Genomic DNA, 112,449 nt, shown 5'->3' on the forward strand with positions numbered 1-112,449 from the left:
AAACACTATCAGTAAGTTGGAGTCATTACCCGGAGCATGAATTGCAATATAATCACATTTATACAAACAATAAAATCAAATAAAAACAACGATATAAAATAAAATAAATCCATTTTATATTATATAAAAACCACTATTTTTTCGCTCTCCACCATCAACTCAGCCATTCTTTTTCGCCGCTCCGCCATATAGTTCCCTCACTGGCACATATCCTGCGAGGTCTTTATGCAACAAGAAGCATTAGGAATGGTAGAAACCAAAGGCTTAACCGCAGCCATAGAGGCCGCTGACGCAATGGTTAAGTCGGCCAACGTTTTATTAGTTGGCTATGAAAGGATCGGTTCAGGCCTGGTGACCGTCATCGTGCGTGGCGACGTGGGGGCAGTTAAAGCCGCCACCGACGCCGGTGCCGCCGCAGCCCGCCACGTGGGCGAAGTGAAAGCCGTACACGTCATTCCCCGCCCCCATACCGATGTTGAAAAAATCTTACCGAAGGGGAATAGCCAATGAGCAGCAATGAGCTGGTTGAACAGATCATGGCGCAAGTCATAGCCCGTGTGGCGACGCCAGAGCAGCAGGCGCTTCCCGATACCCCCCATCCCACAGGAGAGACGGCTATGGCAGAGAAAAGCTGCAGCTTAACGGAATTTGTCGGGACCGCCATTGGCGACACCCTCGGGCTGGTCATCGCCAACGTGGATGCCGCGTTGCTGGAGGCGATGAAGCTCGAAAAACGCTATCGCTCTATCGGCATCCTCGGCGCCCGCACCGGCGCCGGGCCGCACATCATGGCCGCCGATGAAGCGGTCAAAGCCACCAACACCGAAGTGGTCAGCATTGAGCTTCCTCGCGACACCAAAGGCGGCGCCGGCCATGGCTCGCTGATTGTGCTGGGCGGGAATGATGTTTCCGACGTCAAACGCGGGATTGAGGTCGCGCTGAAAGAGCTGGACCGTACCTTCGGCGATGTCTACGGCAACGAAGCGGGTCATATTGAGCTGCAGTATACCGCGCGCGCCAGTTATGCCCTGGAAAAAGCGTTCGGCGCCCCACTGGGCCGCGCCTGCGGCATTATCGTCGGCGCCCCGGCGTCCGTTGGCGTGCTGATGGCCGATACCGCGCTGAAATCAGCCAACGTCGAGGTGGTGGCTTACAGCTCACCGGCCCATGGCACCAGTTTCAGCAACGAAGCCATTCTGGTGATTTCCGGCGACTCTGGCGCGGTGCGCCAGGCGGTGATCTCCGCCCGGGAAATCGGCAAAACCGTACTGGCGACGCTGGGCGCCGAACCGAAAAACGATCGCCCCTCCTACATTTAATACCCGCGAGGCTGATTCATGAGATCGAAAAGATTTGAAGCACTGGCGAAACGCCCTGTGAATCAGGATGGTTTCGTTAAGGAGTGGATTGAAGAGGGCTTTATCGCGATGGAAAGTCCTAACGATCCCAAACCTTCTATCCGCATCGTCAACGGCGCGGTGACCGAACTCGACGGTAAACCGGTTGAGCAGTTCGACCTGATTGACCACTTTATCGCGCGCTACGGCATTAATCTCACCCGGGCCGAAGAAGTGATGGCCATGGATTCGGTTAAGCTCGCCAACATGCTCTGCGACCCGAACGTTAAACGCAGCGACATCGTGCCGCTCACTACCGCGATGACCCCGGCGAAAATCGTGGAAGTGGTGTCGCATATGAACGTGGTCGAGATGATGATGGCGATGCAAAAAATGCGCGCCCGCCGCACGCCGTCCCAGCAGGCGCATGTCACTAATATCAAAGATAATCCGGTACAGATTGCCGCCGACGCCGCTGAAGGCGCATGGCGCGGCTTTGACGAACAGGAGACCACCGTCGCCGTGGCGCGCTACGCGCCGTTCAACGCCATCGCCCTGCTGGTGGGTTCACAGGTTGGCCGTCCCGGCGTCCTCACCCAGTGTTCGCTGGAAGAAGCCACCGAGCTGAAACTGGGCATGCTGGGCCACACCTGCTATGCCGAAACCATTTCGGTATACGGTACGGAACCGGTGTTTACCGATGGCGATGACACCCCGTGGTCGAAAGGCTTCCTCGCCTCCTCCTACGCCTCGCGCGGCCTGAAAATGCGCTTTACCTCCGGTTCTGGTTCTGAAGTACAGATGGGCTATGCCGAAGGCAAATCGATGCTTTATCTCGAAGCGCGCTGCATCTACATCACCAAAGCCGCCGGGGTGCAAGGCCTGCAGAATGGCTCCGTCAGCTGTATCGGCGTACCGTCCGCCGTGCCGTCCGGGATCCGCGCCGTACTGGCGGAAAACCTGATCTGCTCAGCGCTGGATCTGGAGTGCGCCTCCAGCAACGATCAAACCTTTACCCACTCGGATATGCGGCGTACCGCGCGTCTGCTGATGCAGTTCCTGCCAGGCACCGACTTCATCTCCTCCGGTTACTCGGCGGTGCCGAACTACGACAACATGTTCGCCGGTTCCAACGAAGATGCCGAAGACTTCGATGACTACAACGTGATCCAGCGCGACCTGAAGGTCGATGGCGGCCTGCGGCCGGTGCGTGAAGAGGACGTGATCGCCATTCGCAACAAAGCCGCCCGCGCGCTGCAGGCGGTATTTGCCGGCATGGGTTTGCCGCCTATTACGGATGAAGAAGTAGAAGCCGCCACCTACGCCCACGGTTCAAAAGATATGCCTGAGCGCAATATCGTCGAGGACATCAAGTTTGCTCAGGAGATCATCAACAAGAACCGCAACGGCCTGGAGGTGGTGAAAGCCCTGGCGAAAGGCGGCTTCCCCGATGTCGCCCAGGACATGCTCAATATTCAGAAAGCCAAGCTCACCGGCGACTACCTGCATACCTCCGCCATCATTGTTGGCGAGGGCCAGGTGCTCTCGGCCGTGAATGACGTGAACGATTATGCCGGTCCGGCAACAGGCTACCGCCTGCAAGGCGAGCGCTGGGAAGAGATTAAAAATATCCCGGGCGCGCTCGATCCCAATGAACTTGGCTAAGGGGTGAAAAATGGAAATTAACGAAACGCTGCTGCGCCAGATTATCGAAGAGGTGCTGGTGGAGATGAAATCAGGCGCAGATAAGCCGGTCTCCTTTAGCGCGTCTGCGGCTTCTGTCGCCTCTGCCGCACCGGTCGCCGTTGCGCCTGTGTCCGGCGACAGCTTCCTGACGGAAATCGGCGAAGCCAAACCCGGCACGCAGCAGGATGAAGTCATTATTGCCGTCGGGCCAGCGTTTGGTCTGGCGCAAACCGCCAATATCGTCGGCATTCCGCATAAAAATATTCTGCGCGAAGTGATCGCCGGCATTGAGGAAGAAGGCATCAAAGCCCGGGTGATCCGCTGCTTTAAGTCTTCTGACGTCGCCTTCGTGGCAGTGGAAGGCAACCGCCTGAGCGGCTCCGGCATCTCGATCGGTATTCAGTCGAAAGGCACCACCGTCATCCACCAGCGTGGCCTGCCGCCGCTTTCCAATCTGGAACTCTTCCCGCAGGCGCCGCTGCTAACGCTGGAAACCTACCGTCAGATTGGCAAAAACGCCGCGCGCTACGCCAAACGCGAGTCGCCGCAGCCGGTGCCGACGCTTAACGATCAGATGGCTCGTCCCAAATACCAGGCGAAGTCGGCCATTTTGCACATTAAAGAGACCAAATACGTGGTGACGGGCAAAAACCCGCAGGAACTGCGCGTGGCGCTTTAACAAAGGATATCCCGATGAATACCGACGCAATTGAATCCATGGTACGCGACGTGCTGAGCCGGATGAACAGCCTACAGGACGGGATAACGCCCGCGCCAGCCGCGCCAACAAACGACACCGTTCGCCAGCCAAAAGTTAGCGACTACCCGTTAGCGACCCGCCATCCGGAGTGGGTCAAAACCGCTACCAATAAAACGCTCGATGACCTGACGCTGGAGAACGTATTAAGCGATCGCGTTACGGCGCAGGACATGCGCATCACTCCGGAAACGCTGCGTATGCAGGCGGCGATCGCCCAGGATGCCGGACGCGATCGGCTGGCGATGAACTTTGAGCGGGCCGCAGAGCTCACCGCGGTTCCCGACGACCGAATCCTTGAGATCTACAACGCCCTGCGCCCATACCGTTCCACCCAGGCGGAGCTACTGGCGATCGCTGATGACCTCGAGCATCGCTACCAGGCACGACTCTGTGCCGCCTTTGTTCGGGAAGCGGCCGGGCTGTACATCGAGCGTAAGAAGCTGAAAGGCGACGATTAACAGGGGGTAAGCATGCGCTATATCGCTGGCATTGATATTGGCAACTCCTCGACAGAAGTCGCCCTGGCGACGGTCGATGACGCAGGTGTACTGAACATTCGCCACAGCGCGTTGGCTGAAACCACGGGTATAAAAGGCACATTACGAAATGTGTTCGGTATCCAGGAGGCGCTAACGCAGGCGGCAAAAGCGGCCGGCATTCAGCTCAGCGATATTTCGCTTATTCGCATTAACGAAGCCACGCCGGTCATTGGCGATGTGGCGATGGAAACCATCACGGAAACCATCATCACCGAGTCCACCATGATCGGCCATAACCCGAAGACACCCGGCGGCGTCGGACTGGGGGTCGGCATCACCATCACACCAGAGGCGCTGCTGTCCTGCTCCGCGGACACTCCCTATATTCTGGTGGTCTCCTCGGCCTTTGACTTTGCCGATGTCGCCGCGATGGTCAATGCGGCAACGGCAGCGGGCTATCAGATAACCGGCATTATTTTGCAGCAGGATGACGGCGTGCTGGTCAATAACCGGCTACAGCAACCGCTACCGGTGATCGACGAAGTTCAGCATATCGACCGGATTCCACTTGGCATGCTGGCGGCCGTCGAGGTCGCTTTACCCGGTAAGATCATCGAAACGCTCTCCAACCCCTACGGTATTGCGACCGTTTTCGATCTCAACGCCGAGGAGACCAAAAATATCGTGCCAATGGCGCGGGCGCTGATTGGCAACCGCTCGGCCGTGGTGGTGAAAACCCCCTCCGGCGACGTCAAGGCCCGCGCTATTCCGGCAGGTAATCTGCTGCTCATCGCTCAGGGGCGCAGCGTACAGGTTGATGTAGCCGCCGGGGCGGAAGCCATCATGAAAGCGGTTGACGGCTGCGGCAAACTGGACAACGTCGCGGGAGAAGCGGGCACCAATATCGGCGGCATGCTAGAGCACGTGCGCCAGACCATGGCGGAGCTTACCAATAAGCCAGCTCAGGAGATCCGCATTCAGGATCTGCTGGCCGTTGATACGGCGGTGCCAGTCAGCGTGACCGGCGGTCTTGCGGGGGAGTTCTCGCTGGAGCAGGCGGTGGGTATCGCCTCGATGGTCAAGTCGGATCGCCTGCAGATGGCCCTCATCGCCCGTGAAATTGAGCACAAACTGCAGATTGCGGTTCAGGTGGGCGGCGCCGAAGCGGAGGCGGCCATTCTTGGGGCGCTCACCACTCCCGGCACCACGCGCCCGCTGGCGATCCTCGATCTGGGCGCCGGGTCGACCGACGCCTCCATTATCAATGCGCAGGGAGAGATCAGCGCCACTCACCTGGCCGGCGCCGGCGATATGGTCACGATGATCATCGCTCGCGAGCTGGGGCTTGAGGACCGTTATCTGGCGGAAGAGATCAAAAAATATCCGCTGGCAAAAGTCGAAAGCCTGTTTCATCTGCGTCATGAAGACGGCAGCGTCCAGTTTTTTCCGTCGGCCTTACCACCGACGGTATTTGCCCGCGTCTGCGTGGTGAAACCGGATGAACTGGTTCCCCTGCCCGGCGATCTGCCGCTGGAGAAAGTGCGCGCCATTCGCCGTAGCGCCAAATCACGCGTCTTTGTCACCAACGCCCTGCGAGCGTTACGCCAGGTGAGCCCTACCGGCAACATTCGCGACATCCCGTTCGTGGTGCTGGTGGGCGGCTCGTCCCTCGATTTCGAGATCCCCCAGCTGGCCACCGACGCGCTGGCGCACTACCGGCTGGTTGCCGGGCGCGGCAACATCCGCGGCTGTGAAGGCCCACGCAATGCGGTCGCCAGCGGATTACTCCTTTCCTGGCAAAAAGGAGGCACACATGGAGAGTAGCGTAGTCGCCCCCGCCATCGTCATTGCCGTTACTGACGAATGCAGCGAACAGTGGCGCGATGTCCTGCTGGGCATTGAAGAGGAAGGCATTCCTTTTGTTCTGCAGCCGCAGACCGGCGGCGATCTTATCCATCACGCCTGGCAGGCGGCGCAGCGTTCGCCGCTGCAGGTAGGCATCGCCTGCGACCGGGAACGGCTCATCGTGCACTACAAAAATTTACCCGCATCAACTCCGCTGTTTTCGCTGATGTATCACCAGAACAGGCTGGCCCGGCGAAACACTGGCAACAATGCGGCTCGTCTCGTCAAAGGGATCCCATTTCGGGATCGAAATGCTTAATCCACAGGAGAACGCAGTATGAATAACGCACTAGGACTGGTTGAAACGAAAGGCCTGGTTGGCGCCATTGAAGCCGCTGATGCAATGGTGAAATCCGCCAACGTGCAGTTGATTGGTTACGAAAAAATTGGCTCCGGGCTGATTACCGTGATGGTCCGCGGAGACGTCGGCGCGGTCAAAGCCGCCGTTGACGCCGGCAGCGCGGCGGCCAGCGTGGTCGGCGAGGTCAAGTCCAGCCATGTGATCCCGCGCCCGCATAGCGATGTTGAGGCCATTCTGCCGAAATCCGTCTGACCCTCAAAAAAGGAGCACCGCGTGAAGCAATCACTGGGATTACTTGAGGTCAGCGGTCTGGCCCTGGCCATCACCTGCGCCGACGCTATGGCGAAAGCGGCCGCTATCACGCTGCTCGCCCTGGAAAAGACCAACGGTTCCGGCTGGATGGTGGTGAAGATCGCCGGTGATGTGGCCTCTGTCCAGGCGGCGGTGATGACCGGGGCCGAACTCGCCGAACGGCAGCAGGGGCTGGTAGCGCAGAAGGTTATCGCCAGGCCCGGGGAAGGCCTGCTGCCGGCCCGCGTCCAGGCGCCTTCACCAGCGCCTGACGTCGCCGTGACGGAGGAGAACACGGCCCTCACAGACGCCCCCTCCCACTCTACGGAGCGGGTGACCTGCAACCTGTGCCTGGACCCACACTGCCCACGACAAAAAGGCGATCCCCGCTCGCAGTGCCTGCACGCCGGTAAACGAGGTGACGCGTAATGGATAAACAACAGCTGGCTTCGACAGTCAACAAAGTGCTGGATGAGATGCGCCAGCGTCCCATTCCAATCGGTATCTCCAGTCGCCATATCCATTTAGCGGCGGCTGACTATGCCAGGCTTTTTCCCGCGCAGCCCATCCAGCCGAAAAAAGCGCTGCTGCAGCCGGGACAATATGCTGCAGAGCAGACGGTGACCCTGGTTGGCCCCAAAGGGCGATTAAACAACGTGCGCCTGCTCGGCCCTTTGCGCCAGACCAGCCAGGTGGAAATCTCACGCACCGACGCCCGGATCCTCGGTATCGCCGCGCCGCTGCGCATGTCCGGCAATCTGCAGGGCACGCCGGGGATCCGCCTGATAAGCCCCTTTGCCGAACTGGAGTTGAGCGGCGGGACGATTGTTGCCCAGCGACATATTCATATGTCGCCACTTGATGCGTTGATCCTGCGCGTCTCCCATGGCGATAGCGTCGCGGTGGCGATCGAAGGCAGCGACAGGCGGCTTATCTTCGACAACGTGGCGGTCCGCGTTGCCCCGGATATGCGTCTTGAAATGCACATCGATACTGACGAGGCCAATGCGGCAGGCGCTGACGCTGCGCAAGCCTGGGCAACGCTGGTGACGAAGCCATGAACCACGCGATGCTGCAGCGTATCGTCGAAGAGGTCGCCGCCCGTCTGCGCCGTCGCGCCCTCAGCACGGCCACGCTCAGCGTGGCCCAGCTCGGCGAAGCGGATATCCGCAGCCTGCTGTGCCAGCACGCTTCGCTGCGCATCGTGCAGGTGGATTTACCGCTGCTGGAGCAGCTTGCCGGCCAGCGTGCGCTGGCGGCAGCCGGTTGCGCACTGCATGAGGCGATGGCCTGGGGCGTTCGGGTACAGCTAACGCTGCTTCCCGCCCTGCTCCCCGCGCTGGCGGTAAAAAAACTCGCCCGCTTGCCGCTGACGTTCAGCGATCCGCTTGGCCAGCCCGTCAGGCTTCACGCCGCGTCGGTGCTCACCTATGCCGACGTAGCCCGTTTCAGTGGCGGCTATCTGGTGCTGCGCCGCCGTCCCATTATCACCGCCCTCGCCCGCGAAGCGGCCGTCGCGCGGCATGTTCAATTGATTAAGCAGGAGTGAACTATGCATCTGGCACGCGTGACCGGCGCCGTCGTCTCGACGCAAAAATCGCCCTCTCTGAACGGCAAAAAACTGCTGCTGGTGCGCCGGGTAAGCGCGGACGACGATCGTCCGATTCTCCCCACGAGCGGCGATGAAGTGGCGGTAGATTCGGTTGGCGCTGGCGTCGGCGAGCTGGTGCTGCTCTGCAGCGGCTCGAGCGCACGCCACGTTTTCAGCGGCCCGAATGAGGCCATCGATCTTGCCGTCGTGGGCATTGTTGACTCACTTTCACGCTAAGGGGGCGCCTGTGGCTATCTATACCCGAACCGGCGATGCCGGCAGTACATCACTCTTTACCGGCCAGCGGGTCAGCAAGACGCATCCGCGCGTCGAAGCCTACGGCACCCTGGATGAACTGAACGCCATGCTGAGCCTGTGCGTCTGCGCCGTCGCTGAAGAGGAACAGCGCACCCTGCTCGAAGCCCTGCAGCAGCACATTTTTTGGTTCAGCGCGGAGCTCGCCAGCGACAGCGAACAGCCATCACCGGGTAAGCGCTATATCAGCAGCGAAGAGATTGCCCTGCTGGAGCAGACCATCGATCGCGAGATGGCCCGCGTGCCGGCGCTGCACCAGTTTGTATTGCCCGGACGCTGTGAAGCCGCCAGCCGTCTGCACCTGGCCCGCACCGTTGCCAGACGGGCGGAGCGCCGGCTGGTCGAGCTGGGGGCAGAGGTTACTATCCGTCAGATACTGCTGCGTTATCTGAACCGCTTATCTGACTGCCTGTATGCCCTGGCGCGCAGCGAGGATCATGCCGCTCACCAGCGCCGCCTTGTGACGGAGATCGCGGCCCGCTATCTGGCCGCCAGCAGGTCGCCTGCGCCCGACGCGCCCAAAGCCCAGGCCGGGTCGCTCTCCTTTCACGAGCTGCATCAGCTCATCCGTCAGGCCATTGAACACGCCCGCCAGCTGCAGGTGCCGGTGGTGATCAGCATCGTTGACGCACACGGCACCGAAACCGTGACCTGGCGAATGCCCGATGCGCTGCTGGTCAGCAGCGAGCTGGCGCCGAAAAAAGCCTGGACCGCCGTCGCCATGAAAACCGCCACCCACGAGCTCGCGACGACCGTACAGCCAGGCGCTGCGCTGTACGGTCTGGAGAGCCATCTGCAGGGCAAAGTCGTCACCTTTGGCGGCGGATATCCGCTGTGGCGCGATGGCCAGCTAATAGCCGGCCTCGGCATTAGCGGCGGCAGCGTCGAGCAGGATATGGCTATTGCACAGGCTGCCATGGCGGCCATTAACGTGAGAACTCATCAATGAATACAGCAGAACTGGAAACCCTTATCCGCACCATCCTCAGTGAAAAGCTCGCGCCGACGCCCCCTGCCCCTCAGCAAGAGCAGGGCATTTTCTGCGATGTCGGCAGCGCCATCGACGCCGCTCATCAGGCTTTTCTCCGCTATCAGCAGTGTCCGCTAAAAACCCGCAGCGCCATTATCAGCGCCCTGCGGGAGACGCTGGCCCCCGAGCTGGCGACGCTGGCGGAAGAGAGCGCCACGGAAACCGGCATGGGCAACAAAGAAGATAAATATCTGAAAAATAAAGCCGCTCTTGAAAACACGCCGGGCATAGAGGATCTCACTACCAGCGCCCTCACCGGCGATGGCGGGATGGTGCTGTTTGAGTACTCGCCGTTCGGGGTTATTGGCGCCGTGGCGCCCAGCACCAACCCAACGGAAACCATTATCAACAACAGTATCAGCATGCTGGCGGCGGGTAACAGCGTCTATTTCAGCCCCCATCCCGGCGCGAAAAAGGTCTCGTTGAAGCTTATCGCCAGGATCGAAGAGATCGCCTACCGCTGCAGCGGGATCCGTAACCTGGTGGTGACCGTTGCCGAGCCGACCTTTGAAGCCACCCAGCAAATGATGTCCCACCCGCTGATTGCCGTTCTGGCTATCACCGGCGGCCCTGGCATTGTGGCGATGGGCATGAAAAGCGGTAAAAAAGTGATCGGCGCTGGCGCCGGCAATCCGCCGTGCATCGTTGATGAAACCGCCGATCTCGTCAAAGCCGCCGAAGATATCATCAGCGGCGCCGCCTTCGATTACAACCTGCCCTGTATCGCCGAAAAAAGCCTGCTCGTCGTCGCCTCCGTCGCTGACCGCCTGATCCAGCAGATGCAGGATTTTGACGCGCTGCTGTTGAGCCGACAGGAGGCCGATACCCTGCGTGCCGTCTGCCTGCCCGACGGCGCGGCGAATAAAAAACTGGTCGGTAAAAGCCCGGCTGCGCTGCTGGCGGCGGCGGGTCTCGCCGTTCCGCCTCGCCCCCCTCGCCTGCTGATAGCCGAGGTGGAGGCGAACGACCCTTGGGTGACCTGCGAGCAGCTGATGCCGGTGCTGCCGATCGTCAGGGTCGCCGACTTTGACAGCGCCCTGGCGCTGGCCCTGCGCGTTGAGGAGGGTCTGCACCACACCGCCATTATGCACTCGCAGAATGTCTCGCGGCTCAATCTGGCGGCACGCACGCTGCAGACCTCCATTTTTGTCAAAAATGGCCCGTCTTACGCGGGAATCGGCGTCGGCGGCGAAGGGTTTACCACCTTCACCATCGCCACGCCAACCGGAGAAGGCACCACCTCCGCGCGGACATTCGCCCGCCTGCGGCGCTGCGTGTTGACCAATGGTTTTTCCATTCGCTAACCGGGGGCGCCATGCATACCTTTTCTCTGCAAACGCGCCTCTACAGCGGCCCGGGCAGCCTGGCCGCGCTGCAGCGCTTTAGCCATCAGCACATCTGGATCGTCTGCGACGGCTTCCTGGCGCGCTCGCCGCTGCTTGACCGACTGCGCGCCGCGCTGCCCGCCAGCAACCGCGTCAGCGTGTTCAGCGATATTACACCGGATCCGACCATTCACACCGTGGCGAAAGGGATAGCGCAGATGCAGGCCCTGCGTCCGCAGGTGGTGATCGGCTTCGGCGGCGGCTCGGCGATGGATGCCGCCAAGGCTATCGTCTGGTTCAGCCAGCAGGGCGGTCTGCCTGTCGACACCTGCGTGGCGATCCCCACCACCAGCGGTACCGGTTCGGAAGTGACCAGCGCCTGCGTCATCAGCGACCCGGAAAAAGGGATCAAGTACCCGCTGTTCCATGAGGCGCTCTGTCCCGACATGGCGATCATCGACCCGACGCTGGTGGTTAGCGTACCGCCCACCATCACAGCCCATACCGGGCTGGACGCGCTGACCCACGCCCTGGAGGCATGGGTCTCGCCGCAGGCCACCGATTTTACCGATGCGCTGGCGGAAAAGGCCGCCAGGCTGGTGTTTCGCGCCCTGCCCGTTGCGATTCGTCAGGGCGACTGCATTGCGACCCGCAGCAAAATGCACAATGCATCAACCCTCGCCGGTATGGCCTTTAGCCAGGCTGGCCTTGGGCTCAATCATGCGATCGCCCATCAGCTTGGCGGCCAGTTTCACCTCCCCCATGGCCTGGCCAATGCTCTGCTGCTGACCGCGGTGATCCGCTTCAATGCCGGCGAGCCGCGGGCGGCTAAGCGTTATGCGCGCCTGGCCAGGGCCTGCCGCTTCTGCCCGCCCGAAGCTGGCGAACAGGAGGCTTTCCAGGCGCTGCTTACCGCGGTGGAAACGCTGAAACAGCAGTGCGCCATTCCCACCCTCAAGGGCGCGCTGCAGGAAAAGTATCCCCTTTTCTTATCGCGAATTCCCGCCATGGTGCCGGCCACGCTGGCCGACGCCACCCTGCGCACCAACCCGCGTCCGGTCGATGGCGCGGCCATCGCGCAACTGCTGGAGAACCTGCAATGAGTGAAGCGATAGTGCCACTATCAAGCATTGATGCAGCGGAGATCCGCGAACGCGTTCGGGCCGCTGGCGTCGTAGGAGCCGGTGGCGCAGGCTTTCCGACCCACATCAAACTGCAGGCCCGGGTGGACACCGTGCTGGTGAACGCCGCCGAATGCGAACCGATGCTGAAGGTTGACCAACAGCTGATGGCTCAGCAGGCTGACCGACTGATTCGCGGCCTGGGTTACGCGATGACCGCCACTGGCGCCCGGGAAGGGATCATTGCCCTGAAGGCGAAATATGCTCCGGCGATTGCGGCATTAACCCCACGACTCCCGGAATGGGCCCGGCTGCATATTCTGCCTGACGTCTATCCGGCCGGGGATGAGGTGCTCACTATCTGGCTGGCGACGGGACGCCGCGTACCACCTGCCGCGCTGCCGGTCAGCGTCGGCGTGGTGGTCAATAACGTGCAGACCGTGCTCAATATCGCCAGAGCCGTGGAACAGGGCTATCCGGTAACTCGCCGGACGTTGACCGTCAATGGCGCCGTCGCCCGTCCGCTGACGCTGGCCGTACCACTGGGTATATCGCTGCGCGAGGTGCTGGATCTGGCCGGCGGCGCGACGGTTGACGATCCGGGGTTTATCAACGGCGGTCCGATGATGGGCTCGCTTATTACCTCCCTCGAGACACCGGTCACCAAAACCACCGGCGGCCTGCTGGTGCTCCCGGGCAACCATCCATTGATCCAGCGACGGCGGCAGGATGAACGAACGCTGCTCGCCATCGCCCGCACCGTCTGTGAACAGTGCCGTTTATGCACAGATTTATGCCCCCGGCACCTGATCGGCCATGAGCTTTCCCCTCATCTGCTGGTGCGGGCAGTGAACTATCGCCAGGCGGCCACCCCGTCGCTGCTGCTCAGCGCCCTGACCTGTTCGGAGTGCAACGTTTGCGAGAGCGTCGCCTGCCCGGTGGGTATTTCCCCCATGCGCATCAACCGTCTGCTGAAACGTGAGCTGAGGGCGAAAAACCTGCGCTACGACGGACCGCTGCGTCCGGCGGACGAGATGGCGAAGCACCGCCTGGTGCCGGTCAAGCGGCTCATCAGCAAACTGGGACTTGATCCCTGGTATCAGGAAGCGCCGCTGACGGCGGTGGAGCCGGAGGTGGCCTGCGTCACCCTGCCCCTGCGCCAGCATATCGGCATCAGCGCCGTGCCCTGCGTCGCGCCGGGAGAGCGGGTAACGCGCGGCCAGGTGCTGGCGGATATCCCCGCCGACGCCCTCGGCGCGCCGGTGCACGCCAGTATTGACGGCCTGGTCTCCGCCATCACGGAGCAGGCCATTACGCTTGTAAGAGGTTAATCATGACCCAGGCTATCGGAATTTTAGAACTGACCAGCATCGCCAGGGGGATGGAGCTGGGCGACGTCATGCTGAAAAGCGCGAACGTACAGCTCCTGCTCTGCAGAACCCTTTGCCCCGGGAAATTCCTGCTGATGCTCGGCGGCGACGTCGGCGCCGTGCAGCAGGCAATCGCCGACGGCACCGCGCGCGCTGGGGAGATGCTGGTGGACAGCCTGGTGCTGGCCAACATTCACCCCAGCGTACTACCGGCGATCAGCGGTCTCAACGTGGTCGGGCAGCGGCAGGCGGCGGGGATCGTCGAAACCTGGAGCGTGGCGGCGTGCATCAGCGCCGCCGACCGCGCGGTGAAAGCGGCCAACGTCACCCTGGTGCGGGTCCATATGGCGTTTGGTATCGGCGGCAAATGCTACATGGTGGTGGCGGGTGATATCGCCGATGTCGACAACGCCGTCACGGTGGCCAGCGACAGCGCAGGCGAGAAAGGATTACTGGTTCACCGGGCAGTGATCCCGCGACCGCACGATGCGCTGTGGCAACAGCTGATGGAGGGATAATGGAACCGCAAACCCCTACCGAACGCATGATCCAGGAGTATGTCCCGGGCAAACAGGTTACTCTGGCGCATCTCATTGCCAATCCTGGCAAAGATCTGTTCAAAAAGCTGGGTCTGCCGGACGCGGTCTCCGCCATCGGCATTCTTACCATTACCCCCAGTGAAGCATCGATTATCGCCTGCGACATCGCTACCAAGTCCGGCGCGGTGGAGATCGGTTTTCTCGATCGCTTCACCGGCGCGGTGGTGTTGACCGGCGATGTCTCCGCCGTGGAGTACGCGCTCAGGCAGGTCACCCGCACCCTCGGTGAGCTGATGCGCTTCACCGCCTGCCCAATTACCCGGACCTGAGCCCATGAAACGCCTGATGCTAATCGGACCCAGCCAGTGCGGCAAAACCTCGCTGACCCAGGTATTGCGTGGCGAAACCCTGCGCTATCAGAAAACCCAGGCCATCGTCTGGACGCCGGCCGCCATCGATACCCCCGGGGAATATCTGGAAAACCGCTGCCTGTACAGTGCACTGCTCACCAGCGCCTGCGAGGCCGATGTCATCGCGCTGGTACTAAATGCCGATGCGCCCTGGTCACCTTTTTCTCCGGGGTTTACCGCCCCGATGAACCGCCCGGTCATCGGGGTGATCACTAAAGCCGATTTGGCCGCCCCGCCCCGTCTGCAACAGGTCCGGACATGGCTCGAGACGGCGGGCGCCGGACATATCTTTATCACCAGCGCGTTAACCGGCGACGGGCTTGATGACCTGTTCGCCTGCCTGAATGCAGAGGAATATCAATGACCTATAAAATCATGGCGATTAACGCCGGCAGCTCCTCCCTGAAGTTTCAGCTGCTTAACATGCCGCAGGGGGCGTTGCTCTGTCAGGGGTTGATCGAACGTATCGGCCTGCCCGAGGCCCGCTTCACGCTGAAAACGTCGGCACAGAAATGGCAGGAGACGCTGCCCATCGCCGATCACCATGAGGCAGTGACCCTGCTGCTGGAGGCGCTGACCGGCCGCGGGATCCTGAGCAGCCTGCAGGAGATCGACGGCGTTGGCCACCGCGTCGCCCACGGCGGCGAACGCTTCAAAGACGCCGCGCTGGTCTGCGACGATACCCTGCGGGAGATCGAGCGCCTGGCGGAGCTGGCGCCGTTGCATAACCCGGTCAATGCGCTGGGCATACGTCTCTTTCGCCAGCTGTTACCCGCGGTACCGGCGGTAGCGGTTTTTGATACCGCCTTTCACCAGACCCTGGCGCCGGAGGCCTGGCTCTATCCCCTCCCCTGGCGCTATTACGCCGAGCTGGGCATTCGCCGCTACGGTTTTCACGGTACCAGCCATCACTATGTCAGCAGCGCGCTGGCGGAAAAGCTGGGCGTACCGCTGAGCGCCCTGCGGGTAGTAAGCTGCCATCTGGGCAATGGCTGTAGCGTCTGCGCCATCAAAGGCGGGCAATCGGTGAATACCTCAATGGGCTTTACTCCCCAGTCCGGGGTGATGATGGGCACCCGCAGCGGCGATATCGACCCGTCGATTCTTCCCTGGCTGGTGGAGAAAGAAGGGAAATCCGCCCAGCAGCTCAGCCAGCTGCTGAATAATGAATCCGGGCTGCTGGGCGTCTCCGGCGTGTCCTCTGATTACCGCGACGTCGAACAGGCAGCTGACGCCGGCAACGAACGGGCGGCTCTGGCGCTGTCGCTGTTTGCCGAACGCATTCGCGCGACTATCGGCAGCTATATCATGCAGATGGGAGGTCTGGACGCGCTGATCTTTACCGGCGGCATAGGCGAGAATTCCGCCCGGGCGCGGGCGACGATCTGCCGCAATTTGCATTTTCTCGGCCTCGCGCTGGACGACGAGAAAAACCAGCGGAGCGCGACCTTTATTCAGGCGGATAATGCGCTGGTCAAAGTGGCGGTGATCAACACCAATGAAGAGCTAATGATTGCCCGCGACGTCATGCGTCTTGCATTGCCGCAGGCGCGCGAGCTGGCGGTGTCGGCATAAACGACGCGCCTCCTCTTGCGGAGAATCATGGTAACCGGCGGGTCGCCATGCCACTATGCGCCCTGGCGAAGGTAAGCGGAAAGGTGAAAACGTGGCTGTTGCACAATGTCCCGCCTCGTGCGGAGAACTTATCCAGGGCTGGATCCTCGGCAGCGAAAAGCTGGTCTCCTGTCCGGTGGACTGGTACAGCACCGTCGAGGTCGAGACCGGGGTACCGCGAAAAGACGAGCGGCCGCTGTCGCGGGCGATGGTCGACCAGCTGCTGGCCCACTGGGGCTACCCCCCAGCGCTGAGCCAGCAGATCCGCATCACCCTGCACTCAACGATCCCGGTGGCCAAAGGGATGGCCAGCAGCACCGCCGATATCGCTGCCACCGCCGTCGCCACCGCCCATCATCTGGGCCATCTACTGGATGAGCCGACGCTGGCGCGCCTGTGCGTCGCGCTGGAGCCCACCGACAGCACCCTGTTTCGCCAGCTGACGCTGTTCGACCATAATACCGCCGCCACGCAAATCGCCTGTCCCCCTCCGCCGGCGCTCGACCTGTTAGTGCTGGAGAGCCCGCTGACGCTGCGCACCACCGACTATCACCAGCTGCCGCGCGAGCCGGGCCTGTTGGCAAACGCCTCCCGGCTGCAGCTGGCGTGGGAGAAAGTACAGCAGGCCTGCCACTGCGGCAACCCGCAGCTGCTGGGCGAAGCAGCGACCATCAGCGCCATTGCCAGCCAGCAGCTGTTGCCTAAGCCGGGGTTTGACGCGCTGCTGGACCTGGTGGAAAGCGCAGGGCTCTATGGTCTCAACGTGGCGCACAGCGGCAGCGTCGTCGGCCTGCTGCTGGACCGCCGTCGGCATGACGTCGAATTTCTGCAATGGCGGCTGGCAGACAGCGACATCGCCGCCCACTGGCCGCAGCAGCATCTGCTGGCGATGGTGCCCGGGGGCGTCATCCTGCAGTAGGCCTCAGGCCAGCACCCGGCGCAACGCCGCCAGCAGCTGGTCGTTTTCCTCGGCGCTGCGGATCGCCACGCGGAAATAGCGGCTATCCAGCCCCGGGTAGTTGGCGCAGCTGCGGATCAGCACATGCTGGCGCAGCAGGGCATATTGCAGGTCAAAATCGGCTCTGTCGCAGCGCAAGAACAGGTAGTTAGCACGCCCGGGCCACACGGTCAGCCCGGCCATCTCCTGCAGCTGCGCATAGAAACGCGCTCCCTCCTCCTGCAGCCACTGCCAGGTGGCCCGCTGATACGCCCGATCCTGGAGAATAATTTCCCCGGCCAGGGCGGCATAGGCATTGATGGACCACGGCATTTGTCGCGCGCGCAGTCGGGCCACCGCCTGGGCATCAGCGTTCAGCAGGTAGCCGAGACGCAGCCCCGGAATGGCATAAAATTTGGTCAGCGATCGCAAAACCCAGACGTGCGGATGCTGCGCCAGCAGAGGAATAAACCCCGGCTGGTCGGGGATAAAGTCGAGGAAGGCCTCATCGAGGATCAGGCTGATGTTCAGCGCCCGGCAGCGCTGCGCAATGGCTTCCAGCAGGCCCCGCTCCGGCAGCAGGCCGGTGGGGTTGTTCGGGGTGCAGAGAAACAGGCAGTCCAGCGCCGGAGTCAGGGCATCGAGGATCGCGTCGGTCAGCTGCCAGCCATCGCGCTCCCGCAGGGCATACTCCACCACCTCGCAGTCCACCGTCTGCAGCGCCCGCCGGTACTCCGCGAAACCGGGAATGACGATCATCGCCCGCCGCGGCTTAAGGCCGTGGACGAGGGTGAAGATCGATTCAGTTTCGCCGTTGCCGGCGAGGATATGCGCCGCCGGCAACTGATGGTGGGCAGCCAGCGCCTGATGCAGCTGTTGATACTCGACGTCAGGGTAGCGTTCGGCGCAGCCTGGGTTGTCAACGATCGCCTGCCTGAGCGAGGCGGGCATCCCCAGCGGATTAATGTTGGCGCTAAAATCCAGCAGCTCGCCGGGCGCAATGCCCAGCAGGGCGGCGGCCTCGCGGGTGTTACCGCCATGGGCGCTTTTCAGTAAGGCCATGTCCCTTTCCTGTGTGGTTATCCGCGGCGGGCCAGCGTCGCGCCATCGGCAAAGTAGGCTTTAATCCCGGCGAGGATCGACTCGGCCACCTCCTGCTGGAATTTGGCCGTTTTCAGCTTTCGCTCTTCTTCCACGTTACTGATAAACGCCGTCTCCACCAGAATGGAGGGGATGTCAGGCGCCTTCAGCACCGCAAAGCCCGCCTGTTCTACCCGGTTCTTGTGCAGGTTATTGATATTGCCCATTTTCTCCAGCACCGCCTTGCCAAATTTGAGGCTGTCAGCGATGGTGAGAGACTGCACCATATCGAACATGGTGTGGTCGACATAGCGGTCGCCGCTCTTGCTGACCCCACCGATCAGATCCGAGGCGTTCTGCGTCTGGGCGAGATATTTTGCCGCGGTACTGGTGGCCCCCTTGGTGGAGAGGGCAAACACCGAAGAGCCGCTGGGCTGGCGGCTGGTAAAGGCATCGGCGTGAATCGACACGAACAGGTCGGCGCGCTGCTTCTGCGCCTTGGCGACACGCACTTTCAACGGGATGAACACGTCTTCGTTGCGGGTCATATAGGCCTTCATATTGCCTTCTTTGTCGATCAGCGCCCGCAGGCGACGGGCGATCTGTAGTACCACATCTTTCTCGCGGGTGCGATACTTCCCCACGGCACCGGAGTCTTCGCCGCCGTGCCCGGGATCGAGCATGATGACAATCGGCCGGTCGCGCCCGGCTTTGCCCGGCTGCGGCCCGCTTTGCGCCGGCGGCACCTGCCGCTCCAGATCGCCTTTGTTGTAATCCTCGAGCAGCGCCAGCAGCGGATCCTGAACATCGGTAGCGTTGGCGGGGTAGAGATCCATCACCAGACGCTCTTTAAAGCCGGCCACCGGCGCGAGGGCAAACAGCTGCGGCTTAACGTTCTGCTTGAGTTCGAAGACCATGCGCACGGTTTGCGGATCAAACTGGCCCACCCGGGCGGACTTAATAAAGGGATCGTCAGCGCGGATCTGCCCCCCCATGCCCTTCAGTACCGAGTTCAGGTTAACCCCCTCCAGATCGACCACTACCCGTTCCGGATTACTGAGGGCAAACTGCCGGTATTTCAGCACATGATTCGATTCCACCGTGACGCGGGTGTAGGTCGATGCTGGCCAGACGCGAACAGCGACCACCCGCGCGGCGGCGGCCAGCCCAACAGGGCTCACGCTCATTAACCACATGGCGCCCGCCCCCTGCAATAAACGGCGACGGCTTAATCCAGAGTTGTTTCCCGACATGCCACTCCCAAGCAATAAAAACGCATTTATACCCAAAACAAACAGATTGACCAGAAACTTTAACGAAAGGCATATAACCTGTCATCTATAAAAGGGTAAACATTCATTGACACCCTGCGCCGGGTCACATGTTTTTCGCGGCTTAGCCTCAAATTGGGGCTTGCGTTTAACGGCAAAACAGAATAAAAATACAATAATTACGAATAATCATGCATTGAGGGTTTGTCATGGTGAAGGAACGTCGCACTGAACTGGTAGAAGGATTCCGCCATTCTGTTCCCTATATTAATGCCCATCGGGGAAAAACGTTTGTCATCATGCTGGGCGGCGAAGCCATTGAGCATGAAAATTTCTCAAATATTGTCAACGACATAGGATTATTGCATAGCCTGGGCATTCGCCTGGTGGTGGTCTATGGCGCCCGCCCGCAGATTGACGCTAACCTCGCCGAGCACCATCACGAGCCGGTCTATCACAAGCAGACGCGAGTGACTGACGCCAAAACGCTGGAGCTGGTTAAGCAGGCGGCGGGGATGCTGCAGCTGGAGATCACCGCCCGTCTGTCGATGAGCCTCAACAACACCCCGCTGCAGGGGGCCCATATCAACGTTGTCAGCGGCAACTTTATCATTGCCCAGCCGCTGGGCGTCGATGACGGCGTCGATTATTGCCACAGCGGACGCATTCGCCGCATTGACGAAGAGGCGATTCATCGTCAGCTCGACAGCGGCGCCATTGTCCTGATGGGGCCGGTCGCGGTGTCGGTCACCGGCGAGAGCTTTAACCTGACTTCGGAAGAGATCGCTACCCAGCTGGCCATCAAGCTGAAGGCGGAGAAAATGATCGGCTTCTGTTCGTCGCAAGGGGTTTACAACCAGGCCGGGGAAATTGTCTCCGAACTGTTCCCTAATGAGGCGCAAGCCCGCGTCGAAGAGCTGGAAGCAGACGAAGACTATAACTCCGGCACCGTGCGCTTCCTGCGCGGGGCGGTGAAGGCCTGCCGCAGCGGCGTACGGCGCTGCCACCTGATCAGCTATCAGGAAAATGGCGCGCTGCTGCAGGAGCTGTTTTCACGCGACGGCATCGGCACCCAGATCGTCATGGAGAGCGCGGAGCAGATCCGTCGGGCGACCATCAATGATATCGGCGGTATTCTTGAGCTGATAAGCCCGCTCGAGCAGCAGGGCATTCTGGTACGCCGTTCCCGCGAACAGCTGGAGATGGAGATCGACAAATTCACCATTATTCAGCGCGATAACACCACCATCGCCTGCGCCGCCCTCTATCCTTTCCCGGAAGAGAAGATCGGCGAAATGGCCTGCGTGGCGGTGCATCCGGATTACCGGAGCTCGTCGCGGGGAGAGGTGCTGCTGGAGCGTATTGCCGCTCAGGCCAGGCAGATGGGACTGAGCAAACTGTTCGTGTTAACCACCCGCAGCATCCACTGGTTCCAGGAGCGCGGCTTCACGCCGGTGGATATCGACCTGCTGCCGGAGAGTAAAAAGCAGATGTATAACTATCAGCGCCGGTCGAAGGTGCTGATGGCCGACCTCGCTTAAGCCCTTCTCCTCTCTATCTAACGGCCCGGGATAGCGCGACGCTTATCGCTTTATCCCCGGCCGGTCTCCCGCCCCTCTTCCCGCCAGCCTGGCGTACGCACGCGGGCGAAATTCCTGGTTTCCGCGCAGGCCATTTCTTTCTCGCTGGCTCACCGATATGCTATTGGCTGTCGACAGGACGTCGACTGGCGCCGCGGCCGCCACCCGCCCTGTAAGGATCGCTTAAAGAATGGAACCCAAACCGAACTGGCTGGTCAGACATATTAATCTCATCACCACCGCGGTCGCCCTCTATCCGTGGTTGCTGATGATACTGCTCCTCTGGGATAACCAGCGCCATCATCAGCATGGCTATGCCGCGCTCGGCGCCGCCATCGCGATATTATTTCTGCTGGCCCTGACGTCCGGCATGAATCTTCTCATCTCCTCGCTGGTGATTTTTTGTGCCCGCTGTTCCACCCCACCGCTGGCCGGCGGCGCAGCAGTCCGCTTTTTCGCGATGAACTCGATCTCGGCGCTCTGGCTTATCCCTCTGTTCTTTAGTTACTGATTTTTCCGCCAGCCCGGGCGACGGCTGCAGCATTTTCCATCGCCCGGACCCGGCGTCTCAGGGGGTTTCGCGCCCGGCGAAAATCTCCGCCAGGCCGCTGCGCCGTTCGGTGCGCGTCACAATGGCCTGGGAGAGCACCTGCTCGTCGGCATAGAGCGACAACCGCCGTTTCGCGCGGGTGATCGCCGTGTAGACCAGTTCGCGGGTCACCAGCGGGACGCTGCGCGCCGGCAGGATCAGCGCCGCGTGTTCGAACTCCGAGCCCTGCGATTTATGCACGGTCATCGCCCAGGCGGTATCATGCTCCGGCAGACGGCTCGGCTGCACCGACTTGATGGCGCCGTCGGGCATCAGGAACCACACCCGCAGCTCGCCGTTGCGCTCCAGGGCGATGCCGATATCGCCGTTAAACAGCCCCAGCGCGCTGTCGTTGCGCGATATCATGATCGGTCGGCCGTCATACCAGCGAGAGTGGCGCGGCAGGGCGATCGCCCGCTGGCGGTTGAGCCGCTGCTCCAGCCGCTCATTGACGCCGCTCACGCCGTACGGCCCCTCGCGCAGCGCGCACAGCAGCTGGAATTCGCTGAAAGCGGCCAGCATGGCCTGCGGTTCGGCCCGCTCGCGGCGCAGCTGCAGGTAGCGCTCATAACCCTGCTGAGCCGCGCCGAGCATGGCTTCGTACTCTTCGGTCGTGCTGAGGGGATGAAGCGCGATATCGTCAAACGGCTGGCGCAGCGTGGCCTTCACCTCCGCGCGCGCGCCAGCGTTCACCGCCCGCGCCAGGCTCCCGATGCCGGAGTGACTACCGAAGCGATAGCTCTTTTGCAGCAGGCACAAACTGTCTCTCAGCGCGCCCGCGATAGCCCCCTCGCCCGCCGGCACCGGCGAACCGGTCAGCCGGGTCAGCTCCTGCGCCCGCGCGGCGGTATAGCCCGAACTCGCCCAGGCGCAGATATCCCCCAGCACCGCCCCCGCTTCTACGGAGGCCAGCTGGTCGCGATCGCCGAGGAAAATCACCCGCCCGTGGGCCGGCAGCGCGTCGATAAGCCGCGACATCATCGGCAGGTCGATCATCGAGGCTTCATCCACCACCAGCACGTCCAGATGCAGCGGGTTGCCGGCGTGATAGCGCATCCGCTGGCTGCCTGGCTGGGCGCCCAGCAGACGATGCAGCGTGCTGGCCTCGGTGGGAATCAACGCTTTCTGCGCGTCGGTCAGCGGCAATTTTCTCAGCGCCGCGCCCAGCGATTCGGTCAGACGCGCCGCCGCTTTCCCGGTTGGCGCCGCCAGGCGAATACGACAGCGCGGGCTGTCTTCGATCTGGATCAGCGCCGCCAGAAGCTTCGCCACGGTGGTGGTCTTCCCGGTCCCGGGACCGCCGGAGATCACTGAGATGCGGCGGGTCAGCGCCACCGCCGCGGCCACTTTTTGCCAGTCGGTTTCGCCGGTGGCAGGGAACAGGGCATTCAGGGTTGACGCCAGCCGGGCCTCATCCATCTCCAGCACCCGGTTGGCTTCATTGAAGAAGCGGGCGACGGTCAGCTCGTTGCGCCACATCCGATTCAGATAGAGCCGGTCGCCGCACAAAATCATCGGCGCCGGAGCATCGCCGCAGCTCACCGCCGACGAAGCGAGCAGTAGCCCGGGCCAGTCCTCCGGCGCGCCGGCTTCGGCCAGCAGCCGATCGCGGATCTCCCCCGCTTTACCGCTCAGCGCCTCGTCGCCGCTCAACCGCGAGAGCGGCAGACAGACGTGCCCCTCGCCGGCATCCCGGCTCAGCAAGGCCGCCGCCAGCTTGACCGCCGGGGGGTCGTTTTGCGCCACCATCAGGGCAAACTGGACGTCCAGCGGCCGCAGCAGACGCTGCTCCACCGCCGCCAGCAGTAGTTGTTCGAAAGTCATGAGGCCTCCTCCTGAGTTTCTCCGGCAAAAAGCTGATCCAGACCGTCAATCAGCGGTCGCACCGGCCGGGTGGTGAAGATCCCCTGCCCCCCCTCCTGCCCGTCCATGCCGCGCAGGAAAAGATAAATCACGCCGCCGAAGTGGCGGTCATAGTCATAATCGGCCAGCCGGTGGCGCAGATAGCGGTGCAGCGCCAGGCTATACAGCTGATACTGTAGATCGTAGCGGTGGGCACGCATCGCCTGCTCCATCGCCGGCCGGGTGTAGGCCTCGCGATCTTCCCCCAGCCAGTTGGATTTGTAATCCAGCAGGTAATAACGGCCTTCGTGACGGAAGACCAGATCGATAAAGCCCTTCAGCATGCCGCGCACCTGGCGGAAATCCAGCGGCGGCGTGTCGGCAGAGAGGGGATCGTACTGGCGGATAAGCGCGTCAAGGCGCTCCGCCGTCAGCAGCTGGGCGATGGGCAGGTAAAATGCCATCTCCACCTGTTTATCCCGCGCCGCAAGCTGATTGAGCGCGATATCCGGCCCCGGCAGGCGGGTCTTCAGCACGCCCCCCAGCCAGTCGGTCAGCACCGGCGCCCACTGCGCGTCAAACCCGCTCAGCTGCAGCTTCTCCGCCATCCACCCTTCCGGCACCGGCTGGGTGAAGTCCAGCTCCTCAAACAGGCTGTGCAGGAAGGTCCCCGGCGCGGCGCCGCGCGGGAACTGGTGCGGAGTCAGCTGCGGCTCTTCCACGACTTCGCCGACGCCGGCGGCATCAACATCCAGACGCGGCAGCAAATCCTGCCCGCCGCTGAAACCATGCTGCTGCAGTCCGGAGTAACTGGTCACCCGCCAGTCGTCGGCGATGCGGCGCTGCAGCTCGCGCGCCGACAATCGCGGGATGGTCGCCGCGGGCGCCTGCCACGGGGTGAGATCCAGTTCGCCCGGAATCTGTAATGCAATATCGCCATGACAGAAGTCCGCCAGCCGCGCAGCCAGCCCGGCGGCGTCCATGGCTTCGCCCGCCTGCAGCAGCCGTCCCAGCGCGCTGAGGTGGAAATCGCTGTTGCCGGATTTCCGGCTGCTGAGCGGCGCCACGCCGAGGCTGCAGTGCCAGACCGCGCGGGTCAGGGCGACGTACAGCAGGCGCAGATCTTCCGCCAGTCGTTCCGCCTCCGCCAGCTCGAGGCTGGCCTCATCCTGGCCCAGATCCAGCACCGCCGCGAACGTCTCGCGATCGTGGTAAAACGCCTGGTCCTGTTTACGAAACCGGGCGATAAACGGCAGCCAGACCAAGGGGTATTCCAGCCCTTTTGACTTGTGAATGGTGACAATTTGCACCAGGTGCTTATCGCTTTCGAGACGCATCTGCTGGCTGGCGGCGTTGCTGTCCGGCTCGGCGATATGCTGCGCCAGCCAGCGCACCAGGGCATGCTCGCTTTCCAGCTGGCTGGCCGCCTCCTGCAGCAGTTCGCTGATGTGCAGAATGTCGGTTAAACGCCGCTCGCCGCCGCGGGTCGCCAGCAGGTTCTCGGCGATATGCCGGGCTGTCATCAACGCCCGCAGCATCGGCATCACCCCGCGCTGCCGCCAAATCTGGCGGTATTCGCTGAACTCTTCCACCAGCGCGTCCCACGCCTGCTCGTCCTGGTTCAGGTTTTCAATATCCAGCGCGGTCAGGCCAAACATCGACGTCGCCAGCGCGCTGCGCAGGGTATTTTCCCGCTCCGGGGCCAGCACCGCCTGCAGCAGCCAGAGCAGCTCCTGGGCCTCCAGCGTCTCAAAAACGCTGTCGCGGTTGGAGAGGTAGACCGAGGGAATACCCAGCGTCTGCAGCGCTTCACGTACCTGCGCTGCCTCCAGCCGGTTGCGCACCAGCACGGTAATATCCGAAGCCTGTACCGGGCGCGAGGTTTCCCCGCGCCACAGCAGCGCGCGCCCCTGCTGACCGGCGCTCAGCCAGTCGCGGATCTGCGTGGCGCAGAGCTGCGCCATAAAGGTCTGATAATCGCCAGACCCGACGGTGTCGCCGGGCATCAGCCAGACGTTCATCGCCGGTACGTCCGCCGCGTCAACGGTAAAGCGCAACCCCTTGTTCTTCGCCGCCGCCTTCACCGGCAGGAACGGGATCTCGTGGAACATGAAGGGGTTATCGCTGAGGCTGAACAGCCGATTGACGCTGCCCACCATGCCCGGCGAGGAGCGCCAGTTGGTATCGAGGGTGTAGTGCGCGGCAACGTCGCCGCGCGCTTTCATATAGGTAAAGATATCGGCGCCGCGAAAGGCGTAGATGGCCTGCTTCGGATCGCCGATCAGCAGCAGAGCCGTCTCCGGCTGCCGGCGCCAGATGCGGCGAAAAATCCGGTACTGCTGAGGGTCGGTGTCCTGAAATTCATCGATCATCGCCACCGGAAAACGCTGGCGAATGGCGCTGGCCAGCGTCTCGCCGCTGTCGCCGCGCAGCGCCTCGTCAAGCCGGCTGAGCATATCGTCAAACCCCAGCTCGCCGCGGCGGCGCTTTTCGCGGGCGACCGCATCGCGGATCTCGACCATCGCTCTCGCCAGCACCAGATCGGTGAGCGTCAGCGAGGAGGCCAGCAACGACTCTACGGCGCTAAACAGGGGATGCACCGGCGGTTCGCCACCGGCTTTGGTGCGCTCGAGCAGAAACGACTGGGCAAATTTCTCCAGCGCGTCGGGCAGTTGGTAGCTTAACGTCTCTTCCTGCGCCCAGGCGTTCACTTTCTCCATCCACTTGCCCTGGTTGCCGCGATTAAACTTCCGCCGGTCAAGGCCGGAATTTTCCAGCACGCCTTCGATCTCGCCCACCTGCTCGCGCCACTGCTGCTTGAGCGAGTCAATGCGGGCGATGATCTGCTGATGGCGTTCGGCCAGCGTCTCGTTAGGGGCTGGCGGCGACTTAAGCTGCGGCGCTTCGCCCTGCAGCCAGCGGTCAAGGGACTTCAGCAGATCGCGCGGCCCTTTCCAGACGTCGTGGATCACCGCCGCGATATCGCGGGTCAGGGGATAGCAGTGGCGGCGCCAGAAATCGGCGCAGGCCTGATAGCGCAGGCGGGATTCATCCTCGATCAGCTGTTGCTCGAACAGCATGCCCGACTCGAAGGCGTTAAGGCTCAGCATCCGTTGGCAAAAGCCGTGGATGGTGAATACCGCCGCCTCGTCCATCTGCCGTTCAGCCAGCAGCAGCGTCTTCGCGGCGTCGTCTTTATCGGCGATCTCCGCCAACAACGCGCTGTAGAGCGGATTGTCGGATTCGCCGCGCAGGCAGGCGATGCGCAGTTCGTGGATGTTGCTGCGGATACGGCCGCGCAGCTCTTCGGTCGCCGCCTCGGTAAAGGTCACCACCAGCAGTTCTTCAACGCTGATGGCGCGGGGATAGGCGGCCTCACCGCCCAGCCCCAACAGCAGCCGCAGATACAGCGCGGCGATGGTAAAGGTTTTTCCGGTGCCCGCAGAGGCTTCTATCAGGCGCTCGCCGATCAGGGGCAAGCGCAGGGGATCCAAAGACTCAGCGGTGTCGGTCATTCATTCTCTCGCATCAGGGGTAAGGATTGCTGCAATGCGCTGACGTTTTCCCACACTTTGCCGCCTTTCGGCTGGGCATAGTCCGCTTTGCCATTCTGGCTACCGGAAATCTGGGACAAGATCGTCATGCCCTGCGGATCCACCACCGTCTGATGGAAGAAGTCGGCAAGTTTTTGCGGCGTCAGCAGTTTAATCTGAGCCACTACTTTATCACGTGAATCAAAACGCATATTACCGCGATCGAAATCTTTGCTCAGTTTCGAGGCTTCATCGCCCAGCGTCTGCGGCGCCTGCAGCATCTGGCTTATCACCGCCTGCTGGAGCTGAGCAAACTCTTCCGGCTTCATCGCCCGCAGCTTCGCCTCCGCGGTGGGGAAGAAGGCCTGGAACCGCTGCCAGAGGAAGGCCGGCTGCTTATCGCTACTCTGCAGCAGGAAGCCCATGCCCCACTGGCGCCCCACGTTCATCGGGAAGGCAAAGACCGCGTAGCCGAGCTGCTCTTCAGTACGCAGCTGGTTGTAGAACCACGGCTGAATGATCTGCCCCAGCAGGGTGCTGGCGGCGGTGCTGCTGAACTCATCCACGTTGGGCGGCGCAAACACCGCGGCCAGCGCGGAGTCGGTGCTGTTGCCCGCTTTATTGAAGATCGCCAGCTGCTGCCGATTCACCACCACGTCTTTATTGCGGCACCATTCGTTGCCGTCAGCGCCCAGCTGCTGCTGGATCTGGCGGGCCAGCGTCGTGGCGGCATCGGCGGTCATATTGCCTATCACCATCAGTTCAGGACGCCCCCTGGTTTTCAGGTTGGCGCGGTAGTTGAGCACCTCTTTAAGGGTAATGGAGGGCAGCAGCGCCCGGCGCACTTCGCGCTGGAAGTACGGCACCTGCGAGACCATCTGGATCGGCATAATCGCCTGATCGTAGGCTTTGCCTTTCTCGGCGGAATCCATCATCTGCGCATACCAGGATTTGGCCTGCTCCAGCTGCTCCTCGGTCGGCGTATAGCTGAAGTATCCCTGCAACAGATCGCTGAACAGCGCCGGAAGATGCTGGGTATAGCCGTTGGCATTGACCATTAATCCGTTATTAGCGCCGGTAGAGAACGAAATGCCGCCGACCGCCGCCTGGTTACTGAGCTGGTCGAGGGCGATGCCGGCGAGATAATCGTTGAGGGCAAACATCACCTGCCGGCGAGCGCTGTCCATCGCCTGAGGGTTACGCAGCACCAGGGAGATGTCCGCCTTCGGCTCGCTGGCAAAATACTGGCTCGGGGCATACACCACCCGCAGCGTCGGTTCATCCAGGATCAGCTGCGGATGCGGCCAGGCTTTATCGCTTTTGATAAGGGTGAAGTCATCCGGAATATAGGGGTTGAGCGCCGGCAGCCGCAGCTGGATGGCCTGCGATTTGTGCTGCCAGTCAGCGAACGTCTGCTCGCTAATCTTATCCACCTGATACGGCGCATCGACAAAGTAGGCCGTCTTGTTATGCGGCTCCTGGGGGCTGATATACCAGATACGGGCGTTCTGCGGGGTCATCATCGCCAGCCGGTCTTTGATCGCCTGCGGGTCGTACTGGTCGGCAATATTCACCACGTCCAGCGCATGCTCGACCGGCACCCGGATCATGGTGTCCGCCAGCCATTCCACGTAGTCCATGTCGCGGTTGATCGACGGATAGCGGAAATCGAGCGCCAGCACATGCGCCAGTTCGTCGAAATAGCGTTTGTCGATGCCCTGAGTACGCAGGAGGTCGAGGTAGCTGAAAATGGCCGCCGTCACTTCATCGCGGTGCGCCAGGCCTTTGTCGGTGAGGGTGGCTGAGATCGCCAGTACGCCGCTGTTGCCGTTTACCACCGGATCGGAATCGGCGCGGATACCTTCCGCCAGACCCTGTTTTTGCAACCAGTCAGAGAGCGTGCCCGGGCTGCGGTTGCCGATAAGATAGGTGACCAGCTCATCGGTTTTGCTGCGGAAGCGATCGCTGTTGTTGTCGATGCGAAACTCGACGCGCAGCACTTTACGCGGCATCGCCGGCACATAGTGAATAATGATGCCTTTTTGCGCATCCGTGACCACCGGGACGGTAATTTCCGGCCTGCTGATCTGACGATTCGGCACGCGGCCAAAGGTGTCCGCAGCCATGCGCGCCAGCGCCGGCAACGGCTTGTTGCTGTAGATCACCGCTTTCATCAGATTGGCGGAGTACCAGCTATCGCGGAAGGTGTGCAGCGCATCAAGCACCGGGCTGCCGGGCTTATCGCTGAGCGTCTCGAGGTTGCCACCCGAGAAGTGGGCCGCCGGGTGAGCCGGGTTGATGGTCTCCGCGCTGACCTGGGCCATGCGCATCCCGTCTCGCGTCCGAGCCATCGTCAGCTCGGCGTTGACCGCGTTACGTTCGCGGTCGGCATATTTTTTATCCAGCAGCGGCGCGGCGATGGCGTCGGCCAGGCGATCTACGGCCCCGTCCAGCGCATCATTTTCCACTTCAAGATAAAACGCGGTGCGGTAGGGCGCGGTACTGGCGTTATGGCTGCCGCCGTGCAGCTTAAGAAACTCTGCAAGGCTGTCAGGCTGGGGATATTTTTGCGACCCCATCAGCGTCATATGTTCCAGAAAATGCGCCAGCCCCTGATGATCTGCCGGATCCTGCAGGGATCCCACCGGCACCACCAGCGCCGACAGCGATTTCACCGCCTGCGGATCGGAAACCAGCAGCACGACCATGTCGTTATCAAGGCGGATCGCCTGATACTGACGCGTATCTTTTTCGCTTTTGCGGATCGTCTCCTGAATCGGCTGCCATCCGGTGTCGGCCTGACTAAACGGCGCCCAGAGGGCGGCCAACACAACAAAAACCTTGAACCATAAACTGCGGGGCATTCACGAACCTCATCATTAACAAACTTGCGCTGCACAGCGTGCAGCCTTTTATGTCCATCAGTCCGTGATACGTTGCGCATATTAAATGAACCGCCATTCAGTGCGCAATTTTTATACTATTTAAATTTGTGTGGACCGATGGTAACGATATAGCGGTAACAGATAACGCTGCGTCTGGGCAATGATTTCTTCGTAATGCGCCGGCTCCAGCGAACGCCACAGGCGTTGATACCAGATATCGGCGCCCTCCCCGCTGACCACCATGTTCCCTTCGTAGGTCTGCAGGAATTTGCTCCGCGCTTTCTGCTGCGTCTCTTCGTCCATTAAGATGACATCCTTTTCGGCGTCGTAACAGGCTTTCAGCCAGGCGCCACCGCTTTCCGGCAGCAGCAGCAGCGGCTGCGACATCCCCAGCAAATAGCCATCCACCAGCTCGTTAAGGTACGCCTGCGCCTCGGCGGGCGCCAGCGCCGGAAAGCGCCACTCTCCCTCTTTCCGCACAAACAGCCGGCTCTCGCCGGTGCCGCCGCTGGTGCAGTAGACAAGGTGTTCCAGCCAAAGTTGCATCCCCTGGGAGACGCTCAGCAGCGAAGGCCGCCAGCGCAGCAGACCGTCCGGCTGCACCTGCTGCAGCCAGCCGGTCAGGTTCACGCCGCCGCACCGCAGATCGATCTCCATGCTCTGCGCCTGCTGGCGCTCGGCCATCACCCGCTCGGCCAGCGCCTGCATCTCCAGGCGCTGCGTCTCCCAGACCAGCTCGCCAAAGGCGCCATACGGCAGCTCGCCGGCGGCGCGAAAGCGGCGGAACATAGCCGAGACGTCCTGCTCCTCAATAAGCGTATTGAGCAGTTGCTGATTCAGTTGATAACGGCTCAGCCCTTCAAGAGTGAACGGCTCGTCGTCTGGAATATCGTCCTCTTCGGCGCGGAAATTGACCCGCAAACGCTGCTGAAAGAACGCGCGTACCGGGTGCTGCCAGAAGCGCAGAAGCTGATCGAACGGCAGGCTGTCAATCGGCGGCGCGGTGAGCGGCTGTATAAAATCGCTATGCGCCTCTCCCTGCTGGCCGGCGGCCGCCAGCCATTCACGAGCGTAGCTCTTGTTCTCGTCTTCCTGGAAATTGGCAACGTCGAACGGCATGCGCGTATGCAGATGGGTGATGTGGGCTTTAACCCGCGCTTCGCTGGCGTCGCAGTCAAGCTCTTCGTCACCGGCGAGACAGTGGCTCTGGCCGATATAATCCACCAGCTCCTGCACCAGCACCGAAGGAAAACGCTCGCTGTTGTCCTGGATCGAACGGCCGATATAGCTGATATACAGCGTCTGCTCGGCGGACATCAGCGCTTCGAGGAACAGATAGCGGTCATCATCGCGCCGGCTGCGGTCGCCGCGCTGCGGCTTCTGGCTCATTAAATCAAAGCCCAGCGGCGGTAGCGTGCGCGGATAAACCCCGTCATTCATCCCCAGCAGGCACACCACCTTAAAGGGGATCGAACGCATCGGCATCAGGGTACAGATATTGACCGGGCCGGCAAGAAAGCGCTGGCTGATCCGCTGCTGATCGAGGCGCTGGGCCAGCTCATCGCGCAGCAGCGTCAGCGGCACCTGCTCGCCATACTGCGCCTCCAGACCGCTATCAATAACCGCCAGCCACTGCTGCTCAATCAGCGCCAGCGCCGCTTCGGTCTCGCTGTCCGGCAGGAAAAAGTCATTCAGCAGATCGCGACAGACCGGCAGCCACTCCGCCAGCGGCCGCTGCTGGGCCAGGCCGCGTCGCCACAGATTAAGCTGCATCAGCAGCGATGCGAGGTTGCCCACCAGCTCGGCGATCAAACCGCTGGATTCGTCATACGGCAGCACCGACTGCCATTCTCCCTCGCGGCTGTCCATCGCGTAGCCCAACAGCATGCGGGTGAGGCCGAACCGCCAGGTATGCTGCCCGGTCGCCGGCAGATCCAGCTCACGGACGTTGTCGTCATCCATTCCCCAGCGGACGCCGGACTCGTTCACCCACTGGCGCAGGTAGCGCAGCCCTTCTTCCGTGATATTAAAGCGCGCCGCCAGCACCGGGACGTCCAGCAGCGCCAGCACATCTTCACTGGCGAAGCGGCTGTCCGGCAGCGAGAGCAGCGTGATAAACGCCTGCAGCACCGGGTGCGACTCTCGGGCGCGACGGTCGGAGATCGCCCACGGCAGCCAGCGATCGCCGCTGGCTGCGCCAAACACCGCCTGTATATAGGGGCTGTAGCTGTCGATATCCGCCACCATGACGATGATATCCCGCGGCGTGAGCGTCGGATCCGCCTCCAGCATCGCCAGTAGCCTATCGTGCAGAACCTCCACTTCGCGCTGCGGACTGTGGCAGACGTGAATGCTCAGACTGCGGTCATCCAGCGCCAGCGGACGTTTGTCGCGACTGTGGGCGAATGCCTCTGCGCTCTGCCCGGCCACCGCCGCGTTGCGCAGTTCGAGGATATCCGATTGCAGGTTATGCAACAGGTTATCGGGGGCGATGTCGACAAAAGCGTCCAGTTCCTCATAGCGCTCCAGCCCTGCCAGCAGGTAGATATAGTCGCGCCCCAGTTTGCCCCAGGAGGCGAGCAACGGGTTGCCGACATCCTGTTCCCCGGCGTCATTAAACAACCCCGGCGCCTGCTCGGTGTCGCGAAACAGAGGTAGCGCGCGCGCCTCGCGGTGATGGCGCCGCTGGCGCGACAGCAGCTTCGCCAGGAACGCCGGATCCTTAATGTCTCCCCAGTAGTAGCGGCAGGGGTTGGTAAACAAGACATAGACATCGACATGCTTACCCAGCGCCTGCAGCGCCTGAAGATAGACCGGCGGCAGCGCGGAAATCCCGCAGATGAAGACGCGCGACGGCAGCCCGGCGGGCGGTTCGTCCGCTTTTTCCAGGGTACTGATAAAGCGCTGGTAGAGATTGGCGCGGTGCCACTGCGGCTGCCCCAGCTCGGCGGTATAGCTCACCAGCGCCTGCCACAGCGGCGCCTGCCACTGCTGGGCATCGCCGAGACCTTCCACCCGCTGGCCGGCCTCCCAGCGCATCAGCCACTCCGGGCGATAGACGAGGTACTGGTCATAGAGGTCCGCCACCCGGGCGGCCAGCTGAAACAGCTTGCGCTTGTCGCCGTCATCACTCAGATACTGGCGCAGCAGGATAAAATCGTCTTCCTCCAGGTGCTGCGGCAGGAGGGTCATCAGCTTCCAGCTCATGCTCTGCTTGCTGAAGGCGCTTTCGCCCGGAATATCTTTCAGGACGCGCACGAACATATCCCAGATAAAGCTCGCTGGCAGCGGGAACTCGATATTGGCGGCAATCCCGAAGCGCGCGGCCAGAGTCATCTGCAGCCACTGCGCCATGCCGGTACTCTGCACCAGCACCATTTCGGCCTGAAAAGGGTCATCCAGCCGCTGGCGCTCGACGATAAACTCCATCAACGCCTCGAGAACATCCAGCCGGTTTGAGTGGTATACCCTTAACATAATTGCTCCTGACTACTGGCTGACCGGGCAATGCAGCCGGGTCATCTGCACCCGCTTTGCAACGGGTCTACTGATCGTTACCGTGATGCTGACACATCTTTGCCTCGATGTCTGCATACGGCTTACCTGCCCGCGTGCCGGCGACGGCGGCGCGGAGAGCTGACTATAGCGCCACGCGTCGCGCCACAGTTGACGGGTCTGGTTCAACTGGACAATTCCTTGCGCCATTCCGCGCTGATAGCCGCCCAGCGCGGTGACCGTCAGCACCATCAGCGCCATCGCCAGCACGGTCTCCGGCAGGCTAAACCCCCGCTGACGCTTCAGGGCATTTGACATAAGCTCGCCTCTCTGAGCGGGCAAAAATCGCTCCAGCCGTGGGCGGAAAAACGCACCTGCCCGCCGCGCACCTCGCCGGACTGCCAGACCTGCACCTCGCCGCTGGCGCTGCTGAGCAGCAGTGAACCGTCGCCGAAGATACGCAGACAGGCGCGCCAGCCCTGCGGCGCCTGCTCCCGGCAGGCCAGCGCCACCTGCGCCGACCAGACCTGCTGTTTTCCCCACTGCAGCGCGGAATGGGCTATCGCCGTATCGCGGATCGCTTGCGTTTCGCTGGCGGTTTGCGCCAGCAGCGCCCGCTGCTGCAGGTTAAGCCCCTCGAGTAACAGGCTGCCGAGGGTCAGCAACAGGAGCACCATCAGCAGCGACGACATTCCACGCTGGCGGATCACAGGTTATACCCCGTCACCCGCTGCTCAACCTCGCTCGTCAGGCCCGTCTGTTGCGCGGAGCGCGCCGCCAGCGTCACGCTCAGCTCCGGCGCGAAGCCCGGGGTGACCTGACGTTGTACCGAGAAGCGCGTCACCACGATGGCGGCCGGGTTGGTGATTTTCTCCCATCCGCCGCCGCGGCAGTCGCTGGCCCCGCGCAGGGTCTCCAGCGCGCCGTCGCGCAGGCGAAAGCCGGTGCTCTCCGCCGCTGCCGCGGGGGAGGTTTCCCATCTCCCGTTGCTGTTCGCATCCCAGCGCACAATCAGACACTCCCCGCCAGCGGCTAGCTCCAGCCCGGCTCCGCCGCACGCTCCCCGGCAGTACCCGGCGCGCTGCAGATGTTTTCCCACGGCATGCACGCGCTGCCACAGCTCGTTCTCCAGGGCCAGCTGTTCGCCCTGGCGCAGAATATGACGCTGCAGGGCAGGCAGAAAGCGGCAGGCCCCCATCAGCAGCAGCGAGCCAATGGCCATGGCGATAAGCGCCTCCGCCAGGGAAAATCCGCGGCGGCTCACTGACACCCTCCTGCGCTGTCGCTGCGGCATAAACGAATCCGCCCCCAGTGTGAGATCACAATGCTCCAGCTGCCGGCCGCGCTCTGCAGCCGCAGATTCCCCGCCCAGGCGGTGCTGCGCAGACCATAAAACCCCAGACCAGGCGTAACGCCAGCCAGCGTGATCCCCGGCCAGCGCGGGCGCAGCGTGAAGGATGTCCCCGAGGCGCAGTCAGGCCCCTCCCCATCCGCGCTCAGGCACCAGCCCACTTCGTCCAGGCCGACGCGAAGCACGCGGTCCCGGTTGTAGGCGTTGGCGTCATCGCGCAGAAAGAGCAGAAAATCCCGCACCTGGACGGCGGTTTGCCACAGTCGTTGCTGCTGCTGCCAGCGCTGCCAGCCGTACAGGCCGCCGACGCTGAGGATCATCATCAGTGTCAGCGTTACCAGGGTTTCCATCAGGGTGTAGCCATGTTCTCTGTTCATGGCGTCGAGTATGCCGCGGCGATTGGCTCTGGCGCGACGACGGAAAATAGCTTTCCCGGCCAGATACGCAAAAAAGCTTTGCATACTCGACAGAAGGACATTTTTTTGCGAGCGTCTACCCAACTTCGCCCACCGCAACCACCTGTGGCCTGGGGCAGGTGAAAACAACCTTCTCCCGGTGGTAACGGAAAGCGCTCCCATCGGGTGGTGCGAAGGGCATAAAAAAACCGGCGCCATCGGGCGCCGGTTAGTCATCTCTGCTGGGGGTTAAATCGCCACCGGCGCTTTAATGCCCGGGTGCGGATCGTAACCTTCAATCTCGAAGTCTTCAAAGCGGTAGTCGAAGATAGACGCCGGCTTGCGTTTGATGACCAGCTTCGGCAGCGGACGCGGTTCGCGGCTTAGCTGCAGGTTGGTCTGCTCAAGATGGTTGCTGTACAGATGGGTGTCTCCGCCGGTCCAGACGAAATCACCGACCTGCAGATCGCACTGCTGCGCCACCATATGCACCAGCAGCGCATAGCTGGCGATATTGAACGGCAGGCCGAGGAACACATCGCAGGAACGCTGATACAGCTGGCAGGAGAGCTTGCCGTCGGCGACGTAGAACTGGAAGAAGGCGTGGCACGGCGCCAGCGCCATTTTATCCAGCTCGCCGACGTTCCATGCCGAGACGATGATCCGGCGGGAGTCCGGGTCGTTTTTCAGCTGGTTCATCACCGTGCTGATCTGGTCGATATGGCGGCCGTCCGGCGCAGGCCAGGAACGCCACTGTTTGCCGTAGACCGGCCCCAGGTCGCCATTCTCATCCGCCCACTCGTCCCAGATGGTGACGTTGTTCTCGTGCAGATAGGCGATGTTGGTGTCGCCCTGCAGGAACCACAGCAGCTCATGGATGATGGAGCGTAAATGACAGCGCTTGGTGGTCACCAGCGGGAAGCCTTCCTGCAGGTTAAAACGCATCTGATGGCCGAAAATGGAGATCGTGCCAGTGCCGGTGCGGTCATTTTTTGGCGTGCCCTCGGTGAGCACTTTCTGCATCAAATCAAGATACTGTTTCATGGTTCCTCAAGAATTCTGTTGCTGCGGACGGTGGCGGTAAGCCCAAACCATCATAATGATACCCGCAAGCACCATCGGGATCGAAAGAATCTGCCCCATACTGATGTACTGCACCCAGCCGCCGGTGAACTGGGCGTCGGGCTGGCGGAAGAATTCCACGATGATGCGGAACAGGCCGTAGCCAATCAGGAACAGGCCGGAAACGGAGCCGGTTGGGCGCGGTTTACGGATAAACAGGTTGAGGATCAGGAACAGTACCACGCCTTCCAGCGCCAGCTCGTACAGCTGCGACGCGTGACGCGGCAGCGCGCCGTAGGTATCGAACAGCGATTGCCATTCCGGATGCGTCGGCAGCAGCGCCAGGTCTTCGGCACGGGAGCCCGGGAAAATCATCGTGTAGTGGAAGCTCGGGTCTACGCGGCCCCACAGCTCGCCGTTGATAAAGTTGCCCAGACGCCCGGCGCCAAGACCAAACGGGATCAGCGGCGCGATAAAATCGGAGACCTGGAAGAAGGTGCGTTTGGTGCGTCTGGCGAAGATAATCATCACCAGGATCACGCCGATCAGGCCGCCGTGGAACGACATGCCGCCGTCCCAGACGCGGAACAGATACAGCGGATCGGCAAGAAATACCGGCAGGTTGTAAAACAGCACGTAGCCGATACGGCCGCCCAGGAAGACGCCGAGGAAGCCCGCGTAGAGCAGGTTTTCCACTTCATTTTTCGTCCAGCCGCTGCCCGGACGATTCGCCCGACGGGTGGCCAGCCACATCGCAAAGACAAAGCCCACCAGGTACATCAAACCGTACCAGTGGAGGGAGACCGGGCCTAGAGAAAAAATGACCGGATCGAACTCCGGAAAATGCAGGTAGCCACTATTCATCTGTCACCATAAAGACTTGTTATTCCGCCGAAAGTGGACAGCGGTGATGATCCATACCCGAACAAAACGGGCACGCCGAAGGAGGCGAATCATAGCATAAGCCACAAGAGCGATCCGCGCCGAACGTGTAAAAGATATGTATACGGATGCTAACAGAATGCCGTTTTCCCGGCGGTACCCTACTTTGCCGGAGGGTGCGAGCAGAGGATCCCCGGGTTACGGCTTACGCCTCACCCGGGCTGGCGCTACCGCCCGCCGCGGATCAGGCCGCCGAGACCGCGACGCTCCATAAAGGCCGCCACCTGATGGCGCACCTCGGCGGTCATCTGCGCATCGAGGCTGCGACGCGACAGCTCCTGCGCCTCTTCGATATCAATGCGGCGCAGCAGATACTTCACCCTCGCCACCGAGCGGCCGTTCATCGACAGATGGCGGTAACCGAGGCCGATAAGGATCGTCACGCACATCGGGTCGCCCGCCATCTCGCCGCACAGGCGCAGATCGATGCCAAAGCGCTCCGCGTCATGGGCGATCATCGCCAGCGCACGCAATACCGCAGGATGCAGGCTGTCATACATGCTGGCGACCCGGGTATTGTTGCGGTCGACGGCCAGCAGGTACTGGGTCAGGTCGTTCGTCCCTACCGAGATAAAATCGATCCGGCTGGCCAGCTGCGGCAGCATAAAGACCATCGACGGGACCTCCAGCATCACCCCCAGGCGCGGACGTGGGATGGCGTAGCCGATCATCTCTTCCACTTCCCGGCTGGCGCGATCGATCAGCCGACGGGCCTCATCCACCTCCTCCAGACTGGTCACCATCGGCAGCAAAATGCTGAGGTTGCCGGTGGCGGCGTTGGCGCGCAGCATCGCCCGCACCTGGATCAAAAAGATCTCCGGCTGATCGAGGGTGATGCGGATCCCGCGCCAGCCGAGGCACGGGTTCTCTTCGCTGATCGGCATATACGGCAGCTGTTTATCCGCGCCGATGTCCAGGGTACGCAGGGTCACCGGTTTGCTGTTAAACATCTGCAGCATGCCCTGATACTGGGCGACCTGCTCCTCTTCTGAGGGGAAGCCGCTCTGCAGCATAAAGGGAATTTCGGTGCGGTAGAGGCCAATGCCGTCAACAAAGCTGCCGAGCTTCTCTTCGTGCTCGGGGCTTAAGCCGGCGTTAAGCATGACTTTCACCCGCTCGCCGCTTTTCAGCTCCGACGCGCGCTGGAGATCGTCCTCCGCCAGGCGGCTGAGTTCGTTCTCTTCGCTGATAAGGCGCTGATACTCCTGCAACAGGACAGGTTCAGGATCCACCAGCAGTTCACCGCGATAGCCATCGACAATCAGCGTATGGCCATGCAGCAGCGAGGGCTGAATATCGGCGCCCATCACCGTTGGGATGCCGAGGGCCCGCACCATAATAGCGGCATGGGAGTTGGCGGCGCCATCGCGCACCACCACGCCGGCCAGGCGATCCTGCGGCACTTCGGCGAGGGTGGTGGCCGACAGCTCGTCCGCCACGAGGATAATGCGCGCCGGCCAGGTGTTGGGCCCCTGAATACTGTCGTCGAGATGGAACAGCAGACGCTGGCCCAGGGTACGCAGATCGCCGGCCCGCTCTTTCAAATAGCCGTCGCTCAGCGCGGCAAACTGTTCGGCGAACTTCTCAATGATCTTTTTGACGGCCCACTCGGCGACGGCGCCTTTGTCAACTTCGGCAAACAGCTCGCGACGCAGGCGGGCGTCAGAGAGCAGGTGCGAGTAGAGATCGAAGATCGCCGCCGTCTCTTTTTGCGCCCCGGCGGCGTAGCGTTTGCTGTAGCGACGAAACTCGTTGGCCGCCTCTTCCAGCGCACCGGTCAGGCGTTCGCGTTCCGAGGCGGTGTCCAGCGTCGAGGCTTCATACACCTGCTCCATCAGCGGCAGGCTGACGTCCATCCAGCCCTCGGCGATCGCCACCCCGGAAGAGGCCGGCAGAGCGCGAATGCGCGTTTGACGATACTGGCCGAACAGGGCGTTCAGCTGGGACTGGGAGAGGATCGCCGCCATCTGGGTGGCGAGGGTGACGAGGAAAGACTCTTCGCTTTCATCAAACTGACGCAGCTCGCGCTGCTGGACCACCAGCACGCCCAGCAGCTGGCGGCGCTGAATGATCGGCACGCCAAGGAAGGCGCGGAAGCGGTCCTCTTTGACGGCGGGGATATATTTGAAGCTGGGGTGTTTTTGCGCATCGGCGAGGTTGATGGGTTCCGCCAGGCGGCCAACCAGCCCCACCAGGCCTTCATCGAACGCCAGCGCAACGGTGCGCCCGCGAGGTTTTTTTAACCCGCGGGTGGCCATCAGGTAATAGCAGCGTCGGTCATTGTCAGCCAGGTAAACCGAGCAGACTTCCGTCTCCATCGCCTGGCAGACATCCGTCACCAGAATATCCAGCGCCTCGTTTAAACGCGGCGCGCTCGCGACCTTCTCGACTATTTCTCGCAACCGAGTGAGCATAATGTGCGTGGCTTAACCTCTTTTACGTCGATAAGCAGGCGCGTTTTGCGGCTTAGGTGCGCTCTCCGCCAGCGACATGGTCACGCTGGCGAACTCTTTCATCACCCGGCGGTAGACGTCGCGCTTAAACGACACCACCTGGCGAACCGGGTACCAGTAACTCACCCAGCGCCAACCATCAAATTCAGGTGTACTGCTGGTTTGCATATTGATGTCCGCATCGTTGCCGATCAACTGCAAAAGAAACCACTTTTGTTTCTGGCCGATACAAACCGGCTTTGTGTCCCAACGCACCAAACGTTTAGGCAACTTGTAACGCAGCCAGTTACGGGTTGAGGCCAGGATCCGCACATCTTTACGGCTTAACCCGACCTCTTCAAACAATTCCCGATACATCGCCTGCTCTGCGGATTCTCCTGGATTAATGCCCCCTTGCGGGAACTGCCACGAGTGCTGACCATAGCGCCGGGCCCACATCACCTGGCCCTGACGATTACAGATTACAATACCGACATTTGGGCGGTAGCCATCGTCATCAATCACCGGACTACCTCAAGATAAGCTTCAATGTGAATGATTGTTTCACACTCGCCGGAAACGGTAAACCACTCTGTTCGCACACTGAGAACGGATAACATTTGAATAACTCACAGTAATTGCCAGAGTTATAAACAATGAAAGCGCGTGACAGCCGATTTTATTCACTTTTTCTGTGGATAGAGTTGTGAAGAAGTACGGAATTAACCCGGGAAAACCCAGAGTAATCCGAACATCGCATCGCTAGCATCTGAAAATAATAGTATCATATTCATAAAGTTAGAATATATTCCTTTCACACATTACAGCATAACGTGACGATCATCACACATGCGATCCGCCGACTGATGAAAGATCGAGCAATGTCGATTTTATCCACAGATTACGCGCAGGCCACCGGCAGATTTTCTCTAAAAATTCGATTTTCGTCGCACGTCAAGGCTGTAAATCGAACCAGTAGTGAGTCTTTTCCCCAGTTATCCCACTTTTCTGTGGATAACATGGTGTAAGATCCTGTTTATTGTCAGTGACCAGTTCTGGAAAACCCGTTTACACCGTTTTCATAAGCCGCATGATGAGTTTAAAAAGCCATATAAATCATGAGATTGGTATAGTTACTCAGAAAACGGTAAACTCTATCCACAACGCGCAAAATTAGCGCTCACTTTTTAACCAAAGGTATTGCCCTATGCCCGCTATCGCTCCGCTCGCCTCACCGCCGCAAAGTCAGGAACAGCTGTTGGCCCAGGCCCGCCAGCTGGCCGGCTATTCGCTGGGCGAGCTGGCGGCGCTGGCGGGGATCCCCATTCCGCGCGATCTGAAGCGCGATAAAGGCTGGACGGGCATTCTGCTGGAGCTGTGGCTGGGCGCCAGCGCAGGCAGTAAACCCGAGCAGGATTTCGCCGCGCTGGGGGTCGAGCTCAAAACGATCCCCATCGACAGCCGGGGACGCCCGCTGGAGACCACTTTCGTCTGCGTCGCCCCGTTAACCGGCAATAGCGGCGTCACCTGGGAGAGCAGCCATGTACGGCATAAGCTGCAGCGCGTCCTGTGGATCCCGGTGGAGGGTGAACGCACCATCCCGCTGGCGGCGCGGCGCGTCGGCGCACCGCTGCTGTGGAGCCCGGACGAAGACGAGGAGCGCCAGCTGCGCATGGACTGGGAAGAGCTGATGGATCTCATTGTTCTCGGTGAGGTAGAGCGCATTACCGCCCGCCACGGCGAGGTGCTGCAGTTAAGACCGAAAGCCGCCAACAGCAAGGCGCTGACCGAAGCCATCGGTGCCCGCGGGGAGACAATCCTCACGCTGCCGCGCGGTTTCTATCTGAAAAAGAATTTTACCGCCGCTCTGCTTGCCCGCCATTTCTTGTTACAACACGATTAATTTTTTGTTCTGCGTTGGGGGTTGCATATAATTGCTGCTTTCTATTTTGCAGGACTTTGAACAATGTTATTTGCATGGATAACCGATCCTAACGCCTGGCTGGCGCTGGGCACATTGACGCTGCTGGAGATCGTGCTCGGGATCGACAATATTATTTTCCTCTCTCTGGTCGTGGCTAAGCTCCCCACCGCCCAGCGCGCCCATGCGCGCCGGATCGGTTTGATGGGCGCGATGGTCATGCGTCTGGCGCTGCTGGCCTCAATCGCCTGGGTCGTTAAGCTTACCAACCCGCTCTTTACCGTTTTCGGTCAGGAGATCTCGTTTCGCGATCTGATCTTGCTGCTCGGCGGGCTGTTCCTTATCTGGAAAGCCAGTAAAGAGATCCATGAATCTATCGAAGGTGAAGAGGAGGGGCTGAAGACCAACGTCCACTCCTTCCTCGGCGCCATCGTGCAGATCATGCTGCTGGATATCATCTTTAGCCTCGATTCCGTCATCACCGCCGTCGGCCTGTCGGATCATCTGTTCATCATGATGGCGGCGGTGGTGATCGCGGTGGGGGTGATGATGTTCGCCGCGCGACCCATCGGCGATTTTGTTGACCGTCATCCTTCGGTGAAAATGCTGGCGCTGTCGTTTCTGATCCTCGTCGGCTTTACCCTGATGCTGGAAAGCTTCGACGTCCATGTGCCGAAGGGATACATCTATTTCGCCATGTTCTTCTCTATCGCGGTGGAGAGCCTTAACCTGCTGCGTAATAAGAAAAACCCGCTGTAAACCACAAAATTGCAGCCTGGTCACAGGCTGCAACCCTTTTTCAGACTTTACTGCTTTTTATGTCTCACAAATCAGGCTATTAATAGACGGGTATGGGGTGCAGCTACTGAAGAGGTGTTAACGATGAAGAAATGGGCAGTATTGATTTCCGCCGTAGGACTGGCGTTCTCGGTTTCCGGTTGCAGCAGCGATTACGTCATGGCGACCAAAGATGGGCGAATGATCCTGACCGACGGTAAACCTACCGTGGATGACGATACCGGTTTAATCAGTTACGAAGATCAGCAGGGTAATAAAATGCAGATCAATCGTGACGACGTTTCGCAAATCATTAAGCGTTAATCTTTCCCTGTCGGCCCCAGCTTCTGTTGACGCTGCGCTTACCGACCACCAGTCTTTTGAGAAGAGTCGGGATATACCAGGACGCCGCGGGTTTCACCCACCGCCCCTCCTCGTCACCCGGCTTTTTTGATTTTTTACTTCCTCTTTTTCTCACCCTCTGCCATGTTGATACTCCTTTGTCGGGGAATGCCTGACCTTATAAATAAAAAGGAAGCTGGCTATGCAGTATCACCGTATCCCACACAGTTCTCTTGAAATCAGCACCCTCGGGCTGGGAACCATGACTTTTGGCGAACAGAATAGCGAGGCCGATGCCCACCAGCAGCTCGATTACGCGGTTGCCAACGGCATCAACCTGATCGATGTCGCCGAAATGTACCCGGTCCCGCCGCGCCCGGAAACCCAGGGGCTGACTGAAACCTACGTCGGCAACTGGCTGGCGAAACGCGGCAATCGCGAAAAGCTGGTGCTCGCCTCCAAAGTCAGCGGGCCCGCGCGCAATAACGACAGCAGCATTCGGCCCAATCACGTCCTGGACCGCAAAAATATCCGCGAGGCGCTGCACGCCAGCCTGAAGCGGCTGCAGACCGATTATCTCGATTTATATCAGGTTCACTGGCCGCAGCGGCCAACCAACTGCTTTGGCAAGCTGGGCTATACCTGGGCCGACGCCGCGCCCGCCGTGACGCTGCTGGATACCCTCGAAGCGCTGACCGAGTTCCAGCGCGCCGGGAAGATCCGCTACATCGGCGTGTCGAACGAAACCGCCTTCGGCGTGATGCGTTATCTGCACCTGGCGGATAAGCACGACCTCCCGCGGATCGTGACTATTCAGAATCCTTACAGCCTGCTGAACCGCAGCTTTGAAGTCGGCCTCGCGGAAGTGAGTCAGTTCGAAGGCGTGGAGCTGCTGGCCTACTCTTGCCTGGCTTTCGGCACACTGACCGGCAAGTATCTCAACGGTGCGAAGCCGGCGGGGGCGCGCAATACGCTGTTCAGCCGCTTTACGCGCTACAGCAGCGAGCAGTCGCAGAAAGCGGTAGCGGCCTATGTGGATATCGCCAAACGCCACGGCCTCGATCCGGCGCAAATGGCGCTGGCCTTTGTGCGTCGGCAGCCGTTTGTCGCCAGCACCCTGCTGGGGGCGACGACCATGACGCAGTTGCAGGCCAACGTGGAAAGTTTGCAGCTTGAGCTGAGCGAAGAGGTATTAGCGGAGATTGAGGCGGTGCATCAGGTTTATACCTACCCGGCGCCGTAAGAAAGCAAAGCCCCGGGTAAGGCGTATACGCCTTACCCGGGCTACCGAAGAGCAGATATTGGCGACCCCATCGCCCAGTCAAGCGCAGCGCAAGCCGGGAGGTTATTTACGCCGCCCCCAGACCCACAGCGCGGCGATGGCCACGGCGAATACCGCGCCAAAGCCTATCCCCACGGCGACCGGTGGAACGCCCACGCTCACCGCCAGGGAATAGAGCCCCAGCATCAGCAGCATCGCCACGTTCTCACCGAGGTTCTGTACCGCAATGGCGTTACCTGCCCCGACCGAATGTTTCCCACGCTCCTGCAGCAGCGCGTTCAGCGGTACGATAAAGAACCCGCCGAACACCCCGAGCAGCAGCAGCAGACCGAACGCCGGCAGCAGCGACTGCTGCACCGCAAAGGCTATCACCGCGATACCGATCAAAATCCCGGCCGGCATACAGCGCGACACCGTCTCCAGGGTCACCAGCTTCGCCGCCGCCCCGGCACCCAGCACAATCCCCACCGCTACCATCGCATTAAGATAGGTGGGCATGGCGTTGCTGGTAATGCCCAGCGCCACCGGCACCCAGATCACCAGCAGGAAACGCAGGGTCACGCCAGCGCCCCAGAACAGGCTGGTGCCCATCAGCGAAAAGCGGGTTTCGCCGTTGCGCCACAGCGTCCGGCAGGCGCTGAAGAAGCTGTGCGTCATTGGCTTAAAACGCCACGACTGCCCCGGACGCGCCGCCGGCAGCCTGGGTATCCACAGGTTAGCCACTACCGCCCCGCCGTAGACCAGCGCGCAGACGATCAGCGCCGCCAGCACGTGCCAGTCGGAGAGGATCCCGCCGGCCATGGAGCCCAGCAGGATCGCCGCGATGGTCGAGGACTCCATCAGTCCGTTAGCCTTCACTAACTTATCGCCGGTGGTGAGTTCGCCGAGAATGCCATACTTGGCCGGCGAATAGGCGGCGGCGCCAATCCCCACCAGCGTATAGCCGATAAACGGATTGACGCCGAAGCAGATGCAGCCGGCGCCGAGCAGTTTCAGGCCGTTGGCCACCATCATCACCCGGCCTTTGGCAAAGCTATCGGCGAACTGGCCGACAAAGGGGGCAAAGAGGATGTAAGCGCCCACAAACAACATCTGCAGGACCGGCTGGCTCCACTCCGGATAATAGAGCTGCTTCATCAGCGCCAGGGTGGCGAAGAGAAGCGCATTGTCGCCGAAGGCCGACAGGAACTGGGCGCAGATCACCGCCACCATCCCTTTCGAGTACAGCGAAGGGTTAGTATGTACTGACTCACTCATGGGTTGTTTCCGCCTCGTCGACCATATTTTTCAGGGTGACATAGTCTGGCTTGCCGCTGCCGAGCACCGGTAGCTGTTTCAGCCAGCGTATATCTCGCGGCACCGCCAGCTCCGGTACGCCTTGCTGGCGAGCGTAGCGCAGCAGGGCTTCACGAGTCAGTTCATTATCGGTGGTAAACAGCACCAACGCCTCGCCTTTGCTGGCGTCCTGTTTAATCGCCGTGGCGTGCATTTTGTCCGGCGACGCGCCGAGGGCCACCTGCTCCACCATCTCGAGGGAGATCATCTCGCCGGCGATTTTGGCGAAGCGCTTCGCGCGGCCCTGAATGCGGACATAGCCCTGCTCGTCGAAGGTAACGATATCCCCGGTGTCATACCAGCCCGCCTCCATCTCGCCGTGCTGGTTTTCCGCCGCAGGCGCTTCCAGCACGCCGGGGTTTTCCACCCGCAGGTAGCCTTTCATGATGTTCGGCCCTTTCAGCTGCAGCCGCCCCCCTTGATCAATGCCTGGCATCGCCAGCAGGCGGGCGTCCATCCCCGGCAGGATGCGGCCCACGGTGCCGACCTTCGCCGCCATCGGCACGTTAATCGAGACCACAGGCGCGCACTCGGTCACGCCATAGCCTTCGAGAATGCGCAGGCCGAATTTATCCTGCCACAGCTGTTTGGTGCTCTCCTGCAGCTTCTCCGCCCCGGCGACCACGTAGCGCAGGCGGTAGAAATCGTACGGATTGGCGAAACGGGCATAGTTGGCGAGGAAGGTCGAAGTGCCGAACAGCACCGTACAGTTGCGATCGTAGACCAGCTCCGGCACCACGCGATAGTGCAGCGGGCTGGGATAGAGAAACACTTCCGCCCCGGTAAGCAGCGGCGTCAGCAGGCCGACGGTGAGGCCAAAAGAGTGGAATAGCGGCAGCGCCGACATAAAGCGGTCATTGGCGGTAAAGTCGGCGATAGTTTTGATCTGCTCGACGTTGGACAGCAGACTCTTATGGCTGTGCACCACCCCTTTCGGATTGCCCTCTGAACCGGAGGTGAAGAGGATCATCGCCGCGTCTTCCGGCTGCTGCTTAACCTGCGCCAGACGTGGCGCCAGCAGATGAGCAAAAATCCACAGTTTGTCAGCGAGGGTGATATCGCCTTTAAGATCTTCCAGGAATACCCAGCGCACCTGGGTCAGTTGCTCCGGCAGGTGCCAGAGTTTGCCTTTATCGAGGAAGGTGCGCGAGGTGAAAATGGTGTTGAGCTCCGCGGCGGCTATCGCGCTGCTGAGCCCTTTCACCCCGGCGGTATAGTTCATCATCGCCGGAATACGCCCGCGGGCGATAGCGCCGAAAATCACCGCCGCGCTGATGCCGGCGTTAGGCAGCATCAGGCCGATCTTCTCGCCCGGCTGGCTGTATTTTTCCAGAATGCGGGCGACAAACAGGGTTTTGGTCAGCAGCTTGCGATAGGTATCCGGCTGGAAGTTGATATCCTCCACGCAGGGTTTGCGCGCGCCGAAGCGGTCCTGCGCCGCCAGCAGCGACTCATACAGGGTTTCCCGCGGGCGCACCGCCATCCGGGCTTCCATCATGATCTGGTGCAGCATCTCCCCGGCGATCTTCCGCCGGTCGCGGGCGCGCGGCGCCTCGGGCATCGGCAGATGGGTGGGCGGCAGGAGATGCAGCTGAATACGCGGGAACAGGCGACGTTTCACCAGCCCCTTCAGCCGGCTGAAGGGTGTCAGTTCGGCGCCTTCAATACGCAGCGGCACAATGGTCGCCTGCGATTTGGCGGCGACAAAGGCGGCGCCGTCATAAATTTTCATCAGCGAGCCGCTGACCGAAATTCGCCCTTCCGGGAAAATAACCACCGGCCGCCCCTGCTCAATCAGGCGCACCAGATGTTTGATCGACATCGGCTTGGTCGGGTCCAGCGGCACAAAATCGATAATCGGCGTCAGCGCGCGCATAAACCAGCGCTGGCTGATTGAGGTATAGACCGCAAAAACCGGTCGGACCGGCAAAAACAGCGCCAGCAGAATGCCGTCGAGGAAAGAGACGTGGTTCGGGGTGATTAAGACCTTTTGCTGGTATAAAGCCTGCGTGTCGCCGGTCAGTCTGACCCGGTATAACCCCTTGAACAGCAGTCTGAAAAATCCCAAAAGCATAACAACTCCATGTGACCGGTTGATGAGTCAAAGCAGGTTACACGAGAAGGCATGGGAAAGCAGTGCAGCGGGGGGATTTTCGGAATAAAAAAAACCTGCGCATCCGCGCAGGTCGGTGTAAGACGTTCAGTACGAAGAGCGTACCTGAGAAACTCACCTATCAATACCTCTGGGATCTCGATTGTCACGTTTTTTGGCCGTAACGGGCCAGCGGGAAAACGCAAGGGAGTGAGCCTAAGTGCAACGAGGTATTACGATTTTCGCTATCTGTAACAACGCCGATAGCGGGCAAAAAAAAACCTGCGCATCTGCGCAGGCTGGTGTAAGTAAAGTGGTCAACGTGACGTTGACTCCACCTATCAATACCTCTGGGATAGCCAGAATATCAACCGGATCCGCGAACAAACCAGCGAACATTCGCAACAGCGCATCGCAAAGTGTAAGCAAAGGTTTGTATTTCCCTGCGCCGGTTTCAATTACCGATCGCGTCAATGTAAACAGGTCACCGATAAGCCCGCGCTGAATCACATTTGCGCCATTCCTTCGCCGCCGCGCCTTGAATCTGCCGCTCTTTCCCGTAACATAGCAGTATGTAAACGCTTACCCTAGAAAAGGCATGGTATGGCGACTATTAAGGATGTAGCCCGACTCGCAGGAGTCTCCGTCGCTACCGTCTCCCGCGTCATCAACAACTCTCCCAAAGCCAGCGAAGCCTCGCGTCAGTCCGTGGGCGCGGCGATGGAAACCCTGAACTATCACCCCAACGCGAACGCCCGGGCGCTGGCCCAGCAGTCAACGGAAACCGTCGGCCTGGTGGTGGGCGATGTCTCCGACCCCTTCTTCGGCGCGATGGTCAAAGCCGTCGAACAGGTGGCCTACCGCACCGGCAATTTTTTGCTGATTGGCAATGGCTACCACAACGTGCAGAAGGAGCGCCAGGCGATAGAGCAGCTGATCCGCCATCGCTGCGCGGCGCTGGTGGTGCACGCCAAAATGATCCCCGATGAGGAACTGGCGGGGTTAATGAAACAGATCCCCGGCATGGTGCTGATCAACCGCATCCTGCCCGGATATGAAACCCGCTGCGTGGCGCTGGACGACCGCTACGGCGCCTGGCTGGCGACCCGCCATTTGATCCAGCAGGGGCACACGCGTATCGGCTATCTGTGCTCAAACCATGATATCTCCGATGCGGAAGATCGGCTGCAGGGGTACTACGCGGCGCTGGAGGAGAGCGGCCTGCCGTGCAACGACCGGCTGGTCACGTTTGCCGAGCCGGATGAAAGCGGCGGCGAACAGGCGATGACCGAACTGCTTGGCCGCGGCCGCCACTTTAGCGCCGTCGCCTGCTATAACGACTCGATGGCCGCCGGCGCGATGGGGGTGCTGAATGACAATGGCATCGACGTTCCGCGGGAGATTTCGCTGATTGGCTTCGACGATGTCCTGATTTCGCGCTATGTCCGCCCGCGGTTGACTACCGTCCGCTATCCGATCGTTACGATGGCGACCCAGGCGGCCGAGCTGGCTTTAGCCCTGGCGGAGCAACGGCCGGCGCCGGAGATCACCCATCTGTTCAGCCCGACGCTGGTCCGTCGTCACTCGGTGGTCGCCCCGCAGGAAGGCGATAAGTCATAGCGATAGAGGTGCACGGCGGTGGCCGGGTAATCCAGTCCCTCGCCGATGTAGCGCCAGCCGAAGCGTTCATAGAAATCCCGGCAGGCGGAGTAGAGATAGAGCTCCCGAAAGCCCGCGCGGCGGGCATAATCGATCACATGCCGCTGCAGTTTTCCGGCCAGCCCCTGACCGCGGGCGGCGGGCGCGACGTACAGCGCCGCCAGCCAGGGAAACAGATCCTGGCGGCTGATCAAATCGCAGCGCCAGAGGCCAATCGTGCCGAGCAACTGCTCGCCTTCCACGGCAATAAAGGTCAACGGCAGCGCCTCCGCCGTCTGGCTATGCTGCACGATGCTGGCGAAGAATTGCCGCGGCAGCGTCTCGCCGCCAAAGGCCTGCCACAACCAGTCGGTCACCTGCGGGACGTACTGCGGCGCAGCGTACAGCGGCAGGATCGTCATACCAGCTTCCCCTGAAAAATCGGCACCGAGTCGAACAGATAGCCGTCAAAGTCGGGGGCGTCTTCATCGGACAGCTCCAGCAGACTGTTTTTGACGTTTTCCAGATGCTGCCACATCGCCTGCCAGGCGCCCATCACATCGCGACGCCGCAGCGCGGCGAGCAGGGTCTGCCGGTCGCCGAGCCATTTCAGCCGCCAGGCGCGGCTGGCAATATGCACATTGAACTGCTGCCACAGCGGGCTGCTGTCCATCTGCAGCCAGATCCGCTCTACCGTCGCCAACAGCATCTGGTTCTGCGTCGCCCCGGCGAGCACCAGATGGAACAGACGAGCGTTATCCTGCGCGGTGTCGTTGAGAGCGATTGCCCGCTGCTCCTGTTCAATAATCCGCTTCAGATTGTCGATATCGGCGCGGGTGGCCATTTTCGCGGCAAAGGCGGCGATGTTGCTCTCCAGCAGCTGGCGCGCCTGGAGAATTTCAAACGGGCCGACGTCGCTGCTGAGCAGCTGCTCCTCTTCGCTGTCGTTCTCGTGGGGAATGCGCATGACATACACCCCGGATCCCTGACGAATATCCACCGTCCCCTGCAGCTCCAGCATCAGCAGCGCTTCGCGCACGATGGTCCGGCTGACGCCATAGGTTTCGGCAATATGGCGTTCCGGCGGCAAACGCGACCCGACCGGGTAGCGCCCCTGCGCGATCTGGGCGCGCAGGTCATCACCAATCTCCTGATAGGGCTTCTTTTCCGGCGGAACTATCGCTTTTTCCACAAAATCACCTGTGCGTTACATGCCTGCGAGTCAAATACGCCGCTATCTTAGCAAATATTGCCCCCGGCTAGCGGTATTCATCATCGATATCCAGCACCAGTTCACGCCGTTCGCCCAGTTGACGAAACCAGTGCGCCGAGGCTTTGGGTCGCCGGGCGCGATGGTTTTGAAGATCGATTTCGATAAGCCCGTAGCGGTTTTTAAAGGCGTTCATCGGCGATACGTTGTCGGTAAACGCCCACAGCATATAGCCCTGGCAGTTGGCCCCTGCCTCGCGGGCGCGCAGGGTGTGCCACAGATGTTCGCTGATAAAACGAATGCGGTAGCTGTCATCGATGACGCCTTCGCGGTTACGGAACTGGCCTTCGTTTTCCACCCCCATCCCGCTCTCCGCCACGAACCACGGGATGTTGCGATAGTCATTTTTTATCCGCATCGCCATATCAAAGATGATTTGCGGGTAGATTTCCCAGCCGCGGGAGGCGTTCATCCGCCGGCCGGGCAGCTCAAACGGCTCATAATACCAGGCCGGATGGAACGGGGTATGCGGATGCCAGGCCCGCGACGGGGCTTTGACCCGGTGCGGGTAGTAAAGATTAATCCCCAGCTCATCGACGGTGTGCTCGCGGATAACCGCCAGATCTTCCTCGCTGGTCTCCCACGTCACCTGATGCTGCTCAAGCAGCGCGAGAAGCTCCGGCGGCCAGACGCCGTGCACCAGCGGGTCGAGGAACATGCGGTTGTAGAACAGATCGTAGATCTCCGCCGCGCGCAGGTCATGGGGGGCGCGTGAGCGTGGGTAGGTCACCTCCGGATTGAGGATGCAGCCGACGGTCCCGGGATAGCCGAGCTCGCGAAACCGCTTCACGACGCTGGCGGTCGCCAGCACCTTATGATAGTTCCACTGCATCCAGGTGCTGGTGTTCTGCTCATAGGGCCAGCGCAGAGCATCCAGATAGACCCGGGTCTGCACCACAATTGGCTCATTAAAGGTAAACCAGCGCGTCACCTTCGGGTGGTAGCGGGCAAACACCTTCTCCGCGTAGCGCACAAACAGCTCAACCACCGTTTTCGACCCCCAGCCGCCATACTTTTCCAGCAGATAGCCGGGCAATTCATAATGCTCAAGGCAGATCATCGGCGTGATGCCGTTGGCCAGCAGCGCATCGAACAGCTGGTCGTAATAGGCCGCATACTCCTCATCCACCGTGACGTTTTCGTAGTCGGTCAGAAAGCGCGACCAGTTGATTGAGGTGCGGTAGTGGGTCAGCCCGGCCAGCTTCATCAGCTGCACATCTTCCTGAAAGCGGTTGATAAAATCGGTGGCCACCGCCGGGCCATAGCCGTTATGCCAGACGTGGCGATCGTTTTTGTACCAGAGATCGGGCCAGGAGTCCTGCCCTGGTTTTTTCCCGCTCCAGCCTTCGGTCTGCCAGGCGGAAGCCGCCGCGCCAAGGATAAAATCATCGGGAATGGTCATCCGTACGGTAGTCATAGGCTCCTCAGACAGGGTTGGCGGTTTGTTGATTGTCTACCTGACGCTGCGCGGCATCGGCACGGCGGGAGGCGATTTTGACGAAAGGCAGATAGATAAGCACCGCGACGACGATGCAGATAAGCTGGGTCACCACCGCCCCCATCGAGCCGGCGGTGGAGAGCCAGGCGTTGATCAGCGGCGGCGTGGTCCAGGGGACCATCACCACCGCCTTGCCGGCGAAGCCGGTCAGGGTGGCGAAATAGCCGATGCTGCCGGTCACCAGCGGGGTGATGATAAACGGGATGGCGAGGATCGGGTTAAGCATGATCGGCATCCCGAAGATCACCGGCTCGTTAATATTGAACAGCCCCGGGCCTATCGACAGCTTGGCGATCTCTTTCATCTCTTTGCGCCTGGTGGCGATCATCACCGCAATCAGCAGGCCGATGGTCAGCCCCGAGCCGCCGATGCTCATGTAGACATCCCAGAAGGGCATCGTGATGATGTTCGGTACCTCTTTCCCCTGCTCAAAAGCGCTCATATTGACGGTGATCGCTCCCAGCAGCAGCGGCTCGCGGATCGGCTTGATCATCTGGTTGCCGTGAATGCCGATCACCCAGAACAGCTGGGCGACGAAAATCAGCAGCAGGATCCCCGGCAGGCTCTGCACCACCCGCTCCAGCGGCTGCTGCACCACCTGGTAGACCGCATCGTAGAGATACATTCCCGTCAGCTGGTGAAAGAGAAAACCAAAGGTGGCGATCGCGGTGGTGGTGATGATCGCCGGGATCAGCGCGGAAAAAGGGCAGAGACGTTCGGCGGCACGGTATCCGGCATTTTGATCTTCAGTCCCTTGCGCCCCTCCAGCCAGCAGTAAATCTCCACTGACAGAATGGCGATGAACATCCCAAGGAACAGACTGCGGGTATCGGAAAACTGGCGCAGCAGGACATCTTTCACCACGTGCATCTGGCCATCGACCATCATCTCCACCGTGGTCGGCGTGACGCAGATAAAGCAGATCACCGCCAACAGGCCGGGAAACAGGCTTTTGATGCCGTTGATCCGCCCCAGCTCAATACCGATCAGAAACACGGCGCCGATATTGAGGAAGTTGAGCGTAGCGTAGTTAAGCGCGCTGGTGATCGGCTTCAGCGCCGCAAGAAAGGAGAGCGAGGAAAAGCTGGCGAGCCCATTTTTCGGATCCAGCACCATATTGGAGATCAGCACCGAAAAGGCCCCGACGATGATCACCGGCATCAGGGTAATAAACGCCGATTTGATCGCCATAATGTAGCGATAGCTGTTGAATGTCGTCGCGAAACGCCCCAGCGCGTCGATCAGTTTGTCCTGTAATGCCATAAAAGAGTACCTCAGAGTAAAGGGCTTATTGCGGCCAGGTGAACAGCCAGAGACTTTTGGCATACCAAAACATAGTCGCCAGGCAAAAATAGTTCTGTGACAGCGCTCGCAACGCGCACAGTGGTATCCCAAATATCCGATAAAATCGACATTGGCATACCAGAGTCTGTCGGCTCGTCAGTTCCTGCCAAAAGCGTGATCGCGATGGTTTTTCCGCCCCGCCCCGTCGATATGTCCCTTTTCGGTCTGTGATAAACTGCGCTTTACCACGTGAAATCAGGAATCGATGAATGGCTACAATGCTGGATGTCTCAATTCGCGCAGGCGTCTCGAAAGCGACGGTTTCCCGCGTGTTGAACGGCACAGGTCAGGTGAAAGAGAGCACCCGCCAACAGGTCTTTAAAGCGATGGAAGAGCTGGGCTACCGGCCCAATTTCCTTGCCCGCTCGCTGGCCAATCAGACCAGCAATAGTATCGGGCTGGTCGTCTCCACCTTTGACGGCTTTTACTTTGGCCGTCTGCTGCAGCAGGCGTCACGCCAGACCGAAGCCTGGGGAAAGCAGCTTATCGTCACCGACGGCCATGATACGCCGGAGCGCGAAGAGGAAGCGGTGCAGATGCTCGCCGACCGGCAGTGCGATGCGATCATCCTCTATACCCGGCACATGAGCGAGAAGGCGATCATGTCGCTGATTAACTCGATCGCCATGCCGCTGGTGGTGATTAACCGCGATGTGGCGCAGGCCCGCGAACGCTGCGTGTTCTTCGAACAGCAGGAAGCCGCCTTCCAGGCCGTGGAGTATCTGATTACCCAGGGCCACCGCGATATCGCCTGCATCACCGTCCCGATGCATACCCCTACCGGCCAGGCTCGCCTGCAGGGCTACCGCAACGCGCTGATAAAACATGGTATTGAGTGGGATCCGAGCCGGGTGAAGTATGGGGACTCGACGATGACTCGCGGCTACGAACTGTGCCGGGAACTGCTGGACGAGAAAGCCCACTTCAGCGCGCTGTTTTCCTGTAACGATGATATGGCGCTGGGGGCGTCAAAGGCGCTGCATCAGGCGGGGCTGCGTATTCCACAGGATGTGTCGCTGTTTGGCTTCGACGATGCGCCAAGCGCGAAATGGCTGGAGCCGGGGCTGTCGACGGTTTATCTGCCGATCGACAACATGATCACTACGGCTATCGACCAGGCGATCAAGCTTGCCAATCAGCAGCCGATAGAAACGATCCCGCCGTTTACCGGCACGCTGGTGCTTCGCGAGTCGGTGACGACGGGACCTTTTTTTAAATAAGCTCTAAGGCCAGCAGCTCCTGGATGGTCTGGCGACGGCGGATCAGCCGCGCCTTGCCGCCATCAAACAGAACCTCCGGCAGCAGCGGACGGCTGTTATAGTTGGATGACATCGAAGCCCCGTAGGCGCCGGTGTCATGGAGCACCAGATAATCCCCAGGCGCTACCGCCGGCAGCAGGCGGGTCTCGACTTTGCCCCCCTCCTGCTGGGTAAAGACATCCCCGGATTCGCACAGCGGCCCGGCCACCACGGTTTCGACCTGCGGCGCGGCGCTGAGATCCCGGCCATCCCCCGCCAGAGCGGTGATATGGTGATAGCTACCGTACATTGCCGGGCGCATCAGGTCGTTAAAGCCGGCGTCAATCAGCACAAAGTGACGGCTGCCCATCTCTTTCACGCTGCGCACCTGCGACACCAGCACGCCGGACTCGGCCACCAGGAAGCGCCCGGGCTCAATCTCCAATTTCACCGGGTGCCCCAGATGGGCCGCGATCTGCTCCCGGGCGCGGTTCCACAGGCCATAATAGTGGGCGGTGTCGATGGCCTCTTCACCTTCGCGGTAAGGAATCGACAGACCGCCGCCGGCGGAGATGGCCTGCAGATCCTGGCCAAAGTCGACGACCTGGCGCACCATCGCGCCGCACACCTGCTCCAGGTGACCATAGTCAACGCCAGAGCCGATATGCATATGGATCCCGACCAGCTGCAGCTGATAGCGTCGCATCACTTCCAGCGCCGCCGGCAGGTGGCTGTACCAGATGCCATGCTTGCTATTCTCACCGCCGGTATTGGTTTTCTGGCTGTGGCCGTGGCCAAAGCCCGGGTTGACGCGCAGCCAGACGCGATGGCCCGGCGACACCTCGCCCAGCTGGCTCAGCATGTCGATCGAGCCGGCGTTCACCGGGATCTGTAACGCCTTCACCCGATCGAGGGTGGCGTCGTCGATCAGATCGGCGGTGAAGACAATATCCTCGGGATTCTGCTGCGGATCGTAGCCTGCCGCCAGCGCCCGCTCGATCTCCCCCAGCGACACCGAGTCCACCTTCACCCCCTGCTCACGCATCAGACGCAGAATATGAATGTTAGAGCAGGCTTTTTGCGCAAAACGCACCACGTCGAACTGGCTGAGCTGGGCTATCTGGCGGCGAATAATCTGCGCATCATAGACCCAGACCGGGCAGCCAAATTCCGCCGGCAGGCGCAGCAGGTTGTCCGCGGTCAGGTCAGTATCGGTGGCGTAAAGCGAGTGTGGCATAAGAACTCCGGTGCAGTGCGTGTGTTGGTCGCTGTTTTTTCTGATTACGCCACAGTGACAGACGAATAAAAAATATCGTTTTATCGCGACTCTATGCAAAAATGATATGGTTCCAGCCGAGCCTCACGGAGACCGCATGCCAGCCGTCAATTTGCGTCATATCGAAATCTTTCACGCGGTGATGACCACCGGCAACCTGACCGAAGCGGCGCGAATGCTGCACACCTCGCAACCCACGGTCAGCCGCGAGCTGGCGCGCTTTGAGAAGGTGCTCGGCCTGCAACTGTTTGAGCGGACCCGCGGTCGCCTGCAGCCGACGGTGCAGGGCCTGCGTTTGTTTGAGGAGGTTCAGCGCTCCTGGTATGGCCTGGACCGTATCGTCAGCGCCGCCGAGAGCCTGCGCGAGTTCCGCCAGGGCGAGCTGTCGATCGCCTGTCTGCCGGTGTTTTCCCAGTCCTTTCTGCCGCTGCTGTTGCCGCCGTTTCTCGCTCGCTACCCGGAGGTCAGCCTGCAGATCGTCCCCCAGGAGTCGCCGCTGCTGGAGGAGTGGCTCTCCGCCCAGCGCCATGACCTTGGCCTGACGGAGACCCTGCATACCCCCGCGGGCACCGAACGCACCCCGCTGCTGACGCTGAATGAAGTCTGCGTGCTGCCCGCCGGCCATCCGCTGGCGGCGCAGGCGACGCTGACCCCCGCCGATTTTCAGGGCGAAAACTACATCAGCCTGTCGCGCACCGACAGCTATCGCCAGCTGCTCGACGCCCTGTTCCTTGAGCATCAGGTTAAACGGCGGATGGTGGTCGAAACCCACAGCGCGGCCTCGATCTGCGCCATGGTGCGCGCCGGCGCCGGGATCTCGGTGGTGAATCCGTTAACCGCCCTGGACTATGCCGATAGCGGCGTGGTGGTGCGCCGCTTCAGCGTCGAGGTGCCGTTTACCGTCAGCCTGATCCGCCCTCTCCACCGCCCGCGCTCGGCGCTGGTCGACGCCTTTGTTGCCCACCTGCAGCAGAGTCTGCCGCAGATCCTCACGCCGCTGGCGTCGGTCCTGCAGAGAGCATAAAGTTGACCGCGTCTTCCGCGTGGATCGCCGTGGTGTCAAAGACCGGCAGCGGGCTGAGCTCGGCAGGCACCAGCAGGCCAATCTCCGTACAGCCGAAAATAACCCCTTCCGCCCCCTGCTCCGCCAGGGCGGCGATCGTCTGCAGATAATAATCCCGCGACGCCTCGCTGAAGGTGCCGAGACAAAGTTCGTCGAAGATGATCTGATTGATCTGCGCCCGATCGTCAGCCTCAGGGATCAGCGTCTCGATGGCAAACTGCTCCTGCAGACGACCGCGGTAAAAGGTCTGCTCCATGGTATAGCGGGTGCCCAGCAGCGCGACCCGGCGCTGACCTTTGGCGGCAATCGCCCGTCCGGTGGCATCGGCAATATGCAGGAAGGGAACCTGGCAGCGGGCGGCGATGGCATCTGCGACTTTATGCATGGTGTTGGTGCACAGGACAATGCCTTCGGCCCCCGCCTGCTGCAGCCCGACCGCGGCCTCAGCAAGGATCTCTCCGGCGCGATCCCAGTCGCCGGCGGACTGGCAGGCTTCGATGTCGTGAAAATCGACGCTGTGCAGCACCAGGCTGGCAGAGTGCAGGCCGCCCAGTCGCGCCTTAACGCCCTCATTGATCAACCGATAATAGGGGATCGTGGACTCCCAGCTCATGCCGCCTAACAGGCCAATGGTTTTCATCTTCTGCTCCTTATGTCGTTTCTGCCAGTGAAGCAAACTTGTGATCAACTTTCCACTTCTCTGGCCGCGTATTTCTTTTTCATGAAGAGTGGGATAAGTTAAATGAAACAACGTTTCACTTTAACAACAGGATCGCCCGATGTTTATTTTTCATAAAGACACCACCCTTGAAGACCTCGGCAATGGCGTAACCCGCCGCATTCTGGCCCACGACGGCAAAATGATGGCCGTGGAGGTGAATTTTGCCGCCGGCGCCGTCGGCCCGATGCATAACCATCCTCACGAACAGCTCACCTATGTGCTTTCCGGCGAGTTCGAGTTCACCATCGGCGAGGAGACGCGCGTCGTCAGCGCCGGCGATACGTTGTATAAGCGGCCGGGGATTATGCACGGCTGCGTCTGCCTGCAGCCCGGCACGCTGCTCGATACCTTTACTCCCATTCGCGAAGATTTTCTTGAAGGCTAATCCATAACGGGGGCGTTCGCCGTCCCCGGTTACTGCCCGGCGCCCTTCAATAAAAAGATGCGGCCACAATCATTATCCTGGTAATTATATTTCCCGCTCAGTTAAGCCTAATTTTTCATTCCTTTCAGGCGCCCTTTACGGCCAAAATGCTTACCACCTCACCTTTTTGAAACATCGTTTCGACTTTGATCACATTTCCATCCTGATCTGCATGACGCAGAAACAAATCGCAATAAAATGAAATTAAAACGGTGTTTTATAAAAAACAGTTCAGCATAAAAAAAGGCTGACAGCCCTTACCTGCTAGACCAGTTAAAGAATAACCCATTAATTAACAAGGACATGTTAAGCAGAGGAAGCGTTCAGACATTTTTGCGTTGTCAGGCGTAAAAGGCCGACAGCGCGGCGTCACCGGATCCGTATTACAACTCGTAAGCCAGGTAGGTATGTATGAATGAAAACAAGCTGCTGGGATTGGCATGGATATCGCCCTATATCATCGGGCTGATCGTCTTTACCGCTTTTCCCTTTGTTTCATCTTTCTTTCTCAGTTTTACCGAGTACGACTTGATGAGCCCGCCGGTATTTAACGGCATCGAAAACTATCGCTATATGTTGACCGAGGATAGCCTGTTCTGGAAATCGATGGGGGTGACCTTTGCCTACGTCTTTTTAACCATCCCCTTAAAACTGGCTTTCGCCCTCGGCATTGCTTTTGTGCTCAATTTCAAACTGCGCGGCATCGGCTTTTTCCGCACCGCCTACTACATTCCGTCGATCCTCGGCAGCTCGGTGGCGATTGCCGTGCTGTGGCGCGCCCTGTTCGCCATTGACGGCCTGCTGAACAGTTTTCTCGCCGTCTTTGGCATCGATGCCATCAACTGGCTGGGGGAACCCTCCCTGGCGCTGATGTCGGTCACCCTGCTGCGCGTCTGGCAGTTTGGCTCCGCGATGGTCATCTTCCTCGCCGCGCTGCAGAACGTTCCGCAGTCGCAGTATGAGGCGGCAATGATTGACGGCGCCTCAAAGTGGCAGATGTTCATGAAGGTCACCGTGCCGCTGATCACCCCGGTGATTTTCTTCAACTTTATTATGCAGACCACCCAGGCGTTCCAGGAGTTTACCGGCCCGTACGTGATAACCGGCGGCGGTCCGACCTATTACACCTACCTGTTCTCACTCTATATCTACGATACCGCCTTTAAGTACTTCGACATGGGCTATGGCGCCGCGCTGGCGTGGGTGCTGTTCCTCGTCGTGGCGGTCTTTGCGTCGATCGCCTTTAAGTCATCGAAATACTGGGTCTTCTACTCCGCCGATAAGGGAGGCAAAAATGGCTGATATTCAACAGATGGCGCCGGTGATGAGCGACGCCGATCGTGAGGTCGCCCGTACGCTGCGCCGGGAAAAGGTGAGCCGGGTGGTGCGCTACGTCGTGCTGATATTCGTCGGCCTGCTGATGCTCTACCCGCTGGCGTGGATGTTCTCCGCCTCGTTCAAGCCGAACCACGAGATCTTCACCACCCTCGGGCTGTGGCCTGCCCATGCCACCTGGGACGGGTTTATCAACGGCTGGAAGACCGGCACCGAATACCATTTCGGCCACTATATGCTGAACACCTTTAAGTATGTGATCCCGAAAGTGGTGTTAACGATCATTTCCTCCACCATCGTGGCGTACGGCTTCGCACGCTTTGAGATCCCGTGGAAGAAGTTCTGGTTCGCAACGCTTATCACCACCATGCTGCTGCCAAGCACCGTCCTGCTGATCCCGCAGTACCTGATGTTCCGCGAAATGGGGATGCTGAACAGCTATCTGCCGCTGTACCTGCCGCTGGCCTTCGCCACCCAGGGCTTCTTCGTCTTCATGCTGATCCAGTTTCTGCGCGGCGTGCCGCGCGATATGGAAGAGGCGGCGCAGATCGACGGCTGCAACTCCATCCAGGTGCTGTGGTATGTGGTGGTGCCGATCCTCAAGCCGGCCATTATCTCGGTGGCGCTGTTCCAGTTTATGTGGTCGATGAACGACTTTATCGGTCCGCTGATCTACGTCTACAGCGTCGATAAGTATCCCATCGCGCTGGCGCTAAAAATGTCTATCGACGTCACGGAAGGCGCGCCGTGGAACGAAATTCTGGCAATGGCGAGCATCTCCATTCTGCCGTCCATCATTGTCTTCTTCCTGGCTCAACGCTACTTCGTGCAGGGCGTGACCAGCAGCGGAATCAAAGGTTAAGAGGGAAATATCATGGCTGAAGTGATTTTCAACAAACTGGAAAAAGTCTACTCCAACGGGTTTAAAGCGGTGCATGGTATCGACCTGAAGATTGCCGATGGCGAATTTATGGTGATCGTCGGCCCCTCCGGCTGCGCCAAATCGACCACCCTGCGCATGCTGGCGGGCCTGGAGACCATCAGCGGCGGCGAGGTGCGGATTGGGGACAAAATCGTCAACAACCTGGCGCCTAAATCCCGTGGCATCGCGATGGTGTTCCAGAACTACGCCCTCTATCCGCATATGACGGTGCGCGAAAACCTCGCCTTCGGCCTGAAGCTGAGCAAGCTGCCGAAGGCGCAAATCGACAGACAGGTGGAAGAAGCGGCGAAAATTCTCGAACTGGAAGAACTGCTCGATCGCCTGCCGCGCCAGCTCTCCGGTGGCCAGGCGCAGCGCGTGGCGGTGGGCCGGGCGATCGTCAAAAAACCGGACGTCTTCCTGTTCGACGAACCGCTCTCCAACCTTGACGCCAAGTTGCGCGCCTCGATGCGGATCCGCATTTCCGATCTGCATAAGCAGTTGAAAAAATCTGGCAAACCGGCGACCACCGTCTACGTCACCCACGATCAGACGGAAGCGATGACCATGGGCGACCGCATCTGCGTGATGAAGCTAGGCCACATTATGCAGGTTGATACCCCGGACAATCTCTACCACCAGCCGAAAAATATGTTTGTCGCCGGGTTTATCGGCGCGCCGGAGATGAATATTCGTCCCAGCCAGTTGGTTGAGCACGGTGGTCGCCTGCATTTGACGCTGGGCGATCAGCGGCTGCCGCTCAACGATCGGCTGCAAAGCAAAGTTGAAACCCATAAGAATCAGCAGGTGTTCTTTGGCGTGCGCCCGGAGTTTGTCTCTCTCTCCGATGAACCGTTTGCCGAAGGTTCCTGCGCGGGTGAAATGGTACGCGTAGAAAACATGGGACATGAATTCTTTGTTTATCTCAGGGTTGCTGATTATGAGCTGACCGCCCGCGTGCCGTCGGACGATGCGAAGCCGATGATTGCCAGGGGACTGAATCGCAAAGTCTATTTCACCTTTGATCTCAACAAGTGTCACATCTTTGACGCCAAAACCGAACAGAACCTCTCTCTGTGAACCCTGGAGCATAACAATGAAAAACGTGCTGATAAGCGCCACCCTCTCCGCCACCCTGGGCCTTAGCGCCTTCTCTTCGCTAGCGCAGGATGTCGACCTGCGTATGTCCTGGTGGGGGGGCAACGGCCGCCATCAGGTCACCCTCAAGGCGCTGGAGGAATTCCACAAACAAAACCCAGACATCAACGTCAAAGCAGAATACACCGGCTGGGACGGCCATCTTTCACGCCTGACCACCCAGATTGCCGGCGGTACCGAGCCTGACGTGATGCAGACCAACTGGAACTGGCTGCCGATCTTTTCGAAAAATGGCGATGGCTTTTACGATCTGAATACCCTGAAAGACGAGATCGACCTCAGCCAGTTCGACGCCAAAGAACTGCAGTCCACCACGGTCAACGGCAAGCTTAACGGTATTCCAATTTCCGTCACCGCCCGCGTCTTCTACTTTAACGACGAAGCATGGAAAAAGGCGGACATCCCCTTCCCGAAAACCTGGGATGAACTCATGGCGGCGGGAAAAACTTTCGAAAGCAAGCTCGGGAAACAGTACTACCCGGTGGTGCTCGAACACCAGGACGTGCTGGCCCTGCTCAACTCTTATATGGTGCAAAAATACAATCAGCCGGCCATCGATGAGAAAGGGCGAAAATTCTCCTACAGCAAAGCGCAGTGGGCGGATTTCTTCGGTATGTATAAGAAGCTTATCGACAGCCATGTGATGCCGGACACCCGCTACTATGCCTCCTTCGGCAAGAGCAACATGTACGAAATGAAGCCGTGGATCCAGGGCGAATGGGGCGGGACCTACATGTGGAACTCCACCATCAACAAATATTCCGATAACCTGAAGCCGCCGGCGAAGCTGGTGCTGGGGGAATACCCGATGCTGCCGGGCGCCACCGATGCCGGACTGTTCTTCAAGCCCGCGCAAATGTTGTCGATTGGCAAATCGACGAAAAACCCGCAGGCGGCGGCGAAAGTGATTAACTTCCTGCTGAACAGCAAAGAAGGGGTGGATATTCTTGGACTGGAGCGCGGCGTGCCGCTGAGTAAAGCGGCGGTCACCTACCTGACCGAGGATGGGGTAATCAAAGCCGACGATCCGGCGGTGTCCGGCCTGAAGCTGGCGCAATCCCTGCCCACCGCTCTGCCGGTCTCCCCTTACTTCGACGATCCGCAGATCGTCGCCCAGTTCGGCACCACCCTGCAGTACATCGACTACGGTAAAAAGTCGGTGGAAGAAGCGGCCGAGGACTTCCAGCGCCAGACCGACCGCATTCTGCGCCGCGCGATGCGCTAACCTGCCCGTCTGAACTCTCCCGCGGCGCACGCCGCGGGAGGGTCTGCCAGACGGCCCTGTCAGAAGAAATATTTAAAGCGCACCCGGGCGCCGTAGCGTTCATCGGGATTCCCGCTCTTCGCTGCCGTGGAATCGAGCCACGAGGCATAGGCGCCAAGGTAAATATTGAAGTTCGGCATCGCCATGATATTCGGCAACTGCCAGGAGGTGTGCAGGGTATGGATGTCATAGCGCCCCGGCGCCAGGATAGCGCAATCGCCATCGCATTCGCTGGTCACCCCGGCCATATTGAACTGGTCGATTTTATTGTGCGCATAGATATAGCCCAGCTCCACGCGATGCCAAAGGGCGTTGATCCCGGCGCTGAAGTCGGTTTCGTCCGCCGCGTCCAGCAGGGCGGTACTCAGATTAACCACCGCCCCATCCTGCGGATCGCTTTTCAGGGTGTTCCAGCTCATGGTCAGCCCGTAGCCGGTGCGGTTTGACTGGTCGACCCAGCGTCCGCTCTGGCTCTGATAGCCGTAAGCATTGTTGACGAGATTGCTCTCTATCGCCGCGGCCGCCGACCAGGCGCCGGACTGCCACGCCGCCACCGGCCGCACGTACACCACATTTTTGCGGTTTTCCAGCGCGTTACCATGATAGTTCTGATCGACAAACAGCGAACTGCCGTCCTCCACCAGGGTGTTAACTTCGAAATACCAGTTATCCACCGTTTTGCTAAACAGAAGGTTACCGCCGCTGCTGCTGCGCCCGCGCCCCTCTTTCATCATGTAAATATAGCCATAGCCATCGGAATAGAGATCGTTGGCGGTATTTCCGGAATATTCAATAAAGGTATCCTGATTCAGCGGGAACATATCCCAGGCTTCAAAGCGGCCTATTTTTATTTTCCAGTCATCCTGCTGGCCGAAGAAAAATACCGCATCATCAAGATTCATTTTGCCATCCATATCCGCCAGAGGCTGCACGCTGAATCCGGCATATTGCCCGTCGGCGCCATTCCGTCTGCCATCGAAACCCAGCAGAATACGACCGTTAATATCCCAGCGCTCTTTATCGCCGGGCGCCCAGCTTTTATTCGCGCTGGTTTTGACCGACGTCAGGCTGCCGGTGCGACTGGCGCCATCGAGGTTAAATTCGACGTCGCCATAAAATTTTAATTCGCCATTGTCATTTAGCTGCAAACGCGGCGAAGCAGGCGCCGCGCGGGCGACCGTCGCGGCCTGCTGCTGGCCTTTCAGCGTCTTAATTTCCGCCTCTGCGCTGGCGGCGCGCGCCTCCGTCGCCTTTAGCCGCTGCTCCATTTGCGCCAGTCGCTCCTCCAGCGATAACGGCGCCTGCGCCATAACGGATGGCAGATACAGAGACGTCAGAAAACACCCGACCCAGATTTTATTCATCGGTAAACCCTTTTATTATGGAATGAACTGAATTTTTTATTAATGGGTAACGCACGACGATGCAGGCAATAATAACCCGCCCATCGTCAAAGACGGGTTATTAACGACAACAGCCTTATTATTATTCGAGCTGCCAGGCGCCGGCTTCGTTTAATGCCGCCGAGCCGCTCCAGGCAAATAACGCTAATTCACGGCGGGGAGCCTGCGGATAGATACGGCTGCTCAGGCAGGCTTCGCCGTCATTGACAAAAACCTCCACCGAAGAGCTATCGAAAAATATTCGCAGGTTGAGATCCGCTCCGGCGGTCAACGGCACGCTGCGCGTCCCGCACAGGCCATACTGCGGATAATGCCGCTCCAGCACCAGACGCTGCTGTTGGGCATCCACGTAGATGCGCAGGCCATCGCCAAAGCGCAGACCATACTGCTCGGCGCTGCTGCGGGCGCAGTCCCAGCGCAGATTCACCTCCATCGCCTCGCAGTTGTCGACCATCGTCGTCTGCTGGTTGTTCAGGGTGCTGACCGGCCACGGGAACCAGGCGCCGCGCAGGCTCTCCACTTCTTTCACCGGGCGCATCTGCAGGCGGTCATCCGCGCTCAGGCTCAGCTCGCGCGGCAAGGAGAGCATGCCCGCCCAGCCGTCCTGCTGCTCCGGCAGCGGCGATTCCCACATATCCAGCCAGCCAATCACGATCCGCCGGCCATCGGGGGTGGCGAAGCTTTGCGGGGCATAGAAATCGTGGCCGTTATCCATCTCCCGGAATTCGCCATGGCGAATAAAACGCTGGCCTGGCTGCCACTCGCCGATCAGATAGCCGCTCTGGAACAGATTGCGGTTGCTGAACCCCGCGGCCTGCATCCCCTGTGGGGAAAACATCAGAACGCGTTTGCCGTTGAGGGTGAAGAAGTCCGGGCACTCCCACATATAGCCCATGGTGCTTTCCGCTTCATCCAGCACCCCCGCGTCCTGCCACTGGCGCAGATCGGCTGAACGGTACAGCCGCACCTGGCCGGTATCGCCTTCGCGCGCGCCGACGATCATGTACCAGCTGTCTCCTTCACGCCAGACCTTCGGGTCACGGAAGTGGTGCATACCCGGCGGGGTGTCGACCACCATCCCCTGGCGCTCAAAGTGGATCCCGTCGCGGCTGGTGGCCAGACACTGCACCTGATACAGATTGGCTTCGTCGCCAGGATCGCCGTGGAACTTATGCCCGGTGTAAATCAGCGCCAGGGTATCGCCATCGACCACCGCCGAGCCGGAAAAGCAGCCGTCTTTATCCTCCGGGCCCTCCGGCGCCAGGGCTACCGGCAAATGCTCCCAGTGCACCAGATCCTTACTGCGCGCGTGCCCCCAGTGCATCGGTCCCCACTGGGTGGAGTACGGGTGATGTTGATAAAAGGCATGGTACCAGCCGTCGAACCACACCAGACCGTTTGGGTCGTTGATCCACCCGGCGCGGGCCGCCAGGTGATAGTGCGGATACCAGCGCAGATTCAGCGCCTGGCGTTGTGTCTGGAGTACCTGTTCAGCCCGGGAGATTGTGTAAGTCATCATTTTCACTCTTTTTGATTCAGATAGCGGTAGGTTGCGACACCAGCGGATCGGCGGAGGATTTGCCGGAGCGCAACAAGAAGATGGAAATAAAGGTGGTGCAGAACACCAGCAGGCCCATGATTAGGTAGGACTGGGCGAAGCCATATTTTTCATAGCTGTAGCCCGCCAGCGGCGACAATACGCTGGCGATAATCGAGCTGGTGCAGGCGAAGCCCACCAGATAGAGGGTGGAGGAGAGACGTTTATCGAAGTTGAGGCTGTTGTACTTAAAGATAGCTACCAGCAGTATCGGCAACTCCACCGCGTGCAGCAGTTTGGTGATGGAGATCAGCAGCGGCCCCTCCACCAGACCGGAGGCCACCATGCGCATCGCCATCACCATGCCGGCGAAAATCAGACCGTTTTTGGCGCCGATGCGGTTCACCAGCCACGGCGCGCAGAACATGCCGGCCGCCTCGAGGAACACCTGGAAGGAGTTGAGGTAGCCATACATCTCATTGCCTTCCTGCAGGGTCGCGAACTGCGATGAGAAATAGACCGGGAACTGCTGGTCATAGACGCCGTAAATGCAGGTGCCGATGACGAAGAAGACCAGCGCCCAAAAGCGCGGCAGCGTCAGCAGGCGCAGCGCATCTTCGAGGGTCACCTTACCGCCCGATACCGCCTCCTGCATCGCATGCGGCGCCGAGGAGACCCGCAGACGCGCCAGCAGGATAAAGAACACCAGCCCGGAACAGCTGGCGACGAGGAAGTTAAGCTGCGGATTGATGTTAAACAGCAGGCCGGCGAAGAAGGTGGCCACCGCCCAGCCCAGCGAGCCCCACATCCGCGCCCTGCCGAATTCAAACTGGCTCTGACGCGCCACCCTCTCGGTGTAAGATTCCAGCACGCCGATGCCGCCGTTAAAGGTCAAACCGATATAGATCCCGCCAAAAATGCTGCCCAACAGGACGTTGATTTTCAGCAGGTGGCCGAACAGCAGATACGCCGGACCAGAGAGGATCAGCAGCGCGGTGATATACCAGAGCAGATGTTTGCGCAGCCCCAGCTTGTCCTGGATAAATCCATAGCAAACTTGCGCAAACAGCGCGGAAACCGACAGTACGGCATAGATAATACCGGTATCGCCTGCCTTCAGCCCAACCTCCTGGTGAAGCCAGATAGAGAGCAAGGAGCCGGATGACGACCAGGTCACGAAAAAGAAAAACAGTAAGGCACTGAGCAACGGGTAGCTGTGTGAGTGAGGCGCTTTCATCATGACATTCTCGTGTTAGAGGAATGCAATTATGGTAACGTTAACAAAAAACAAAACGCAGGTGGATTCGCTGCGATATATGATGTTAATCACAAAGGTTAACGTTAACATAATGAAGATGCGATCGCGATCAAAAATCAACCGCAACATAGCTCACGATGGCGATAGCAGAAAATCGTTTCACTCTTTTACATCAGCGACTTAGTTGTATAGCCTGTACTCTGCGGCAATGGCGGAGGAAAAAATGGCGTCCCTGAAAGATGTAGCAAAACTGGCGAATGTATCTCTGATGACCGTCTCACGGGCGCTGAACACCCCGGAGCGGCTGAAGCCTGAGACGCTGGCCCGCGTGCAGGCCGCCATCGCCGAAACCAACTACGTCCCCGACCTGTCGGCGAAGAAGATCCGCGGGGCGCGCGCCACCCCCAGCACCATCGGCGTGCTGGCGCTGGATACCGTGACCACACCGTTTTCGGTGGAGATCACCTTATCGATCGAAGAGACGGCCCGCGCCCACGGCTGGAACAGCTTTGTGGTCAATATGTTTTCTGACGATCGTCCGGAAGCGGTGGTCGACCTGCTCCTCTCCCACCGTCCGGACGGCATTATCTTTACCACCATGGGCCTGCGCCAGGTACCGCTGCCGGAGAAACTGCTGACTCTGCCCTGCGTGCTGGCCAACTGCGAAAGCCTCAGCCAGCCGGTGGCCAGCTATATCCCGGACGATGAACAGGGGCAGTACGACGCGGTGAAAGCCCTGCTTGCCGCTGGCTATCGTCGTCCGCTGTGCCTGCACTTACCCGCCAGCCAGCCGGCGACGATCCGCCGCCGCCTGGGGCTGGAGCGCGCCTGCCGGGAGGCCGGTATCGAACCGGACCATCTGAGCCATTCGTATATGGGCCAGGGCGATGAGCATTACCACGATATCCCGGCGGTGGTGCTGGCGCATATCCGCGAGGGTAAACCTGGCTTTGACTCAGTGATCTGCGGCAACGATCGCATCGCGTTTATGGTCTATCAGACGCTGCTGGGCCAGGGGTTACGCATTCCACAGGACGTGGCGGTAGTGGGATACGACAACATGGTGGGCATTGGCGATCTGTTTCTACCGCCGCTCTCCACAGTGCAACTGCCGCATTATGACATCGGGCGCCTGAGCGCCCTGCATATCATTCACGGCGACAACCATCGGGAGACGCGCAAAGTCGCCAGCCCGTGGTTGCCGCGCGCCTCACATTAACGATTACCGATGTTGCGCAGCTTCTCGCCCGCCATCAGGTTGCGCTCAATGTGCTCGAGGGTGACATTCTTGGTTTCCGGGATCAGCCAGAAGGTGATGCCGATAAAGGCCACGTTGAGCGCCGTGTAGAGCCAGAAGGTGCCGGCGGCGCCAATTGCGTCAAGCAGCGTCAGGAAAGTGGCGCCGATGATCATGTTCGACACCCAGTTGGTGGTGGTCGAGCAGGTGATACCGAAGTCGCGGCATTTTAGCGGCTGGATCTCGGAGCAGAGGATCCACACCACCGGCGCCGCGCTCATCGCATACCCGGCAATACACATCATGGTCATGCCGACGGAGAGCCAGGAGAGGCCGCTGGATGCGGTGCCATTGTCGAACTGCATCAGGCAGTAGCCCAGCACCAGAGTGCCCAGCGCCATCACGCTAAAGCCGATTTTCAGCGCTGGCTTGCGGCCCGCTTTATCCACTGTGAACACCGCAATAAAGGTGGCAAACATAAAGGTCAGGCCCACCACCAGGGTGGCGATCATCTGCTGTTCAGTAGTGGTAAAGCCCGCCATTTTAAAGATACGCGGCGCATAGTACATGATGATGTTCATGCCGGTGAACTGCTGCATCGCCTGCAGCAGCATGCCCAGGAACACCGCCCGGCGCACGTTACGATTGACCTTAAACAACGCCCAACCGCCCTGCTTCAGCTTGAGGCTCTCACGGATCTCGTTAAGCTCGTCGCGCGCCTTTTCCGAGGTATCGCGCAGCATCCGCAGCACTTCTTCCGCTTCGATATGGCGTCCCTTCTCCGCCAGCCAGCGCGGGCTGTTCGGCAAAAAGACGACCAGAATGATCAGGATCACCGCCGGCAGCGCCAGCACGCCCAGCATGGCGCGCCAGTTACCGCTGTAGCTAAAGGCGGTATCGGAAAGAAACGCCAGCACAATGCCAAGGGTGACCATCAGCTGATACATACTGATCATTTTCCCGCGCACGTTCTCGCTGGCCATCTCGGAGAGGTACAGCGGCGCGGTATAAGAGGCAATCCCGACTGCCACGCCCAACACCACGCGGGCCACCAGCAGCACCTCCACGCTGGCGGCAAAAGCGGATCCGATAGAGCCGGCCACAAAGAGTACGGCCCCCGCCATCAGGCTGTATTTACGGCCAAGGCGGAAAGACAGCCAGCCGTTAAACAGCGCGCCTATCGCCGCCCCCAACATCATGCTGCTAACCACCCACTCCTGAAGCTGGCTGGATAAGGTGAAATGGTCGGTTATAAAGGGCAACGCTCCGGATATCACGCCGATATCCAGGCCAAAGAGCAAGCCAGCCACCGCCGCGGCGATGGAAACAAACCAGTTCATCCGCCGAGTATCACGTTGCGTCCGCGGCGATAATGTAGAGTCGTTACTGATTGAAGTCATTTTTTTCCTGCCACACAGAGTAAGACATAAGACGAAAGTACGTGACTGGTGGATGAATGGGTCAGGCAGGATAAGCCAAAGATATGGACTATATTGCTGGCAGGATGGGTTTTGTGATGGACATTAAACTTTCAAAGTAACAAAAAATGCGTTTCCAATAGTTAATAACCCTGTTTATACAGAGCGGTAACATTATACCCGTGTTCCGGAGTATGGACGATCCGCACTTTTGCGTATGGACAATAATTGCTCAGATGGCCGGAGCGATACGACAGACCCCGGCCATCGCGGACGGTTAGCGCGCCAGCCAGCCGCCGTCCACCGCCACCGTGTAGCCATTGATGTAATCGGAGGCTGAGGAGGCAAGGAACACGACTGGCCCCATCAGATCGGCCGGTAGCCCCCAGCGCCCGGCGGGAATGCGATCGAGGATTTCGCTGCTACGCTGCTCGTCGGCGCGCAGCTGCTGGGTGTTGTTGGTCGCCATATACCCCGGGGCGATGGCGTTGACGTTGATGTTGTGTTTGGCCCACTCGTTGGCCAGCAGGCGGGTGACGCCCATCACCGCGCTTTTGGATGCGGTATACGACGGCACGCGGATCCCCCCCTGGAACGACAGCATGGAGGCGATGTTAATGATCTTCCCGCCGCTGCCCTGGGCGATAAAGTGTTTCGCCGCCGCCTGGGACATAAAAAATACGCTCTTGATGTTGAGGTTCATCACGTCGTCCCAGTCTTTTTCGCTGAACGCCAGCGCGTCCTCGCGGCGAATCAGGCCGGCATTGTTGACCAGAATATCAATATGGCCGAACTCCGCCACCGCCCGCTCCAGAAGCTGAGGAATACCGTCGATCTGGCGCAGGTCGGCGGTCAGGCTGAGAAAACGGCGTCCCAGCGCGGTTACCCGCTCGATAGTCTCCACCGGTTCGACGATATTGATACCGACAATATCGCAGCCCGCTTCCGCCAGCCCGAGGGCCATCCCCTGACCTAAACCGGTATCGCATCCGCTCACGACGGCCACTTTTCCCTGCAGGGAGAATGCATCAAGAATCATATTATGTTCCTTAGTCGTTCAGAGCCTGCTGTTTGCAGGCAAGGTTCTCTCGGCCCGGTCCGCGCCGGCGGCGCGACTGAGCGTGGGGCGAACTCTCGGGCATAGCCCACCATAATGAAAATAAAACAGAGTTCCGTTTTGCTGATGGGTGCCATCTTAGCCCCGCCCCCAGCCATTTTCAATATTATTTAAAACGATGTTTCATTTTTTATGATGACGATTACAAAAAAAGAAAAAGCGAAGGAGCCTCCCGGCACGCGCCAGGCCGGAAAAGGTTTTGAAAAGATAAAGATTCAACCGTTTGTCTGCAGAGGTGCCGAAGCGAAGCCAGCAGCCCGCTGAAAACGCGGGAATTACGCTGAACTGCGTGAGCCATCACAAATAATGAAACAATGTTTTGATAAATTAACACCTGTCTTTTAAAACATATCACTCAGCGACACGCCTCTGGTCCAGCGGCATCGCAGGAAAGAAAGGAGCACTACATGGCTAAAGGCATGCGGGTCAAACTGAATTATCACGTCAGCCACGATCCGGATACCGGGGCGGAAGTCACCCGCTTAACTCCCCCGGAGGTCACCTGTCATCGCAACTACTTCTATCAGAAGTGCTTTTTTAACGATGGCAGCCATTTACTGTTCGCCGGCGAGTTTGACGGCCACTGGAACTACTATTTGCTGAATATCGCCAGCGCCGAGGCCGTCCAGCTAACCGAAGGCGCCGGGGATAACACCTTCGGCGGCTTCCTCTCCCCGGACGATAAGTCGCTTTATTACGTGAAAAATGACCGTATCCTGCTGGAAGTCAACCTGACAACCCTCGCCGAGCGCGAAGTTTATCGCGTTAGCGATGACTGGGTAGGGTATGGCACCTGGGTGGCAAACAGCGATTGCAGCAAACTGGTGGGCATTGAGATTGCCAAAAGCGACTGGACGCCACTCAACGACTGGCAGATTTTCCATGATTTCTTCCATAAAGGACCGCACTGCCGCCTGCTGCGCGTCGACCTGCGCAGCGGTGAGAGCCAGGTGATCCATGAGGAAAAAATCTGGCTGGGACACCCGATCTATCGTCCCTTCGACGACCATACCGTCGCCTTCTGCCATGAAGGGCCGCACGATCTGGTGGACGCCCGCATGTGGCTGGTCAACGAGGATGGCAGCCATGTTCGCAAAGTCAAAGCGCATGCTCCAGGCGAAAGCTGTACTCATGAATTTTGGGTGCCGGACGGTTCGGCGCTGATCTACGTCTCCTATCTGAAAGGCCAGCAGGGGCGGACGATCTATCGCTTTGATCCCGAAAGCGGCGTCAACGAGGCCCTGATGACGATGCCGGCCTGCTCGCATCTGATGAGCAATTTCGATGGCACGCTGCTGGTAGGCGATGGCTCAGGTACACCGGTGGATGTCAAGGATACCGGCGGCTACTCCATTGATAACGATCCCTGGCTGTATGTCTTTAACGTGGCGGAAAAGCGCTACTTCCGCGTCGCGCGCCATGATACCTCGTGGGCGACGGTGGCCAACAGCCGCCAGGTAACGCACCCGCACCCCTCATTTACCCCGGACGATAGCGCCATTCTGTTCAGCTCCGATAAAGACGGTAAACCGGCCATCTATATCGCGAAATTACCCGCGCACCCGTCAATGCTGAGCGCCTGATCCACGCCACACTTCTTTCTGTAACTGGCCTTGCCCTCCTTCATGGAGGGCTTTTTTTGTCCCTTCTCTTTCCCCCATAAAAAAACCCCGGCTGACGGCGCCGGGGAAAACAAACGATGAGGGATGAATGGTCGGTCAGAACGAGTAAGCCACCCCAACGCGGAAGCGGGTCTGGCGATCGCTGCGGTCATTGACCCCGACGTTGCCAATTTCGCCATACGGCGACCAGTTATTATCCAGCTTATAGGCCACCTTCACGTTATATTCCTGCGAGTAGGGTTTATTGTCGTTGCGGCTGACCCCTTCCGAGCTGCGGGCATAGACATAGTTCAGCTCTGTACGCCAGTCGCCGAGGACAAATCCGGCCCACGCGTCGCCGCGGTTAACTTTGTCATCATCTTTGCCGGCGTTGTTCGGATAGCGGGTGTATTCATAGCGATAGCGAGCGGCGACATAGAAGCCGTTGTCGAAGCTGTACTGCGCGTGCAGGTGCGGCTTGTAGATGGAGCGGCTGTCGTTGCTCTCAATGGTAAACCCGGGGGTGAGGAACAAGTTCGACGTCGCTTTCCAGCGCCAGCTGATGGTGTCTTCATGACCATTGCCCACCACGTCCGAATAGGGTTGCGAACCGTTGTCGCCGCCTGAGCGCCATTTGGCCTCGACGGTAAAGCCTAAGCCGTTGGCAAAGCGGTGAGAAACGGAGACGCGGTCAGCATTACTTTTATCACTCTTTCCGCCATCAATAAATTCATGACGTAAATCTATCGTTACCGCGGTTGCTGCAAAAGACATACCGCAGAGGGCGGCGAGAACCAGAGAGCGTTTTAACATAGGGTACCCTTACAATAAATAAAATGACATTTCGTTTTTATGAAACATCATTTTATTTTTTAGGCACCACAGTTTTAGTGACCAGGATCGTAGTTATTTGTTTCAAAAAAGGTGGCACAACAAGACGTGACGAAGCTCAATAATTTCGCCGGGGAGAGTGAAAGAGGGAGGGAAAAATAAGGGTTCGGCAAAGCACGGCGCATAAAAAAGGCCTCCCGCAGGAGGCCATGGAAATCGAGGTATAGCGCTATGCGCGTTCTACCGCCAGCGCCACGCCCTGACCGCCGCCAATGCACAGCGTCGCCAGACCTTTGCGGGCATCGCGCTTGATCATTTCATGCACCAGCGACACCAGAATCCGGCAGCCGGAGGCGCCGATGGGGTGGCCGAGGGCGATCGCGCCGCCGTTGACGTTGACCCGGCGCTCATCCCACTCCAGTACCCGACCAACCGAGATCGCCTGAGCGGCAAAGGCCTCATTGGCTTCGATCAGATCGACGTCGTCCAGCCGCCAGCCGGCCCGCTCCAGACAGCGACGGGTGGCATGCACCGGGGCAATGCCCATCAGCGCCGGATCGACGCCGACGCTGGCGAAGGCGCGGATCCGCGCGAGGATCGGCAGCCCCAGCTCCAGCGCTTTAGCCTCGCTCATCATCATTACCGCCGCCGCGCCGTCATTGATGCTTGAGGCGTTGCCGGCGGTCACCGATCCAAGGCGATCGAAGGTGGGCTGCAGGCTGGCCAGCCCTTCCGCGCTGGCATCCACCCGCGGTTGTTCATCGGTATCCACGGTGCGCGCCGCGCCGTTATGCTCGGTGACAACCGGGACGATCTCATCGCGAAAGCGACCGGAATCAATCGCCTTGCGCGCCTTATGCTGTGAGCTGAGCGCCCAGGCGTCCTGCAGCTCGCGACTGATGCCAAATTCCCGGGCCAGGTTTTCCGCCGTGACGCCCATATGATAATCGTTGAAAGCATCCCACAGCCCATCATGCACCAGACTGTCAATCAGCTGGCTGTTGCCCAGCTGGGCGCCGGTACGGCTGTCGGTAAGCACATGCGGAGCTCGGCTCATATTCTCCTGGCCGCCAGCGATCACCACGTCCGCTTCCCCGCACTGGATCGCCTGGGTAGCGAGGTGCAGAGCCTTCAGGCCGGAACCGCAGACATCGTTAATGGTGATAGCCGATACGGTGTTAGGCAGCCCACCGCGAATAGCGGACTGACGCGCCGGATTTTGTCCGGTCCCCGCGGTCAGCACCTGGCCGAGGATCACCTCATCCACGCTGTGCGGATCGATTCCCGTCTTCTCCACCAGCGCCTTCACCACCACACTCCCCAGCTCGACGGCTGAATGGCGCGATAATGCGCCCTGAAAGCAGCCAATCGGCGTTCGCAGCGCGCCGACGATCACGACATCCTTCATCCTCTACCCCTGCCCATGCATTTGCGCAAAGAAACAGCGATATACTAGATAATTGTTATCAAAAAACTTTGTAATTGTTTAAAAAAAGTGAAGCCAATCACAAAGAAATAGCTATTCGTTAACGTTCACGCCGCTGCAGGTGCTGACGCAGCCAGCTGCCGGCCGCTCCCGGCGGCGCTTTCTTATTCCACAGCAGATCGACTGAAATTGCCCGCGGCCAGCCGGGGATATCGAGCGCCACCAGCCCGCCCTGCGGCGCAAACTCCGCCACCAGCGCGCTGGGCAGAATGCACCAGCCGAACCCCTGCGCCGCCATGCTGAGCAGCAGCAGGTAGTTTGGCGCCGACCAGACCTGGCCTGCGGCAGGTTCGGTGGCGCTGGCCAGAAAGGTGCTCAAACGCAGCTCGCGCCAGCTGCGCAGCTCATCCCAGGCGACCTTACCCTGCGCCGCCAACGGATGGCCAGGGGCTACATAAATGCCCATCGCCGTCTGCAGCGGCAGGCGGGTGCTGCCGATATCGGTGGGGTAGCGCTCCCTCGCCTCAATCAGCCCCACCTGGGCGCGGGATTTTTGCAGGAGATCGATCACATCCTCGTCTTCGCCAATCAAACACTCAAACTCGGTATGAGGAAAGCGGCGGTCAAACTGCACCAGCAGATCTTCCAGCACGTCCGGGTGCAGAGTATCGGAGAGCACGAAGGTCAGCCGCGGCTCCGTCTCGCCGGACAGCGACACAGCCAGTTCGTCCAGCCGCTCGCTGGCGGCAAGAATCGCTTTGACATAGCTCAGCACCTGCTCCCCCTGCGGGGTCAGCGTCGGTTGCCGCGTTGCCCTGTCAAAGAGGATTACACCGAGATCGGCCTCCAGATTGGCGATGGCGGTACTGATCGTCGACTGACTTTTACGCAGGCGGCGGGCGGCGGCGGAGAACGATCCGCTGTCGACCGCCTCGACAAAGGCGGTTAAGGCTTCCGGTGAATAACGCATGATGTATCTACAATATCGATGGGTCCTATCTTTTGTTTATCATATTTTTCCATAAACTGCCGGGTAATTTCCTGTTCAGGCTAAAACTGGAGGTAGCTCGCCATGCAACAGACCCCACATCAGCGCAAGACGCTCACCGAACGCGTTATCCACGCCATCACCTTCGAAGGACTGGCGACGCTGATCCTCGCCCCTACCGCCGCCTGGCTGATGCAGCGCTCGGTAGTGGAGATGGGCGGACTGAGCATTCTGCTCGCCACCCTGGCGATGGTATGGAACATTATCTATAACGCGGCGTTCGATCGCCTGTGGCCGGTCTCCCGCTTCCCCCGCCAGCTGAAAGTACGCGCCCTGCACGCGCTCGGTTTCGAAACCGGATTCGTCATCATTGGCGTCACCATGGTGGCGATCGTGCTGGGCGTCTCGCTGCTGCAGGCGTTTATGCTGGAGATCGGTTTTATGCTTTTCTTCCTGCCCTACACCATGGCCTTTAACTGGGTATGGGACACCCTGCGCGAGCGCGTTATTCGTCACCGCCGCCCGCGCCAGACGGCGCGCGGTTAATCCCGGCGCGGATCTTCGACGATCCGCCGCGACTTTATCACCAAAAACTATCGCAACAGACGAACCATAAATATGGTAAATTGCACTCCTTTTTTTTGGTTTGACGGTTGATAAAGTCGCATAATGTCTAAAATTTGGTCTAAAGAAGAAACTCTATGGAGTTTTGCCTTATATGGCACTGCAGTAGGCGCTGGGACGCTATTTCTACCGATCCAGCTGGGTTCGGCTGGCGCCATTGTGCTGTTCATCACCGCGCTGGTCGCCTGGCCGCTCACTTACTGGCCCCACAAAGCGCTGAGCCAGTTTATTCTCTCGGCCAATATCGCGCCGGGAACCGGGATCACCGGCGCAGTTAATCACTACTATGGTAAGAAAATTGGCAACCTGATCACCGGCCTCTATTTCCTTGCCTTCTTTGTGGTGGTGCTCATCTACGCCGTGGCCATCACCAACTCGCTGGCCGAACAGGTGGCGCATCGCACGCCGATGACCCCAGGGCTGCGTGCGCTGCTGAGTCTGGGGGTCGTGCTGGTCCTCAACCTGATCTTTCTCATGGGACGGCAGGTCACCATCAAGGTGATGGGCTTTCTGGTCTTCCCGCTTATCGCCTGTTTCCTGTTTCTCTCCCTCTATTTAATCCGCGACTGGCATCCGGAGCATCTCACCAGCCAGATGCAGTTCAGCCCGCAGACGCTCCACCAGGTCTGGATCTCTATTCCCGTGATGGTTTTCGCTTTTAGCCATACGCCGATCATCTCGACTTTTGCTATCGATCAGCAGGAGAAACACGGCGACCTGGCCATGGGTAAATGCAAAAAAATCATGAAGGTGGCCTACACCATCATCTGCGCCAGCGTGCTGTTTTTTGTCTTCAGTTGTCTGCTGGCGATCCCGGCAACCTATATAGAGACCGCCCGCGATCAGGGGGTGACTATCCTCTCCGCCCTGTCGATGGTGCCAGGCGCGCCGGGATGGCTGGCGGTGACCGGCATCATCGTCGCCGTCGTCGCTATGTCGAAATCGTTTCTCGGAACCTACTTCGGAGTGATTGAGGGCGCCAGCGAAATCGTCAAAAGCTCGCTGGGCCTGCTGGGCGTGCGTAAGAGCCGCGCTTTCAACCGCGCGATGTCGATCCTGCTGGTCTCCGCCTTCACTTTTGCGGTGTGCTTTATCAACCCGAATGCGATCTCAATGATCTACGCTATCAGCGGACCGCTTATCGCCATGATCCTGTTTATTATGCCCACGCTGTCGACATGGCTCATTCCGGCGCTGAAGCCGTACCGCTCGGTGGGTAACGCCATTACGCTGGTGGTTGGCCTGCTCTGCGTGTCGGTGATGTTCTTCGGCTAATCCCCTCTGGCGACAGCGGCTGCCTGAGCTGCTGTCGCACATTCTGACAATATTCTCCCCCTTGCCTTCCTTGTGAGCGGATTACACTTACGGCTTAGCCACCGTGAGGAGAGTTCTTATGTCCAGTGTCATCTTATCCGGTCGCGGCACGCTCGGCGATCGCCAGGTCTATCGCTTAGGTTACGGCGCGATGCAGCTGGCCGGCCCCGGTGTTTTCGGCCCGCCCAAAGATCCTGAAGAAGCGGTGCGCGTACTACAGGCCGCCGTCGAGGCCGGGATAAACCATATCGATACCTCTGATTTCTACGGTCCACATGTCACCAATCAGTTGATCCGCAAAGCGCTCCACCCCTACCCTGACGATCTGTGCATTGTCACCAAGGTCAGCGCCCGCCGTGACGAGAAAGGCAACTGGCTACCGGCCATGTCGCCCGCCGAACTGACCCAGGCCGTTGAAGACAATTTGCGTCACCTGGGGCTTGAGGTACTGGAAGTGGTTAATCTGCGCAGTATGCTGAGCCCGCACGGCCCGGTGGAGGGTTCGCTGGAGGCGCCACTCGCCACCCTGCTGGAACTGAAAGAGCGAGGATTAATCCGCCATATCGGCCTCAGCAACGTGACGGCAAAGCAGGTCGCGGATGCGCAGAAAATGACGCCCATCGTCTGCGTGCAAAACCTTTATAACGTTGCCCATCGCGCCGACGACGCGCTGGTGGATGCGCTGGCCGCCCAGCACATCGCCTGGGTGCCCTTTTTCCCGCTGGGCGGTTTTACGCCGTTGCAGGCGCAGGAGCTGAACGAGGTCGCGGCTTCGCTTGAGGCGACGCCGATGCAGGTCGCCCTCGCCTGGCTGCTCCAGCGAGCGCCAAATATTCTGCTGATCCCCGGCACCTCCTCCCGCACGCACCTCGCGGAAAATATTGCCGCTGCCGAGCTGGTCCTGCCCGCGGAAGCGCTGCGCACCCTCGATAATATCGCCACCGCCGCGCGCCGCTGACCTGCCAGACAAAATGGAGGGAACCCTATCCCTCCTCAATATTTGCCTGGAAAAACCTCACCGCTACTGGCACTATAGATCCTACAAATGGGGCGTGATCGACGATCGTTCTCTCATTATCCCCGTTAATTAAACTTAAGTTTTTATCCTTCGACCGGTCTCCAGCTTGGAGGCCGTTGTCGTTTTTGTCATGACCAAAATTCGAAACTCTTGATTACAGGAAATACAATATCAAATTCCAAGTTTATACATATCAATCTGGCTGCAAAGATAGTCAATAACATCAAACGCTCATAAAAACATCTGATTAACCCAATCAGAATGTTGCTATTGCTATAAGAAAAATCAAACGCCTCACGACAACTATTTACAAGGGATGCATATGACAGAGGGAACGATAAAGACCAGTAAGTATGAAATTATTGCTATTTTCAGAGAGGAGTTGCGCAAACGTACTGAAATTGAAATATTTTTTAACAACACCAGTATCATAACCCAACTGACGCGCGTGGACTTTGCCGAGTTTCATATTCAGACCCATCGCAAAATCCCGTCCGGGCATAAAATTCGCTTTCTCCTGCATAGCGATTCAGGGAAAATAGAGTTTAATGCGGCCCTGACAAAACATGACAATAGCGGTGTCGATAAAGGTATCCGCTACGCTTTTTCATTGCCTGAATGCCTGCAGGTAGTGCAGCGTCGCCGCGATCCCCGCTTTCGTTTACGCCATGAGCATGACTTTTATTGCCGCGGCCGCCATAAAAACGGCGAAAACTATCTTTTCGATATCAAAGACATTTCAGATGGCGGTTGCGCATTGATGACCAAAACGCCGAATCTTAAATTTCTCAGCCACAACGCCTTACTGAAAAACGCCGTACTTATGCTTGCAGAATATGGCGAGATCACCATCGACCTGGTGGTCAAAAATGTCATTGTTATCACCCTGGATAACGCTAATGAAGAGAGTGAGAGCTACTATCAGATATCCTGCCAGTTTAAGTTCCGCCATCTCGATGACCAGCGCAGAATAGAGAAGATACTGCTGGACCTGATCTTAGAAGCCAAGCGCAAAAAGAGAATCTGACAACCTTGGACAGTATATTGCTGTACACCAATGACAATCTCATTGGTCACTCAATCTATCACTACCTTATTGATAGCCATGAAAATGCCACCCGTCTGAGTTATGCCGATGTCATCCATGAGAAACATCTGCCACTGGCCCAGACGATTATTTTCAATTTAATTAATAAGGATATTTCTGCCATCAGAATCGTCGATCTGCTGAATGCGCTCCGCCTTTCCCTGCTGCGCTGCCAGCAGCCGGTGCTAATGGTGAAAAGCGACATTGTCGGGCTGTGCAGAGAGTTGATAAACTTTGACAACGCTATGATTATTAGTGAGAAATCTCCGCTAACTCTTTTTTCATCTATCGTCCAGCGCGCCAAAGGCGTCAGCGAACTGCCGCCGCGAGGATTGCGCAAACAGCTTTCACCACGGGAGTGTCAGATCCTCGAACTGCTCATTGCCAACAATAATAATAAGCGTATTGCCGCCCTGCTCGGCATTGCTCATAAAACGGTTCATAGCCACCGCATCCATATCATGCAAAAACTGGGTATTGATAATTCCCACACTATGAATCAGCGTATTGCCGCTCTCCATCAATGCTAAATGTTCTCCCGGTAAATCAGTAGCGGATAAAGCGTACTTATTCGCTGTTGATTTACATTTCCCGCCATTCCCATTAATCATCAGGTAGCCTATAATTAATGTATCCTCTGCCTATTGTCTGACTAACCTCGTGAAGAGGGATAATGAACACTAAAATATTCGAAGACAACATTTTATCTCGTAATGATATCGCTGTACGCTACGTCTTTCAGAAAATGTTTTCCCCACAAGGTACTCTGGTCGCGGTGGAATGCTTAAGCCGCTTTGATAATCTTTCTATTTCCCCCGAAGATTTTTTCCGCCATGCTACCGCCGCCGTTCGTGAACGTATTTTTCTCGAACAACTGGCACTGATTGAAAAGCATAAAGCCTGGTTTTTACGTAACCATATTTCCGCAACAATTAACGTTGATGACCATATCCTGAACCTGTTGCGCCAGAAGGATATAAAAGCCAAAATCGCCGCCCTGACCTGCGTCCATTTCGAGGTAACCGAAAACGCCGAGAATCTGCTGCATAATTCTCTTGCCGCCTGGCAGAGCCCACAGGATACCTCACTGTGGCTCGACGACTTCGGCTCCGGCTACGCGGGAATTAACGCTATTCGCGGTTATCACTTTGACTATGTGAAAATTGATAAGGATTTTTTCTGGCACCTGATGCGCAAAGAGTCCGGCCGCCAGCTGATGGATGCGCTGGTGACCTTTTTATCGCGCAACCATCATAATGTGATTATTGAAGGTGTCGAAAGCGAAGCCCATAAAGAATGGCTGCAGGGAATGGAGTGGTTTGCTATCCAGGGACATTACTGGCGGGAAGTCAGTATTGAACAACTGGTCGCCGATGATATTGCCATGTAAAAAAAGCCGGGAATTCCCGGCTTTTTAACGTCACTTAATTATAAACTAATTCCCACGTTGCCCAGCTGGTAATCGGCCCGCTGGTGGCGCTTTTCGGCGTTGGCGAAACATAGCCAACGTAATAGGTGAACAGGCCGCCGCTGACCGCGCTTTCCTGCAAACGCACCTGATTTTGCTGCGGGTCCGCCGGGACAATTTTATTACTCTTATCCAGCGTATTATTATCGTTAGTCGATAGCGCCAGATAAATATTCTGCGCTCCATCCGGCAAGGTATTGGCCAGATACCCGGCGTTTTCGTTACCGACCGCCGTCAGTAAAAAACCATCGACCCAGCGCACGCTGACCCGACGCACCTCATCCTGCGAGGCTGCCCCACCATCATGGCGCAGCTGGCAGTTTGACAGTGCCAGGGTAAACGGCTGCGGTTTCATAAACGCCCCGGCCCCGCGATCGTGGACTTCCGCCAGGCTGACCGGAGCCAGCCAGACATTACCGCTGCCGGCATGCTGGCCGCCGTTTAGCGCGACGCTACAGGAAATATCCGTCACCCGCCCGGCAAAATCGACCCGCCCGCGATCGTAATTGGTCTCAAAACCCCACGCCGAGGGGGCGGCGAGGCTGCCGCAAAATAGCAGCCACGCGATAGTGTTTTTCGGCAATCCCTTCATTCCCCCTCCCGTATTAATCGTACGTCAGGTTAAAGATCATATGCGACTCCACCTCGCCGGTGCTGGTCGTCGGGCCATACTGATAAAAACGCGCGTGCAGCGGTATGGTGATGTAGCGGGTCTCCTGATTATTCAAGCGGCCGACGGTGTATTTCTTATTAAACTGCAGCGGGGAGCCATCCTTCAGCACCTGGATGCCAATGCCTTTCGCCATCCCGCTGCCGGCTTTTTCATTCAGCAAGGCGCCCATGGTGGCGGTAGTGCTGGTGGCCAGGGTACCGGAGAACGAGGTGCTAATGTTGGCATATCCCGTTTCACTCAGGCCGCCGCTGCACTGCAGGTCGATATTAAAATCCTTCCCGCCGGCGGTGGTGCCGACCCCTTTCAGGTCGGTGCGCCGGATGGAACCCACATCGACATTCATATTTTTCCCGCTCAGCACCGAACAGGAGGGCGAGACCACGGTGATGGCGTTGGCGCTCAGATAGGTTTCGAGGATCGGGTTACCGCCGCTCTCCCAGTCGTAGGAGGTGTACTTACCCGCCGCCAGGGTGCCGCTGCCGGTGGTTGCCGCGGTTTTGATAATCTCCAGCGTAAAGCGCGACCCTTCGAGGGAATAATTGGTGGTGTTATATACCCGGGACGAAAAGACGTCGGGATAGACGATATTTACCGTTGCGCCGCCGCGGCTGAAACGCATGCCGATTCCCGGCACGTTGGTGGAGTAGATTTTATTTCCAAGGTCCGTGGCCCCTGGCGACACGATCTTCGCCGCAAATCGGTTGGTGCCGGAAGTACAGCGATAGCTTGCCCCGCCGGGAGCGCTCATCGTCCAGTCGCGGGTAAGGATCACCGAGCCCACCGGCAGATCCGGGGGCACCACCACCCTGCCCACCACCATGTCCAGCATCACCGTTGGCGATGAGAGACGCGTACAGGAGGCCCAGGACGAGGTGGTTCCCAGCGCCATTAAGACGATAAAAAGCGTTAGTAATTTCCTCAGCGACATACGCTATCCTTTGTTGTTTGCTGTCCCAGATCCACCGAACACTGCCCGCCGCTCCACTTCACAATCGCGCGTTTGGCGTTCGCATCGCTGATAAACATCATGCTGCCCTGGCCGACAACGCCGATCTCCTTGCCGTCGGGGGAGAAAATACTTGCCGCAAACGGCAACGGCTCGTGGTTCGCCTGGCGCGCCTGCAGGGTGAGGTTGTTCTGCACCTTAGTGCCGAACGCGACCTTAACCACGCTGCCTTCCCACGGCACAACCTGCGCCACGGTGCGATCGAAGGCCACGTCGTCATGGCTGCCTTTCGGGTCGATTTCCACGGCGTTAATCCGGTACGGGCGCAGATACGGCAGGATGGCGTAACCATTGCTGTCCACACGGGTGCCCGGCGATCCCGGAAGCATCGCCCCGGCCGCGTCTTTGGCTTCAATCAGGGCCATCGTCGAGCCGCTTTCCGGTGAGAGCACCACGCCGCCGCTGTGGGCGATCATCGTCCCGCTGGCGCCAATGCCGCTCTGACGATAGCCTTCGCCCTGGCTGTAGCTGCCGTTGAGGGTGGTCCATGGCGTACGGTAGCTGCCGTTGAGCGCCACATCATGCTGACCGCCGGTGGCGGTGGTGGTCGACACGCCGTAGTTAAGGTTGTTTTCACTGTCCAGCGAACCGTTGATACCAATCTGCGAGCTGGCAAAGCGCGAGTTATTGAACGAGGTGTTCGACGTCAGGTTGGCGGTGCGGTTATCGCCAAACCACAGCGGGTAGCTGAAGTTGAGTGAAATACGATCGTCGCGACGATGACCGGAGCTGTCTGGCGTATAGACGCGCTGCGCGCTCGCCGACCAGGAGAGACGACCAAATGAATTGTTGTAGCTGACCTGATACTGCTTCTCGGTCCCGGAGCGGTTCCAGTAATCGGAGATACGGCCGCTGAGATAAAACCCGCCCCAGCCGTCCGGCAGGTTCTGGTTCACCGTGAAGGTCATGCCGTTTTTTTGCCGCCACAGGGTGTAGTTGCTGCGACTATTTTTTTCCTGATCGACGGCGTACAGCGCGTCGTTGAGGTTGTAATAACCTTTCGTCGAGTAGCGATACGCCGCCAACACGATGCTGGTCTGGGTATCGGTAAACATGCGGTTAAAGGTCGCGCGATAGCTCTGACCCGAGTCATCATGGGCATCGCTCTTCAACCGCGAATGGGTGACGTCAAAAGAGAGCGCGCCGATGCCGGTGTTCATCCCGGTCCCCACCAGGAAGGCCTGATAGTCGTCAAAACCGGTGACCCCGGTGTAGCCGGTCAACAGATTGTTGATCCCGTGCTGCCAGGTCGCCTGATAGAGCATCGGCTTGTTGCGCAGCGCGCTGTCGTCCACTTTACCGGCGGAGAGCGCGTAGCGGGTCATGCCCGGGCGCAGCAGCTGGGCGACGGAGGCGTAAGGCACGCTAAACACTTCTACCGAGCCATCCGCTTCTTTCACCGAGACCTCAAGATCGCTGCCATAGCCGGAAGGATAGACATCCTGCAGGGTAAACGGTCCGGGCGGAACGGTGGTCTGATAGATAATATTGCTGCCCTGGCGCACGGTGACGAGGGCGTTGCTCTGCGCCACGCCGCGAATTTCCGGAGCATACGAGCGCATGCCGTCCGGGAACATATTGTCATCGGTGGAAAGATTAACCCCGCGCAGACCGATGGTGTCGAAAAATTCACCATTGGTGAAAATCTGCCCGCCGCTGACGATGGAGTTGAGCTGTGGGATAGGGCGCTGGAGATAGGTCTGGTTGCTGTTCCAGTGCGCTTTACCCTGCTGCTGCCAGTTCAGGTTGCCGATGTGCTTCAGCAGCCAGCCGTCCCACGACAGTCCGGCGTTGACGCCCAGATAGGCGCTGCTGTTATCCGACCCGCCCACCGAAGAGGTATGGCTGTTCCAGGCGTTCGCCATCCAGCCAAGATTGAGCGCGGTAATACCTTTGTCCCAGAACTCCGGGCTGACATAGTTTTTCAGGCGTTGATCTTCATAGATCTGCGGTACCGAAATGTTCAACCGCAGGGAGGACTGGACCAGGTTGTCTTTGACGTTTTCTTCGTTGCGCCAGGATTTGAGGCTACCGCAGTAGCCCTCCTGCTCGCTCAGCTGCGGATTGAGCTTTTCCGCCGCGATGCCATATTGGGCCAGCATCGCTTTGGTGTAGCAGACGCCCAGCCGACCATCTTTATCGCGCGCGATGCGTAAATCGTAGCGCCCTTTCCACTCGTCGTTGGTGTAGACGTCAAGGGAGTAAGTGCCTTCGGTAATCGCGCTGGTCGAAAAGCGCGACAGATCGACCTTTTCGCGACTGCCGACAATAAAGCCGTCGTTAAACTGATATACCGTTCCCGGGTTTTCCTGTCCGCTGGAAAATGGCGGAAAGCAGCACAGCGCGATGGCGATCGCGGTGCTTAATCTTCCCGGGCAGAATGACCTCTGCTTCATTAGCTTTTCCCTTATTTAACGGCCACTTTCACTGCGACATCGGCGCCATAGTCATTAATGTTGTTAACGGTCAGGGTTTCGCCGCGGTTGACGGCGGAGGAGAGCGCCACCGTCTGGCTGGACTGCGGCGCCAGCATCACGGTTTTACTGTTCAGGGCTTTACCGCCGTCGCGGGAAATACGGCTGACGGTAATGTAGAACGGCGTCGGGTTGTTGATGGCGAGACTACTGCCGCTGGCGGTCAGGGTCAGCTTCTCGGCCGCCGCATCGCGGTTGCCCAGTCCGGCAGGACGATAAATAAATTTAAAGCGCGAACGGATCGCCAGCTGCAGCACGTTCTGGCCTTCATTTTTCTGATTGGCCACCACCGGCGGAATTTCCAGCAGATTCAGCCACCACAGCGTCTCTTTATCTTTCGCCAGACCGGCGCTGCTGCCGAGCTTAATACGCAGCGTCTGGCCGCTCTTGGCGTCAACGCGCGAAATCGGCGGGGTGATAATAAACGGGGTGGTAATGGTATCCGGTGTGGCATCGGCATCGCCGTTATCCAGCCAGGCCTGCGCCAGCGCCGGACGGTCGGCGTTATTTGAAAGCTGTACCGTTATTTCTTTTTCATTTCCTGGATAAATAAAGCGGGTACCGTTAACAATAATATTGTTGGCATGGGCCGCAAAACTAAAAATGAAACAGAAAAAAAGGGCAATACGCTTCATGCTGACCTCAGAATAAAAATACAAGCGGCGGACATTGCCGCTTTATTATTGTTATTAACTGCCCCATCGCGGGGCAGTTTTATTTTCTGACGGAATTACTGGTAAGTAATTTCGTAAGTCGCGTAGCTGTTAACCACACCGGTGGTTACCGTGGTCGGCGCGCTGGTGGCGTAGCCTACGTAGTAGGTGAAACGCGCGCCATCGGCTACAGCGGAAGCGTCGCCTTTCGCTTTCGGCTGAGTGCTGTCACCCGGGATGATTTTGTTGGTCAGCGCGGTAGCGTTGTCAGTAGACAGCACCAGCTGGATGTTCTGAGCACCGGAAGCTTCGGTGTTCGCCAGGTAGCCCTGTTGTTTGCTGGTTGCGCCAGCCAGCAGGTTACCGCCGGTCCAGTTCACGCCCAGTTTGCTTACGTCATCCTGTTTAGTGCCATCAGCAGCCTGGCAGTTAGAGACGTCAATGGTGAAAGATTTCGGTTTCAGGTAAGTATCCGCTGCTGCCGCTTTAACTTCAGTCAGGGTTACCGGAGACAGGTAAACGTTCGCATCGCTGCCCTGGCCGTTAACGGAAACAGTACAGGATACATCGGTAACTTTACCGAAGAAATTAACCTGGCCGCCGCCAACAGTGGTATCAGCTGCATGGGCAGCAGTCATGCCAAAAAACGCGGTTGCCATTGCTGCAGAGAGAAGAACCTTTTTCATTGCCATTTCCTTGTCAGAGTGAATTACGAATCAATGAGCACACTGTGAATTCGCATAGAACCAGAAACATCAGGCGATGCTGATTTATGCCACTGCTAATAGAATCTTCGACTGACCGGGAGCCGCAATATTTAAGGCGTCAGGTAACGAACCTAAAAATATAAGTTCGCTGGTGCTATCGGCGTCAAAGAATGCTATTTATTCGCCGACAAATATACATTTGTTCACGTTTCATTAAGTTATATAACAGATAACCATCGACTATTAATAAACAGTCATTGATAGATGAAAACGCGAGGGTGGTTGTTTACAGCGCAGCAAGCCTAACGCCAGAGCGAGAGAAAGTGACCGCAACAGCATGCAGAAAAAGCCCTCGGAAGGCCATCGCGATAAGTCTGAATCTGCCTTTGCGGTGGTGAAAACAGCACCAAACCATTCACACAACGAATGATGAAAGCATGAATGAGGCGCATTCCTCTCCCTGAACAAGGGCAGCCCATGTGATCCCCCCTTTCAGAAACAAATCATTAATCCATTGTTTTTAAACTAAAAAATAGATAAACGATCATGTTTACGCCATCAAACCGCCATAAAAATGTGATCTAAATCGCACTTTTTGCCACGCGCGTTATAGTTAGCAGGCTTATTATAAGTCCATCGAAAGCAAACATGCTTTCCACCATAAAAGTTAAAAGGACAAACACCATGAAAAACGTAAAATTACTCGCCGCTGCCGGTATGCTCTCCCTGGTCTCTTTCGCTAGCTTCGCTCATCCGGTGAGCGTGACAGCAGACACCCTGGACAGCGCAGAAGCGAAAATCGCAACCATTGCGAAAGAACAAGGCGCTTCCTATCACATTACCGAAGCGTACACCGGCAACCAGGTCCATATGACCGCCGAGCTGTCTAAATAAGCGAATGGTTGCAGAGGGAGCTGCCGGACAGGCCGCCTGCGGGTGGCTGGTCTGGCTCCCGCCGCCCACCCCGCACGCAGCAATGTCGAGCCCCGTTACGGGGCTTTTTTCGTTTTTGCTCCCGCCGCCTGACGCGCCAGCGCGCGCTGGATAGACAGCACGCTCGCCAGCACCACGATCAATCCCATCAGCGCCATCCCCTGGATCTTTTGTCCGAGGAATATCCATCCCAGTACCACGGCGGTCACCGGGCTCAGCAGACTCATCGCCGACACGGCCACCGGTGAGAGGCGGCCAATCCCCCGAAACCACAGGCCATAGGCCAGCATGGCGCCCGCCAGGCACAGCCACAGATAGCCGGCCGCCTGCAGCACTGTTACCTGATGCAAAGGAGGGTCAACGATCAGCGCCACCGGGGCCAGCACCACCCCACCGATCGTCAGCTGCCAGCCGGTCAGCGCGACGATCGGCAGGGAGAGCGCCCAGCGCCGGGAGAGCCAGGTGCCCAGCGCCATACTGATCGCCCCGAGAAACGCCGCGCCGATGCCCAGCGGGTCGAGGACGGTGTGCGGCGACAGCAGCAGCATGGCCATACCGAGTATGCCGGCGATGGCGGAGAACACCGCCAGCCAGGGCGAGCGCTGCCGGTCGACGCACCAGGCGAGGAGCATCACCAGCAGCGGCTGGATCGCGCCGATCACTGCCGCCAGCCCGCCGGGTAAGCGATAGGCGGCGATAAACAACAGCGCCTGAAACGCGCCGATATTTAAGATGCCGGTAACGATCAGCTTTGCCCATTCGCCGCGCTGCGGAAAACGACGGCTCCAGATCAGCAGGGCGATACCTGCCGGCAGCACCCTCAGCAGCGCAGCAATAAATGGGCGGTCAGGAGGAAGAAACTGGGAGGTGACGATGTAGGTCGTCCCCCAGATAGCGGACGCCAGCGCGGTGAGCAGCAGGTCGAGAATCAGATTACGTGAGAGAAAAGCCATGATTTTATCTTCACTTCAAGGTAAATTAGTGAGTGAAGTATGTACCGCCAAGTATCTTGATATCAAGACAAGTGAGCACTAATGGACAAATCACCGCCGATCGACGCCGTGGATCGCATCCTCGCCCAGTGGCAGCGGGAGCGGCCAGACCTCGACTGCAGCCCCATGGGGCCGATAGGTCGCCTGAAACGATGCGCTATGCTGCTGGAGCCGCAGGTGGAAGTGGCCTTTACGCGCCACGATCTGGTGCGCTGGGAGTTTGACATGCTGGCGACGCTGCGGCGCGCCGGAGCGCCTTTCGTACTTTCGCCCACCCAGCTCTTCTCCACGCTGATGATTACCTCCGGCACCATGACCCATCGTCTGAAGGCGCTGGAGAAACGCAGGTTTATTACCCGCCTGCCCAATCCGGAGGATGCCCGCAGTATGCTGGTCGCCCTGACTTCCGCCGGACGCGAACGGATCGATGCCGCAGTGGAAACCCACGTTGACAACGAACGGCAACTGCTGGCAGGACTCAGTGACGGTGAACGCCAGCAGTTGGATCAGGCGCTGCGGGTGTTGATGCGACTGCTGGAAACGGGCTAACAGCCAGCGGCGATAAAGTCGCCGTTGGCGCTGATCGGCACCACGCTGAAAAACAATCCCACGGCAAAGAGGATCAGCGCCAGACCGCCGAGGATCTTCATCAGCGGAACCAGCCAGGGCCGCGGGCGGTGATTCGTGGCCAATCGTTTGACCGTCCGATGGCGCGCATAGTGAACCAGTAGCGACAGACCGAGGATCGAGAGCGCGGTGCCCAGCGCCATGCTCATCACCGCGGCGATGCCCCAGCTAACAATCCCCAACGCATTGGCGAATAATAAAATCATGATCGCCCCGCTACAGGGCCGAACGCCGATAGCCAGCACCACGCCAAGGCGCGTCTTCCAGTCAGCGCCCTGCAGATCCTGCCCCACGCCGTGATGGCCGCAGCCGCACGAGGCGTCATGCTGATGCGCTGGCGTCAGACGGCGAATCACCTGTTTTGTCGGCCACAGGCTTTGCAGAGCGCGAAAGATAACATAAGCCCCAAAGACGCCGATGGTCAGGGCGCTGATCTTCTCGACGTACCAGCGGCTGGCGCTAAGATCGCCGGCGGCCAGATTCAGCCCCACCGCAAGAATAAAGACGAAGAGTATCGCAGTGACGCCCTGCAACAGGCTGCCGAGAAAGGGCACCACCCGCGCCGCCGTCAGGCTCTCCTGATTGGTGCTCAGGTAGGTCGTCACGATAAATTTACCGTGTCCCGGTCCGACGGCGTGCAGCACGCCATAGAGAAAGGCCCCCACCAGCAGCCAGATACCGCCGCTGTACTGATGGTTATTCAGCAACAGAAGGTACATCACCAGATAGCGATGCAGGGTAATTTGGGTGGCGAGACACCACTGGAGAAAGTCACCCCAGTGGCTGTGCAAGGTGATAGCGGCGGCCAGCAGTAGAAGGCCGCCGCACCCGGCCGCCAGCAGGCGCCAGTCGCGGAGCGCAATCGGAGTCGTCATCGTTATACCATTGTAGTAAACGTAAACCGCCTGACAGCAACTTTACGACAGGCGAGCGAAGGCGTCAGCGCTGAAGGGTGAGGAATTTGTCGAAGCTGTTCACGGGATTGTTCGTAGTCACCAGGCTCCGCATTATCTACCGATCGCTATCTTCCCGACACCGTATTAGCGCAGAATGCCTCAATATCTTGAGCATACCACAGCTATATCTTTTTATGCGTTATTGGTTACCAATACCTTTTAACAGGAATAATTACTCAAAAAATCACAGATAAAAATAAATAACTTATTTCTTGGCGAGCATTTTTTGTCAGTTATTATGCTGCGTTTCCGGCAAGAATATTCTTTAACTGCTATTTATTGTACTCTTCAGCAGGATCACTTCCATGAAAAGAGGCTTACTTACCCTGGTTACTGCTGCCATCGCTTTCCGTACAGGCCACCTGGCGCAGCGACAAGCGCCAGGAGGCACGTGACAAAAAGTGGTGAACCGGCAGGCTTCGGCGTATCCTGGATGTGAGTCCTTCCCGCGCCGAAGCGAGTATTCCAACCCGCCGCCAGACCGTGTCGCAATACTTACCTGTCCTCTACTACCTCCCATTGATATCTTCCTGTATACGTTGACCGTGAGGAGTTTTCATCTCATTCAACCGCATGTACCAGATTAAGCTTACCCGTTGAAATACGGCGTAATGTGCTCTATTACAGACAATGCTATTATCACCAGGCTTTTTGCAGTATGGTTTAATCACTGTTGTAGTTTTGCAGTGAATGCTATCCAGACGACTTAAGGTTGTATTTTGTCTGAGAAATTTCTCATGCCATTCCCGAAGGTTGTCGGCGAGGGAGGCTGGTTTACAGGGGTGACATTGCCCAGTAGACAGGCAATCAATCATGACGGCATTGATAGCCGCCTTGCCGTGGCCGGAAGCCCAAGCCTTCATCATCATGCGGGTATCATCAAGAGGATCAGGGATGTACAGGACGTGGAAACCCCCAGGAAAGATTCATCAGTTCAGCCAGCTCACCCTTTCTTTACCCTTCAGATCGCGGCCTCTTATCGTTAGCAATGGAGCTAGCCCATGATACCGCTCGCGCTCGTAGCAAATTAAAACGTTATCACCACGCTGTTTCAAAATAAAAAGGCAGTCAAATTTAACAATGACCTGACGCAGGCTCGGAAAACCAAAAATATGCCTGCAATAAAAGGGAAAACCATGACGAATAACGCCGACATAAAAAAAAGGAACTTCCTGACTCAGAATGAAATTGAGTCTTTACTTAAAGCGGCCGATACCGGTCCTTATGCTGCACGTAATTATTGCCTGACGTTACTGTGCTTCATCCATGGTCTGCGCGCCAGCGAGATCTGTCGTCTACGAATATCGGATATCGACCTTGCTGCCCGATGTGTTTACATCCATCGGCTTAAAAAAGGGTTTTCGACTACCCACCCGTTGCTGGATAAAGAGATCTACGCCCTAAAGCGCTGGCTGGCCATTCGCAGCAGCTGGCCGCAGGCCGCCAGCGAATGGCTGTTTCTCTCCCGCAAAGGTAATCCCCTTTCCCGCCAACAGTTTTATCAGATTATCGCGTCCTCAGGGGGACTGGCGGGGCTGCCACTGGAGATCCACCCGCACATGCTGCGGCACTCCTGTGGCTTTGCGTTGGCGAATATGGGGATCGATACCCGCTTGATACAGGATTATCTCGGGCATCGCAATATCCGCCACACCGTCTGGTATACCGCCAGCAATGCGGGACGCTTCTATGGCATCTGGGACAATCCCCGTGACAAACAGCGATCGTCGCTGATCCAATAGCCTTGACGCCATGGATGGCGTTGTATCGCGAGCGGTCGACAAATTAAAATATTCATGATTATTAACCCTGCGTTAATTAGGATTACTGTTCCCACAAGTTCTTATTTAATCCTTATTACTGAGAGTTAATATAACCCTGCGTTTACTCAGGAATTAGACTGGGTATTTATTGGTGGGAAAAATTTCCGCGGCTGTGTTTTTAATAACGGCTGGTAGGTAATGCTGTCAACCTGTTGATGACTATTTTAATCTGTAGTCATTCAATCCTTGTAACATCAGGATGATCCTGGTGTCAGTGAAAATACGAAATCAACACGTTGGTATCATTACCCAGCTGGTAGTGAAAAATATCCTTTCATTTTATATACCTGGCGGCAACCCGCACAGATACTATTGAGCCGATGATTAAAATCTTTAAAATTAAGAATTATCACCCGACGATATTTTTAGTGTCTGGCAATGTAATATGTTATCAATTCGTGATTAATCATCTTCACCCTGTACCGTTTTAGCATTACAGAACCTATTTCGTCATGGCGTATGGTTTCGCTGTGACGGTCATTCATACCTATTTTCAGGAGCAACTATTGTGAACCGACGTCGTTTTCTAACCGCCAAAGAAGTTCAGGCCATGATGCAGGCTGCTCGTCAGGGCCCTACCGGCGAACGGGACTACTGCCTCATTCTGCTGGCCTTTCGCCATGGCATGCGCATTAGCGAACTGCTGGATCTGCATTATCACGATCTGGATCTCCATGAAGGGCGGGTTAATGTGCGGCGATTAAAGAATGGTTTTTCGACGATTCATCCACTGCGTTTTGATGAGCGCGAGGCGATTGAGCGCTGGAGCCTGGTCCGTGCCGGCTGGAAAGCGGCGGACAAAACGGACGCACTGTTTATCTCCCGCCGCGGCACCGCGCTCTCCCGCCAGCAGGCGTATCGTATTATTCGCTCCGCCGGGGAAAATGCGGGTACCGTCACGCACACTCACCCCCATATGCTGCGTCACGCCTGCGGCTATGAACTGGCGGAAAGAGGGACAGATACGCGTTTGATACAGGATTATCTAGGACATCGCAATATTCGTCACACAGTACGTTACACCGCCAGTAATGCGGCACGTTTCGCTGGCATCTGGGAAAGAAATAATCTTTTAGAGGAAAAAGACCAGAAGAAGAAAAATGAATTAACAGATTGATTTTAAAGAATTAAAAAAATAACGAACAGGTCAATTGGGGCCAAACTGTTTATATCATAAAAATGTTTTGACATATTTTGCAACTCACTGCGCCATATTTCCGCAAAAAAAATAATATCTCATTGATTATTATCTATTTTTAAACCTGCAATTACTCACTTTTCTCTAACCATATCTCTGCTGCACCGGCGATCCGTCGCCAGCGCCATCGCTATTCCTTTCGCACTCCCTTCCACCACACCAGATTATATTACCATAAAAGCCAAATTTGGCAGAATTTAAAACCACAGAATACCAGGTTGACACAAAATACAGATCATTTATCCCAACGAGTCAAAATGGCCCCAATTGTCTCATCGGTTGGGCGAAAACTGTGCAGAGCCGGCAGCCGGACCACTCGGCTGAAATCTGAAATGCCTGGAAGGCACAACGGCTGCCAATCCGGTTCGTTATTTCGACATCGTTCAAAGGAAAACAGTATGAAAATCAAAACACTGGCAATGATTGTTGTGTCAGCACTGTCACTGAGCTCCACGGCAGCTCTGGCCGATACCACCACGGTCAACGGCGGGACCGTGCATTTTAAAGGAGAAGTCGTTAATGCGGCCTGTGCGGTGGATGCCGGCTCTATCGATCAAACCGTTCAGTTAGGCCAGGTGCGTTCCGCGAAACTGGCCACGGCGGGGAGCACCAGTTCGGCCGTCGGTTTCAACATCCAGCTGGATGATTGCGACACTACGGTAGCCACCAAAGCGTCCGTCGCCTTCGCCGGTACGGCCATCGACAGCAGCAATACCACCGTTCTGGCCCTGCAAAACTCTGCCGCTGGCAGCGCAACCAACGTCGGCGTGCAGATCCTCGACAATACCGGTACGCCACTGGCACTGGACGGCGCCACCTTCAGTGCTGCGACCACGCTGAATGACGGCCCCAACATCATCCCGTTCCAGGCACGTTACTACGCGACCGGCGCAGCGACGGCTGGTATAGCGAACGCGGATGCCACGTTCAAAGTGCAGTACGAGTAAGACCCGAGTCAGGCAGGGAAGCTATTCGGGCCAGGAGGGCCCGCTCTCTATTTTCAACCGGAGTGAAACGATGCAGGGAATGAAATCTGGTCTGCTGCTGCTACTGCCTCCGCTGGCGCTGGCCGGTAATCATTGGAACGTCACGCTGCCGGGGGGCAGCATGCGTTTTCAGGGCCTGATAATGGCGAGCTCCTGCCGCGTCGAAGCCGGCGATCGGCAGATGACGGTCAATCTGGGGCAGATCAGCAGTAATCGATTTCATGCCGTCGGCGAAGACAGCAACCCAATCCCTTTCGCGATTCATTTACAGGATTGCAGTACGGCGGTCAGCCAGCATGTGGGGGTGACCTTTCACGGCGTGGCTGATGGAAAAAACCCCGACGTGCTGTCGGTGGGTGAAGGTCCGGGGATCGCCAGTGGGATCGGTATTGCGCTATTCGACAGCCAGGGCCAGCAGCTCCCGCTCAATCGTCCAGCGGATCGCTGGATATCACTCTACCGCGGACCGACGACGCTAAATTTCGTCGCCAAATATCGGGCGACCGGACGCCAGGTCACCGGCGGTGCAGCCAATGCCCAGGCCTGGTTCTCATTGACCTATCAGTAATTAATCCGCAGACAAACAGGACAACACGGTGAGCAGACAAGGAGATAATGTGAGAAAAACGGCAACGATGGCGCATGGCTTACTGGCAGGATGTGTGCTTTTCGCCGCCAGTATCTTTAGCGCCAGCGCGCAGGCGGGCGTTGCGCTTGGCGCGACCCGGGTTATCTACCCGGCGGGACAGAAGCAGGTCCAGCTCGCGGTGACCAATAATGATGACAACAGTACCTGGCTTATTCAGTCATGGGTGGAAAATGCCGATGGTCAGCGAGACGGCCGGTTTGTCATCACTCCTCCGCTGTTTGCCATGCAGGGTAAAAAAGAGAACACCCTGCGCATTATCGACGCCACCAATAACCAGCTGCCGCAGGATCGGGAAAGTCTGTTCTGGATGAACGTGAAGGCGATCCCTTCGATGGATAAATCAAAGCTCAGCGACAATACCCTGCAGCTGGCGATTATCAGCCGCATCAAGCTCTACTACCGTCCGGGAAAACTGGCCCTGCCTCCGGATCAAGCGGCGGAAAAGCTGACCTTTAGCCGTAGCGGATCGTCGCTGACGCTGACGAACCCCACCCCCTATTACCTGACGGTGACCGAACTGAACGCCGGGACACGCATTCTGGAGAACGCCCTCGTACCGCCGATGGGCAAAACCAGCGTCAAGCTACCCGCGGATGCCGGGAACACCATCACCTATCGCACGATTAATGATTACGGCGCGCTGACGCCGAAAATGAATGGCGTGCTGCGCTAACCCAGAAGCGCCCCGCCGCGCGGGACACGCTGCGCATGACCAGAAGCAATGACAGCCGGGCAACGTCGGACCGGAGGGATAATGTCACATCGGAAATATGGACTGGATCATTTAGGTTGCCGAACTGCCCGGCGCCTGGTATCTCCGGCGCTGGCGCTGTGGCTCTGCTCACAGCCGTTTGCCGCGCGGGCGGACCTCTATTTTAACCCCCGCTTTTTAGCTGACGATCCGGCGGCAGTGGCTGACCTGTCGGGATTTGAAAAAGGCCAGGAGGTTCCGCCAGGCACCTATCGCGTCGATATTTATCTCAACAATGGTTTTATGACCACCCGGGACGTCACTTTCCAGGCCGATGCCCAGGGTCACGGTCTGTCACCCTGCCTGACGCGCGGCCAGCTGGCGAGCATGGGTGTGGATACCGGTCGGGTGCCGGGCATGGCGACGCTGGACAGCACGGCCTGCGTGCCGCTGACCACGCTTATCAGCGAAGCTACCACGCGCTTCGACGTCGGGCAGCAACGCCTGTACCTCACCGTCCCCCAGGCATTTATGGGTAACCATGCGCGCGGCTATATTCCGCCGGAGCTGTGGGATAACGGTATCACCGCCGGGCTGATTAACTATAACTTCACGGGCAATAACGCCCATAACACCACAGGTGGCAGCAGCCGTTACGCCTATCTGAATCTACAGAGCGGCCTGAACATTGGCGCCTGGCGTCTGCGCGATAACAGCACCTGGAGCTACAGCAGCGGCGGTAGCACCTCATCCAACGAGAATCGCTGGCAGCACGTTAACAGCTGGCTTGAGCGGGACATCACGCCTCTGCGTTCGCGACTCACCCTAGGGGACAGCTACACCAACGGCGATGTCTTCGACGGGATCAACTTCTGCGGCGCCCAGCTGGCCTCCGACGACAATATGCTACCGGACAGCCAGAAAGGCTTTGCGCCGGTGATCCACGGGATCGCCCGCGGCACGGCGCAGGTGTCAATCAGGCAAAACGGCTACGAAATCTACCAGAGCACAGTGCCGCCGGGACCATTTACCATCGACGATCTCTACGCCGCGGGCAATGGCGGCGATCTGCAGGTCACGATCAAAGAAGCGGATGGCTCCCGCCAGGTCTTCAGCGTGCCCTGGTCAACGGTGCCGGTTCTCCAGCGTGAAGGCCATACCCGCTTCGCCCTCACCGCCGGGGAGTACCGCAGCGGCAACAGTCAGCAGGAAACGCCCGATTTTTTCCAGGGCACGGTCATGCATGGCCTGCCGGCAGGCTGGACGCTCTACGGCGGCACCCAGCTGGCAGACCGCTATCGCGCCTTTAACCTTGGGGTGGGGAAAAACATGGGCTATTTCGGCGCCCTGTCGCTGGATATCACTCAGGCCAACGCCACCCTGGCTGACGACAGCGAACATCAGGGGCAGTCGGTGCGTTTTCTCTATAACAAATCCCTGGATGAGACCGGCACCAACCTGCAGCTGGTGGGCTACCGCTACTCTACCCGCGGCTATTATAACTTTGCCGATACCACTTACCGCCGGATGAGCGGCTACAGTGTGGAAACCCAGGACGGCGTTATCCAGGTAAAACCGAAATTTACCGACTACTACAATCTGGCTTACAGCAAGCGCGGCAAGGTGCAGCTGAGCGTGACTCAGCAGTTGGGGCGCACCGCCACCCTCTATCTCAGCGGTAGCCACCAGACCTACTGGGGCACCGACGATGCCGATGAGCAGCTGCAGGCCGGCCTCAACGCCGCCGTGGACGATATCAACTGGTCGCTAAGCTACAGCCTGACAAAAAACGCCTGGCAGCAGGGGCGCGATCAAATGCTGGCGATCAATATCAATATCCCCTTCAGCCACTGGCTGCGTTCCGACAGCCGCTCGGTCTGGCGGCACGCCAGCGCCAGCTACAGCCTGTCGCACGATCTCAATGGCCGCATGACCAATCTGGCGGGCCTGTACGGCACCCTGCTGGAAGACAACAACCTCAGCTATAGCGTGCAGACCGGCTATGCCGGCGGCGGCAACGGCGACAACGGGAGCACAGGCTACACCGCCCTCAACTACCGCGGCGGCTACGGCAACGCCAACGTCGGCTACAGCCGCAGCGATGGCTTTAAACAGCTCTACTACGGGGTCAGCGGCGGCGTGCTGGCGCACGCCAACGGCATCACTCTGAGCCAACCGTTAAACGATACCGTGGTGCTGGTGAAAGCCCCCGGCGCCGGCGGCGTGAAAGTGGAAAACCAGACCGGGGTACGCACCGACTGGCGCGGGTATGCCGTCCTGCCTTATGCCACTGAGTATCGCGAAAACCGGATCGCGCTGGATACCAACACCCTGGCGGACAATGTCGACCTTGACGATGCGGTGGTCAGCGTGGTGCCCACCCATGGGGCGATTGTCCGCGCCAACTTTAACGCCCAGGTGGGGATGAAGATCCTGATGACGCTGACCCATCGCGGCAAACCGGTGCCGTTTGGCGCCCTCGCCACCGGCGACAGCAACCAGAGCGGCAGCATCGTCGCGGACAACGGCCAGGTCTACCTGAGCGGGATGCCGCTGGCGGGCAAAGTGCGGGTGAAATGGGGCGATGGCCCGGACGCTCAGTGCGTGGCCGATTACCGTCTGCCGCCGGAGAGCCAGCAGCAGGCGCTCAGTCAGCTTTCGGTCGCGTGCCGCTAAGGAGATCATGATGAGAACACTGCAGTATCTGCTGGGCACCCTGTTCACCCTGGGCGCACCGGCTGCGCTTGCCGCCGATAGCACGATCACCATCAGCGGCTATGTCCGCGATAACGCCTGCGCGGTAGCCGGCGAATCGAAGGATTTTACTGTCGATTTACAGGATAACGCCGCGAAGCAGTTTTATGCCGTTGGGGCCACGACGCCGCCGGTGCCGTTCCGCATCGTGCTGTCGCCCTGCGGCACTTCCGTCACCGCGGTGAAGGTCGGTTTCACCGGCGTGGCGGACAGCATCAACACCAGCCTGTTAAAACTCGATGCCGGGGCCTCGGCGGCGGCAGGAATGGGGGTGGAAATTCTCGATCAGCAGCAGTCCCGGCTGCCGGTCAATGCGCCGTCATCCACCATGACCTGGACCACGCTGACCCCGGGCCAGACCAATATTCTCAACTTTTACGCCCGGCTGATGGCCACTCAGGTGCCCGTCACCGCCGGGCATGTCAATGCGACAGCGACATTCACCCTGGAATTTCAGTAAGCGGAGGCTGAAATGAAATGGACTCATGTGGGCTGGCTGCTGGCCGGCCTGTTAACCGCGAGCGCTTCCCTGCGGGCGGCCGACGTCACTCTCACCGTCAACGGCAAGGTGGTGGCCAGACCCTGCACGGTTTCCACCGTCAATGCCACCGTCGAGCTGGGCGATCTCTATACCTTTAGCCTGATCGGTGCGGGCTCGGCATCGGCCTGGCACAGCGTGGCGCTGGATCTGAGCAACTGCCCCGTGGGTACTTCACGGGTGAAAGCCACCTTCAGCGGAACGGCGGACAGCACCGGCTATTACAAAAACCAGGGAACGGCGGGCAATATTCAGCTCGAACTGCAGAACGAGGACGGCACCACGCTGAACAATGGCAGCAGCCAGTCGGTACAGGTGGATGAGGCCAGCCAGTCCGCTCGCTTCCCGCTGCAGGTCAGGGCGCTGTCCGTCAACGGCGGCGCCACGCAAGGCACCATTCAGGCGGTGATTAACGTCACCTATACCTACGCCTGAGCCAGGAGAGCATCATGATGAAAAAAATAATCCCCCTGTTCACCACCCTGCTGCTGCTGGGCTGGTCGATGAACGCCTGGTCCTTTGCCTGCAAAACGGCCACCGGGGCGACGATTCCCATCGGCGGCGGGTCAGCCAACGTCTACGTTAACCTGACCCCGGCGGTGAACGTCGGGCAAAACCTGGTGGTCGACCTCTCTACGCAGATTTTTTGCCATAACGACTATCCGGAAACGATCACCGACTACGTGACCCTGCAGCGCGGATCCGCCTATGGCGGTGTGCTGTCGAGTTTTTCAGGCACCGTGAAATATAACGGCACCTCTTACCCGTTCCCGACCACCACGGAAACCGCGCGGGTGATTTATGATTCACGGACCGATAAACCCTGGCCGGCCGTCCTGTATCTGACGCCGGTGAGCACTGCCGGTGGAGTGGCCATCACCGCAGGATCGTTAATCGCGGTGCTGATCCTGCATCAGACCAACAACTACAATAGCGACTCCTTCCAGTTCATCTGGAACATCTACGCCAATAACGACGTGGTGGTCCCCACCGGCGGCTGCGACGTCTCCGCCCGCGATGTCACCGTCACCCTCCCCGACTACCCGGGCTCGATGGCCGTGCCGCTCACCGTCCACTGCGCGCAAAGCCAGCAGCTGGGGTATTACCTCTCCGGCACCACCGCGGACAGCGCCAACGCGATCTTCACCAATACCGCCTCCGCCTCGCCGGCGCAGGGGATAGGCGTTCAGCTGACGCGCAACGGCAGCGCCGTCCCGGCGAACAGCACGGTCTCGCTGGGCACCGTCGGCACCTCGCCGGTCAATCTCGGCCTGACGGCCACCTATGCCCGGACCACAGGCCAGGTTACCGCCGGCAACGTGCAGTCGATCATCGGCATCACCTTTGTCTATCAATGATGACCGATTATATCCTCTCGCCCTGCTCGCTGGCCGCCCGCGGGTTGAGCCAGCTGATGCTGAACGCCGCGAGGCGGCCCGTTGAGCTGCCGGTCGAGGGCGTGTCCCTGCGCGAGCTGGCCGCCGTGAAGCGGATCGTGGTGTATCTCCCTGACGATCCCCTGTGGATGCTCACCACGCTGCGCCAGGCGGCAAGGCTACTCGACGAGGCCTTGCCGCCGTTACCGATGTTGATTCTGAGCCGCAGCCCGGCCATCTGGCTGTGGCAAACGCTGCTCTATCAGGTGAGTCATCCGGATCGTCTGCGCAACGTCCATACTGCCCCCGCCGATCTGTCCTGCGCGGAGCTGGCCCATCGGCTGGAGAATGCGCCGCGGCTTGAGCGGCTTGCCAGCGAAGCCGCCCTGATCCACGGAAAACGGGTCGCCGGGTTGACCCACGCCGAGCTCAAGGTGATCCTCGCCCTACTGCAAGGGCAGACGATAGGCGAGCAGGCCCAACGTCTCGGATTGAGCCAGAAAACGCTCTACACCCAGCGGCTGGCTGGGGTGAAAAAGCTGGTGGAATATCATCCGCATCTGGCCCCCCGCTTTCCGCGCACGCTGCTGCCGCGCTCATCCGCCAGCTCACTGTCGGCGTTTGAACAGGAATGGGTACAAGCGATCCACGATCGCCAGGTCTTCCCGGTTTTTCAACCTATCGTCGATAGTCGCTCACAGCTACAGGGGGTGGAGATCCTGATCCGCTGGCGCCACCGCGGCCAGGTACTTCACCCCCAGACCTTTCTGCCGCACTTCCGCGCCGACTACACCTGGCTGCTGCTTACGGCCTTTGTTCTGCAGGAGGCCGTGCAGAATATTAATGAGTATCCAGGCACCTTCTATTTTTCGGTCAACATACCCTCCTCACTCGCCGACAGTGACAGCCTGCTGCGGATGGTGGAAGCCGCTCGCCAGCAGCTTCGGCAGCCAGAGGGCGTGGCAAGGCTGGTGCTGGAATATGCTGAAACTATCGATTTTCGCCATCAGAGCCGCTCCGCCGCCCACGTGGCGCAGCTGCAACGTGCTGGCGTGCGCGTGATGTTGGACGACTGCTTTTCTCAGGGGAGCGTTATCTTTCCGGCGCGTCGACTGCACTTCAATGCGTATAAACTGGATATGAGCATCGTCAACGACGCCCAGCACGATCCAAAGGCGCTTGCGCTAATAAAAAGCCTGGCCTACTACTGCCAGTTAAGCGACAGTCGCTGTGTGGCGGAAGGGGTGGATTCACTGGCGAAATTTACGCAGTTAAAATCGCTGGGGATTGATCGCTTCCAGGGCTATCTGTTTTCACCACCGATGCGGCGCGAACATCTCCCGGATCTGATCCGCCGCTTTTCCCACCAGCGCGATCCGGCGAAACGTTGAGGGTGCGAGAAAAGCGCACCGGTTAGCACCGGTGCCGGTACGTCATGCGCGAATATCGTCGTATTCGCGGGTGTTATCGAATTCATGTTTGGCAAACGGGCAGAGAGGGATAATCTTCCGCTGCTCCTGGCGCATTTTTTCCACTACCTTCGCCACCAGCTGTTTCCCCACGCCCTGGCCTTTCAGGCTGGGATCAACATCGGTATGTTCGATAATGCTGAGGTGTTCGCCGGTGGGAACAAAAACAATCTCCGCCACCTGGTTTCCCTGCGCGTCGTTAACATAAAATTTGTTATGCCCTTCCAGTATTTCCATCTTCTCCTCGCTTATTTATGACGATATTGCAGAGCGCCGCTCGGGCAGGTATCAATCACGTTTACCACCGTCGCGACATCCACTTCATCCGGGATAATCCACGGCTTACGCTTCAGGTTGAAGAGCTTCGCGCTGCCGCGCACGCAGTTCCCGGAATGCTGACAGATCGCCGTATTAAAGTAGACGTCGATTTTCTCCCCGGTGTAGGCCCGGTAGCCGGCTTCCAGTAATTCCTTATCCATGACATTGCCTCGGTCGTTTTTATCTTTCAGGCTAAGCATAGCCCTCGCCGTGGCGGCTGACTATGCGCAAGCGCGGGAATTGACGCCTCACATCATGCTCTCCCATCGCGCAAGGATCCCGCAGTCAACGATCGGTTGACTTTCATTCCCGCAACGAGGCGATTACACTCATGACACACTGGTATGATCACTCAGGGATGTTCCATTGAATCATATTGCCACCATCGCCCGCCCGGCGCGGTTACTGCTCGTCTTGCCGCTTTCCGGCTGCTCACTTTCGCCAGAGATCCCGGTATTGGGCGCTGCTTTTCCCGGCTGGTTTTTCTGCTTACTGGGCGGTGCGTTTTTACTGATCCCCTGCCATATCCTGATTACCCGTAAAGGCTGGCAGCCGCGCTTTTCTCCCCTGGTCTTCAGCTACGTCGCGCTGATGTTCCTGTTCGCCACGTTGCTGTGGTTTCTGTTTTTTGTTCACTGATCGCTTATGACAACTTCCCGCACTCCCCTGTTACGCAAAAAGTGGCCTCTGCTGGCGCTGGTCCTTGCCGCCATCCTGGCGCTGATCCTCGTTATCTGGCAGTTGCAAACCTCGCCGGAGACCAATGACGCCTATGTCTATGCCGATACCATCGATGTAGTGCCCGAGGTCAGCGGACGCATCGTGGAGATGCCCATTCGCGATAACCAGCGGGTGAGAAAAGGCGATCTGTTGTTCCGCATCGACCCCCGCCCCTATCAGGCAATGCTCGATGACGCGAAAGCCCGGCTGACGACCCTCGACGCGCAGATCATGCTGACCCAGCGCACCATCAAAGCGCAAGAGTATAACGCCCAGTCGGTGGCGGCCGCCGTCGAGCGCGCCAGAGCGCTGGTTAAGCAGACCACCTCCACGCGTATCCGCCTTGAGCCGCTGGTGCCGCAGGGGTTCGCTTCCCAGGAAGATCTCGATCAGGCGCGCACCGCTGAGAAAGCGGCGCGGGCGGAGCTGGAGGCCACGCTGCTGCAGGCCAAACAGGCCTCGGCGGCCGTGACCGGCGTGGATGCCATGGTGGCGCAACGCGCCGGGGTCCTGGCGCAAATCGCCCTCGCTGAACTGCATCTGGAATTTACCGAAGTGCGCGCGCCGTTCAACGGCGTGGTGGTGGCGCTGAAAACCACCGTCGGCCAGTACGCCTCGGCGCTGAAGCCGGTCTTCACCCTGCTGGATGACGACCGCTGGTATGTGATCGCGAACTTCCGCGAAACCGACCTGAACAACGTGCGCCCCGGCGTGGCGGCGCGGATCACCGTGATGACCAACCACAACCGGACCTTTAACGGGGTGGTGGATTCGGTCGGCTCCGGGGTCCTGCCCGAAGGTGGGAGCGTCATCGAAGGGCTGCCGCTGATCCAGAAAAGCATTAACTGGGTCCACGTCTCGCAGCGCTTCCCGGTGAAAATCGCCGTCAGCGATCCCGACCCGGAACTGTTCCGCATGGGCGCCTCGGCCAGCGCCGTGCTGCAGCCGTAGCCGGGCGACGCTATGTTTCCTCTCGCCCATTTTTTACGCCAGGAGCTGCGCGACGCGCCGGGACGCGCCAGCTACACGCTGCGCCTGACGCTAAGCTGCGCGGTGCTCATCACCCTGTTTATGACCCTGCAGATCCCTTTCCTGGCCGTTGCGCTGATCGTCGTGTTCTACGTCAGCCAGCCTAACGTGTTGATGATTAAGCTGGTCAGCGTGGTCTTTTTTGTCACCGTCACCGTGGCGCTCGGCGGCGTGCTGCTGATCATCAAGTGGACCTATGACTACCCGCTGATCCGCCTGGCGGCCTCCGTGGCGCTCTTTTTCTGCGCCCTCTATCTGATGCGGGTGCTGGGCAAGCTGGGACTGGCCTTTTTCGTGGTGGCGCTGGCGGTGATTTACGCTCAGACCTTCCCGTCGATGACCAGCCAGAGCGAGATCCTGGTGCGGCTGCTGCTTTGGTTGTGGGTGGCGATTAACACCGCGATCCTCGTCACCCTGCTGGTCAACGCCTGCTTTCAGCAGGCCTTTCCCGGTAACCAGTTTAAGGCGCGCCTGGCCGGGATGCTGCACGAGGTCGCCCGGCGGCTGGCGGCCCCGGACGCTGAAGCGCCACCGACCTTCGGCGAGACCGCCGCGCAGTTCAATCAGCTGCAGTCGCTGTTCGCCCAGGCCAGCCGGGCGACACCGGAGATCGCCGCCGATCCCCTGGCCTGGCGCTCGCGGCTGGCCGCCACTTTGCGCTGCTACCAGCTGGCGGCCCTGCTGCAAGCAGACGAGGCGGATAGTGACGATCGCCAGCAGCTGTCGCAGGCGGTACTTCAGCTGAAGAACGCCCTTCGCGAGGGGCCGTTTGACGGCGCTATTCCTCCCCTGACGCTCTGCGGTCGCGGCGTCAATCGCGCTGTTCTGCAGGAGATGGCTACCACTCTGCAGCGGCTGGCGCAGGGTGAGCCGGTTGCCCTGCCGCAGGGTGAGGTGGAGAAGGCGCCCCTACTGGCGCCGGACGCCTGGCGCAACCCGGCATATCTCCATTTTGCGCTCAAGACCCTGCTGGCGACCCTAATCTGCTATGTCTTCTATACCGCTGCCGACTGGCAGGGTCTACATACCATTATGCTGAGCTGCGTGATCGTCGCCCAGCCCGGGCTGGGCGCCACGATGCAAAAGACATGGCTGCGCATCGGCGGGGCGCTGCTCGCCTCCCTGCTGGCGCTGCTGTTAATCGTCTTTGTCCAGCCCTGGACCGATTCGCTGACGGGCCTGCTGGCGATGTCCCTGCCGGTGCTGGCGCTGGCGGCGTGGATTGCCGCCGGCTCGGAGCGTATCGCCTACGCCGGGATCCAGATTGGTTTCACCTTTGCGCTGGCCTTTCTCAGCTGGTTTGCTCCGCTGACGAACCTCACCGAGCTGCGGGATCGGGTGCTGGGCATCCTGCTCGGGGTGCTGGTCTCCTCCATTGTCCATTTGTATCTCTGGCCGGACAGCGAAGCGCCGCAGCTGAAAACCCGCCTTGCGGCACTTTATCGCCGGCTGGCGGACTGCCTCGCCGCCCCGAAGGAGGCGGTTCCGCTGGCTCCCCTGCTTGTCGCCTTCACCGACAGCGAAGCGCTGCTCCACCGGGTTCGCGCCGAACCGCTGGGCACGTATGCTCACCCCTGGCCCCAGGCGAAAGGCTGGCCGATGCGCGCCACCCTCGCCCAGGCCGAGGAGATCGCCCGCCTCAGCGAAGGCTACCGACTCAACGCCGCGCCGGGAGACCCGACCCTGGCCCGCTGCGCCGAACAGCTGCGGCGCTACGCTGAACGTATCGAACAGGAGGCGACGGCGCCTGGCGAACAGCTGACCGCCGACCTGACTAACCCCTTTGGCCCGGCGCTGGCCGCCGCGCTGGCCGCCCTGCCCGACTGGGGGCCGACACCGATAGCGACTGAGCAACAGGCTAAAACGTCATGATGATCCTTCCTTTCTCCGCGCGCCTGCGCGGCACTCTTTTTACCCTGACGCTGACGTTGCTCAGCGGCTGCGCGCTGATCCAGGATGAGCCTGCCCAGGTCGCCATCGTCAATCCGCAGCAGGCCCAGCTGGCGCAGGTGATCCACCTGGCGAACAGCGACTGGCCGGCCGCCCGCTGGTGGGAGGCCTATGATGATCCTCAGCTCAATATGCTGATCAACCGGGCGCTGCAGAACTCGCCGACCATGCAGGCCGCCCGGCTGCGCATCTCCCAGTCGCAGTCCACGGTGGAACTCGCCCGGTCGGCGATGGGCCTGCAGGCCACCGCCGTCGCGGCGCAAAACCGCCTGCGGATCACCGACAAATCCTTTAGCTGGCCCTACTCATACTCCCTGCCGGTGGATAAAAACGGCCCCTGGTATACGCTGAATACCGTTGGCGTCGGGGCGCAGCTGAATATCGATCTCTGGGGGGCCGATCGCGCCCGGGTCGCCGCCGCTATTGGCGAGAAAAACGCCCGGCTGGCGGAGACCGCCGGCATTGAGCTCGACATCGCCAGCAGCGTGGCGCAGCTCTATTTCGCCATGCAGGCGACGTTCCAGAAAATCGCGCTGCTGCAGGAGCTGGAGGGCATTGCCCGATTCTCGGTGGAAGCCCACGAGCACCGGACCCGGCGCGGCCTGGAAGACAGTGTGGATGTGGCCAACGCCCAGGCCGAACAGCTCGCCGCTCGCCAGCAGATCATTAGCGCCGAGGGGATGCTGACCCAGTATCGTGAAACCCTGCGGGCGCTGATCGGCGCCGATGCGCAAAGCATGCCGGCCATCCATCCGGTGGCGCTGCCGGCGCTCCAGGAGACGCTGCCGCCGTCGCTCTCTTTCGAGCTGCTGGCCCGCCGTCCGGACCTGCAGGCGCTGCGCGGCTACGTCACCGCCTCCCTGAGCCAGGTCGATGCGGCGAAAGCGGCCTTCTACCCCCATTTTGATATCAAAGCGTTCTGGGGCTATAACGCCCTGAGCGTCGGGGATCTGTTTAAGTCCTCTTTCCAGCAGATCAACCTGCTGCCCGGGCTGTATCTGCCTATCTTCGACGGCGGCCGTCTGAACGCTAATCTGCAGTCGGTACGCACCGCCAGCAACATCCTGATCAAACAGTACAACCAGGCGGTGCTGGATGCGGTTCGCGATGTCGCTATCAGCTCCAGCCAGCTTAACGACCTGAATCAGCAGCGCGCGCTGCAGCAGCTAAAAGTCACCGCGGCGCAGACCACCACCGATAGCGCTCGCGCTCATTATCAGCGCGGCCTCCTCAGCCGCTACGCCGCCGAAGAAGCCCGCCGGGCGGTCCTCGCCCAGCAGCTGTTGCTGCTGGACATTGAGGCCCAGCGGCTAAGCACCGACATTACCCTGATCAAAGCCCTGGGCGGCGGCTATCGAGGGCAGTAACAAAAATGCCTTCCCCGAGGGGAAGGCAATCAGACTGCAGACAAAGTGCAATCTTCAGCGCTTGCGCGGGCCTACAGCTAACTGCATAACTGTTTGATATTGGAGTTTTGTAGGCCGGGTAAGGCGAAAGCCGCCACCCGGCAGAAAGGCGAGCACAATAACGAAACGGGTTTGTCATCCGCCAGAATGCCTTCCCAATAGGGGAAGGCATTAAGCTGAAGAGGCGGGGTGGATGCGCGGCGATTACACCAGGGCGCGCAGCTCTTCCCGCATATAGGTGGAAAAGAATTCCGGATGCTTAATCACCAGCCGTTCGCCGGCGGCGACCCGTTCAGCCCACTCCGCCACTTTATCGGTAAACCCAGCGCTCCAGCCCTGCTGTTGGCCGCGCGCAGCGACGTCGGCCGGGGTGGCGGGTACGCCCAGTTCTTTTAAATATTTGAGAATTCCCTTCGCGGTACTTTCATCCATAGACTGTGGTACTGGCTCAGACGTATTCATACCACCGATGAAATCCAATGCTTTATCAATGACTGCTGGCATAGGTGTGTCCTTATATTAACCACATAGTAAACCTGACTACACTATGGACCGGAAAGCGACGTGATTTCAAAGAACACGCTCACGTTATGGGACATCGCGCATTGTGAAAAGGGGATTTTGTTCTGCTGGGGCGGGGATTGGACAAAAAACAAGCCGGCCCCGTAGGGCCGGCCTGAGGATCGCGTCAGGCGTTGCTGAGGGATTTTTGCGCGGCGCTGGACCGACTGTTCTCCAGCATCCGGCGGACCGGGACAATCAGCACGGCCAGCACGGCGGCGCAGATCAGCAATGCGATGGAGCAGCGGGCGAAGAGGTCCGGCAGCAGCGACAGCTGATCGGCCTTCACATGACCGCCGATCAGGCCCGCCGCCAGGTTACCCAGCGCGCTGGCGCAGAACCACAGCCCCATCATCTGGCCGCGCATTCTCTCCGGCGCCAGCAGAGTCATGGTCGCCAGCCCAATCGGGCTGAGGCACAGTTCACCGAGCGTCAGCATCAGGATGCTGCCCACCAGCCACAGCGGCGACACACCGGCCCCGCCGTTGCTCAGAACGTTCTGCGCCGCCAGCATCATCAGGCCAAAGCCCGCCGCTGCGCACAGGATGCCAATGACGAATTTGGTCATACTGCCCGGACGAACGTTTTTACGCGCCAGCGCAGGCCACGCCCAGCTGAATACCGGCGCGAGGAGAATGATAAACAAGGCGTTAATCGACTGGAACCAGACCGCGGGGATCTCAAAATCGCCGATCATCCGGTTGGTATAGTCGTTAGCAAACAGGTTGAAGGAGGTCGGTTTCTGTTCAAAAGCGGACCAGAAAAAGGCCGCCGAGACCAGCAAAATAAAGCACACCAGCAGGCGCGCCCGCTCTTTACGGTTGAGTCCGGCGAAGACGAACAGCCAGATGAAATAGAGCGCCACGGAGGCGGCAATCACATAGACCAGCACGCTGGCCACCGCTACCGGGTTAATCACGATCGTGCCCAGGCTGATAAGCGTGACCAGCACCGCCACTCCCAGCGCCAGCGCCAGCAGCCACGCTCCAACGCCATTCTTTTTCGCCACCGGGCTGTTCCAGGTGGAATCGAGGCCAACCTCCGCGTCATAGCGCTTCATCGACGGTACGGCAAAGACACGGAAAATGATCAGCGCCACCAGCATCCCGATCCCTCCGATGCCGAAGCCCCAGTGCCAGCCATGCGATTTGATAAGCCAGCCAGAGATCAATGGCGCGATAAACGAGCCGATGTTGATCCCCATGTAGAACAGCGAAAAACCACCGTCGCGGCGCGCGTCGCCCTTTTTATACAGGGTGCCGACCATCACCGAGATACAGGTTTTAAACAACCCGGAACCCAGGACGATAAACATCAGACCGATAAAGAACAGATCGTTGCCCAGCCATGCTGACAGAGCGATCGACAGGTGCCCCAGGGCGATCAGGATAGAGCCGTACCAGACGGCGCGTTGTTGGCCAAGCCAGTTATCCGCCAGCCAGCCGCCCGGCAGCGCGGCCAGATACATACTGCCGGCAAAAATCCCAACGATCGCCGAGGCGTTCTCTCGCGCCAGGCCCATGCCGCCGTCGTACACTGTCGCCGCCATAAACAGGATCAGTAAAGGACGGATGCCGTAAAACGAGAAGCGCTCCCACATTTCAGTGAAGAACAGGGAGCCCAGCGGATAAGGATGGCCGAAAAAGGTACGGCTTTCGTTTTTATTAACAGAGGAATGCATAAATTCTCCAGGTAAGGTGCGCCGCAGCGCAAGTTAACCGTATAAAGCAGGCTGACGATTTATAATTTGTTTGTATTAACATCAAACACGAGCATTTTTAACCATTTGATAACCACGCAATGGTTTTGTCCAGCCCCTTACCTTCCCTTTTTAGATGAAAAGTCGACAAACATCTAGTTTTACAGATTTAATGTTCGCAATAATGCAAACGACGTTGACTTTATATCATTACGCACAAAACGAAATTTTACCCATTAAAAACAAGCAGTTAATAATTTATCGAGAGACATAAACCACCGGCGCAGAGGCGGTGTATAACGGCAGGAAAAGTAAGGGAAACAGACTGGATAGTGGAGAAATAGCGCTAAGCGAGAATATTGTCAGCAATCCAGGCGCTACATACCTGGAGAGCCTACCATACAGCAGGGTTAACACGGCATGCCGGCTGCTACAGCCGGCGCCATTCTGCGCGCTATTTCACACGCTGCCCTGCGGCATCAATGACTGGCTCACCGTCCTCCTTCACGAATGCGCCTTTTTGCGGCGCCGTCAGGATCTCCAGCACCACCTCTGACGGGCGGCAGAGTCGGGTGCCCTGCGGCGTCGTTACGATCGGACGGTTAATCAGGATCGGATGCTGAAGCATAAAGTCGATTATCTGGTCGTCAGTAAACCGGTCTTCCGCCAGGCCCAGCGCGTCGTAGGGTTCGACGTTTTTCCGCAGCAGCGCGCGCACCGGGATCCCCATCGCGGCGAGCAGCTGGCGCAGCTCATCACCCGACGGCGGCGTCTCCAGATAATAGATAATGGTGGGCTCGGCGCCGCTGTTACGGATCAGCGCCAGCGTATTACGCGAGGTGCCGCAGTCAGGGTTATGGTAAATGGTGATGCTCATAGTACGTTCTCATGGCTGGTTGAAGGAGAGACGCAGCGCCAGCGCGGCCAGCGTCACAAGCAGCACCGGCAGGGTCATGGTGATGCCGCAGCGGAAATAATACCCCCAACCGATGGTGATGTGCTTCTGCGCCAGCACATGCAGCCACAGCAGCGTGGCCAGGCTACCAATTGGCGTGATCTTGGGCCCCAGATCGCAGCCGATGACGTTGGCATAAATCATGGCCTCTTTGATCGTCCCTGTTGCCGTGCTGCCATCAATCGACAGGGCGCCGACCAGTACGCTGGGCATATTATTCATTATTGAAGAGAGGAAGGCCGACAGGATACCGGTGCCCAGCGTCGCGGCCCAGAGGCCGCGCTCCGCCAGCATGTTCAGCACCGTGGTCAGATAATCCGTTAACCCGGCGTTTCGCAGACCATACACCACCAGATACATTCCCAGCGAGAAGATCACTATCTGCCACGGGGCGCCGCGCAGCACCTTGCCGGTGTTAATTACCCGCCCGCGCTTCGCGACAGCAAACAGGATCCCGGCGCCGAGCGCCGCGATGGCGCTGACCGGGATCCCCAGCGGTTCAAGGACGAAAAAGCCAGCCAGCAACAGCAGCAGCACGCCCCAGCCGGTGCGGAACGTCGCTGGATCTTTTATCGCCGTGGCCGGCGCTTTTAGTAACGCCATATCCCAGGCCGGCGGGATATCCTTGCGAAAGAACAGGTGCAGCATCGCCAGGGTGGTGAGGATCGCCGCGAGATCGACCGGCACCATCACCGAAGCGTACTCCCTGAAGCCGATGGCAAAGAAATCTGCCGAAACGATATTCACCAGATTCGACACCACCAGCGGCAGGCTGGCGGTATCGGCAATAAATCCGGCGGCCATGACAAAGGCCAGCATCGTTCCCTTGCTGAACCCCAGCGCTCGCAGCATGGCAATCACGATTGGCGTGAGGATCAGCGCCGCCCCATCGTTGGCAAACAGCGCCGCCACAGCCGCGCCGAGCAGGATAATCCAGGTAAACAGCAGACGACCCCGGCCTCTTCCCCAGCGGGAAACGTGCAGCGCGGCCCATTCGAAAAAGCCAGACTCATCAAGCAGCAGGCTGATAATGATAACGGCGATAAAGGTGGCGGTCGCATTCCAGACGATATGCCATACCACCGGGATATCGGCTACCTGTACGCCACCGGTGGCCAGCGCCAGCGCCGCGCCAAATGCCGCGCTCCAGCCGATCCCTAACCCCCGCGGCTGCCAGATCACCAGCACCAGGGTCAGGATAAAAATCGTACCTGCCAGCAACATCGTTCCTCCGCCAATCACATTCGAAAAATCATATATGTTAAGATAAATTTTTTACCGGCAACCCGGCCCGCCAGCCAGTCTGCTGATCATCAGCCGCACATCCTCCTGCTGACTGAGCCAGGCCTGCTCAATCACCTGCGCCGCCCAGGCCGGCATCTGCGGAGAGAGGCGGTAATGGACCCACTTACCCTGTTTACGATCCAGCAGCAATCCGCTCTCACGGAGCATCGCCAGATGGCGGGAGATCTTGGGCTGGGACTGGGCGAGCGCCGTACAGAGATCGCACACGCACAGCTCTCCACGCGCCTTGAGCAGCAATACGATCCCCAGCCGAGTTTCATCGGCGAGGTTTTTGAACAGTTGCAGGGGCAATAAAGACATGATTTCTCCTCAAGCGTGACGGACAGCATACGGGGCCACAAAGAAAGATCAATATACATGCGAAAAAACATATATATTAATTCACGTCTGCGATGAGCATCCGGGATGTTGCGCCCCGCCATCCCTGCTAAATAGCACGGAAAAATGCCGCGTTTTCTTTTATCCATCATCGAAATATGTCAGGCTGGAGATCCCATTGGATTGCCAGGGCTTTCAGGATGAGTACGATTTATGTGGTTGTTTTAACGTATATAAAACCGCTCGAAGAGGTTGACCGTGCGATCCCCGCCCACATCGAATGGCTCAAAAAAGGCTATGCCGACGGCCTCTTTCTCGCCTCCGGCCGCCGTATTCCCCGCACCGGCGGCGTCATTCTGGCAAAATGCGATAGCCGGGAAACTCTGCAAGCGCGTCTGAGCCAGGATCCCTTCCAGCAGCTGGGTCTCGCCCGTACAGAGATTATTCCCTTTGAGGTCAGCATGGCGTCACCCGCGCTGCAGTCGCTGTTATAACCCTGTCTGAAAGCATATCCCGGAGGAAAAATGCAGCCGTACTTTCACTGGATCAATGAACCTGCCGAGTGGCGCCGCGATGCCGACGGCCTGACGGTGGTCACTAATAAGCATACCGACTTCTGGCGCCATACCTGGTATGGCTTCGAGCGCTTCTCTGGCCATCTCTATGCCGCAGAAGTGGCGGGCGATTTTACCCTGCAGGCAAAAATCTGTGCGGATTTCACCACGCTTTACGACCAGGCCGGGCTGATGATGATGGCCGACGAGCAGACCTGGCTGAAGGCGGGAATTGAATTCAATGACGATGCCCCGGCCATCGGCAGCGTACTGACGCTAACCCACTCCGACTGGGCCACCGGGCTTTTCCCCGGCGACCCGCGCACCTTCTGGCTGCGGCTGACCCGCAAGGGCGACGCGTTAAGGCTGCAGTATTCAACCGACGGCGAGCACTGGCCGCTGCTGCGGCTCGGCTACTTTCCGCCAGGCCCGGT

General features: G+C 59.0%; 108 protein-coding genes and 1 pseudogene (1 of these 109 only partly in view). 64 read left to right on the forward strand and 45 right to left on the reverse strand.

The genetic code is table 11. The features are described from left to right. The first annotated feature begins 225 nt into the window (after positions 1–225). The 21 genes from pduA (at position 226) to HMPREF3140_RS17055 (ending at position 16,993) form a co-directional block, all read left to right on the forward strand. Positions 226–510 carry a propanediol utilization microcompartment protein PduA gene (gene pduA, locus HMPREF3140_RS16955; RefSeq protein WP_002915737.1) on the forward strand — a complete coding sequence of 95 codons (285 nt, stop codon included), beginning with the start codon at positions 226–228 and terminating at the stop codon, positions 508–510. Then, positions 507–1,319, forward strand: a complete 813-nt coding sequence (gene pduB / locus HMPREF3140_RS16960; RefSeq protein ID WP_002915739.1) for a propanediol utilization microcompartment protein PduB — start codon at positions 507–509, stop codon at positions 1,317–1,319. The genes pduA and pduB overlap by 4 nt, the downstream gene beginning before the upstream one ends. An 18-nt stretch (positions 1,320–1,337) precedes the next feature. Next, a complete protein-coding gene (pduC, locus tag HMPREF3140_RS16965; protein WP_021312847.1) occupies positions 1,338–3,002 on the forward strand; it encodes a propanediol dehydratase large subunit PduC in 1,665 nt (554 codons plus the stop codon). A 10-nt stretch (positions 3,003–3,012) separates the two neighbouring features. Beyond that, entirely contained in the window at positions 3,013–3,702 is a 690-nt protein-coding gene (gene pduD, locus HMPREF3140_RS16970; RefSeq protein WP_021312848.1) for a propanediol dehydratase medium subunit PduD, read from the forward strand. 14 nt (positions 3,703–3,716) lie between these two features. Then, positions 3,717–4,241 (forward strand): propanediol dehydratase small subunit PduE, encoded by a 525-nt coding sequence (gene pduE / locus HMPREF3140_RS16975; protein ID WP_002915750.1) that lies wholly within the window; start codon positions 3,717–3,719, stop codon positions 4,239–4,241. Positions 4,242–4,253: 12 nt separating this feature from the next. Then, the gene (locus tag HMPREF3140_RS16980) at positions 4,254–6,086 is read left to right on the forward strand and encodes a diol dehydratase reactivase subunit alpha (RefSeq protein WP_070553045.1); all 1,833 of its coding nucleotides are present in this window, start codon (positions 4,254–4,256) and stop codon (positions 6,084–6,086) included. Then, the gene (locus tag HMPREF3140_RS16985; protein ID WP_004174562.1) at positions 6,076–6,426 is read left to right on the forward strand and encodes a glycerol dehydratase reactivase beta/small subunit family protein; all 351 of its coding nucleotides are present in this window, start codon (positions 6,076–6,078) and stop codon (positions 6,424–6,426) included. Before HMPREF3140_RS16980 ends, HMPREF3140_RS16985 begins: the two co-directional genes overlap by 11 nt. Before the next feature lie 18 nt (positions 6,427–6,444). Next, positions 6,445–6,720, forward strand: coding sequence for a propanediol utilization microcompartment protein PduJ (gene pduJ, locus HMPREF3140_RS16990; RefSeq protein ID WP_002915806.1), 276 nt, complete (start codon positions 6,445–6,447; stop codon positions 6,718–6,720). A 21-nt stretch (positions 6,721–6,741) separates the two neighbouring features. After that, the gene (locus tag HMPREF3140_RS16995; RefSeq protein ID WP_002915808.1) at positions 6,742–7,188 is read left to right on the forward strand and encodes a BMC domain-containing protein; all 447 of its coding nucleotides are present in this window, start codon (positions 6,742–6,744) and stop codon (positions 7,186–7,188) included. Next, a complete protein-coding gene (locus tag HMPREF3140_RS17000) occupies positions 7,188–7,820 on the forward strand; it encodes a phosphate propanoyltransferase (RefSeq protein WP_002915810.1) in 633 nt (210 codons plus the stop codon). The genes HMPREF3140_RS16995 and HMPREF3140_RS17000 overlap by 1 nt, the downstream gene beginning before the upstream one ends. After that, positions 7,817–8,308: a microcompartment protein PduM gene (gene pduM, locus HMPREF3140_RS17005; RefSeq protein WP_004181168.1), complete on the forward strand. Its 492-nt coding sequence runs from the start codon at positions 7,817–7,819 to the stop codon at positions 8,306–8,308. Before HMPREF3140_RS17000 ends, pduM begins: the two co-directional genes overlap by 4 nt. A gap of 3 nt (positions 8,309–8,311) precedes the next feature. Then, positions 8,312–8,587: a EutN/CcmL family microcompartment protein gene (locus tag HMPREF3140_RS17010; RefSeq protein ID WP_002915814.1), complete on the forward strand. Its 276-nt coding sequence runs from the start codon at positions 8,312–8,314 to the stop codon at positions 8,585–8,587. A gap of 10 nt (positions 8,588–8,597) precedes the next feature. Beyond that, the gene (gene pduO / locus HMPREF3140_RS17015) at positions 8,598–9,614 is read left to right on the forward strand and encodes a two-domain cob(I)yrinic acid a,c-diamide adenosyltransferase PduO (protein WP_023158846.1); all 1,017 of its coding nucleotides are present in this window, start codon (positions 8,598–8,600) and stop codon (positions 9,612–9,614) included. Beyond that, positions 9,611–10,999 (forward strand): CoA-acylating propionaldehyde dehydrogenase PduP, encoded by a 1,389-nt coding sequence (gene pduP, locus HMPREF3140_RS17020; RefSeq protein WP_032412300.1) that lies wholly within the window; start codon positions 9,611–9,613, stop codon positions 10,997–10,999. The genes pduO and pduP overlap by 4 nt, the downstream gene beginning before the upstream one ends. An 11-nt stretch (positions 11,000–11,010) precedes the next feature. Then, entirely contained in the window at positions 11,011–12,123 is a 1,113-nt protein-coding gene (gene pduQ / locus HMPREF3140_RS17025) for a 1-propanol dehydrogenase PduQ (RefSeq protein WP_023286837.1), read from the forward strand. Beyond that, on the forward strand, positions 12,120–13,472 hold the full coding sequence (locus HMPREF3140_RS17030) for a 4Fe-4S dicluster domain-containing protein (protein WP_004149613.1): 1,353 nt from the start codon (positions 12,120–12,122) through the stop codon (positions 13,470–13,472). The genes pduQ and HMPREF3140_RS17030 overlap by 4 nt, the downstream gene beginning before the upstream one ends. Before the next feature lie 2 nt (positions 13,473–13,474). Beyond that, entirely contained in the window at positions 13,475–14,029 is a 555-nt protein-coding gene (gene pduT / locus HMPREF3140_RS17035) for a propanediol utilization microcompartment protein PduT (protein ID WP_032412303.1), read from the forward strand. Next, entirely contained in the window at positions 14,029–14,379 is a 351-nt protein-coding gene (gene pduU, locus HMPREF3140_RS17040) for a propanediol utilization microcompartment protein PduU (RefSeq protein ID WP_002915850.1), read from the forward strand. Before pduT ends, pduU begins: the two co-directional genes overlap by 1 nt. A gap of 4 nt (positions 14,380–14,383) precedes the next feature. Then, positions 14,384–14,824, forward strand: coding sequence for a propanediol utilization protein PduV (gene pduV / locus HMPREF3140_RS17045; RefSeq protein ID WP_002915858.1), 441 nt, complete (start codon positions 14,384–14,386; stop codon positions 14,822–14,824). Beyond that, positions 14,821–16,035 (forward strand): acetate/propionate family kinase, encoded by a 1,215-nt coding sequence (locus HMPREF3140_RS17050; RefSeq protein WP_004185484.1) that lies wholly within the window; start codon positions 14,821–14,823, stop codon positions 16,033–16,035. Before pduV ends, HMPREF3140_RS17050 begins: the two co-directional genes overlap by 4 nt. A 91-nt stretch (positions 16,036–16,126) precedes the next feature. Then, positions 16,127–16,993: a GHMP family kinase ATP-binding protein gene (locus HMPREF3140_RS17055; protein WP_004193729.1), complete on the forward strand. Its 867-nt coding sequence runs from the start codon at positions 16,127–16,129 to the stop codon at positions 16,991–16,993. A 3-nt stretch (positions 16,994–16,996) separates the two neighbouring features. Here HMPREF3140_RS17055 and cobD read toward each other — a convergent pair whose 3' ends face one another. Both cobD and amiC read right to left on the reverse strand, forming a co-directional pair. Next, on the reverse strand, positions 16,997–18,073 hold the full coding sequence (gene cobD / locus HMPREF3140_RS17060) for a threonine-phosphate decarboxylase CobD (RefSeq protein ID WP_016946084.1): 1,077 nt from the start codon (positions 18,071–18,073) through the stop codon (positions 16,997–16,999). A gap of 17 nt (positions 18,074–18,090) precedes the next feature. Continuing rightward, on the reverse strand, positions 18,091–19,344 hold the full coding sequence (gene amiC / locus HMPREF3140_RS17065; protein WP_004174538.1) for an N-acetylmuramoyl-L-alanine amidase AmiC: 1,254 nt from the start codon (positions 19,342–19,344) through the stop codon (positions 18,091–18,093). A 227-nt stretch (positions 19,345–19,571) separates the two neighbouring features. Between amiC and argA the strand changes: the two genes are divergently transcribed. Both argA and HMPREF3140_RS17075 read left to right on the forward strand, forming a co-directional pair. After that, positions 19,572–20,903 carry an amino-acid N-acetyltransferase gene (argA, locus tag HMPREF3140_RS17070; RefSeq protein ID WP_004149616.1) on the forward strand — a complete coding sequence of 444 codons (1,332 nt, stop codon included), beginning with the start codon at positions 19,572–19,574 and terminating at the stop codon, positions 20,901–20,903. Between the two features lie 229 nt (positions 20,904–21,132). Further along, complete coding sequence (locus HMPREF3140_RS17075; RefSeq protein WP_004185486.1) at positions 21,133–21,453, forward strand: hypothetical protein; 321 nt, start codon at positions 21,133–21,135, stop codon at positions 21,451–21,453. A gap of 57 nt (positions 21,454–21,510) precedes the next feature. Here HMPREF3140_RS17075 and recD read toward each other — a convergent pair whose 3' ends face one another. From recD to rppH, 12 genes are all read right to left on the reverse strand, one after another. Further along, positions 21,511–23,355: an exodeoxyribonuclease V subunit alpha gene (gene recD, locus HMPREF3140_RS17080; RefSeq protein ID WP_023313602.1), complete on the reverse strand. Its 1,845-nt coding sequence runs from the start codon at positions 23,353–23,355 to the stop codon at positions 21,511–21,513. Beyond that, positions 23,352–26,888: an exodeoxyribonuclease V subunit beta gene (gene recB, locus HMPREF3140_RS17085; RefSeq protein WP_015875135.1), complete on the reverse strand. Its 3,537-nt coding sequence runs from the start codon at positions 26,886–26,888 to the stop codon at positions 23,352–23,354. The genes recD and recB overlap by 4 nt, the downstream gene beginning before the upstream one ends. Further along, positions 26,885–29,770, reverse strand: coding sequence for a pitrilysin (gene ptrA / locus HMPREF3140_RS17090; RefSeq protein ID WP_002915886.1), 2,886 nt, complete (start codon positions 29,768–29,770; stop codon positions 26,885–26,887). Before ptrA ends, recB begins: the two co-directional genes overlap by 4 nt. Before the next feature lie 120 nt (positions 29,771–29,890). Continuing rightward, entirely contained in the window at positions 29,891–33,268 is a 3,378-nt protein-coding gene (gene recC, locus HMPREF3140_RS17095) for an exodeoxyribonuclease V subunit gamma (RefSeq protein ID WP_032412307.1), read from the reverse strand. 12 nt (positions 33,269–33,280) lie between these two features. Further along, the gene (locus tag HMPREF3140_RS17100; RefSeq protein WP_002915888.1) at positions 33,281–33,604 is read right to left on the reverse strand and encodes a prepilin-type N-terminal cleavage/methylation domain-containing protein; all 324 of its coding nucleotides are present in this window, start codon (positions 33,602–33,604) and stop codon (positions 33,281–33,283) included. Beyond that, a complete protein-coding gene (locus HMPREF3140_RS17105; protein WP_021312855.1) occupies positions 33,589–33,996 on the reverse strand; it encodes a DUF2509 family protein in 408 nt (135 codons plus the stop codon). The genes HMPREF3140_RS17100 and HMPREF3140_RS17105 overlap by 16 nt, the downstream gene beginning before the upstream one ends. Continuing rightward, positions 33,993–34,550 carry a prepilin peptidase-dependent protein gene (locus HMPREF3140_RS17110; RefSeq protein WP_004143963.1) on the reverse strand — a complete coding sequence of 186 codons (558 nt, stop codon included), beginning with the start codon at positions 34,548–34,550 and terminating at the stop codon, positions 33,993–33,995. The genes HMPREF3140_RS17105 and HMPREF3140_RS17110 overlap by 4 nt, the downstream gene beginning before the upstream one ends. Continuing rightward, positions 34,547–35,098 carry a prepilin peptidase-dependent protein gene (locus HMPREF3140_RS17115; protein WP_023286841.1) on the reverse strand — a complete coding sequence of 184 codons (552 nt, stop codon included), beginning with the start codon at positions 35,096–35,098 and terminating at the stop codon, positions 34,547–34,549. Before HMPREF3140_RS17115 ends, HMPREF3140_RS17110 begins: the two co-directional genes overlap by 4 nt. Before the next feature lie 183 nt (positions 35,099–35,281). Continuing rightward, on the reverse strand, positions 35,282–36,076 hold the full coding sequence (gene thyA, locus HMPREF3140_RS28370) for a thymidylate synthase (RefSeq protein WP_002915933.1): 795 nt from the start codon (positions 36,074–36,076) through the stop codon (positions 35,282–35,284). A gap of 6 nt (positions 36,077–36,082) precedes the next feature. Further along, a complete protein-coding gene (gene lgt, locus HMPREF3140_RS28375) occupies positions 36,083–36,958 on the reverse strand; it encodes a prolipoprotein diacylglyceryl transferase (RefSeq protein WP_002915934.1) in 876 nt (291 codons plus the stop codon). A 245-nt stretch (positions 36,959–37,203) separates the two neighbouring features. Next, the gene (gene ptsP / locus HMPREF3140_RS17130; RefSeq protein WP_002915935.1) at positions 37,204–39,450 is read right to left on the reverse strand and encodes a phosphoenolpyruvate--protein phosphotransferase; all 2,247 of its coding nucleotides are present in this window, start codon (positions 39,448–39,450) and stop codon (positions 37,204–37,206) included. A 12-nt stretch (positions 39,451–39,462) separates the two neighbouring features. Next, complete coding sequence (gene rppH / locus HMPREF3140_RS17135; protein ID WP_002915936.1) at positions 39,463–39,993, reverse strand: RNA pyrophosphohydrolase; 531 nt, start codon at positions 39,991–39,993, stop codon at positions 39,463–39,465. Between the two features lie 453 nt (positions 39,994–40,446). Between rppH and HMPREF3140_RS28855 the strand changes: the two genes are divergently transcribed. From HMPREF3140_RS28855 to HMPREF3140_RS17160, 5 genes are all read left to right on the forward strand, one after another. Then, on the forward strand, positions 40,447–40,590 hold the full coding sequence (locus tag HMPREF3140_RS28855) for a hypothetical protein (RefSeq protein ID WP_004218186.1): 144 nt from the start codon (positions 40,447–40,449) through the stop codon (positions 40,588–40,590). Positions 40,591–40,675: 85 nt separating this feature from the next. Further along, positions 40,676–41,371 carry a DNA mismatch repair endonuclease MutH gene (gene mutH, locus HMPREF3140_RS17145; RefSeq protein WP_004143967.1) on the forward strand — a complete coding sequence of 232 codons (696 nt, stop codon included), beginning with the start codon at positions 40,676–40,678 and terminating at the stop codon, positions 41,369–41,371. Between the two features lie 63 nt (positions 41,372–41,434). Next, complete coding sequence (locus tag HMPREF3140_RS17150; protein WP_002915973.1) at positions 41,435–42,148, forward strand: TerC family protein; 714 nt, start codon at positions 41,435–41,437, stop codon at positions 42,146–42,148. Positions 42,149–42,271: 123 nt separating this feature from the next. After that, positions 42,272–42,490, forward strand: coding sequence for a YgdI/YgdR family lipoprotein (locus tag HMPREF3140_RS17155; protein ID WP_002915974.1), 219 nt, complete (start codon positions 42,272–42,274; stop codon positions 42,488–42,490). Positions 42,491–42,710: 220 nt separating this feature from the next. Continuing rightward, complete coding sequence (locus HMPREF3140_RS17160; protein ID WP_002915975.1) at positions 42,711–43,751, forward strand: NADP(H)-dependent aldo-keto reductase; 1,041 nt, start codon at positions 42,711–42,713, stop codon at positions 43,749–43,751. 102 nt (positions 43,752–43,853) lie between these two features. On the opposite strand, the gene lplT is transcribed toward HMPREF3140_RS17160, so the two are convergent. Further along, positions 43,854–45,047 carry a lysophospholipid transporter LplT gene (gene lplT, locus HMPREF3140_RS17165; RefSeq protein ID WP_032412310.1) on the reverse strand — a complete coding sequence of 398 codons (1,194 nt, stop codon included), beginning with the start codon at positions 45,045–45,047 and terminating at the stop codon, positions 43,854–43,856. After that, entirely contained in the window at positions 45,040–47,199 is a 2,160-nt protein-coding gene (gene aas / locus HMPREF3140_RS17170) for a bifunctional acyl-ACP--phospholipid O-acyltransferase/long-chain-fatty-acid--ACP ligase (RefSeq protein ID WP_032412312.1), read from the reverse strand. Before aas ends, lplT begins: the two co-directional genes overlap by 8 nt. A gap of 621 nt (positions 47,200–47,820) precedes the next feature. On the opposite strand from aas, the gene galR reads away from it, so the two are divergent. Further along, the gene (gene galR / locus HMPREF3140_RS17180; RefSeq protein WP_002915981.1) at positions 47,821–48,837 is read left to right on the forward strand and encodes an HTH-type transcriptional regulator GalR; all 1,017 of its coding nucleotides are present in this window, start codon (positions 47,821–47,823) and stop codon (positions 48,835–48,837) included. On the opposite strand, the gene HMPREF3140_RS17185 is transcribed toward galR, so the two are convergent. From HMPREF3140_RS17185 to HMPREF3140_RS17200, 4 genes and pseudogenes are all read right to left on the reverse strand, one after another. Beyond that, the gene (locus HMPREF3140_RS17185; RefSeq protein ID WP_032412316.1) at positions 48,798–49,277 is read right to left on the reverse strand and encodes a GNAT family N-acetyltransferase; all 480 of its coding nucleotides are present in this window, start codon (positions 49,275–49,277) and stop codon (positions 48,798–48,800) included. The genes galR and HMPREF3140_RS17185 overlap by 40 nt on opposite strands. Next, positions 49,274–50,047, reverse strand: coding sequence for a GntR family transcriptional regulator (locus HMPREF3140_RS17190; RefSeq protein WP_002915985.1), 774 nt, complete (start codon positions 50,045–50,047; stop codon positions 49,274–49,276). Before HMPREF3140_RS17190 ends, HMPREF3140_RS17185 begins: the two co-directional genes overlap by 4 nt. Positions 50,048–50,114: 67 nt before the next feature. Continuing rightward, entirely contained in the window at positions 50,115–51,542 is a 1,428-nt protein-coding gene (locus HMPREF3140_RS17195) for a glycoside hydrolase family 1 protein (protein ID WP_004174521.1), read from the reverse strand. Between the two features lie 7 nt (positions 51,543–51,549). Continuing rightward, a pseudogene (locus HMPREF3140_RS17200) lies at positions 51,550–52,886 on the reverse strand (PTS sugar transporter subunit IIC). A 299-nt stretch (positions 52,887–53,185) separates the two neighbouring features. Between HMPREF3140_RS17200 and HMPREF3140_RS17205 the strand changes: the two are divergent. Beyond that, a complete protein-coding gene (locus HMPREF3140_RS17205; RefSeq protein WP_073980548.1) occupies positions 53,186–54,187 on the forward strand; it encodes a LacI family DNA-binding transcriptional regulator in 1,002 nt (333 codons plus the stop codon). On the opposite strand, the gene lysA is transcribed toward HMPREF3140_RS17205, so the two are convergent. Continuing rightward, a complete protein-coding gene (gene lysA / locus HMPREF3140_RS17210) occupies positions 54,180–55,442 on the reverse strand; it encodes a diaminopimelate decarboxylase (protein WP_002915990.1) in 1,263 nt (420 codons plus the stop codon). The genes HMPREF3140_RS17205 and lysA overlap by 8 nt on opposite strands. A gap of 136 nt (positions 55,443–55,578) precedes the next feature. Here lysA and HMPREF3140_RS17215 point away from each other — a divergent pair, with 136 nt between their 5' ends. Then, on the forward strand, positions 55,579–56,505 hold the full coding sequence (locus HMPREF3140_RS17215) for a LysR family transcriptional regulator (protein ID WP_002915991.1): 927 nt from the start codon (positions 55,579–55,581) through the stop codon (positions 56,503–56,505). Here the strand turns inward: HMPREF3140_RS17215 and HMPREF3140_RS17220 are convergent. Next, entirely contained in the window at positions 56,471–57,184 is a 714-nt protein-coding gene (locus tag HMPREF3140_RS17220; protein WP_032412322.1) for an aspartate/glutamate racemase, read from the reverse strand. The genes HMPREF3140_RS17215 and HMPREF3140_RS17220 overlap by 35 nt on opposite strands. A 139-nt stretch (positions 57,185–57,323) precedes the next feature. Between HMPREF3140_RS17220 and HMPREF3140_RS17225 the strand changes: the two genes are divergently transcribed. The 5 genes from HMPREF3140_RS17225 (at position 57,324) to HMPREF3140_RS17245 (ending at position 62,329) form a co-directional block, all read left to right on the forward strand. Beyond that, entirely contained in the window at positions 57,324–57,650 is a 327-nt protein-coding gene (locus HMPREF3140_RS17225; RefSeq protein WP_002915993.1) for a cupin domain-containing protein, read from the forward strand. Positions 57,651–58,100: 450 nt separating this feature from the next. Then, positions 58,101–58,991, forward strand: a complete 891-nt coding sequence (locus HMPREF3140_RS17230; protein ID WP_002915995.1) for a carbohydrate ABC transporter permease — start codon at positions 58,101–58,103, stop codon at positions 58,989–58,991. Then, positions 58,984–59,886, forward strand: a complete 903-nt coding sequence (locus HMPREF3140_RS17235) for a carbohydrate ABC transporter permease (protein ID WP_002915996.1) — start codon at positions 58,984–58,986, stop codon at positions 59,884–59,886. The genes HMPREF3140_RS17230 and HMPREF3140_RS17235 overlap by 8 nt, the downstream gene beginning before the upstream one ends. Before the next feature lie 12 nt (positions 59,887–59,898). After that, on the forward strand, positions 59,899–61,026 hold the full coding sequence (locus tag HMPREF3140_RS17240) for an ABC transporter ATP-binding protein (protein WP_004211903.1): 1,128 nt from the start codon (positions 59,899–59,901) through the stop codon (positions 61,024–61,026). A 16-nt stretch (positions 61,027–61,042) separates the two neighbouring features. After that, complete coding sequence (locus tag HMPREF3140_RS17245) at positions 61,043–62,329, forward strand: ABC transporter substrate-binding protein (protein WP_032412325.1); 1,287 nt, start codon at positions 61,043–61,045, stop codon at positions 62,327–62,329. A 59-nt stretch (positions 62,330–62,388) separates the two neighbouring features. Here the strand turns inward: HMPREF3140_RS17245 and HMPREF3140_RS17250 are convergent, their stop codons facing one another. The 4 genes from HMPREF3140_RS17250 to HMPREF3140_RS28860 form a co-directional block, all read right to left on the reverse strand. Next, positions 62,389–63,732, reverse strand: a complete 1,344-nt coding sequence (locus HMPREF3140_RS17250) for a carbohydrate porin (protein ID WP_004149644.1) — start codon at positions 63,730–63,732, stop codon at positions 62,389–62,391. Positions 63,733–63,853: 121 nt separating this feature from the next. Beyond that, positions 63,854–65,287, reverse strand: coding sequence for a glycoside hydrolase family 32 protein (locus HMPREF3140_RS17255; protein WP_032413054.1), 1,434 nt, complete (start codon positions 65,285–65,287; stop codon positions 63,854–63,856). 19 nt (positions 65,288–65,306) lie between these two features. Then, positions 65,307–66,548 carry an MFS transporter gene (locus HMPREF3140_RS17260; RefSeq protein ID WP_002916000.1) on the reverse strand — a complete coding sequence of 414 codons (1,242 nt, stop codon included), beginning with the start codon at positions 66,546–66,548 and terminating at the stop codon, positions 65,307–65,309. A gap of 12 nt (positions 66,549–66,560) precedes the next feature. Then, positions 66,561–66,695: a hypothetical protein gene (locus HMPREF3140_RS28860; RefSeq protein ID WP_004143987.1), complete on the reverse strand. Its 135-nt coding sequence runs from the start codon at positions 66,693–66,695 to the stop codon at positions 66,561–66,563. Positions 66,696–66,789: 94 nt separating this feature from the next. On the opposite strand from HMPREF3140_RS28860, the gene HMPREF3140_RS17270 reads away from it, so the two are divergent. Further along, positions 66,790–67,785, forward strand: coding sequence for a LacI family DNA-binding transcriptional regulator (locus HMPREF3140_RS17270; protein WP_004181200.1), 996 nt, complete (start codon positions 66,790–66,792; stop codon positions 67,783–67,785). Here the strand turns inward: HMPREF3140_RS17270 and HMPREF3140_RS17275 are convergent. Together HMPREF3140_RS17275 and kduD are read right to left on the reverse strand one after the other, a co-directional pair. Then, complete coding sequence (locus tag HMPREF3140_RS17275) at positions 67,782–69,203, reverse strand: arabinose-proton symporter AraE (protein WP_002916001.1); 1,422 nt, start codon at positions 69,201–69,203, stop codon at positions 67,782–67,784. The two genes, HMPREF3140_RS17270 and HMPREF3140_RS17275, sit on opposite strands and share 4 nt — an antisense overlap. Positions 69,204–69,498: 295 nt before the next feature. Continuing rightward, a complete protein-coding gene (gene kduD / locus HMPREF3140_RS17280; RefSeq protein ID WP_002916003.1) occupies positions 69,499–70,260 on the reverse strand; it encodes a 2-dehydro-3-deoxy-D-gluconate 5-dehydrogenase KduD in 762 nt (253 codons plus the stop codon). 210 nt (positions 70,261–70,470) lie between these two features. On the opposite strand from kduD, the gene HMPREF3140_RS29530 reads away from it, so the two are divergent. Both HMPREF3140_RS29530 and HMPREF3140_RS17290 read left to right on the forward strand, forming a co-directional pair. Continuing rightward, positions 70,471–70,602 (forward strand): hypothetical protein, encoded by a 132-nt coding sequence (locus HMPREF3140_RS29530; RefSeq protein ID WP_032412328.1) that lies wholly within the window; start codon positions 70,471–70,473, stop codon positions 70,600–70,602. 143 nt (positions 70,603–70,745) lie between these two features. Beyond that, a complete protein-coding gene (locus HMPREF3140_RS17290; protein ID WP_002916048.1) occupies positions 70,746–71,921 on the forward strand; it encodes an oligogalacturonate lyase family protein in 1,176 nt (391 codons plus the stop codon). A 135-nt stretch (positions 71,922–72,056) separates the two neighbouring features. Here HMPREF3140_RS17290 and ompK26 read toward each other — a convergent pair whose 3' ends face one another. The 3 genes from ompK26 to HMPREF3140_RS17305 form a co-directional block, all read right to left on the reverse strand. After that, positions 72,057–72,752 carry a KdgM family porin OmpK26 gene (gene ompK26, locus HMPREF3140_RS17295; protein ID WP_004143995.1) on the reverse strand — a complete coding sequence of 232 codons (696 nt, stop codon included), beginning with the start codon at positions 72,750–72,752 and terminating at the stop codon, positions 72,057–72,059. 247 nt (positions 72,753–72,999) lie between these two features. After that, positions 73,000–74,178, reverse strand: coding sequence for an acetyl-CoA C-acetyltransferase (locus tag HMPREF3140_RS17300; protein ID WP_002916052.1), 1,179 nt, complete (start codon positions 74,176–74,178; stop codon positions 73,000–73,002). Positions 74,179–74,296: 118 nt separating this feature from the next. Next, entirely contained in the window at positions 74,297–75,166 is an 870-nt protein-coding gene (locus HMPREF3140_RS17305; RefSeq protein WP_002916055.1) for a LysR family transcriptional regulator, read from the reverse strand. Between the two features lie 102 nt (positions 75,167–75,268). Between HMPREF3140_RS17305 and HMPREF3140_RS17310 the strand changes: the two genes are divergently transcribed. The 6 genes from HMPREF3140_RS17310 to mkrJ all read left to right on the forward strand — a co-directional run bounded on the left by HMPREF3140_RS17310 (position 75,269) and on the right by mkrJ (position 80,617). Beyond that, positions 75,269–75,730, forward strand: coding sequence for a multidrug/biocide efflux PACE transporter (locus HMPREF3140_RS17310; RefSeq protein WP_002916056.1), 462 nt, complete (start codon positions 75,269–75,271; stop codon positions 75,728–75,730). 123 nt (positions 75,731–75,853) lie between these two features. Then, positions 75,854–77,083, forward strand: coding sequence for an amino acid permease (locus HMPREF3140_RS17315; RefSeq protein WP_002916058.1), 1,230 nt, complete (start codon positions 75,854–75,856; stop codon positions 77,081–77,083). 118 nt (positions 77,084–77,201) lie between these two features. Then, entirely contained in the window at positions 77,202–78,080 is an 879-nt protein-coding gene (locus HMPREF3140_RS17320) for an aldo/keto reductase family oxidoreductase (protein WP_032412335.1), read from the forward strand. Positions 78,081–78,462: 382 nt separating this feature from the next. Next, positions 78,463–79,167 carry a transcriptional activator MrkH gene (gene mrkH / locus HMPREF3140_RS17325; protein ID WP_004152886.1) on the forward strand — a complete coding sequence of 235 codons (705 nt, stop codon included), beginning with the start codon at positions 78,463–78,465 and terminating at the stop codon, positions 79,165–79,167. Positions 79,168–79,184: 17 nt separating this feature from the next. Further along, a complete protein-coding gene (mrkI, locus tag HMPREF3140_RS17330) occupies positions 79,185–79,757 on the forward strand; it encodes a transcriptional regulator MrkI (RefSeq protein WP_074195492.1) in 573 nt (190 codons plus the stop codon). A gap of 143 nt (positions 79,758–79,900) precedes the next feature. Next, on the forward strand, positions 79,901–80,617 hold the full coding sequence (mkrJ, locus tag HMPREF3140_RS17335; protein WP_004149658.1) for a cyclic-di-GMP phosphodiesterase MrkJ: 717 nt from the start codon (positions 79,901–79,903) through the stop codon (positions 80,615–80,617). 34 nt (positions 80,618–80,651) lie between these two features. Here mkrJ and mrkF read toward each other — a convergent pair whose 3' ends face one another. The 5 genes from mrkF to mrkA form a co-directional block, all read right to left on the reverse strand. Further along, positions 80,652–81,287, reverse strand: coding sequence for a type 3 fimbria minor subunit MrkF (gene mrkF / locus HMPREF3140_RS17340; protein ID WP_002916122.1), 636 nt, complete (start codon positions 81,285–81,287; stop codon positions 80,652–80,654). A 13-nt stretch (positions 81,288–81,300) separates the two neighbouring features. After that, entirely contained in the window at positions 81,301–82,296 is a 996-nt protein-coding gene (gene mrkD / locus HMPREF3140_RS17345; RefSeq protein ID WP_004149659.1) for a type 3 fimbria adhesin subunit MrkD, read from the reverse strand. After that, positions 82,287–84,770: a type 3 fimbria usher protein MrkC gene (gene mrkC, locus HMPREF3140_RS17350; protein WP_023317262.1), complete on the reverse strand. Its 2,484-nt coding sequence runs from the start codon at positions 84,768–84,770 to the stop codon at positions 82,287–82,289. The genes mrkD and mrkC overlap by 10 nt, the downstream gene beginning before the upstream one ends. 11 nt (positions 84,771–84,781) lie before the next feature. Further along, positions 84,782–85,483, reverse strand: a complete 702-nt coding sequence (gene mrkB, locus HMPREF3140_RS17355; protein WP_000820818.1) for a type 3 fimbria chaperone MrkB — start codon at positions 85,481–85,483, stop codon at positions 84,782–84,784. 95 nt (positions 85,484–85,578) lie between these two features. Beyond that, on the reverse strand, positions 85,579–86,187 hold the full coding sequence (mrkA, locus tag HMPREF3140_RS17360) for a type 3 fimbria major subunit MrkA (protein ID WP_002916128.1): 609 nt from the start codon (positions 86,185–86,187) through the stop codon (positions 85,579–85,581). A 705-nt stretch (positions 86,188–86,892) separates the two neighbouring features. On the opposite strand from mrkA, the gene HMPREF3140_RS17365 reads away from it, so the two are divergent. Next, entirely contained in the window at positions 86,893–87,102 is a 210-nt protein-coding gene (locus HMPREF3140_RS17365) for a YdgH/BhsA/McbA family protein (RefSeq protein WP_002916131.1), read from the forward strand. A 95-nt stretch (positions 87,103–87,197) separates the two neighbouring features. Here the strand turns inward: HMPREF3140_RS17365 and HMPREF3140_RS17370 are convergent, their stop codons facing one another. Next, positions 87,198–88,094 carry an EamA family transporter gene (locus HMPREF3140_RS17370; protein ID WP_032412342.1) on the reverse strand — a complete coding sequence of 299 codons (897 nt, stop codon included), beginning with the start codon at positions 88,092–88,094 and terminating at the stop codon, positions 87,198–87,200. 81 nt (positions 88,095–88,175) lie between these two features. Between HMPREF3140_RS17370 and HMPREF3140_RS17375 the strand changes: the two genes are divergently transcribed. Beyond that, a complete protein-coding gene (locus HMPREF3140_RS17375; protein ID WP_032412344.1) occupies positions 88,176–88,682 on the forward strand; it encodes a MarR family winged helix-turn-helix transcriptional regulator in 507 nt (168 codons plus the stop codon). On the opposite strand, the gene HMPREF3140_RS17380 is transcribed toward HMPREF3140_RS17375, so the two are convergent. Next, positions 88,679–89,635, reverse strand: a complete 957-nt coding sequence (locus tag HMPREF3140_RS17380; protein WP_004889905.1) for a nickel/cobalt transporter — start codon at positions 89,633–89,635, stop codon at positions 88,679–88,681. The genes HMPREF3140_RS17375 and HMPREF3140_RS17380 overlap by 4 nt on opposite strands. An 818-nt stretch (positions 89,636–90,453) precedes the next feature. Between HMPREF3140_RS17380 and HMPREF3140_RS29565 the strand changes: the two genes are divergently transcribed. The 11 genes from HMPREF3140_RS29565 to HMPREF3140_RS17435 all read left to right on the forward strand — a co-directional run bounded on the left by HMPREF3140_RS29565 (position 90,454) and on the right by HMPREF3140_RS17435 (position 101,122). Further along, positions 90,454–90,702 carry a hypothetical protein gene (locus tag HMPREF3140_RS29565; protein WP_004144011.1) on the forward strand — a complete coding sequence of 83 codons (249 nt, stop codon included), beginning with the start codon at positions 90,454–90,456 and terminating at the stop codon, positions 90,700–90,702. A 150-nt stretch (positions 90,703–90,852) separates the two neighbouring features. Continuing rightward, positions 90,853–91,458 carry a type 1 fimbria switch DNA invertase FimB gene (fimB, locus tag HMPREF3140_RS17385; RefSeq protein WP_004151951.1) on the forward strand — a complete coding sequence of 202 codons (606 nt, stop codon included), beginning with the start codon at positions 90,853–90,855 and terminating at the stop codon, positions 91,456–91,458. Positions 91,459–92,047: 589 nt separating this feature from the next. Further along, positions 92,048–92,656, forward strand: a complete 609-nt coding sequence (fimE, locus tag HMPREF3140_RS17390; protein WP_004174509.1) for a type 1 fimbria switch DNA invertase FimE — start codon at positions 92,048–92,050, stop codon at positions 92,654–92,656. Positions 92,657–93,135: 479 nt separating this feature from the next. Next, positions 93,136–93,684, forward strand: a complete 549-nt coding sequence (fimA, locus tag HMPREF3140_RS17400; RefSeq protein ID WP_002916190.1) for a type 1 fimbrial major subunit FimA — start codon at positions 93,136–93,138, stop codon at positions 93,682–93,684. A 70-nt stretch (positions 93,685–93,754) separates the two neighbouring features. Continuing rightward, positions 93,755–94,291: a type 1 fimbrial minor subunit FimI gene (locus HMPREF3140_RS17405; protein ID WP_004174507.1), complete on the forward strand. Its 537-nt coding sequence runs from the start codon at positions 93,755–93,757 to the stop codon at positions 94,289–94,291. 67 nt (positions 94,292–94,358) lie between these two features. Continuing rightward, positions 94,359–95,045, forward strand: coding sequence for a fimbria/pilus periplasmic chaperone (locus HMPREF3140_RS17410; RefSeq protein ID WP_004144024.1), 687 nt, complete (start codon positions 94,359–94,361; stop codon positions 95,043–95,045). Positions 95,046–95,126: 81 nt separating this feature from the next. Continuing rightward, a complete protein-coding gene (locus HMPREF3140_RS17415) occupies positions 95,127–97,739 on the forward strand; it encodes a fimbrial biogenesis usher protein (RefSeq protein WP_032412347.1) in 2,613 nt (870 codons plus the stop codon). Between the two features lie 10 nt (positions 97,740–97,749). After that, positions 97,750–98,277, forward strand: a complete 528-nt coding sequence (locus HMPREF3140_RS17420; protein WP_009308600.1) for a type 1 fimbrial adaptor subunit FimF — start codon at positions 97,750–97,752, stop codon at positions 98,275–98,277. A 27-nt stretch (positions 98,278–98,304) separates the two neighbouring features. Next, the gene (locus HMPREF3140_RS17425; RefSeq protein ID WP_004229447.1) at positions 98,305–98,790 is read left to right on the forward strand and encodes a type 1 fimbrial minor subunit FimG; all 486 of its coding nucleotides are present in this window, start codon (positions 98,305–98,307) and stop codon (positions 98,788–98,790) included. A gap of 17 nt (positions 98,791–98,807) precedes the next feature. After that, positions 98,808–99,713 carry a fimbrial protein gene (locus HMPREF3140_RS17430; RefSeq protein ID WP_004151788.1) on the forward strand — a complete coding sequence of 302 codons (906 nt, stop codon included), beginning with the start codon at positions 98,808–98,810 and terminating at the stop codon, positions 99,711–99,713. Further along, positions 99,710–101,122: an EAL domain-containing protein gene (locus HMPREF3140_RS17435; protein WP_070553046.1), complete on the forward strand. Its 1,413-nt coding sequence runs from the start codon at positions 99,710–99,712 to the stop codon at positions 101,120–101,122. Before HMPREF3140_RS17430 ends, HMPREF3140_RS17435 begins: the two co-directional genes overlap by 4 nt. Before the next feature lie 42 nt (positions 101,123–101,164). Here HMPREF3140_RS17435 and HMPREF3140_RS17440 read toward each other — a convergent pair whose 3' ends face one another. Together HMPREF3140_RS17440 and yjdI are read right to left on the reverse strand one after the other, a co-directional pair. Further along, positions 101,165–101,437, reverse strand: coding sequence for a GNAT family N-acetyltransferase (locus tag HMPREF3140_RS17440; protein ID WP_002916201.1), 273 nt, complete (start codon positions 101,435–101,437; stop codon positions 101,165–101,167). Positions 101,438–101,448: 11 nt separating this feature from the next. Beyond that, positions 101,449–101,679 carry a 4Fe-4S mono-cluster protein YjdI gene (yjdI, locus tag HMPREF3140_RS17445; RefSeq protein WP_002916202.1) on the reverse strand — a complete coding sequence of 77 codons (231 nt, stop codon included), beginning with the start codon at positions 101,677–101,679 and terminating at the stop codon, positions 101,449–101,451. A gap of 205 nt (positions 101,680–101,884) precedes the next feature. Between yjdI and HMPREF3140_RS17450 the strand changes: the two genes are divergently transcribed. Genes HMPREF3140_RS17450 through HMPREF3140_RS17465 form a run of 4 tightly spaced genes read left to right on the forward strand, consistent with a single transcriptional unit; the run spans position 101,885 to position 106,584 of the window. Then, on the forward strand, positions 101,885–102,157 hold the full coding sequence (locus tag HMPREF3140_RS17450; protein WP_002916204.1) for a YtcA family lipoprotein: 273 nt from the start codon (positions 101,885–101,887) through the stop codon (positions 102,155–102,157). Between the two features lie 6 nt (positions 102,158–102,163). Then, positions 102,164–103,189: a multidrug transporter subunit MdtN gene (gene mdtN / locus HMPREF3140_RS17455; RefSeq protein ID WP_004185522.1), complete on the forward strand. Its 1,026-nt coding sequence runs from the start codon at positions 102,164–102,166 to the stop codon at positions 103,187–103,189. Positions 103,190–103,201: 12 nt separating this feature from the next. Continuing rightward, a complete protein-coding gene (mdtO, locus tag HMPREF3140_RS17460) occupies positions 103,202–105,139 on the forward strand; it encodes a multidrug efflux transporter permease subunit MdtO (RefSeq protein ID WP_032412353.1) in 1,938 nt (645 codons plus the stop codon). Next, a complete protein-coding gene (locus tag HMPREF3140_RS17465; RefSeq protein WP_002916272.1) occupies positions 105,136–106,584 on the forward strand; it encodes an MdtP family multidrug efflux transporter outer membrane subunit in 1,449 nt (482 codons plus the stop codon). The genes mdtO and HMPREF3140_RS17465 overlap by 4 nt, the downstream gene beginning before the upstream one ends. 243 nt (positions 106,585–106,827) lie before the next feature. Here the strand turns inward: HMPREF3140_RS17465 and HMPREF3140_RS17470 are convergent, their stop codons facing one another. The 5 genes from HMPREF3140_RS17470 to HMPREF3140_RS17490 form a co-directional block, all read right to left on the reverse strand. Then, the gene (locus HMPREF3140_RS17470; protein WP_002916274.1) at positions 106,828–107,127 is read right to left on the reverse strand and encodes a DUF1889 family protein; all 300 of its coding nucleotides are present in this window, start codon (positions 107,125–107,127) and stop codon (positions 106,828–106,830) included. A 184-nt stretch (positions 107,128–107,311) separates the two neighbouring features. Then, positions 107,312–108,865 carry a peptide MFS transporter gene (locus HMPREF3140_RS17475; RefSeq protein WP_002916277.1) on the reverse strand — a complete coding sequence of 518 codons (1,554 nt, stop codon included), beginning with the start codon at positions 108,863–108,865 and terminating at the stop codon, positions 107,312–107,314. Positions 108,866–109,337: 472 nt separating this feature from the next. Continuing rightward, entirely contained in the window at positions 109,338–109,760 is a 423-nt protein-coding gene (arsC, locus tag HMPREF3140_RS17480) for a glutaredoxin-dependent arsenate reductase (protein ID WP_016947386.1), read from the reverse strand. 9 nt (positions 109,761–109,769) lie between these two features. Continuing rightward, positions 109,770–111,062 (reverse strand): arsenical efflux pump membrane protein ArsB, encoded by a 1,293-nt coding sequence (arsB, locus tag HMPREF3140_RS17485; RefSeq protein ID WP_002916279.1) that lies wholly within the window; start codon positions 111,060–111,062, stop codon positions 109,770–109,772. Positions 111,063–111,113: 51 nt separating this feature from the next. Beyond that, entirely contained in the window at positions 111,114–111,443 is a 330-nt protein-coding gene (locus HMPREF3140_RS17490) for a metalloregulator ArsR/SmtB family transcription factor (RefSeq protein ID WP_002916281.1), read from the reverse strand. A 218-nt stretch (positions 111,444–111,661) separates the two neighbouring features. Between HMPREF3140_RS17490 and HMPREF3140_RS17495 the strand changes: the two genes are divergently transcribed. Together HMPREF3140_RS17495 and HMPREF3140_RS17500 are read left to right on the forward strand one after the other, a co-directional pair. Then, positions 111,662–111,955 carry a YciI family protein gene (locus tag HMPREF3140_RS17495; protein ID WP_070553047.1) on the forward strand — a complete coding sequence of 98 codons (294 nt, stop codon included), beginning with the start codon at positions 111,662–111,664 and terminating at the stop codon, positions 111,953–111,955. A gap of 30 nt (positions 111,956–111,985) precedes the next feature. After that, positions 111,986–112,449: the 5' portion of a DUF1349 domain-containing protein gene (locus HMPREF3140_RS17500; RefSeq protein ID WP_009308609.1), read on the forward strand. Its footprint extends 109 nt past the window's final position; 464 of the gene's 573 nt are visible here — the first part of the coding sequence; its start codon is at positions 111,986–111,988; its stop codon lies beyond the right edge, outside the window.

Source organism: Klebsiella sp. HMSC16A12 (assembly GCF_001808265.1).
In the GTDB taxonomy this organism is placed as follows: domain Bacteria; phylum Pseudomonadota; class Gammaproteobacteria; order Enterobacterales; family Enterobacteriaceae; genus Klebsiella; species Klebsiella pneumoniae.

Coding starts and splice junctions, on each gene's coding strand:
- HMPREF3140_RS17260 (WP_002916000.1), bottom strand. CDS start 66,548: ATGATGAAAGCGCCTCACTCACACAGCTACCCGTTGCTCAGTGCCTTA.
- lplT (WP_032412310.1), bottom strand. CDS start 45,047: ATGAGTGAGTCAGTACATACTAACCCTTCGCTGTACTCGAAAGGGATG.
- aas (WP_032412312.1), bottom strand. CDS start 47,199: ATGCTTTTGGGATTTTTCAGACTGCTGTTCAAGGGGTTATACCGGGTC.
- HMPREF3140_RS29565 (WP_004144011.1), top strand. CDS start 90,454: ATGCCATTCCCGAAGGTTGTCGGCGAGGGAGGCTGGTTTACAGGGGTG.
- mdtN (WP_004185522.1), top strand. CDS start 102,164: ATGACAACTTCCCGCACTCCCCTGTTACGCAAAAAGTGGCCTCTGCTG.
- HMPREF3140_RS17435 (WP_070553046.1), top strand. CDS start 99,710: ATGATGACCGATTATATCCTCTCGCCCTGCTCGCTGGCCGCCCGCGGG.
- pduD (WP_021312848.1), top strand. CDS start 3,013: ATGGAAATTAACGAAACGCTGCTGCGCCAGATTATCGAAGAGGTGCTG.
- pduA (WP_002915737.1), top strand. CDS start 226: ATGCAACAAGAAGCATTAGGAATGGTAGAAACCAAAGGCTTAACCGCA.
- fimB (WP_004151951.1), top strand. CDS start 90,853: ATGACGAATAACGCCGACATAAAAAAAAGGAACTTCCTGACTCAGAAT.
- pduJ (WP_002915806.1), top strand. CDS start 6,445: ATGAATAACGCACTAGGACTGGTTGAAACGAAAGGCCTGGTTGGCGCC.
- HMPREF3140_RS17195 (WP_004174521.1), bottom strand. CDS start 51,542: ATGACTACCGTACGGATGACCATTCCCGATGATTTTATCCTTGGCGCG.
- HMPREF3140_RS28860 (WP_004143987.1), bottom strand. CDS start 66,695: ATGTTGCGGTTGATTTTTGATCGCGATCGCATCTTCATTATGTTAACG.
- mutH (WP_004143967.1), top strand. CDS start 40,676: ATGCCCGCTATCGCTCCGCTCGCCTCACCGCCGCAAAGTCAGGAACAG.
- HMPREF3140_RS17115 (WP_023286841.1), bottom strand. CDS start 35,098: ATGCAAAGCTTTTTTGCGTATCTGGCCGGGAAAGCTATTTTCCGTCGT.
- HMPREF3140_RS17230 (WP_002915995.1), top strand. CDS start 58,101: ATGAATGAAAACAAGCTGCTGGGATTGGCATGGATATCGCCCTATATC.
- HMPREF3140_RS17370 (WP_032412342.1), bottom strand. CDS start 88,094: ATGGCTTTTCTCTCACGTAATCTGATTCTCGACCTGCTGCTCACCGCG.
- HMPREF3140_RS17495 (WP_070553047.1), top strand. CDS start 111,662: ATGAGTACGATTTATGTGGTTGTTTTAACGTATATAAAACCGCTCGAA.
- HMPREF3140_RS17320 (WP_032412335.1), top strand. CDS start 77,202: ATGTCCAGTGTCATCTTATCCGGTCGCGGCACGCTCGGCGATCGCCAG.
- argA (WP_004149616.1), top strand. CDS start 19,572: ATGGTGAAGGAACGTCGCACTGAACTGGTAGAAGGATTCCGCCATTCT.
- HMPREF3140_RS17000 (WP_002915810.1), top strand. CDS start 7,188: ATGGATAAACAACAGCTGGCTTCGACAGTCAACAAAGTGCTGGATGAG.
- lysA (WP_002915990.1), bottom strand. CDS start 55,442: ATGCCACACTCGCTTTACGCCACCGATACTGACCTGACCGCGGACAAC.
- HMPREF3140_RS17300 (WP_002916052.1), bottom strand. CDS start 74,178: ATGAAGGATGTCGTGATCGTCGGCGCGCTGCGAACGCCGATTGGCTGC.
- ptsP (WP_002915935.1), bottom strand. CDS start 39,450: ATGCTCACTCGGTTGCGAGAAATAGTCGAGAAGGTCGCGAGCGCGCCG.
- HMPREF3140_RS17470 (WP_002916274.1), bottom strand. CDS start 107,127: ATGCCAGCAGTCATTGATAAAGCATTGGATTTCATCGGTGGTATGAAT.
- pduQ (WP_023286837.1), top strand. CDS start 11,011: ATGCATACCTTTTCTCTGCAAACGCGCCTCTACAGCGGCCCGGGCAGC.
- mrkC (WP_023317262.1), bottom strand. CDS start 84,770: ATGAAGCAGAGGTCATTCTGCCCGGGAAGATTAAGCACCGCGATCGCC.
- HMPREF3140_RS17405 (WP_004174507.1), top strand. CDS start 93,755: ATGCAGGGAATGAAATCTGGTCTGCTGCTGCTACTGCCTCCGCTGGCG.
- HMPREF3140_RS17410 (WP_004144024.1), top strand. CDS start 94,359: ATGGCGCATGGCTTACTGGCAGGATGTGTGCTTTTCGCCGCCAGTATC.
- yjdI (WP_002916202.1), bottom strand. CDS start 101,679: ATGGATAAGGAATTACTGGAAGCCGGCTACCGGGCCTACACCGGGGAG.
- HMPREF3140_RS17415 (WP_032412347.1), top strand. CDS start 95,127: ATGTCACATCGGAAATATGGACTGGATCATTTAGGTTGCCGAACTGCC.
- galR (WP_002915981.1), top strand. CDS start 47,821: ATGGCGACTATTAAGGATGTAGCCCGACTCGCAGGAGTCTCCGTCGCT.
- HMPREF3140_RS17205 (WP_073980548.1), top strand. CDS start 53,186: ATGCTGGATGTCTCAATTCGCGCAGGCGTCTCGAAAGCGACGGTTTCC.
- HMPREF3140_RS17160 (WP_002915975.1), top strand. CDS start 42,711: ATGCAGTATCACCGTATCCCACACAGTTCTCTTGAAATCAGCACCCTC.
- thyA (WP_002915933.1), bottom strand. CDS start 36,076: ATGAAACAGTATCTTGATTTGATGCAGAAAGTGCTCACCGAGGGCACG.
- ompK26 (WP_004143995.1), bottom strand. CDS start 72,752: ATGTTAAAACGCTCTCTGGTTCTCGCCGCCCTCTGCGGTATGTCTTTT.
- mrkF (WP_002916122.1), bottom strand. CDS start 81,287: ATGAAGGGATTGCCGAAAAACACTATCGCGTGGCTGCTATTTTGCGGC.
- HMPREF3140_RS17220 (WP_032412322.1), bottom strand. CDS start 57,184: ATGAAAACCATTGGCCTGTTAGGCGGCATGAGCTGGGAGTCCACGATC.
- HMPREF3140_RS17375 (WP_032412344.1), top strand. CDS start 88,176: ATGGACAAATCACCGCCGATCGACGCCGTGGATCGCATCCTCGCCCAG.
- HMPREF3140_RS17440 (WP_002916201.1), bottom strand. CDS start 101,437: ATGGAAATACTGGAAGGGCATAACAAATTTTATGTTAACGACGCGCAG.
- mrkD (WP_004149659.1), bottom strand. CDS start 82,296: ATGTCGCTGAGGAAATTACTAACGCTTTTTATCGTCTTAATGGCGCTG.
- HMPREF3140_RS17310 (WP_002916056.1), top strand. CDS start 75,269: ATGCAACAGACCCCACATCAGCGCAAGACGCTCACCGAACGCGTTATC.
- pduB (WP_002915739.1), top strand. CDS start 507: ATGAGCAGCAATGAGCTGGTTGAACAGATCATGGCGCAAGTCATAGCC.
- HMPREF3140_RS17240 (WP_004211903.1), top strand. CDS start 59,899: ATGGCTGAAGTGATTTTCAACAAACTGGAAAAAGTCTACTCCAACGGG.
- HMPREF3140_RS17380 (WP_004889905.1), bottom strand. CDS start 89,635: ATGACGACTCCGATTGCGCTCCGCGACTGGCGCCTGCTGGCGGCCGGG.
- HMPREF3140_RS17235 (WP_002915996.1), top strand. CDS start 58,984: ATGGCTGATATTCAACAGATGGCGCCGGTGATGAGCGACGCCGATCGT.
- pduU (WP_002915850.1), top strand. CDS start 14,029: ATGGAACCGCAAACCCCTACCGAACGCATGATCCAGGAGTATGTCCCG.
- mrkB (WP_000820818.1), bottom strand. CDS start 85,483: ATGAAGCGTATTGCCCTTTTTTTCTGTTTCATTTTTAGTTTTGCGGCC.
- kduD (WP_002916003.1), bottom strand. CDS start 70,260: ATGATTCTTGATGCATTCTCCCTGCAGGGAAAAGTGGCCGTCGTGAGC.
- recC (WP_032412307.1), bottom strand. CDS start 33,268: ATGTTAAGGGTATACCACTCAAACCGGCTGGATGTTCTCGAGGCGTTG.
- HMPREF3140_RS17290 (WP_002916048.1), top strand. CDS start 70,746: ATGGCTAAAGGCATGCGGGTCAAACTGAATTATCACGTCAGCCACGAT.
- pduV (WP_002915858.1), top strand. CDS start 14,384: ATGAAACGCCTGATGCTAATCGGACCCAGCCAGTGCGGCAAAACCTCG.
- HMPREF3140_RS17075 (WP_004185486.1), top strand. CDS start 21,133: ATGGAACCCAAACCGAACTGGCTGGTCAGACATATTAATCTCATCACC.
- recD (WP_023313602.1), bottom strand. CDS start 23,355: ATGACTTTCGAACAACTACTGCTGGCGGCGGTGGAGCAGCGTCTGCTG.
- HMPREF3140_RS17225 (WP_002915993.1), top strand. CDS start 57,324: ATGTTTATTTTTCATAAAGACACCACCCTTGAAGACCTCGGCAATGGC.
- mrkA (WP_002916128.1), bottom strand. CDS start 86,187: ATGAAAAAGGTTCTTCTCTCTGCAGCAATGGCAACCGCGTTTTTTGGC.
- mdtO (WP_032412353.1), top strand. CDS start 103,202: ATGTTTCCTCTCGCCCATTTTTTACGCCAGGAGCTGCGCGACGCGCCG.
- pduE (WP_002915750.1), top strand. CDS start 3,717: ATGAATACCGACGCAATTGAATCCATGGTACGCGACGTGCTGAGCCGG.
- HMPREF3140_RS17315 (WP_002916058.1), top strand. CDS start 75,854: ATGTCTAAAATTTGGTCTAAAGAAGAAACTCTATGGAGTTTTGCCTTA.
- HMPREF3140_RS29530 (WP_032412328.1), top strand. CDS start 70,471: ATGATGACGATTACAAAAAAAGAAAAAGCGAAGGAGCCTCCCGGCACG.
- HMPREF3140_RS17010 (WP_002915814.1), top strand. CDS start 8,312: ATGCATCTGGCACGCGTGACCGGCGCCGTCGTCTCGACGCAAAAATCG.
- fimA (WP_002916190.1), top strand. CDS start 93,136: ATGAAAATCAAAACACTGGCAATGATTGTTGTGTCAGCACTGTCACTG.
- mrkH (WP_004152886.1), top strand. CDS start 78,463: ATGACAGAGGGAACGATAAAGACCAGTAAGTATGAAATTATTGCTATT.
- HMPREF3140_RS17245 (WP_032412325.1), top strand. CDS start 61,043: ATGAAAAACGTGCTGATAAGCGCCACCCTCTCCGCCACCCTGGGCCTT.
- HMPREF3140_RS17420 (WP_009308600.1), top strand. CDS start 97,750: ATGAGAACACTGCAGTATCTGCTGGGCACCCTGTTCACCCTGGGCGCA.
- HMPREF3140_RS17185 (WP_032412316.1), bottom strand. CDS start 49,277: ATGACGATCCTGCCGCTGTACGCTGCGCCGCAGTACGTCCCGCAGGTG.
- amiC (WP_004174538.1), bottom strand. CDS start 19,344: ATGTCGGGAAACAACTCTGGATTAAGCCGTCGCCGTTTATTGCAGGGG.
- HMPREF3140_RS17215 (WP_002915991.1), top strand. CDS start 55,579: ATGCCAGCCGTCAATTTGCGTCATATCGAAATCTTTCACGCGGTGATG.
- HMPREF3140_RS17275 (WP_002916001.1), bottom strand. CDS start 69,203: ATGACTTCAATCAGTAACGACTCTACATTATCGCCGCGGACGCAACGT.
- HMPREF3140_RS17050 (WP_004185484.1), top strand. CDS start 14,821: ATGACCTATAAAATCATGGCGATTAACGCCGGCAGCTCCTCCCTGAAG.
- HMPREF3140_RS16980 (WP_070553045.1), top strand. CDS start 4,254: ATGCGCTATATCGCTGGCATTGATATTGGCAACTCCTCGACAGAAGTC.
- HMPREF3140_RS17030 (WP_004149613.1), top strand. CDS start 12,120: ATGAGTGAAGCGATAGTGCCACTATCAAGCATTGATGCAGCGGAGATC.
- HMPREF3140_RS17430 (WP_004151788.1), top strand. CDS start 98,808: ATGAAAAAAATAATCCCCCTGTTCACCACCCTGCTGCTGCTGGGCTGG.
- HMPREF3140_RS17475 (WP_002916277.1), bottom strand. CDS start 108,865: ATGCATTCCTCTGTTAATAAAAACGAAAGCCGTACCTTTTTCGGCCAT.
- mkrJ (WP_004149658.1), top strand. CDS start 79,901: ATGAACACTAAAATATTCGAAGACAACATTTTATCTCGTAATGATATC.
- ptrA (WP_002915886.1), bottom strand. CDS start 29,770: ATGCCCCGCAGTTTATGGTTCAAGGTTTTTGTTGTGTTGGCCGCCCTC.
- HMPREF3140_RS17100 (WP_002915888.1), bottom strand. CDS start 33,604: ATGTCAAATGCCCTGAAGCGTCAGCGGGGGTTTAGCCTGCCGGAGACC.
- HMPREF3140_RS17255 (WP_032413054.1), bottom strand. CDS start 65,287: ATGACTTACACAATCTCCCGGGCTGAACAGGTACTCCAGACACAACGC.
- HMPREF3140_RS17250 (WP_004149644.1), bottom strand. CDS start 63,732: ATGAATAAAATCTGGGTCGGGTGTTTTCTGACGTCTCTGTATCTGCCA.
- pduT (WP_032412303.1), top strand. CDS start 13,475: ATGACCCAGGCTATCGGAATTTTAGAACTGACCAGCATCGCCAGGGGG.
- HMPREF3140_RS17490 (WP_002916281.1), bottom strand. CDS start 111,443: ATGTCTTTATTGCCCCTGCAACTGTTCAAAAACCTCGCCGATGAAACT.
- HMPREF3140_RS17270 (WP_004181200.1), top strand. CDS start 66,790: ATGGCGTCCCTGAAAGATGTAGCAAAACTGGCGAATGTATCTCTGATG.
- lgt (WP_002915934.1), bottom strand. CDS start 36,958: ATGAATAGTGGCTACCTGCATTTTCCGGAGTTCGATCCGGTCATTTTT.
- HMPREF3140_RS17465 (WP_002916272.1), top strand. CDS start 105,136: ATGATGATCCTTCCTTTCTCCGCGCGCCTGCGCGGCACTCTTTTTACC.
- cobD (WP_016946084.1), bottom strand. CDS start 18,073: ATGGCCTTACTGAAAAGCGCCCATGGCGGTAACACCCGCGAGGCCGCC.
- pduM (WP_004181168.1), top strand. CDS start 7,817: ATGAACCACGCGATGCTGCAGCGTATCGTCGAAGAGGTCGCCGCCCGT.
- HMPREF3140_RS17365 (WP_002916131.1), top strand. CDS start 86,893: ATGAAAAACGTAAAATTACTCGCCGCTGCCGGTATGCTCTCCCTGGTC.
- recB (WP_015875135.1), bottom strand. CDS start 26,888: ATGACCGACACCGCTGAGTCTTTGGATCCCCTGCGCTTGCCCCTGATC.
- arsB (WP_002916279.1), bottom strand. CDS start 111,062: ATGTTGCTGGCAGGTACGATTTTTATCCTGACCCTGGTGCTGGTGATC.
- pduP (WP_032412300.1), top strand. CDS start 9,611: ATGAATACAGCAGAACTGGAAACCCTTATCCGCACCATCCTCAGTGAA.
- pduC (WP_021312847.1), top strand. CDS start 1,338: ATGAGATCGAAAAGATTTGAAGCACTGGCGAAACGCCCTGTGAATCAG.
- arsC (WP_016947386.1), bottom strand. CDS start 109,760: ATGAGCATCACCATTTACCATAACCCTGACTGCGGCACCTCGCGTAAT.
- HMPREF3140_RS17305 (WP_002916055.1), bottom strand. CDS start 75,166: ATGCGTTATTCACCGGAAGCCTTAACCGCCTTTGTCGAGGCGGTCGAC.
- HMPREF3140_RS17150 (WP_002915973.1), top strand. CDS start 41,435: ATGTTATTTGCATGGATAACCGATCCTAACGCCTGGCTGGCGCTGGGC.
- HMPREF3140_RS16985 (WP_004174562.1), top strand. CDS start 6,076: ATGGAGAGTAGCGTAGTCGCCCCCGCCATCGTCATTGCCGTTACTGAC.
- HMPREF3140_RS17155 (WP_002915974.1), top strand. CDS start 42,272: ATGAAGAAATGGGCAGTATTGATTTCCGCCGTAGGACTGGCGTTCTCG.